This window comes from Paucibacter sp. Y2R2-4 (genome assembly GCF_025717535.1).
Classification (GTDB): Bacteria; Pseudomonadota; Gammaproteobacteria; order Burkholderiales; family Burkholderiaceae_C; genus Paucibacter_A.
Genome location: NZ_JAJIRO010000002.1, coordinates 1 through 115343 on the forward strand (window position 1 = coordinate 1; position 115343 = coordinate 115343).

97 protein-coding genes and 1 tRNA gene (1 of these 98 running past the window's edge) are annotated in these 115343 nt (G+C 61.9%); 31 read left to right on the plus strand and 67 right to left on the minus strand.

Translation table 11 applies throughout. From position 1 onward, the window contains the following. Positions 1-408: 408 nt before the first annotated feature. From LNV06_RS06950 to LNV06_RS06990, 9 genes are all read right to left on the minus strand, one after another. The gene (locus LNV06_RS06950) at positions 409-1917 is read right to left on the minus strand and encodes a tripartite tricarboxylate transporter permease (protein ID WP_263537539.1); all 1509 of its coding nucleotides are present in this window, start codon (positions 1915-1917) and stop codon (positions 409-411) included. Positions 1918-1927: 10 nt separating this feature from the next. Continuing rightward, positions 1928-2392, minus strand: coding sequence for a tripartite tricarboxylate transporter TctB family protein (locus tag LNV06_RS06955; RefSeq protein WP_263537540.1), 465 nt, complete (start codon positions 2390-2392; stop codon positions 1928-1930). A 140-nt stretch (positions 2393-2532) separates the two neighbouring features. Continuing rightward, positions 2533-4335, minus strand: coding sequence for a type IV pilus assembly ATPase TfpB (tfpB, locus tag LNV06_RS06960; protein ID WP_263537541.1), 1803 nt, complete (start codon positions 4333-4335; stop codon positions 2533-2535). Then, a complete protein-coding gene (locus LNV06_RS06965; RefSeq protein WP_263537542.1) occupies positions 4332-5132 on the minus strand; it encodes a spermine/spermidine synthase domain-containing protein in 801 nt (266 codons plus the stop codon). Before LNV06_RS06965 ends, tfpB begins: the two co-directional genes overlap by 4 nt. Continuing rightward, entirely contained in the window at positions 5129-5659 is a 531-nt protein-coding gene (locus LNV06_RS06970) for a DNA-deoxyinosine glycosylase (protein WP_263537543.1), read from the minus strand. Before LNV06_RS06970 ends, LNV06_RS06965 begins: the two co-directional genes overlap by 4 nt. After that, positions 5652-6479 (minus strand): TatD family hydrolase, encoded by an 828-nt coding sequence (locus LNV06_RS06975; RefSeq protein WP_263537544.1) that lies wholly within the window; start codon positions 6477-6479, stop codon positions 5652-5654. The genes LNV06_RS06970 and LNV06_RS06975 overlap by 8 nt, the downstream gene beginning before the upstream one ends. A gap of 34 nt (positions 6480-6513) precedes the next feature. After that, a complete protein-coding gene (purU, locus tag LNV06_RS06980; protein WP_263537545.1) occupies positions 6514-7377 on the minus strand; it encodes a formyltetrahydrofolate deformylase in 864 nt (287 codons plus the stop codon). Positions 7378-7435: 58 nt separating this feature from the next. Continuing rightward, the gene (locus tag LNV06_RS06985; protein ID WP_263537546.1) at positions 7436-8155 is read right to left on the minus strand and encodes an ATP-binding cassette domain-containing protein; all 720 of its coding nucleotides are present in this window, start codon (positions 8153-8155) and stop codon (positions 7436-7438) included. Continuing rightward, positions 8148-9407 carry a lipoprotein-releasing ABC transporter permease subunit gene (locus LNV06_RS06990; protein ID WP_263537547.1) on the minus strand — a complete coding sequence of 420 codons (1260 nt, stop codon included), beginning with the start codon at positions 9405-9407 and terminating at the stop codon, positions 8148-8150. Before LNV06_RS06990 ends, LNV06_RS06985 begins: the two co-directional genes overlap by 8 nt. Before the next feature lie 187 nt (positions 9408-9594). On the opposite strand from LNV06_RS06990, the gene LNV06_RS06995 reads away from it, so the two are divergent. The 4 genes from LNV06_RS06995 to LNV06_RS07010 are packed head-to-tail and all read left to right on the plus strand — an operon-like array spanning position 9595 to position 13510. After that, positions 9595-10641 carry a sulfate ABC transporter substrate-binding protein gene (locus LNV06_RS06995; RefSeq protein ID WP_411970078.1) on the plus strand — a complete coding sequence of 349 codons (1047 nt, stop codon included), beginning with the start codon at positions 9595-9597 and terminating at the stop codon, positions 10639-10641. A gap of 30 nt (positions 10642-10671) precedes the next feature. Then, the gene (cysT, locus tag LNV06_RS07000; protein WP_263537548.1) at positions 10672-11559 is read left to right on the plus strand and encodes a sulfate ABC transporter permease subunit CysT; all 888 of its coding nucleotides are present in this window, start codon (positions 10672-10674) and stop codon (positions 11557-11559) included. Further along, entirely contained in the window at positions 11559-12449 is an 891-nt protein-coding gene (cysW, locus tag LNV06_RS07005; protein ID WP_263537549.1) for a sulfate ABC transporter permease subunit CysW, read from the plus strand. The genes cysT and cysW overlap by 1 nt, the downstream gene beginning before the upstream one ends. Next, complete coding sequence (locus LNV06_RS07010; protein WP_263537550.1) at positions 12446-13510, plus strand: sulfate/molybdate ABC transporter ATP-binding protein; 1065 nt, start codon at positions 12446-12448, stop codon at positions 13508-13510. Before cysW ends, LNV06_RS07010 begins: the two co-directional genes overlap by 4 nt. Before the next feature lie 107 nt (positions 13511-13617). Here the strand turns inward: LNV06_RS07010 and LNV06_RS07015 are convergent, their stop codons facing one another. Beyond that, the gene (locus LNV06_RS07015) at positions 13618-14283 is read right to left on the minus strand and encodes a PEP-CTERM sorting domain-containing protein (RefSeq protein WP_263537551.1); all 666 of its coding nucleotides are present in this window, start codon (positions 14281-14283) and stop codon (positions 13618-13620) included. 502 nt (positions 14284-14785) lie between these two features. Between LNV06_RS07015 and LNV06_RS07020 the strand changes: the two genes are divergently transcribed. Continuing rightward, on the plus strand, positions 14786-15376 hold the full coding sequence (locus tag LNV06_RS07020; RefSeq protein WP_263537552.1) for a PEP-CTERM sorting domain-containing protein: 591 nt from the start codon (positions 14786-14788) through the stop codon (positions 15374-15376). Positions 15377-15500: 124 nt separating this feature from the next. Here the strand turns inward: LNV06_RS07020 and polA are convergent, their stop codons facing one another. Next, a complete protein-coding gene (polA, locus tag LNV06_RS07025) occupies positions 15501-18278 on the minus strand; it encodes a DNA polymerase I (protein ID WP_263537553.1) in 2778 nt (925 codons plus the stop codon). Between the two features lie 32 nt (positions 18279-18310). Between polA and LNV06_RS07030 the strand changes: the two genes are divergently transcribed. The 6 genes from LNV06_RS07030 (at position 18311) to LNV06_RS07055 (ending at position 24567) form a co-directional block, all read left to right on the plus strand. Next, positions 18311-18694 (plus strand): hypothetical protein, encoded by a 384-nt coding sequence (locus LNV06_RS07030; RefSeq protein ID WP_263537554.1) that lies wholly within the window; start codon positions 18311-18313, stop codon positions 18692-18694. A gap of 72 nt (positions 18695-18766) precedes the next feature. After that, positions 18767-19741, plus strand: coding sequence for a homoserine kinase (locus LNV06_RS07035; RefSeq protein ID WP_263537555.1), 975 nt, complete (start codon positions 18767-18769; stop codon positions 19739-19741). A 59-nt stretch (positions 19742-19800) separates the two neighbouring features. Then, the gene (locus LNV06_RS07040) at positions 19801-20637 is read left to right on the plus strand and encodes a BPSS1780 family membrane protein (protein ID WP_263537556.1); all 837 of its coding nucleotides are present in this window, start codon (positions 19801-19803) and stop codon (positions 20635-20637) included. 224 nt (positions 20638-20861) lie between these two features. Continuing rightward, positions 20862-22844, plus strand: coding sequence for a PhoX family protein (locus LNV06_RS07045; RefSeq protein WP_263537557.1), 1983 nt, complete (start codon positions 20862-20864; stop codon positions 22842-22844). A 297-nt stretch (positions 22845-23141) separates the two neighbouring features. After that, positions 23142-24281: a glycosyl hydrolase gene (locus LNV06_RS07050; RefSeq protein ID WP_263537558.1), complete on the plus strand. Its 1140-nt coding sequence runs from the start codon at positions 23142-23144 to the stop codon at positions 24279-24281. 28 nt (positions 24282-24309) lie between these two features. Continuing rightward, a complete protein-coding gene (locus tag LNV06_RS07055; protein ID WP_263537559.1) occupies positions 24310-24567 on the plus strand; it encodes a MoaD/ThiS family protein in 258 nt (85 codons plus the stop codon). Positions 24568-24581: 14 nt separating this feature from the next. On the opposite strand, the gene LNV06_RS07060 is transcribed toward LNV06_RS07055, so the two are convergent. After that, positions 24582-26996, minus strand: coding sequence for a UvrD-helicase domain-containing protein (locus tag LNV06_RS07060; protein ID WP_263537560.1), 2415 nt, complete (start codon positions 26994-26996; stop codon positions 24582-24584). A 42-nt stretch (positions 26997-27038) separates the two neighbouring features. Between LNV06_RS07060 and LNV06_RS07065 the strand changes: the two genes are divergently transcribed. Then, positions 27039-27467: a YchJ family protein gene (locus LNV06_RS07065; protein ID WP_263537561.1), complete on the plus strand. Its 429-nt coding sequence runs from the start codon at positions 27039-27041 to the stop codon at positions 27465-27467. Between the two features lie 15 nt (positions 27468-27482). Here LNV06_RS07065 and LNV06_RS07070 read toward each other — a convergent pair whose 3' ends face one another. Then, positions 27483-27890, minus strand: a complete 408-nt coding sequence (locus LNV06_RS07070; protein ID WP_263537562.1) for a hypothetical protein — start codon at positions 27888-27890, stop codon at positions 27483-27485. A 216-nt stretch (positions 27891-28106) separates the two neighbouring features. On the opposite strand from LNV06_RS07070, the gene LNV06_RS07075 reads away from it, so the two are divergent. Next, positions 28107-28838: a pseudouridine synthase gene (locus tag LNV06_RS07075; RefSeq protein ID WP_263537563.1), complete on the plus strand. Its 732-nt coding sequence runs from the start codon at positions 28107-28109 to the stop codon at positions 28836-28838. Between the two features lie 81 nt (positions 28839-28919). Beyond that, positions 28920-29804: an EamA family transporter RarD gene (rarD, locus tag LNV06_RS07080; protein WP_263538314.1), complete on the plus strand. Its 885-nt coding sequence runs from the start codon at positions 28920-28922 to the stop codon at positions 29802-29804. A 26-nt stretch (positions 29805-29830) separates the two neighbouring features. Here rarD and ahpF read toward each other — a convergent pair whose 3' ends face one another. The 3 genes from ahpF to lysA all read right to left on the minus strand — a co-directional run bounded on the left by ahpF (position 29831) and on the right by lysA (position 33600). After that, positions 29831-31396: an alkyl hydroperoxide reductase subunit F gene (gene ahpF / locus LNV06_RS07085; protein WP_263537564.1), complete on the minus strand. Its 1566-nt coding sequence runs from the start codon at positions 31394-31396 to the stop codon at positions 29831-29833. Positions 31397-31586: 190 nt separating this feature from the next. Beyond that, positions 31587-32150, minus strand: coding sequence for an alkyl hydroperoxide reductase subunit C (gene ahpC, locus LNV06_RS07090; protein WP_263537565.1), 564 nt, complete (start codon positions 32148-32150; stop codon positions 31587-31589). 193 nt (positions 32151-32343) lie between these two features. Continuing rightward, positions 32344-33600, minus strand: coding sequence for a diaminopimelate decarboxylase (lysA, locus tag LNV06_RS07095; protein ID WP_263537566.1), 1257 nt, complete (start codon positions 33598-33600; stop codon positions 32344-32346). Positions 33601-33735: 135 nt separating this feature from the next. Between lysA and LNV06_RS07100 the strand changes: the two genes are divergently transcribed. After that, positions 33736-34662, plus strand: a complete 927-nt coding sequence (locus LNV06_RS07100) for a LysR family transcriptional regulator (RefSeq protein WP_263537567.1) — start codon at positions 33736-33738, stop codon at positions 34660-34662. Between the two features lies 1 nt (position 34663). Here LNV06_RS07100 and folE2 read toward each other — a convergent pair whose 3' ends face one another. The 4 genes from folE2 to LNV06_RS07120 all read right to left on the minus strand — a co-directional run bounded on the left by folE2 (position 34664) and on the right by LNV06_RS07120 (position 38663). Further along, a complete protein-coding gene (gene folE2, locus LNV06_RS07105) occupies positions 34664-35458 on the minus strand; it encodes a GTP cyclohydrolase FolE2 (protein ID WP_263537568.1) in 795 nt (264 codons plus the stop codon). A gap of 115 nt (positions 35459-35573) precedes the next feature. Beyond that, positions 35574-37508: a 1-deoxy-D-xylulose-5-phosphate synthase gene (gene dxs / locus LNV06_RS07110; RefSeq protein WP_263537569.1), complete on the minus strand. Its 1935-nt coding sequence runs from the start codon at positions 37506-37508 to the stop codon at positions 35574-35576. A gap of 13 nt (positions 37509-37521) precedes the next feature. Then, on the minus strand, positions 37522-38382 hold the full coding sequence (locus LNV06_RS07115) for a polyprenyl synthetase family protein (protein WP_263537570.1): 861 nt from the start codon (positions 38380-38382) through the stop codon (positions 37522-37524). 29 nt (positions 38383-38411) lie between these two features. Then, entirely contained in the window at positions 38412-38663 is a 252-nt protein-coding gene (locus LNV06_RS07120) for an exodeoxyribonuclease VII small subunit (protein WP_263537571.1), read from the minus strand. A 307-nt stretch (positions 38664-38970) separates the two neighbouring features. Between LNV06_RS07120 and LNV06_RS07125 the strand changes: the two genes are divergently transcribed. The 4 genes from LNV06_RS07125 to LNV06_RS07140 all read left to right on the plus strand — a co-directional run bounded on the left by LNV06_RS07125 (position 38971) and on the right by LNV06_RS07140 (position 42520). Continuing rightward, positions 38971-40098 carry an aromatic ring-hydroxylating oxygenase subunit alpha gene (locus LNV06_RS07125; RefSeq protein ID WP_263537572.1) on the plus strand — a complete coding sequence of 376 codons (1128 nt, stop codon included), beginning with the start codon at positions 38971-38973 and terminating at the stop codon, positions 40096-40098. Between the two features lie 104 nt (positions 40099-40202). Continuing rightward, the gene (locus tag LNV06_RS07130) at positions 40203-41111 is read left to right on the plus strand and encodes a DMT family transporter (protein WP_263537573.1); all 909 of its coding nucleotides are present in this window, start codon (positions 40203-40205) and stop codon (positions 41109-41111) included. Beyond that, positions 41108-41968 (plus strand): sulfurtransferase, encoded by an 861-nt coding sequence (locus LNV06_RS07135; RefSeq protein WP_263537574.1) that lies wholly within the window; start codon positions 41108-41110, stop codon positions 41966-41968. The genes LNV06_RS07130 and LNV06_RS07135 overlap by 4 nt, the downstream gene beginning before the upstream one ends. Before the next feature lie 117 nt (positions 41969-42085). Next, positions 42086-42520: a universal stress protein gene (locus LNV06_RS07140; RefSeq protein WP_263537575.1), complete on the plus strand. Its 435-nt coding sequence runs from the start codon at positions 42086-42088 to the stop codon at positions 42518-42520. A 58-nt stretch (positions 42521-42578) separates the two neighbouring features. Here LNV06_RS07140 and LNV06_RS07145 read toward each other — a convergent pair whose 3' ends face one another. Beyond that, positions 42579-43358 carry a ZIP family metal transporter gene (locus LNV06_RS07145; RefSeq protein WP_263537576.1) on the minus strand — a complete coding sequence of 260 codons (780 nt, stop codon included), beginning with the start codon at positions 43356-43358 and terminating at the stop codon, positions 42579-42581. A 266-nt stretch (positions 43359-43624) separates the two neighbouring features. Between LNV06_RS07145 and ppx the strand changes: the two genes are divergently transcribed. Then, positions 43625-45235, plus strand: a complete 1611-nt coding sequence (gene ppx / locus LNV06_RS07150) for an exopolyphosphatase (RefSeq protein WP_263537577.1) — start codon at positions 43625-43627, stop codon at positions 45233-45235. 52 nt (positions 45236-45287) lie between these two features. Here ppx and LNV06_RS07155 read toward each other — a convergent pair whose 3' ends face one another. Genes LNV06_RS07155 through LNV06_RS07165 form a run of 3 tightly spaced genes read right to left on the minus strand, consistent with a single transcriptional unit; the run spans position 45288 to position 48742 of the window. Beyond that, positions 45288-45749 (minus strand): SixA phosphatase family protein, encoded by a 462-nt coding sequence (locus LNV06_RS07155; protein ID WP_263537578.1) that lies wholly within the window; start codon positions 45747-45749, stop codon positions 45288-45290. A 22-nt stretch (positions 45750-45771) separates the two neighbouring features. Then, on the minus strand, positions 45772-47823 hold the full coding sequence (gene ppk1, locus LNV06_RS07160) for a polyphosphate kinase 1 (RefSeq protein WP_263537579.1): 2052 nt from the start codon (positions 47821-47823) through the stop codon (positions 45772-45774). A gap of 4 nt (positions 47824-47827) precedes the next feature. Further along, the gene (locus LNV06_RS07165; RefSeq protein ID WP_263538315.1) at positions 47828-48742 is read right to left on the minus strand and encodes a UDP-2,3-diacylglucosamine diphosphatase; all 915 of its coding nucleotides are present in this window, start codon (positions 48740-48742) and stop codon (positions 47828-47830) included. 102 nt (positions 48743-48844) lie between these two features. On the opposite strand from LNV06_RS07165, the gene LNV06_RS07170 reads away from it, so the two are divergent. From LNV06_RS07170 to LNV06_RS07200, 7 genes are all read left to right on the plus strand, one after another. Then, on the plus strand, positions 48845-49786 hold the full coding sequence (locus LNV06_RS07170) for a hypothetical protein (protein WP_263537580.1): 942 nt from the start codon (positions 48845-48847) through the stop codon (positions 49784-49786). Further along, positions 49783-51531, plus strand: coding sequence for a single-stranded-DNA-specific exonuclease RecJ (recJ, locus tag LNV06_RS07175; RefSeq protein ID WP_263537581.1), 1749 nt, complete (start codon positions 49783-49785; stop codon positions 51529-51531). The genes LNV06_RS07170 and recJ overlap by 4 nt, the downstream gene beginning before the upstream one ends. Positions 51532-51967: 436 nt before the next feature. Next, positions 51968-53872 carry a methyl-accepting chemotaxis protein gene (locus LNV06_RS07180; protein ID WP_263537582.1) on the plus strand — a complete coding sequence of 635 codons (1905 nt, stop codon included), beginning with the start codon at positions 51968-51970 and terminating at the stop codon, positions 53870-53872. A gap of 57 nt (positions 53873-53929) precedes the next feature. Beyond that, the gene (locus LNV06_RS07185) at positions 53930-54808 is read left to right on the plus strand and encodes a 3',5'-nucleoside bisphosphate phosphatase (protein ID WP_263537583.1); all 879 of its coding nucleotides are present in this window, start codon (positions 53930-53932) and stop codon (positions 54806-54808) included. Between the two features lie 28 nt (positions 54809-54836). Then, positions 54837-55469, plus strand: a complete 633-nt coding sequence (locus tag LNV06_RS07190; RefSeq protein ID WP_263537584.1) for an L-threonylcarbamoyladenylate synthase — start codon at positions 54837-54839, stop codon at positions 55467-55469. A gap of 148 nt (positions 55470-55617) precedes the next feature. After that, on the plus strand, positions 55618-57168 hold the full coding sequence (locus LNV06_RS07195) for a methyl-accepting chemotaxis protein (RefSeq protein ID WP_263537585.1): 1551 nt from the start codon (positions 55618-55620) through the stop codon (positions 57166-57168). 52 nt (positions 57169-57220) lie between these two features. Further along, on the plus strand, positions 57221-57565 hold the full coding sequence (locus LNV06_RS07200) for an energy transducer TonB (protein ID WP_263537586.1): 345 nt from the start codon (positions 57221-57223) through the stop codon (positions 57563-57565). Positions 57566-57618: 53 nt separating this feature from the next. On the opposite strand, the gene LNV06_RS07205 is transcribed toward LNV06_RS07200, so the two are convergent. The 4 genes from LNV06_RS07205 to LNV06_RS07220 are packed head-to-tail and all read right to left on the minus strand — an operon-like array spanning position 57619 to position 59676. After that, positions 57619-58026, minus strand: a complete 408-nt coding sequence (locus LNV06_RS07205; protein ID WP_263537587.1) for a glutaredoxin family protein — start codon at positions 58024-58026, stop codon at positions 57619-57621. 56 nt (positions 58027-58082) lie between these two features. Beyond that, positions 58083-58430: a RidA family protein gene (locus tag LNV06_RS07210; RefSeq protein ID WP_263537588.1), complete on the minus strand. Its 348-nt coding sequence runs from the start codon at positions 58428-58430 to the stop codon at positions 58083-58085. A 4-nt stretch (positions 58431-58434) separates the two neighbouring features. Beyond that, the gene (gene plsY, locus LNV06_RS07215) at positions 58435-59175 is read right to left on the minus strand and encodes a glycerol-3-phosphate 1-O-acyltransferase PlsY (RefSeq protein ID WP_263537589.1); all 741 of its coding nucleotides are present in this window, start codon (positions 59173-59175) and stop codon (positions 58435-58437) included. A 6-nt stretch (positions 59176-59181) separates the two neighbouring features. Further along, entirely contained in the window at positions 59182-59676 is a 495-nt protein-coding gene (locus LNV06_RS07220) for an aminoacyl-tRNA deacylase (protein ID WP_263537590.1), read from the minus strand. Positions 59677-59853: 177 nt separating this feature from the next. Between LNV06_RS07220 and ydiK the strand changes: the two genes are divergently transcribed. Then, on the plus strand, positions 59854-60972 hold the full coding sequence (gene ydiK, locus LNV06_RS07225) for an AI-2E family transporter YdiK (RefSeq protein ID WP_263537591.1): 1119 nt from the start codon (positions 59854-59856) through the stop codon (positions 60970-60972). Here ydiK and pbpC read toward each other — a convergent pair. The 14 genes from pbpC to LNV06_RS07295 form a co-directional block, all read right to left on the minus strand. Next, entirely contained in the window at positions 60949-63138 is a 2190-nt protein-coding gene (pbpC, locus tag LNV06_RS07230; RefSeq protein ID WP_263537592.1) for a penicillin-binding protein 1C, read from the minus strand. The genes ydiK and pbpC overlap by 24 nt on opposite strands. Further along, entirely contained in the window at positions 63135-69035 is a 5901-nt protein-coding gene (locus tag LNV06_RS07235; RefSeq protein WP_263537593.1) for an alpha-2-macroglobulin family protein, read from the minus strand. The genes pbpC and LNV06_RS07235 overlap by 4 nt, the downstream gene beginning before the upstream one ends. Positions 69036-69345: 310 nt before the next feature. Next, positions 69346-69422, minus strand: a tRNA-Pro gene (locus LNV06_RS07240). A gap of 34 nt (positions 69423-69456) precedes the next feature. After that, entirely contained in the window at positions 69457-69963 is a 507-nt protein-coding gene (locus LNV06_RS07245; RefSeq protein ID WP_263537594.1) for a MerR family transcriptional regulator, read from the minus strand. Positions 69964-69997: 34 nt separating this feature from the next. Then, entirely contained in the window at positions 69998-70372 is a 375-nt protein-coding gene (locus LNV06_RS07250; RefSeq protein WP_263537595.1) for an integration host factor subunit alpha, read from the minus strand. A 24-nt stretch (positions 70373-70396) separates the two neighbouring features. Continuing rightward, on the minus strand, positions 70397-72823 hold the full coding sequence (gene pheT / locus LNV06_RS07255) for a phenylalanine--tRNA ligase subunit beta (RefSeq protein ID WP_263537596.1): 2427 nt from the start codon (positions 72821-72823) through the stop codon (positions 70397-70399). 50 nt (positions 72824-72873) lie between these two features. Beyond that, positions 72874-73911, minus strand: coding sequence for a phenylalanine--tRNA ligase subunit alpha (pheS, locus tag LNV06_RS07260; protein WP_263537597.1), 1038 nt, complete (start codon positions 73909-73911; stop codon positions 72874-72876). 155 nt (positions 73912-74066) lie between these two features. Then, positions 74067-74423: a 50S ribosomal protein L20 gene (gene rplT / locus LNV06_RS07265; RefSeq protein WP_263537598.1), complete on the minus strand. Its 357-nt coding sequence runs from the start codon at positions 74421-74423 to the stop codon at positions 74067-74069. Between the two features lie 23 nt (positions 74424-74446). After that, positions 74447-74650, minus strand: a complete 204-nt coding sequence (gene rpmI / locus LNV06_RS07270) for a 50S ribosomal protein L35 (protein WP_263537599.1) — start codon at positions 74648-74650, stop codon at positions 74447-74449. Positions 74651-74791: 141 nt separating this feature from the next. Further along, positions 74792-75337, minus strand: coding sequence for a translation initiation factor IF-3 (gene infC / locus LNV06_RS07275; protein ID WP_263538316.1), 546 nt, complete (start codon positions 75335-75337; stop codon positions 74792-74794). Positions 75338-75408: 71 nt separating this feature from the next. After that, positions 75409-77328 carry a threonine--tRNA ligase gene (gene thrS / locus LNV06_RS07280; protein ID WP_263537600.1) on the minus strand — a complete coding sequence of 640 codons (1920 nt, stop codon included), beginning with the start codon at positions 77326-77328 and terminating at the stop codon, positions 75409-75411. A 267-nt stretch (positions 77329-77595) separates the two neighbouring features. After that, on the minus strand, positions 77596-78693 hold the full coding sequence (locus LNV06_RS07285) for a patatin-like phospholipase family protein (RefSeq protein ID WP_263537601.1): 1098 nt from the start codon (positions 78691-78693) through the stop codon (positions 77596-77598). A 13-nt stretch (positions 78694-78706) separates the two neighbouring features. Next, positions 78707-81004 carry a TonB-dependent receptor plug domain-containing protein gene (locus LNV06_RS07290; RefSeq protein ID WP_263537602.1) on the minus strand — a complete coding sequence of 766 codons (2298 nt, stop codon included), beginning with the start codon at positions 81002-81004 and terminating at the stop codon, positions 78707-78709. Between the two features lie 177 nt (positions 81005-81181). After that, positions 81182-83557, minus strand: a complete 2376-nt coding sequence (locus LNV06_RS07295) for a Tex family protein (RefSeq protein ID WP_263537603.1) — start codon at positions 83555-83557, stop codon at positions 81182-81184. A 260-nt stretch (positions 83558-83817) separates the two neighbouring features. Here LNV06_RS07295 and LNV06_RS07300 point away from each other — a divergent pair, with 260 nt between their 5' ends. After that, a complete protein-coding gene (locus LNV06_RS07300) occupies positions 83818-84627 on the plus strand; it encodes a MipA/OmpV family protein (RefSeq protein ID WP_263537604.1) in 810 nt (269 codons plus the stop codon). Between the two features lie 58 nt (positions 84628-84685). Here LNV06_RS07300 and LNV06_RS07305 read toward each other — a convergent pair whose 3' ends face one another. The 5 genes from LNV06_RS07305 to LNV06_RS07325 all read right to left on the minus strand — a co-directional run bounded on the left by LNV06_RS07305 (position 84686) and on the right by LNV06_RS07325 (position 90982). After that, the gene (locus LNV06_RS07305) at positions 84686-85324 is read right to left on the minus strand and encodes a hypothetical protein (protein WP_263537605.1); all 639 of its coding nucleotides are present in this window, start codon (positions 85322-85324) and stop codon (positions 84686-84688) included. Positions 85325-85338: 14 nt separating this feature from the next. Beyond that, complete coding sequence (locus LNV06_RS07310) at positions 85339-87969, minus strand: phosphocholine-specific phospholipase C (protein WP_263537606.1); 2631 nt, start codon at positions 87967-87969, stop codon at positions 85339-85341. Between the two features lie 116 nt (positions 87970-88085). After that, the gene (locus LNV06_RS07315; protein WP_263537607.1) at positions 88086-89375 is read right to left on the minus strand and encodes a TIGR03862 family flavoprotein; all 1290 of its coding nucleotides are present in this window, start codon (positions 89373-89375) and stop codon (positions 88086-88088) included. Positions 89376-89486: 111 nt separating this feature from the next. Continuing rightward, positions 89487-89960: a GNAT family N-acetyltransferase gene (locus LNV06_RS07320; protein WP_263537608.1), complete on the minus strand. Its 474-nt coding sequence runs from the start codon at positions 89958-89960 to the stop codon at positions 89487-89489. Beyond that, positions 89960-90982, minus strand: a complete 1023-nt coding sequence (locus LNV06_RS07325) for an NADP-dependent oxidoreductase (protein WP_263537609.1) — start codon at positions 90980-90982, stop codon at positions 89960-89962. Before LNV06_RS07325 ends, LNV06_RS07320 begins: the two co-directional genes overlap by 1 nt. 391 nt (positions 90983-91373) lie before the next feature. Between LNV06_RS07325 and LNV06_RS22555 the strand changes: the two genes are divergently transcribed. Together LNV06_RS22555 and LNV06_RS07340 are read left to right on the plus strand one after the other, a co-directional pair. After that, on the plus strand, positions 91374-92936 hold the full coding sequence (locus LNV06_RS22555) for a methyl-accepting chemotaxis protein (RefSeq protein ID WP_318013455.1): 1563 nt from the start codon (positions 91374-91376) through the stop codon (positions 92934-92936). Between the two features lie 126 nt (positions 92937-93062). Further along, a complete protein-coding gene (locus tag LNV06_RS07340) occupies positions 93063-94616 on the plus strand; it encodes a methyl-accepting chemotaxis protein (protein ID WP_263537610.1) in 1554 nt (517 codons plus the stop codon). Between the two features lie 33 nt (positions 94617-94649). On the opposite strand, the gene LNV06_RS07345 is transcribed toward LNV06_RS07340, so the two are convergent. From LNV06_RS07345 to phaC, 20 genes are all read right to left on the minus strand, one after another. Next, a complete protein-coding gene (locus tag LNV06_RS07345; RefSeq protein WP_263537611.1) occupies positions 94650-95120 on the minus strand; it encodes a PaaI family thioesterase in 471 nt (156 codons plus the stop codon). Positions 95121-95244: 124 nt separating this feature from the next. Then, positions 95245-95511 carry a hypothetical protein gene (locus LNV06_RS07350; protein WP_263537612.1) on the minus strand — a complete coding sequence of 89 codons (267 nt, stop codon included), beginning with the start codon at positions 95509-95511 and terminating at the stop codon, positions 95245-95247. Positions 95512-95532: 21 nt separating this feature from the next. Further along, on the minus strand, positions 95533-97347 hold the full coding sequence (locus LNV06_RS07355) for an acyl-CoA dehydrogenase family protein (RefSeq protein ID WP_263537613.1): 1815 nt from the start codon (positions 97345-97347) through the stop codon (positions 95533-95535). 19 nt (positions 97348-97366) lie between these two features. Beyond that, entirely contained in the window at positions 97367-97783 is a 417-nt protein-coding gene (locus LNV06_RS07360) for a PaaI family thioesterase (RefSeq protein WP_263537614.1), read from the minus strand. Positions 97784-97785: 2 nt separating this feature from the next. Further along, positions 97786-98961: an acetyl-CoA C-acyltransferase gene (locus LNV06_RS07365; RefSeq protein WP_263537615.1), complete on the minus strand. Its 1176-nt coding sequence runs from the start codon at positions 98959-98961 to the stop codon at positions 97786-97788. Positions 98962-98987: 26 nt separating this feature from the next. After that, entirely contained in the window at positions 98988-101096 is a 2109-nt protein-coding gene (locus tag LNV06_RS07370) for a 3-hydroxyacyl-CoA dehydrogenase NAD-binding domain-containing protein (protein ID WP_263537616.1), read from the minus strand. A 184-nt stretch (positions 101097-101280) separates the two neighbouring features. After that, positions 101281-102780, minus strand: a complete 1500-nt coding sequence (gene ntrC, locus LNV06_RS07375; RefSeq protein ID WP_263537617.1) for a nitrogen regulation protein NR(I) — start codon at positions 102778-102780, stop codon at positions 101281-101283. 44 nt (positions 102781-102824) lie between these two features. Then, complete coding sequence (gene glnL / locus LNV06_RS07380; RefSeq protein WP_263537618.1) at positions 102825-103937, minus strand: nitrogen regulation protein NR(II); 1113 nt, start codon at positions 103935-103937, stop codon at positions 102825-102827. A 45-nt stretch (positions 103938-103982) separates the two neighbouring features. Continuing rightward, on the minus strand, positions 103983-104513 hold the full coding sequence (locus LNV06_RS07385; protein ID WP_263537619.1) for a hypothetical protein: 531 nt from the start codon (positions 104511-104513) through the stop codon (positions 103983-103985). A 177-nt stretch (positions 104514-104690) separates the two neighbouring features. After that, a complete protein-coding gene (gene glnA / locus LNV06_RS07390) occupies positions 104691-106106 on the minus strand; it encodes a type I glutamate--ammonia ligase (RefSeq protein WP_263537620.1) in 1416 nt (471 codons plus the stop codon). Positions 106107-106373: 267 nt separating this feature from the next. After that, positions 106374-107168, minus strand: a complete 795-nt coding sequence (locus LNV06_RS07395) for a competence/damage-inducible protein A (RefSeq protein ID WP_263537621.1) — start codon at positions 107166-107168, stop codon at positions 106374-106376. Positions 107169-107186: 18 nt separating this feature from the next. Further along, on the minus strand, positions 107187-108083 hold the full coding sequence (locus tag LNV06_RS07400; RefSeq protein ID WP_263537622.1) for an EI24 domain-containing protein: 897 nt from the start codon (positions 108081-108083) through the stop codon (positions 107187-107189). 112 nt (positions 108084-108195) lie between these two features. Then, the gene (locus LNV06_RS07405) at positions 108196-109158 is read right to left on the minus strand and encodes a sterol desaturase family protein (protein WP_263538317.1); all 963 of its coding nucleotides are present in this window, start codon (positions 109156-109158) and stop codon (positions 108196-108198) included. Next, a complete protein-coding gene (locus tag LNV06_RS07410; protein WP_263537623.1) occupies positions 109158-110006 on the minus strand; it encodes a polysaccharide deacetylase family protein in 849 nt (282 codons plus the stop codon). The genes LNV06_RS07405 and LNV06_RS07410 overlap by 1 nt, the downstream gene beginning before the upstream one ends. Continuing rightward, positions 110006-111052 carry a YncE family protein gene (locus LNV06_RS07415; protein ID WP_263537624.1) on the minus strand — a complete coding sequence of 349 codons (1047 nt, stop codon included), beginning with the start codon at positions 111050-111052 and terminating at the stop codon, positions 110006-110008. Before LNV06_RS07415 ends, LNV06_RS07410 begins: the two co-directional genes overlap by 1 nt. Positions 111053-111245: 193 nt before the next feature. Next, entirely contained in the window at positions 111246-112061 is an 816-nt protein-coding gene (locus tag LNV06_RS07420) for a TIGR00266 family protein (protein ID WP_263537625.1), read from the minus strand. A gap of 109 nt (positions 112062-112170) precedes the next feature. Next, entirely contained in the window at positions 112171-112896 is a 726-nt protein-coding gene (locus tag LNV06_RS07425) for a tetratricopeptide repeat protein (RefSeq protein WP_263537626.1), read from the minus strand. 198 nt (positions 112897-113094) lie between these two features. Then, positions 113095-113832 carry an acetoacetyl-CoA reductase gene (gene phbB, locus LNV06_RS07430; protein ID WP_263537627.1) on the minus strand — a complete coding sequence of 246 codons (738 nt, stop codon included), beginning with the start codon at positions 113830-113832 and terminating at the stop codon, positions 113095-113097. Positions 113833-113943: 111 nt separating this feature from the next. Continuing rightward, positions 113944-115122, minus strand: coding sequence for an acetyl-CoA C-acetyltransferase (locus LNV06_RS07435; protein ID WP_263537628.1), 1179 nt, complete (start codon positions 115120-115122; stop codon positions 113944-113946). Between the two features lie 73 nt (positions 115123-115195). Further along, a protein-coding gene (gene phaC / locus LNV06_RS07440; protein WP_411970079.1) for a class I poly(R)-hydroxyalkanoic acid synthase crosses the window boundary here: on the minus strand, positions 115196-115343 show its 3' portion. It continues 1652 nt past the right edge of the window; only the last 148 of its 1800 coding nucleotides appear in the window; its start codon lies off the right edge, out of view; the stop codon is at positions 115196-115198.

A 115343-nucleotide genomic window follows, 5' to 3' on the forward strand; every position in this document is an offset into this window, starting at 1 on the left:
CAGCTCAACTTGCAGCTACCGACTTGGCGTCAGCAGCACAGAAGCGAGATTATGACTGATTTTCTTCAATCTCGTCAAGCGTTTCGAAATTTCTTTCAACTCTCAACTTCTATCTCGCAGACCTCAGAAAGCAAGCTCTCGTCAGCGCAGCCCACTACTATAGCATTGAGTTTGTAGCCTAGTAAGAACTTCTTGGAAAAATTCTTGCTCAATCGCCTGAGGGGCTGGAAACGTCCGCACTGAGTCAGGCAAAAAGGGGATGGATACCGCCAAAAAGACGGGGCCATCGAGCCGCATGGCGGAGATTGGCAGCGCACGGCTCCACCTTGCAAAAATGGGGCCTGCCAAGCTGGGGCCTGTGGCCAACTGGATCAAACGATGTCCAGCAGCACCCACAAAGCCCCTACTTCATTCCTCTTGAAAAGCCTCTTCACGCTTGCTCTTGATCGAGGGCAACATCACGACAACCACCATCAAGAAGGCCGCAATCAACAGGCCCGCAGACAAGGGACGGCTCATGAATGTCCCCCAGTCGCCGCGCGAAAGCAGCAGAGCACGACGCAGGTTCTCTTCCATCATGGGGCCTAAGATGAAACCCAGCAATAAGGGCGCGGGTTCGCAGCTGAGCTTGTAGAAGGCATAACCCACCAGGGCAAAGATTGCCGTCATGAAGACGTCGAAGTTGTTATTGCTGAGGGTGTAGGTCCCAATGCAGCAGAAGGTCACGATGGCCGGGAACAAGAACCGGTATGGGACCGTCAGCAATTTGATCCAGACGCCAATCAAGGGGAGATTCAAAACAACCAACATCAGGTTGCCCACCCACATCGATGCGATCAAGCCCCAGAACAACTCTGGATTGCTGGTCATCACTTGCGGGCCCGGCTGAATTCCCTTGATCGTCATGGCCCCCACCATCAAGGCCATCACCGCGTTGGGCGGTATGCCCAAGGTCAGCATGGGAATGAAACTGGTTTGGGCACCCGCGTTATTGGCAGCTTCTGGACCTGCCACACCTTGGATTGCGCCCCTGCCGAAAGGAATGCGCGGGTTTTTGACGATCTTCTTCTCTAAGGTGTAGGACGCAAAGGAGGCCAGCAAAGCACCGCCGCCCGGCAAGACACCCAACACCGATCCCAAGGTCGTGCCGCGAACCACCGATGGCCAGGCCTCCTTGAAGTCCTGCTTGGTCGGCCACAAACCCTTCACATCCTTGGTGAACACCTCACGCTGTTCTTCTGGTTGCCCCAGGTTGGCAATGATCTCCCCGAAGCCAAAGATGCCCATGGCGATGACGACGAAACCGATGCCATCGGTCAGTTCGGGAATGTCGAACGAAAAGCGGGGCGTGCCCGAGATGACATCGGTATTGATCTGCCCCAGCAACAAGCCCAGCAAGATCATGGAGATGGCCTTGACCAGCGAGCCTGAGGCCAAGACCACGGCGCCAACCAGTCCCAAGACCATCAAAGAGAAGTACTCGGCAGGGCCGAACTTGAAGGCCAACTCGGTCAAGGGCGGAGCGAAGGCAGCAATGATGACCGTGCCCACGCAACCGGCAAAAAAGGAGCCCAAGCCGGCGGCGGCCAGCGCCGCACCAGCCCGACCCTGACGTGCCATCTGATAGCCATCAATGGCAGTCACCACCGAGCTGGACTCCCCCGGCACATTGATCAAGATCGCCGTCGTCGATCCACCGTATTGGGCCCCGTAATAAATACCAGCCAACATGATCAAAGCGGGCGTCGCATCCAAGGCGTAGATCGAAGGCAGCAACATGGCGATGGTGGCCACAGGCCCCAAGCCGGGCAACACGCCAATCAAAGTACCCAGCACTGCGCCACCGAAGGCATAGAGCAGGTTTTGCCACGTCATGGCCACGTGAAAGCCGAGGGCTAGGTTATTCAAGAGTTCCATGCGTCAGCCCTCAAGCGCCAAAGATAGTCGGCCAAACCGGGATCACCAGCTTCAGCCCCCAAACAAAGATCACCCAACTGCCAGCAGTCAGGATCACGCTGTTGAGCAAAGCATCTTTCCAGTGAAACTCATCACTGGCCATCGCGGACAAGGTGATCAAGACCGGCAACGTGATGGCCAAGCCAAAGCGAGGCAGCATTAGCCCGAAAACCACGATCGACGCCACAATGACCAGCAAGGGGCGCCAGGCAATCGCACCAATCGGATCGCCCCCCTCAGACTCGATGGTCAGGGCCTTGAACAAAACCATGCCGCCCAGGACGGCAAGTAATACGCCCAGTCCGAATGGGAAGTAGGCCGGCCCCGGCCGGGCCGATGAGCCAAAGTTGTATTCGCTCGAGGCCACCGCAAATGCCAGCCCCACCAACACGAACATCAACCCTGACCAGAAGTCTCTTTGACTCTTGATCTTCATTGCAAACCCCTTGTTGCGATCTATTGCGCTCTATGGACGGCGCATTCTAGGCAGGGGCAGAAACCGCGCGAGTGTGGGTTACACGTAAGGGCCAAGCATTCCCATGCCCAGCCCCAGAGTTTTACGGAGGGTTGCGGCGTTCAGCTTTGCCACTGCGGCGTGCTACGCAGGATTTCTTCCAGGGTCGTCACCCCTTCCGCCACCTTCATCGCCCCCGCCAGACGCAAGGGGCGCAACCCTTCTTGCATGGCTTGGCGGCGCAGCGCCGAGATGTCCGGCGAGGGATGCAGATGGGTCTTGATCGACTCACCCACGGTCAAGAGTTCATACAAGCCGGCACGGCCGCGGTAGCCGGTGTGTCGACACTCCAAGCAGCCCACGGGCTTGTAGGGCTTGACGCCGCCATTCATGCGCCAATGCTTGAGCATATCGTTCAGGGTGTCGCGAGTGACCGTTGGGTCCGGTGCCTTGCAATGCGGGCACAAAGTCCGCACCAGGCGCTGCGCCAACACACCAATCACTGTGGCACTGATCAAGTAGGAAGGCACGCCCAAGTCCGTCAAGCGAGTGATGGCAGAGGCCGCATCATTGGTGTGCAAGGTGCTGAACACCAAGTGCCCGGTCAGCGAAGCCTGAATCGCCATTTCAGCGGTGGCCAGATCGCGAATCTCACCCACCATGATGATGTCCGGGTCCTGCCGCATCAAAGCGCGCAGGCCCTCGGCAAAGCCAAAATCCAGCGCCACCTGCACCTGGGTCTGGTTGAAGGCCGGCTCGATCATTTCAATCGGGTCTTCAATGGTGCAGACATTGACCTCGTCGGTGGCCAGGCGCTTGAGCGTCGAGTACAGCGTTGTGGTCTTACCGCTGCCCGTCGGCCCCGTCACCAAGATGATGCCGTGCGGCTGGGTCACCAGCTTTTCCCAGCGTTCGGTGTCGTGGCTGGAAAAGCCCAACATGGCCAGGTCCTTGACCGCCGTATCGGGGTCAAAGATCCGCATCACCATTTTTTCGCCAAAGGCGGTCGGCAGCGTGGAGAGCCGCATTTCGACTTCATCGCCGGCCGGGTTGCGCGTCTTGATGCGGCCGTCCAACGGCCGGCGGCGTTCCACCACGTCCATACGACCCAAGAGCTTGATACGCGAGATCATCGCGTTCATCACGGTTGGCGGCAGCTGATAGACCGTGTGCAAAACCCCGTCGATGCGGAAGCGAATCACGCCCATCTCGCGGCGAGGTTCTAAGTGGATGTCACTGGCGCGCTGGTCAAAGGCGTACTGCCATAACCAATCCACCACCTGCACCACGCCCTGGTCATTGGCGTCGAGTTGCTTGTTGCTGCGGCCCAGCTCAACCAACTGCTCGAAACTGGCCACCTGGGTCGACTCGCCCGTCTTGGCCGCAGCGCGCACCGAGCGCGCCAAGGTGAAGAACTCGGTGGTGTAACGCGAGATCTCCAGCGGATTGGCCACCACCAGCTTGATGGGCTTACGGGTATGCGACTCGATCTGCGCTACCCAGCTGGTGTCAAAAGGCTCCGAAGTGGCAATCGTCACCTCGTTCAGCCCCACCAACACCGGTAGGCATCGCTTGGCCTCGGCATAGCCGACCGACATCACATCGGACACCCGCCCCACATCGACCTTGAGCGGGTCGATGCGCAGATAAGGCAGCTTAGCGCGCTGCGCCAGCCACTCAGTCAAAGCATCCAAATCCAGCGACTTGCCGCTGCTGCCCACCCGACTCAAACCCGCATGGGCCAAGCGCACCAAAGGGTGCAAGGAGCTGTCGCCCGCCGCGAAGCGCTGCTGGGTGCGCAGCACCTGTTCCTGGTCAATGACCCCATCTTCCAGCAACCAATTCAGCAGGGCTCGCCACTCCAGCCGCCCTTCTGACTTGGCAGTCACGGCAGCCGAATTCTCGGTTTTGGGCTTGGCATTCATGTCTGCGGCTCAGATCTCAGCTGATTGATGATGCTCAACGGCAAGGGGCGCACCAGCCGCAGCCATTTGCGCGCCGGCAGTTCAAACTCTGCCTCGATGGTAGCCGCTCGGCGCTCTAACTCCTCACGCTCCGGCACTTGCACGCCACGCGCGGCAACCACAATCGTGTTGCCCTCTTTGGTTGGCGCCAGGCTCCAGACCTGATCGCTGCCAAAGACCGCAGCGATACGCGCCGCGCTGCGCGCAAAGCTGGCATCGCGGCCAAACAGATTCACTGTCATCAAGCCGCCATCGGCCAGGATGCGGTGGCAGTTGGCATAGAAGGCCTCATCGTCCAAGACCGGGGAAGCAGCGTCATGGTCATAGAGGTCGACATTCAGGACATCGACCGTTTGCACCCGCTCCGGCTCGGCCACCCAACGCGCTGCGTCGGCGTTGAAGACCGTCAGCCGTTTGTCGTCCTCGGGCAAGTGGAACCAAACCCGGCAGGCATTGATCACCGTCGGGTTGAGTTCCACCGCGCTGGTCTGCATCCGCAAGACCTTGTGGCAAAACCGGGTCAGCGCCGCCGCGCCCAGGCCAAGCTGCACCGCATGGCCCTCCCGAACCTGCGCAGACTCACGCCACAGCATCCACACCATCATGCGCTGGATGTACTCCAGCTCCAGTTGCTGGGGCTTGCGAATGCGCATCGCCCCTTGCACCCAAATGGAGTCCAGGTGCAAAAAACGCACGCCGTCGTACTCGGACAGCGTGGCCGGGGCCCAAGCCACTTTTTTGGTTTTCTTGTTATTCATTGATTCGATGCGCTGAAAAAGTCGGGAACCATTTGCTGCCAAGCCGCCAGTTTGCCTGCATAGGCCAAGGTGTAGGCCGGGCTGCTTGAAGGCAACTGAAATATTTTGTAGCGCTGGGCCGCCTCCCCCAACTGAATCAGGCCCAAGCGCGCCGCCGTGCCGCCGTTGAAAGCGATCATGCGCAAGGCCGGCATGCCGGCCAGGAGTGCATGCAGATCACTGGCGCGCGGCTCGCGAATCTGGCTGTCTAGGCTGCCTTGGCGCTGAGTCTCGGTGATCACATCCCAGAGGCCAATGCGATGCTGCCGCAAGAGCTGCAATCGAGCGGCATAGTCGGCATCGACCAGCGGCAGAGCAAACACATCCGACAACAAGCGCCAAAGCTGATTGCGCGGGTGGCCGTAGTACTGCTGCGCCTTCAAGGACGCCACACCGGGGAAGCTCCCCAAGACCAGCAGCCGCGTATCGGGCGCCACATGCGGCGCGAGACCTTGCAGGCGAGGCAAGTCCACGCAAGCCTCAGCCATGGGCCACCAACAACTCTTGCAACTTGGGCAAGGCGGCGCCCACATTGACCGAAGTGATGCGAGCGGCTTGCTCCAGCGACCAGCCTCGCAAGTCCGCCAGACTCTGCGCAATGCGCGGCAACTCGGCCGGCTCGTTGCGGCCCGAGAGCTCGCCCGCCGCACGTTGCTCGGCGGTTTTGTAGAGCCAATGCGGCGGGATGTCCGGCGCATCGGTCTCCAACACTACAGCGGATTCAGGGACGCCTGCCGCCAGGCGGCGAATCTGCGCCGAACGCTCATAGGTCAAGGTGCCGCCAAAGCCGAGCTTGAAGCCACGGTCAACAAAGCGCTGCGCCTGCTGCTCGCTGCCGTTGAAGGCGTGGGCGATGCCGCCGCGCACCGCAATGCTCGAAAGCCCCGCCAACAACTGATCCGCGCTGCGCCGCACATGCAACAAGACCGGCAGATCAAAACGGCGCGCCAGCTTCAGTTGCTCGCGATAAAAAAACTGCTGACGTTCAGGGCTCAAGCCAGGCACAAAGAAGTCCAGGCCAATCTCCCCCACCGCCACCAAGCGTGGGTCGGTGGCATGACGCGCCAGCAGTTCCGCCAACAGGGTCAGGTCTTGCTCCTTCGCCTGCATCACATACAGCGGATGGATGCCCAAGGCATAGGCAAAGCCATGGCGATGCGCCAACTCGCGGGCCGCTTCGAAATCAAAGGCCCCCACCGCCGGAATCACCAGCATCTGGACGCCCGCATCGCGGGCGCGCAGGACCACCGCCTCGCGGTCGAGATCGAACTCGGGCGCGTCCAGATGGCAGTGGCTGTCGATCCACATGGAGCCCAGCCCTGAATGCAGAGCCGCGATCAACTCAACGGAACACCACGGTGCGGCGGCCGTTCATCAAGACGCGGTGTTCGGCATGCCATTGGATGGCACGCGCCAAGGTCACACACTCAACATCACGGCCGATGGCGACCAGGTGCTCAGGCGTCAGGCCGTGGTCAATGCGGGCCACTTCCTGCTCGATGATGGGGCCTTCGTCCAGATCGGAGGTGACGTAATGCGCCGTCGCACCGATCAGCTTGACGCCGCGCTCATGCGCTTGGTGATAAGGCTTGGCGCCCTTGAAGCTGGGCAAGAAGCTGTGATGAATATTGATGGCCCGGCCCGACAAATCACGGCACAACTCCGGTGACAGGATTTGCATATAGCGAGCCAGCACCACCAGATCGATCTGGTTGTCCGCGATCACCTCGCGGATCTTGCGTTCCTGCGCCTGCTTTTGCTCTTCGGTCGAGTTCAAAAGCGGGAAGTGGTGGAAGGGAATGTTGTGCGAGGCGGCCAGCTGATAGAAGTCACGGTGGTTGGAGACGATGGCCGGGATTTCGATCGGCAAATGCCCGGTCTGCACTCGGAACAGCAAGTCGTTCAGGCAATGGCCGAGCTTGGACACCATCAGCAACACGCGCGTCTTGGCTTGACTGGACACCAAGGTCCAATCCATTTGCAATCGTGTCGCCAAGGGCTCAAAAGCTAAGCGCAAGGACTCCACCGAAGCACCGCTCCCACACTCAAACTCGATGCGCATGAAAAAGCGCTGATGGTCGGCATCCCCATGCTGGGCCGAGGTCAGGATATTGCCACCCTGCTCCAACAACAAGCCGGTGACCGCATGGACGATGCCGGCTTGATCGGGGCAACTGAGCTTGAGGATGAAACGTGAGGAGGTCATGGTCCGCAGGGAAGTTGAATTGGGGGGTCAATAGTGAGGCCGACGCTGCAAAACGAGGTCAAGCAGAAACGGCAGGACCAGCAGTAGGGGCGGCCTGCATGGTGCCGCCCATCAGATGCAACTGCGCCTGACACTGCTGAGCCAGCCCTTGGTCATGGGTGACCATGACGAAGGCTGTGCCAATGTCCTTGGCGGTCGTCAGCATCAGCTCAAACACGGCCTGCGCCGTGTTGCGATCCAAATTGCCAGTCGGCTCATCGGCCAAGACGCAGGCCGGCTGGGTGACCAAGGCGCGCGCGATAGCCACCCGCTGCCGCTCGCCCCCCGACAACTCGGCCGGCCGATGCTGCACCCGTGCGCCCAAGCCTACCCGGGCCAGCATGGCCGCTGCCACCTCGCGTGCCTGCGCTTGCGGCATACGGCGGATGCGCAGCGGCATGGCCACATTGTCCAAGGCGCTGAACTCGGGCAGCAGATGATGGAACTGGTAGACAAAGCCCAGGTGCAGATTGCGCCAGCGCCCCAGCTCAGGCTCGGCCATATCGGCCAAATTGCGGCCCATCAAACTGACATGCCCGGTGCTGGGTTTGTCGAGGCCGCCGAGCAAATGCAGCAGCGTCGACTTGCCGGAACCCGAGGCGCCGACGATGGCCAGAGTCTGGCCACGCCGCACCGTCAGGTCCACCCCGCTCAGAACTTGCACATCCAGATCGCCCTCGGAGAAACGGCGTCCAAGGCCCAAGCCTTGCAGGACCACATCACGACCGACCTCATTCATAACGCAAAGCCTCGGCAGGCTGAACGCGGCTTGCGCGCCAGCTCGGATACAGGGTGGCCAAGAAGGCCAAGACCAGCGAGATCAGCACCAGCGGCGCGATATCACTCATGCGCGGGTCGCTGGGCATATGGCTGATCAAATACATGCTGGCCGGAAGAAACTGGGTGTTCAAGGCCCATTCAATGGTCGGCACGATCACATCCAGATTGAAGGCCACCAAGAGGCCCAGAGCCACGCCCGACAAGGTGCCCAACACGCCGGCCAAAGCGCCCTGCACCATGAAGATGGCCATGATGGAGCGTGGGCTGGCGCCCAGGGTGCGCAGAATCGCGATATCAGCCTGTTTGTCGGTCACCGTCATCACCAAGGTCGAAACCAGATTGAAAGCGGCAACCGCCACGATCAAGGTCAGGATGATGCTCATCATGCGTTTTTCCACCTGCACCGCGTCATACCAATTGGCATTGGTGCGGGTCCAATCGCGCACGCGGATCTCGCCGCCTAGGCTCAAGGCCAGCTGATCGCCAACCTGTCGGGCCTGGTGCACATCGTTCAAGCGCAGCTGTACACCGGTCGGTCCGTCCACGCGGAAAAATCGCGCCGCGTCCTCGACGTGAATGAGCGCCAGTCCACTGTCGTACTCATAGTGGCCGGCATTGAAGATACCCACCAAGGTGAACTGCTTGTAGCGCGGGATCACACCAGCCGGCGTGACCTGCCCGCTAGGGGCCACCAGGGTCAGCTTGTCGCCCTCGCGCACGCCCAGAGTGCGCGCCAACTCGGCGCCAACAATGATGCCCCACTCCCCCGGACGCAGCCGGGTCAGCGGACCTTCCTTGTTCAATTTGGCAGCCAGCGGCGTTAGCTCGGCTTCCAGCGCCGGCTCAATGCCTCGCACGACGGCGCCGCGCATATCCTCGCCACGCGCGATCAAGACCTGCGAGGCCACAAAAGGCGCCGCCGCCACCACGGCTGGGTTCTGCTTGGCCTTGGCCGCAGTGGCTTGCCAGTCCGGCAAGGCCTGACCCTGAAACTCCAGCAGTTCCACATGGGCGATCACCGAGAGCATGCGGTCCCGCACCTCTTTCTGAAAGCCATTCATCACCGACAAGACGATGATCAGCGCCGCCACGCCCAGGGCAATGCCCAGCACCGACACGCCGGAAATGAAGGAGATGAAGCGATTACGCCGCCCACCCCGTCCGGCGCGGGTGTAGCGCCAGCCAATTTGCAACTCATAAGGCCAATTCATGGGCGGGGATGCTAACCGACGCCAGCCATACGACCACGAAGTCAGGACCCGCCCTTTCTCGGCACAGACCATTGCAAAGCTGCATATTGAATAAGCAAATTCGAAAACAGTTGTTTTCAGAATAAGCAAAGCTTGGCAAGCTAGCGGCCTTCGCTGAACCAGCGTCAAACCTAGATTCGGAGCCGCCATGACACAGATCAACTCGCTGACTACCCCCGTTCGCCGCCGCCAGCTGATGCTGGCCACGGCCTTGGCCAGCCTGGCGACCTTGCCCATGGCAGCGCTGGCGCAGGCACCGGCAGATACTTTGCTGAACGTCTCTTACGACGTCAGCCGCGAGCTGTACAAAGAGATCAACCCCGCCTTCATCGCCCAATACAAGGCCAAGACCGGCAAAGCCTTGACCATCAACCAGTCGCACGGCGGCTCCAGCAAGCAGATTGGCTCGGTCATTGGCGGGCTGGAAGCCGATGTGGTGACCATGAACCAGGCCACGGACGTGGACACCCTGGCCGAGAAAGGCTTGACTCCGGCCGAATGGCGCAGCCGCTTCCCGAATAACGCGGCACCCTACAGCTCCACCATCCTGTTTCTGGTGCGCAAAGGCAACCCCAAGGGCATCAAGGACTGGGCTGATCTGACCCGCGCCGGCGTGCAAGTCATCATCCCCAACCCCAAGGTCACGGGCAATGGCCGTTACAGCTATCTGGCCGCCTGGGGCGCGGTGATCGCCAAGGGCGGCACCGAGGCCCAAGCACGCGAGCAAGTGGCCAAGATTTTTGCCAATGTGCCAGTGCTGGACGGCGGCGGCCGCGGCGCCACCACCACCTTCACGCAGCGCGGCATTGGTGATGTACTGCTGACCTTTGAATCCGAAGCGGAAATGATCGAGAACGAATTCGGCAAGGGCCTGTTCGAAGTCGTCAACCCCAGCGTCTCCATCGAAGCCGAAGCGCCGGTCGCCATCGTCGACAAGGTCGCCGCCAAAAAGGGCACGACCGTGGTGGCCAAAGCCTATCTGGACTATCTCTACACGCCCGAGGCGCAAGCCATCATCGCCAAACACAACTTCCGCCCGCGCGACACTGCCGTGTTCAAGCGTGAAGAAAAGCGCTTTGCGCCGATCAAGCTCTTCAGCGTTGACCAGTTGCTGGGCGGCTGGTCCAAGGTCAGCAAGACGCATTTCGCTGACGGCGGCACCTACGACCAGATCGTCGCCGGCATCAAGCGCTAAATCGACATCTCAGCGTATTCTTTCTTCGACATGAGCTCTGCCGTTTCCGCTGCTGCACGACCAGCACCCGATGAATTGCCCAAACGCGCCAAGCGCCGGGTCTTGCCCGGCTTTGGCCCGACCATGGGCTTTACCTTGTTCTATCTGTCGCTGATTGTGTTGATCCCGCTGTCGGCGGTGTTCATCAAGTCGGCCGGGCACGGTTTTGACGCCTTTTGGGCGGCCGCCAGTGCCCCGCGTGTGGTGGCCTCTTACAAGCTGAGTTTTGGCCTGTCGCTGCTGGCTGCCGCCATCAATCTGGTGTTCGGCCTGATCTTGGCGTGGAGCTTGGTGCGCTATGAGTTCTTTGGCAAGAAGATTGTCGATGCGCTGATCGACCTGCCCTTCGCCCTACCCACCGCCGTGGCCGGCATTGCGCTGACCGCGCTGTATGCCCCCAACGGCTGGCTGGGCCAGTTGCTGGAGCCCTGGGGCATCAAGGTTGCTTTCACGCCCTTGGGCATCTTGATTGCGCTGGTCTTCATCGGCCTGCCTTTCATTGTCCGCACCGTGCAGCCGGTCTTGGAAGACATGGAAACCGAGCTGGAAGAAGCCGCCGCCAGCCTGGGCGCGCACCGCTGGCAAACCTTCCGCCTGGTGGTCTTGCCGACCTTGATGCCGGCGCTGCTGACCGGCTTTGCGCTGGCCTTTGCGCGCGCCGTGGGTGAATACGGTTCGGTCATCTTCATCGCCGGCAACCTGCCCATGGTCAGCGAAATCACGCCACTGATGATCATCTCCAAGCTGGAGCAATACGACTATGTCGGCGCCACCGCCATCGCCGCGGTGATGTTGATTTTTTCCTTCACCCTGCTATTGCTGATCAACGGCTTGCAGGCCTGGAGCTCACGCCGTAACGGTCAAGAAGGACGCAAATAATGGCCGGCATCGTTTCAAGCTTGGGCGTGCCGCAAAAGAGCGGCGGCCGCTACCAAAACAATCCCGCCACCCGCGAGGCCCCATGGGTCCGCTACCTGCTCCTGACTCTGGGCCTGAGCTTCTTCGCTTTGTTCTTGGTGATGCCTTTGGTGGCCGTCTTCAGCGAGGCGCTGCGCAAAGGCTGGGAGGTCTACCTCGCGGCCTTGGTCGAAGCCGACGCCGTCTCGGCCATCAAGCTCACGCTGATCGCCGCCGTGATTTCAGTCCCGCTGAACCTGGTGTTTGGCGTCAGCGCCGCCTGGGCGGTGGCCAAACATGACTTCCGTGGCAAGCAGTTGCTGATCACCTTCATCGACCTGCCCTTCTCGGTGTCGCCAGTGGTGGCGGGCTTGGTCTATGTGCTGCTGTTTGGCGCGCAGGGTTGGTTTGGCACGTGGCTGCAGGCCAATGATGTGAAGATCATCTTCGCCGTGCCCGGCATCGTGCTGGCCACCATCTTCGTGACCTTCCCCTTCGTGGCGCGCGAGTTGATTCCCTTGATGCAGGCCCAGGGCCGCGACGAAGAAGAAGCCGCCACCGTGCTGGGCGCTACCGGCTGGCAAACTTTCTGGCGCGTGACGCTGCCGAATGTGAAGTGGGGCCTGCTTTACGGCGTGATCCTGTGCAATGCACGTGCCATGGGTGAGTTCGGCGCGGTGTCGGTGGTCTCGGGCCATATCCGTGGCCAGACCAACACCCTGCCCCTTCATGTCGAGATTCTCTACAACGAGTACCAGTTCGCCGCCGCCTTCGCGGTGGCATCGATCCTGGCCCTGCTGGCCCTGGTCACGCTGATCCTCAAACAATTCGTCGAGTGGAATGCCCACCGCGTTCTGAAGGAAGCCCCATGAGCATCCAAGTCAAAAACATCCACAAATCCTTTGGTGCATTCACCGCCCTGGGCGACGTTAGCCTCGACTTCCCCACTGGCGAGTTGGTGGCCCTCTTGGGCCCCTCCGGCTGCGGCAAGACCACGCTTTTGCGCATCATCGCCGGCCTGGAAACGGCCGACCGGGGTCAGGTCTTGCTGGACGGCGAAGACGCCTCCGACACCCATGTGCGCGAGCGTCAAGTCGGCTTTGTGTTCCAGCATTACGCCCTGTTCCGTCACATGACGGTGTTCGAAAACGTCGCCTTTGGCCTGCGCGTCAAGCCGCGCAAAGAGCGCCCCAGCGAGTCGGAAATCAAGCGCAAGGTGCATGAGTTGCTGAACCTGGTGCAACTCGATTGGTTGGCCGACCGCTTCCCGCCACAGCTCTCCGGCGGCCAGCGCCAGCGCATCGCCCTGGCACGCGCCCTGGCTGTTGAACCGCGCGTGCTGCTGCTGGACGAGCCCTTCGGTGCGCTCGACGCCAAGGTGCGCAAAGAACTGCGCCGCTGGCTGCGCCGTCTACACGACGAACTCCACATCACCAGCGTCTTCGTCACCCATGACCAAGAAGAGGCCCTAGAAGTGGCCGACCGCGTGGTGCTGATGGACCATGGCAAGGTCGAGCAAATCGGTACGCCGCAAGAGGTCTACGAACATCCGGCCACGCCCTTTGTCTATGGATTCTTGGGCGCGGTGAACCGCTTCGAAGGCCGTGCCGAGGGCGGTGTGATTCATTTGGGCGATCAGCACCTGAGCTTTGGCAAGTCCCTGACAGACAAAGTCGGCCAAGTCCAGGCCTATGCGCGCCCGCATGAGTTGCAGATCCTGACCGCAGCGGATGCCCGCGGCCTGCCCGCCACCGTCGAGCGAGTGCTGAGCTTCGGCGCCGCGGCGCGGGTGGAGTTGACCGGCTTGGATGGACAAGCCCTGGAAGCCGAACTGACCCGCGAACAAGCGGCATCGCTGAATCTGCAAAACGGCCAGCGCGTGCATTTGAGCGCCTCGCGCCTGAGTTTGTTCGAGGCCGGCTCCGGCATCTGAGTTTCAAACCCAAGGTCCAACAAAGTCTGGTCCTCGGGCTCTTAAGAAAAAGGCCCGCTGAGCGATCACTCAGCGGGCCTTACTCATTGAAATCGAGGCAATGCAGCTCAGGCCGTCTTGCGTCGCCGAGCAATGGCGCCGACAGCAATCAAGCCCACGGCCATCAAGCCATAAGTCGAGGGCTCAGGCACGGCCGCGGTCACGCCGAAGGTGATGTTGCCGCTGTCCCACTGGCCATCGGCCACGCCGGGAGCACCATCTTTCCAAGACTCGGAGAACTCAACGCGCAAGATGCCATCCGCCTGCACATTGAAGGCCAAGCCCAGATCGGTCAAGCTGGCGGAGCCGGTATAGGTCTTGGTGCCGGCGAAGAACTCGGTGCCCGGTGTGAAGACCACGCCGTCATTGCCGGCCGAACTGCTGAAACTGACCTGCATGTCGGCCAACCAGCTCTCACCGAAAGCAGTCAGGGTGACGTTCCAATCCACCGACGCGATGGTGGCATTGGCGCCGACATTGAAGAACTTCACCGTATTGCCGGGGTCGCCTGGGAGGCCCACGCTTTGTGCGCCAGCCACATCGACCACCAAGCTGCTGTATGGCGACGGGGCATACAGATCAACCGCACTGCTCAGCGCGCCATATTCAGCCAAGACCGGCACCTGGATTGCGCTCGGCACCCGGTCACCGGCATGGGCTGACCCTAAGCCCATTGCGCCTAGCGCTGCCGCCACGATCATCCACTGCCGAGCCACTAGCGTTTTCTTATGCATTTCAGAGCTCCAAAGCTTGAGTTAGTAGGAAAGCTGCCCATGGGTCCCCCTGAGCTGTCGTGAATTTGTCACGCGCCAAGCACTAGACCAAGAGGACTGACCCCTAAGGGGCACAAGGGACCGCAGCTAGGCTCCCAGGGAAATCCCTTGGGTCTTCAAGCTGACAGGGGCGACCCTGCAAGTCCTTCGTTCAAGGCCAGCGAATCAATCCGAGCGCCAAGCTGGCCGGTCGAACCCAAAAATAAGACCACATAAATACCAAAAAAGATGGGAGCCCATTTACTTTCTAGAGCTTTGAATCTGAGCCGGCCTCGGAGAATCCCCCTCTTTAGAGGGATGAATTGATTTTTCCACCCCCGATCCAAGTGTGGAAAAACCCGCAAATCAGCGAAGACCCCCCGTGGGCGCGGGGTTTGGTATTTAAGTGGTCCTTCCTACACTATGTTCATCAGTTTGAAACCCTATACAAGGGTTGAGTCAACCCCTATATCAAGGAACCTCGATGACACAGCGCAATTTTCTGAAGAGTGGTCTGGCCGCAGCCGCATTGATCTTGGCCGCCTCAGCCAGCCAAGCCGCTCCTACCGTTCTGGACTTTTCGGAACTCCAGAACATCGGCAACAAAAAGGTAAGCAGCATTCAGGACGGCGGCTACACCCTCTCCAACAACTGCGCAGGCAATGCTTGCTTCAAAGGCGGTAAAGACAGCTTGCGTTCCGATGTTGGCGGCTCATGGACCACGCTGAAGAAAGACGATGGCAAGGTGTTCGACTTACTGAGCATTCAGTTGGACGACGTCTACAACGGCTTTTGGGGCCCGGCTTACAGCGACTACAAGATCGACTTTACTTTCAAGTACGCATCGGGCAAAGAAGGCAAGAAGACCGTCTTCTTGGACCAGACCTTTGGCTTCCAAACCTTCAATCTGAACGAAACCTATTTGCGCAGCGCCAGCTGGATGTCCACCGCCTACCTGCGCTTCGACAATATTCAGACCAGCCCCATTCCTGAGCCAACCACCCTGGCCCTGCTGCCCTTGGCCCTGGGCGGTGCCTTCTTGGCCAGCCGTCGTCGCAAGTCTGCAGGCAAGTAATTTGCGCTGAGGCTGACTCGCCGAGCTGATGCCCAAAGGCGCCAGCCAGGTGCCCGCCGGCAGTAAAAAGCCCGTTCAGGTCAACGCCTGAACGGGCTTTTTGTCATGTGAATCGACAGAAGGATCAGTGCGCCTGATCCCAGTTCGCACCGACGCCCACCTCGGCCAAGAGCGGCACCTTCAACTGCGCCACGCCGGCCATCAAGCGCGGCACCTCGGTCTTAACCCAATCGAGTTCAGCTTCGGGCACCTCGAAGACCAATTCATCGTGCACCTGCATGACGATGCGGGTCGCCTTGCCTTCGGCATCCAAGGCCGCTTGCACCGCAATCATGGCCAGCTTGATCAAGTCGGCTGCGGTGCCCTGCATCGGCGCATTGATGGCCTGGCGCTCGGCGCCGGTGCGACGAGGGCCGTTGCCGGAGTTGATTTCGGGCAGCCAGAGGCGCCGACCAAACACCGTCTCCACATAACCCTTGGCCTTGGCTGACTCGCGAGTGGCGTCCATATAGTGCTTCACACCCGCAAAGCGGTTGAAGTAGAGGTCAATGTAGTCGCGCGCGGCCTTGGGGTCGATGCCCAGTGACTGCGCCAAGCCAAAGGCGCCCATGCCGTAGATCAAACCGAAATTGATGGTCTTGGCATAGCGGCGCTGCTCGGAAGTGACTTCGTTCAGCGGTGTGCGGAACACCTCGGAGGCGGTGGCGCGGTGCACATCCTCGCCTTGGCCGAAGGCGCGCAAAAGGCCTGGGTCTTCGCTGATATGCGCCATGATGCGCAGCTCGATCTGCGAATAGTCGGCGCTGACAATCAAATGCCCCGGCGGCGCGATAAAGGCCTCGCGCACGCGGCGGCCTTCGGCGGTGCGGATCGGGATGTTCTGCAGATTCGGGTCGTTACTGGACAAACGCCCGGTCACCGCCACCGCTTGCGCATAGTTGGTGTGCACCCGGCCGGTGGCGGGGTTGATCATCAAAGGCAGCTTATCGGTATAGGTGCTCTTGAGCTTGGCCAGGCCGCGGAACTCCAAGATCTTGGCCGGCAGCGGATAGTCGGCCGAGAGTTTCTCCAGCACCTCTTCATCGGTGGACGGCGCGCCCGTGGCAGTCTTCTTGACGACCGGCAGACCCAGCTTGGTGAACAAGATCTCGCCAATCTGCTTGGGGCTGCCCAGATTGAAGGGCTGGCCGGCAATGTCATAAGCCTCTTGCTCCAGCGCCAGCAGGCGCTGACCCAGCTCATGGCTTTGCGCCTGCAGCACGGCGGCATCAATCAAGACGCCGGTGCTTTCAATGCGCGCCAGCAAGGCGCTGGTGGGCAACTCGATTTTTTCGTAGACAAAGCGCAAGCCGGCTTCATCCTCCAGCTGTGGCCACAGGCGCTGATGGACTTGCAAGCACATGTCCGAGTCTTCGCTGGAATACTCGGCCGCGCGCGCCACATCGACCTGCGCAAAGGGAATCTGATTGACGCCTTTGCCACACAGGTCTTCATAGCTTAGGCCGCTGCGGCCGAGAAAACGCTCGCCCAAAGCGCCCAGGCCGTGGCTCTTGTGCGCTTCCAGCACATAACTCTGCAACATGGTGTCATGCAGGATGCCGCGCAGGGCGATGCCATGGTTGGCGAAGACATGGGTGTCGTACTTCAGGTTCTGGCCGAGCTTGGGCGCATCGGCATCTTCCAGCCAAGGCTTGAGCTTGGCCAAGACCTCCTCCAGCGGCAGCTGTTGCGGCGCATCCGGGCCGTCATGGCGCAAGGGGATGTAGGCCGCTTCGCCCGCCTGCACGCTGAAGGAGATGCCAACGATGCGGGCCTTCATCGGCTCGAGCGAATCGGTCTCGGTATCGAGCGAAGCAAGCGGCGCCGCTTGCAAGCGAGCGAGCCAGGCATCGAAACGGTCCCAATCCAAAATGGTTTCGTAGTCGCGCGGCAACGGGGCGATGGGCGCAATGCCGGGCTCTGCGCTTGGCGCATCGGCAAACAAATCGCCACTCTCACCCAAGGCCGGGGCCACCGCTGCGGGCGCGCCGCCAAGTTCCTTCAGCCAAGTCTTGAAGCCATTGCGGGCATAGAAGTCGCGCAAGCCCTCCTCGTCGACCGGCTTCAAGGCCAAGGCATCCAGCGCTGGCCACTGCGGCACATGGCCATTCAGATCACAGTCGCACACCACCGTCACCAGCTTGCGGCCCATGGGCAGCCAGTCCAGCGCCTTGCGAAGGTTCTCGCCCGCCACGCCCTTGATCTTGTCCGCATGAGCAATCACGCCGTCCAGCGAACCGTATTCGGCGATCCACTTGGCCGCGGTCTTGGGGCCAACTTTCTCGACGCCGGGCACGTTATCGACCGTGTCGCCCATCAGGGTCAGGTAGTCGATGATGCGGTCGGGCGGCACGCCGAACTTGGCGACCACGCCGGCCACGTCCAGCGTCTCGTTGCTCATGGTGTTGATGAGCGTCACCTCATGCGTGACCAACTGCGCCAAGTCTTTATCGCCGGTGGACACCACCACCGCATGGCCGGCATTGGCCGCCACGCGGGCCAAGGTGCCAATCGCGTCGTCCGCCTCAATGCCGGGCACTTCCAGAATCGGCCAGCCCAGCAAGGCGACCACTTCGTGAATCGGCGCGATCTGCTCGCGCAAGGCATCGGGCATGGGCGCTCGCTGCGCCTTGTATTCGGGATACCAATCGTCGCGGAAGGTCTTGCCCTTGGCGTCGAACACGCAGACCGCATGCTCGGCGCCGATTTGATCGCGCAAGCGCTTCATCATCGCCACCATGCCGTGCACCGCACCGGTCGGCACACCGCCGGGGCCGCGCAAATCGGGCATCGCATGATAAGCACGGTAGAGATAGCTGGAACCGTCGACCAGCAACATGATGGGTTTGCTCATGGGCGACATTGTCGTGCAGGCCAGCGGCATAGAATGGCAGCATGTCACCCGCCCACGCTCACTTCTCCTTCTCTGGCATTTCTGGCTTGTTGCAGGCCTTGCTGATGAGCTTGCTGCTCAGCGTCAATGCGCAAGCCGCAGAACCCGCCGCTGAGAAAGCCAGCGACAAGCCGGCCAGCGCCCCCGTGGTCGCGGCCGGCGTGCCGGATGCGCAAGTGAGCGAAACGGTGATTGAAGATGACAGCAACCGCATTGAAGAACTGCGCGTGCGAGGCCAAACCCAAAAGGTCACGGTCCAGCCCAAGAACAGCAAACTACCAAGCTACGAGATCATCATGGGCGACGGCAGTCGCGACCTCTCGCCCGGCGCCGGCACCAGCCGCGGAGCCGCTGGCCGGCGCGTGTGGAGCGTGCTGAATTTCTGATGGCCAGGCCGGCCTGCCGCACTCGGCAGCCCCTCCTCCTGATCCTGGCCCGAACTCTCTCTAGCTGAAGACATGGCCGTATTCACCGAAGTTTCCCTCAGCGAAGCGCAAGCACTCGCCCATCGTTTGAAGCTGGGCCCCGTGCTGCAGCTGCGCGGCATCAGCGCCGGCATTGAAAACACCAACTACTTTCTGACCACCGAGTCGGGCGAGTATGTGCTGACGGTGTTTGAACGGTTGGGCTTTGAGCAACTGCCTTTTTACCTGCAGCTGATGAAGCACCTGGCCTCGCGCGGCTTGGCGGTGCCCGACCCGCAGGCCGATGCCGAAGGGCAGATCTTGTTTGAGCTGCAGGGCAAGCCCGCCGCCGTGGTCAACAAGCTGCGCGGCGGCCACCAGTTGGCGCCTGACCTGTTCCACTGCGAGCAAGTCGGCGCTGAGCTGGCTCGCATGCATTTAGCAGCGCAAGACTTCCCCTTTGAACAAGCCAATTTGCGTGGCCTGGCTTGGTGGAATGAGACGGTGCCCGTGGTGCTGCCCTTCCTCAGCCCCGAGCAAAGCGAATTGATCAGCGCCGAGCTGAGTTTTCAACAGCAACTGGCGGCCTCGGCCACTTATGCCGAGCTGCCGCGCGGACCCATCCATGCCGACCTGTTTCGCGACAATGTGATGTTCGAAGGCTTAGCCGGCCGCGAGCGCCTGAGCGGCTGCTTCGATTTCTACTTTGCAGGCGTCGACAGCTGGCTGTTTGACCTGGCGGTCTGTTTGAACGACTGGTGCATTGACCATGCCAGCGGCCGGCTTGACGAACAACGCGCGGCCGCTTTTGTGCGCGCCTATGAAGGCGTGCGCCCCATGAGCGGCGCTGAGCACCGCTTGCTGCCGGCCCTGATGCGCGCCGCCGCTCTGCGTTTTTGGCTGTCGCGCTTGTGGGATGTCTACCTGCCGCGAGAGGCCAGCATGCTCAAGCCGCACGACCCCAGCCATTTCGAGCGCGTGCTGCGGGAGCGCATTGCGCGCCCCTGGCACGCCACCCTAGCTGAGTAGGCCCGAACGGCTGGCTCAGCTTTTTGCAACCCCTCTGTTTTGATCCTCTGCCTCCCATGATGCTGCATCTGCAAACCGTGCCCGCCCGCAACGGCCTGCTCTGGATTCGCCATGGGCTCAAAGTGTTCCAACGCAAGCCGCTGGTCTTGTCGGGCCTGCTGTCTGTGTTTTTGTTTGCGGCCTTTGCCACCATGCTGCTGCCTGGCGTGGGTTTCATGCTGGTGCTGATGTCCATGCCCTTGCTGTCGCTCGGCTTCATGCTGGCCACGCATTTGGTCTTGCAGGGGCAAACGCCAAGCGCGGCTGTTTTCCTGGCGCCGCTCAAGCTGACACCGCAGCGGCGCAACAGCCAATTGCTGCTGGGCGCCTGCTATGCCTTGGCCACTGTTGGCATCGGCCTGCTGTCGGAGGCGATTGACGGCGGCAGCTTCGAAACGCTGCAGCAACTGATGGTGGACAACGCGCCCGCCGACAAGATTGCCGAAGCCACCGCAGACCCACGCCTGTTTTGGGGCGCTGTCACACGCCTGGGTCTGGCGGCCTTGCTGTCGGTCCCCTTCTGGCATGCGCCGGCGCTGGTGCACTGGGGTGGCCAGGGCGTGATGCAAGCCTTGTTTTCCAGTTCCCTGGGGCTGTGGCGCAATCGCGGCGCCTATGCCTACAACGCCCTGCTTTGGTTTGCCCTGGTGATGGGTTTGGGCATAGGCCTGACCCTCCTGATGACGGTATTGGGCTTGGGGCAAAAGCTTGCCCTGGTTTTGATGCCCATGGGCCTCTTGATGACCACGGTGTTCTACGCTTCGCTGTACTTCACCTTCATCGACTGCTTTATGTTCGGCGCCCCCAAGGACTTGCCGGCCGAAGCCACAGGCAACAAGCCCGACACCTTGGCCTGAGCGCGATCCCGGCGCACCCCATCCATTTGGACTATCTGGCGCACACAAGAACGCCATAAACCACCAAAACCACAAGGGCACACAAAAACAGTCATCTTGATGACATATGCGCTCTCTACATTGCGGGCTTTGTTGAACACAGGCGGGCAAACCCTTGCCGACCTGTTGTTTGATTCAGCCATGCCACACGGCATCACTCCCGCAGTATTGAGACCGCAGCATCTATGTCGACTCCTTCCCAGCCCTCCCGCCGCCAAGCCCTGAAGTTCCTGGGCACACCGTTTTTGCTCCCCATCGGTGGTGTCGGTGCCAGCTTCAGCCTGAGCGCCTGCGGTGGCAGCGATGACCCAGCCCCCAGTTTCGTGTCGGCCGCCTTCAGCGCCATGGCGGCGCCCACACTGAGCACGCCCGATGCCATGGCCCGCGTTGAAGTCGGCTCCAGCCTGCAAGTGCTGTTGAGCGACCAAAGCAAGCAGACCTTCAAGCTCAAGTACGAGCCCTTCTTCATGACCGGCAGCACCGTGCCTGATGGCAAGGGCGGCACTGTCTTGGCAGGCGCTTATTACGACATCAACAACAAGCCTATTCTGGACACCACGGTGGCCGGCAAAGAGCGCCACTTCTTCTCCGACTCGCCGGACGGCACGTCGCTGCTGAGCCTGGACAAGGCCGAAGTGGCCGGCATCAAGGGCAAGGCCGTGTTTGCCGTGGTGCAGTTCGAATACACCACCCGCGCGCAAGACGAAAAGACCGATATGTACGGCAAGCTGCCGTCGCCGATTGCCGTCCTGACGCTGGATCAAGACCAGAGCACCGGCAAGCTGAGCCTGGTCAAGTACCACAATGTGGACACCTCCTCGGCCCACGGCTTGTGGATCACTTGCGGTTCCAGCCTCTCGCCTTGGGGCACACACCTGTCCAGCGAAGAGTACGAACCCGACGCCTTCGGCCTGCTGGCCAAGACTCCCAACAAGACCCAAGCCGACGCCCAAGCCCAATTCAAAGCCTTCAGCAAGAACCTGTTTGGCGATGAAACCAAGGCCAACCCCTACCACTACGGCCACCTGCCCGAAGTGACGGTCAATCCCGACGGCACGGGCAGCATCAAGAAGCACTACTGCATGGGGCGCCTGTCGCATGAGCTGATTCAGGTCATGCCCGACAACCGCACCGCGCTGATGGGCGACGACGCCACCAACAGTGGCTTGTTTGTCTTCGTGGCTGACAAGGAAAAAGACCTGTCTTCCGGCAGCCTGTATGTGGCCAAGATCGGCGCGGGCTTCTCTTTGGACCCGGCCTCTGCAGGCGCAGCACTGAGCTGGATCAAGCTGGGCTCCGCCACCAGCGCCGAGATCGAAAAGCTGGCCAACACCCTGAAGCCCAACGACATCATGGACGTGGCCTTCAGCGACCCCAAGGACGCCAGCTTCACCAAGATCTGGATCGACGGCGGCAACCAGTGGATCAAGATCAAGGCGGGCATGGAAAAGGCCGCGGCCTTCTTGGAAACCCACCGCTACGCGAGCTATGTCGGCGCCAGCATGGCCTTCACCAAGATGGAAGGCACCACCGTCAACGCCAAGGACAAGATCGCCTACTCGGCCCTGCAAAACATGCAGAAGTCCATGGTGCGCAATGGTGCAGGTTGGAACGAAGCCCATGGCGTGACGCTGGAAAAGGCCGTCAATGCCGGCGCCGTCTTGGCGCACACCCTGGCCGGCGGCCAGAAGGACACGGCCGGTGGCGCCATCAACAGTGAATGGATGCCGACGCTGACTAAGGCCTTGCTGGTGGGCGAGGACATTGCCGCTGACGCACTGGGCAATTTGGCCAATCCCGACAAGATCGGCGCGCCGGACAACCTGAAGTTCTCGGAGAAGCTGCGCACACTCTTCATCGGCGAAGACAGTGCCTACCACGTCAACAACTTCATCTGGGCCTATAACGTCGACACCAAGCAGCTCTCGCGTCTGGTCTCGATGCCTGCGGGCGCGGAAGCCACCGGCCTGGGCGTGGTCGACGACCTGAATGGCTGGACCTACATCACCAGCAACTTCCAGCACCCCGGCGACTGGGTTGCCAGCTTGCACGGCAAGGTGCAAGCCCAGCTGGATCCGCTGGTGCGCAGCAACTACAAAGATCGCTTCGCTGCCGCCGTTGGCTACCTGACGGCTGAAACCACCAGCGTCAAACTGAGCCAGATCTAATCGTCGCTGAGCCGCCTTTTCGCCAATGCGAAAAGGTCGCCGACCCCCCTGTCCAAGAGAGGCCGCTCCCCGCATCGCGCGTGGGCGGCCTCTCTTTTTTTGCTCTCGCTTTTTGCTCTCGCCTTAGCCTACATACCGTCTTGCATTCAGGCCTGCAGTTGGGGTCATGCGGGATAGAGGCAAGCCAAGCCAGGCGATAGACTCTGAGCCACACTTTTGCCGAGGACGCTCATGAGCCCTGCATCGGTCCCCTCTCCTGTTGCCAGCAAGCGCAGGACCACGTCGCCACAATCCCTGGTGATTTTGCTTGCGACACGCAAAGGCGCCTGGCTGTTCCACGGCGACTCCAGCCGTAAGCGCTGGAAGGTCGACGGCCCGCATTTCCTTGGCCACAACATCAGCCATTTGCAACTGGACCCGCGCGACGGCCGCACCCTCTTGGCTGCCGCTAAGACCGGTCACCTCGGCCCGACGATTTTTCGCTCGACCGACCTCGGCAAAACATGGACCGAGGCTCAGCGGCCGCCAGCGTTTGACAAGCCCAGCAATGGCTTGCCGGCGCGCTCGGTCGATCACAACTTTTGGCTCTGCCCCGGACATGCCAGCGAGCCCGGCGCTTGGTATGTGGGCACCTCTCCGCAAGGCCTGTTCCGCTCGACCGACGGCGGCATCAGCTGGTCCGGGCTACCGGGCGTCAATGACAACCCGCAACTGCGCGAATGGATGGGCTCGGCCCAGGACGGCACGCCCGATGGCCCCAAGCTGCACTCCATCCTCATCGACCCTCGCGATCCCGCGCATCTGATCTTTGGCATGTCGGGCGGCGGCGTGCATGAGTCTCACGACGCAGGCCTCACATGGACAACGCTGGTCCAGGGCCTGGAGGTGGTGGAGGGCTTAGACCCCAATATCCTCACCTTCCACGACCCACATTGCATACGCCAATGCCCCAGCAGGCCTGAACGGCTCTATCAACAAAACCACTGCGGCATCTACCGACTCGACCGCAGCGCCGAGTCAAGCGCAGAGCCGGGCACAGGCCGTTGGCAGCGCATAGGCCGCAAGATGCCCAAGAGCGCGGGAGACATCGGCTTCCCCATGGTGGTCCATCCGCATGATGCCGACACCGCCTGGGTCTTCCCCATGGATGGCTCCGACGTCTGGCCACGAACCAGCCCAGCGGGCCGACCGGCGGCTTACATCACCCGCAACGCCGGCCGCAGCTGGCAGCGCCTGGACCAGGGCTTACCCCGCAGCCAAGCCTGGTGGACTTTGAAGCGCCAAGCGATGACGGTCGACGCCATGCAAGTCCCGGCGCTGTACTTGGGCACCACCAGCGGTGAGCTGTGGGTTGGCCATGAAGAAGGCGCGCACTGGGTCAATATCGCCCGCCATCTGCCGGAGATCTATGCCGTGGAAGTGGCGGCCTTGGCATGAACGGGGCACCCAGTTCGAAAGCCGGTCAATGAAGGTCTTGATTCCCTCTGCCTTACGGTCTTACACCGGGGCCTCTCAGCTGGAGGCGGACGGCGCGACGCTGGCGCAGCTGTTTGTGGAGCTCGATCGCCGCTACCCCGGCCTGCGCTTTCGCGTCGTTGATGAGCAGGGCCAGCTGCGCGCGAACATGCGCATCTTCGTCAACGGCTTGGGCGTACGTGATATCAGCCACGCCTTGCAAGCCGAAGATTTCGTCGCCATCGTGCTGGCCTTGAGCGGCGGCTAGCTGCGCGGCAGAACTTAGTCGATCGGCGTCAGCTTGGCCACGCTCAGCGCCAGCCACTTCATGCCGTGACGACCAAAGTTGACCTGCGCCCGAGCATCGGCACCGCTGCCCTCCAGCGTTAGCAACACGCCTTCGCCAAACTTGGTGTGGAAGACGCCCTTGCCGACCTTGAGTCCGCCATGTTCATCGGCCACCTTTTGCGCGGCCGCCTGCTTCATGCTCTTGGGCACCGGGGTGGTGTCATAAACGGGCTTCTCGACCCGGCCGGCACCGACCATGGATTTGAGGCCCGAGCCCCGCTCCCAAGCGCTTTGATATTCCTTGGCAAAACCGGAGCCAAAGCCCTGGTTGCGCGGCGTCAGCCACTTCAGCGCGGCTTCCGGCAACTCATCAAAGAAACGGCTCTTGACGTTGTAGCGGGTCTGGCCGTGCAGCATGCGGGTTTGGCTGAAGGCCAGATACAAGCGCTGGCGCGCGCGGGTGATGGCCACATACATCAGGCGCCGCTCTTCCTCCAGGCCGTCGGTGTCGGACATTGAGTTCTCATGCGGGAACAAGCCCTCTTCCAAGCCGGTGATGAAGACCGCGTCGAACTCAAGGCCCTTGCTGGAATGCACCGTCATCAATTGCACTGCGTCCTGGCCGGCCTGCGCCTGGTTGTCGCCCGCTTCCAAAGAGGCGTGGGTCAAGAAGGCCGCCAGCGGCGACATGATCTCGCCGGTTTCAGCATCGGGCGTGAAGTTGGCCGGCGCGACCGCCGCAGGAAAGCCTTCGGAGATGGCGCCGGGCGACAGCTCGTCGACGGGCAGCGCCACGGCATCCTTGCCAAAGCCTTCTTGGGTCACAAAAGCTTCGGCGGCGTTGATCAGTTCGCCCAAGTTTTCCAGCCGCTCGGCGCCGTCTTTGTCGTTACGGTAATGCTCGTTCAGGCCGGAGACTTCCAGGATCTGCTCGATGATCTCGCGCAGCGTCAGTCCAGTTGTGAGGTTACGGGTTGAGTCGATCAGGTTGGTGAAGCCCTGTAAATTGCTGCCCGCCTTGCCAGCTACCGCGCCGACGCTTTGGTAGAGGCTGCGGCCGGACATGCGGGCCGCGTCCTGCAGCAACTCGATGGCGCGCGCGCCGATGCCACGGGTTGGGAAGTTCACCACCCGCAAGAAGCTGGTGTCGTCGTTGGGGTTCTCGAGCAGTCGCAGATAAGACAGCGCATGTTTCACTTCGGCACGCTCGAAGAAGCGCAGGCCGCCGTACACCCGGTACGGAATGCCTGCATTGAAGAGGGCCGACTCGATCACGCGCGACTGGGCATTGCTGCGGTAGAGCACCGCAATTTCCTTGCGATCCATGCCCTGGCGATGCAAGGCTTGCGCCTCCTCGATCAGCCACTGGGCTTCGGCGAAGTCGCTGGCCGCCTCATACACACGCACCGGCTCACCGGGCCCGGCCTCGGTGCGCAGGGTCTTGCCCAGGCGGCGACTGTTGCGGCTGATCAGCTCATTGGCCGAGTCGAGGATGTTGCCGAAGCTGCGGTAGTTCTGCTCCAGCTTGATGACCTTCTTGACGCGGTACTCACGCTCGAAGTCGGCCATATTGCCAACGCGCGCACCACGGAAGGCGTAGATGCTCTGGTCATCATCGCCCACCGCCACCACGCCTTGACCCTTACCCGGGGGCGCGAACATCTTCAGCCAGGCGTATTGCAGCTTGTTGGTGTCTTGGAACTCATCGACCAGCAGATGCTGGAAGCGACGCTGGTAATGGTCGCGCACCGCCGGGTTGTCGCGCAGCAACTCGTAGGAGCGCAGCATCAGCTCAGCAAAATCGACCACGCCCTCACGCTGGCATTGGTCTTCGTAGTTCTTGTAGATCTCGATCAGGGTCTTGGTCTGCTCGTCGCGGGGCTCGATATCGCCGGGGCGCTGCGCCTCTTCCTTGGCGCCGGCAATGAACCAGCCGACCTGCTTGGGCACAAAGCGCTCCTCGTCCAGCTTCATCGCCTTGATGACACGCTTGATGGCCGAGACCGAGTCAGAGGAGTCCAGAATCTGAAAGCCCTGCGGCAGGCCCGCCAGCTTCCAATGCGCGCGCAAAAAGCGATTGCACAGACCATGGAAGGTGCCAATCCACATGCCGCGCACATTCACCGGCAGCATGGCCGAAAGCCGCGTCACCATTTCCTTGGCGGCCTTGTTGGTAAAGGTCACCGCCATCACGCCGCCGGGCGTGACCTGGCCGGTTTGCATCAGCCAGGCGATGCGTGTGGTCAGCACCCGCGTCTTGCCCGAACCGGCGCCCGCCAGAATCAGGCAGGGCTCAGGCGGCGCGGTGACGGCCGCATATTGCTCGGGGTTGAGGTTCTTCAGAAGGCCTGTGCCTTCAACAGCCACGGGAGGGGCGGCGAACAAATCGTCTTGCGGGGGCAGGTTCATCGCCGCATTTTAGAGAGGCTCAGGCCTTGCTTTGGTTCAGGCATGATGCGCGGCACGATGATGGACCTCAATTCCCCCTGCCCCTGCGGCCTGAAGCAGCGCTACGGTCAATGCTGTGGTGCTTTTCACCAGCACTTTGCCGAGACCGGCGCTTTGAGCGGCACCTCTAGTGCGCCCACGGCCGAAGCGCTGATGCGCTCGCGTTACAGCGCCTATGTTTTGAATCTTCTGGACTATCTGCTGGCCAGCTGGCACCCCAGCACCCGCCCAGCAAGGCTTGAGCCCAACGAGCCAGGGCTCAAATGGTTGGGCCTGGAAGTAAAAAAGCATGTGCAGCAAGATGCTGAACATGCTTTGGTGGAGTTTGTCGCTCGCAGCAAGCTGGGCGGGCGGGCTTACCGGATGAGCGAACTGAGTCGCTTTGAGCGTGTCGATGGCGTCTGGCTGTATCTCGACGGCGAGGTGAACTGAAACGCCTGAGTCGGCTCAGGCGAATTCCTGGCGCACCAACATCGAGTTCAGGGCGCGCAAGGCCCACAGCAGCCCGGCGCTCACCACCAGGCAGCTGATGCCCAAGACCACCGGCGAACCGGCCAACCAGGGCAGCGCCGGCAGCGACACCAGGAACAAAGCCAGCAAGCCCAGCGACAAGCGGCGCGCCCATTCCAGGCGACGCAGCAAGCCTTGGCCGGCGGTCAAAGCGGCGCCAGATACCAGCAGCAAGACGAGCAGCCCGGCGATGCTCCAGCGCAGGTGCCCGGCGGCTGAAAATTCATTCACATGCCCCATCCAATAGCCCAGCAAGCACAGGCCTGAGAGGCCCGCAGCCATCAGCAGCCAAGCGACGGCGCTGACCAGAGGGGAACGATATCCAACGCGGAAGGTAATGGGCATGATGATCTCCTTGCGGCTTGGGCGGGTGCTGATGTCGTGGTGTGCTGCTGACCCTTGGCATGATGCGCGGGCCTTGTGACAGCATTCTTTCGATGCGCCTCGCAGCACACCATCCCCCCTGAATGGGGTCATCCGCGGCAATTAGGCGTTACTGTGTGCTTATGCTCGGCCAGGGGCGAATCTGGGCTCCGCCGAGGTAAGACTTCACAATGCCGTATGTTGCAAATCATCTACAGGGACGAGCATCTCGTCGCCATCAACAAACCCGCCGGCCTGCTGGTGCACCGCAGCAGCATCGCCGCGCAAGAGTCGGTCTTTGCGGTGCAACTGCTGCGCGATCAATTGGGTTGCCATGTCTGGCCAGTGCATCGCCTGGACCGCGGCACTTCAGGTCTGCTGCTGTTCGCCTTGAATGCCGAGGCCGCGTCCAGCTTGGGTCAGGCGTTTGAACAAGGCTTGGCTCGCAAGCGATACATCGCCCTGGTGCGGGGCTGGCCCGAAGAAGCCGGCGTGATCGAGCACCCTTTGGCGCGCGACCCTGAGCTACCGTCAGCGGGCCAGACCTTGCTGGAGTCTCGCACCGACTGGCAACGACTGGCCCGGGTGGAGTGGCCCTTCAGCGTCGACGGGCGCTTCCCCAGCAGCCGCTATGCCTTGGTCGAAGCGCAGCCACTCACTGGGCGGCGGCACCAAATTCGCCGCCACCTGCGCCATATCGCTCACCCCATCATCGGAGACGCCACACACGGCAAGGGCGCACACAACCGCGCCGTGGCCAATCATCTGGGTTTGCAACGCATGTGGCTGCATGGGCTGAGCTTGCAGATCCCTCACCCAGTCGAGCAAACGCTCTTGCAGCTGCAAGCATCGCTAGGACCCGAGTGGACGGATTTGCTCCAGCGGGGCGATTGGCAACACGATGCCAACTCGCCCTGGCAAGCGCCTTGAGCAAGCCGGGCGCCAGGCGGGCACAATCCAGCGCCAGCGCTTGGCCCGCATGACCCTCGAATCAAAGGATTGCCATTGAAGATTCAGCCCGGCATTGCCTACGCCGCCCTGGCCTATCTGGTCTGGGGCCTATTCCCGATCTATTTCAAATTGCTGGCGCAGGTGCCTTCGCTGGAAGTGGTGGCCCATCGCACGCTCTGGTGCATGGTCTTCATGCTGGGCTTGCTGACCCTGCTGCGGCGCTGGGCTTGGCTGGGCCCGGTGCTGCGCAGCCCCAAGGTGCTGGCGGCCTTTGCGGCCTCGGCCTTGCTGCTCTCGGTCAACTGGTTGACCTATGTCTGGGCTGTGCAGAACGACCATGTGCTGGACGCCAGCCTCGGCTACTTCATCAACCCGCTGGTCAATGTGGCACTGGGCTACTTGGTGCTGCATGAGCGGCCACGCTTTTGGCAGTGGGTGGCCGTGGGCTTGGCTGCGGCCGGTGTGCTCTGGCTGACGGTGTTGACCGGCAAGCTGCCTTGGGTCGCCCTGCTGCTGGCCGCCAGCTTTGGGGTCTACGGCCTGCTGCGTAAAGTCGCCAGCCTGGGGGCGCTGGAAGGTCTGGCGCTGGAGACCCTGCTGCTGACGCCATTGGCTGCAGTGGCCATGCTTTGGTGGACATCACAAGGACAAAGCGCTTTTGTGCAGGGCGAAACCAGCACCTTGCTGTGGCTTTTGCTGGCCGGCCCGCTGACCGCCCTGCCCTTGCTGCTGTTTGCTGCCGGCGCGCGCCGCATTCCGATGACGACGCTAGGCCTCTTGCAGTACATCTCGCCCAGCATTCAGTTCATGCTGGGCGTTTGGATGTATCACGAGGCCATGCAGCCGGCCCGCTTGGTCGGCTTTGCGCTGATCTGGACGGCGCTGCTGGTCTACAGCGGTGAAAGCTGGCTGCGCTCACGGCAGAGCAGCCCTGCTGTGAGCTAAGACGCGCCCTCCGCTTCAGGCCGCTTTCAGGCCGCCGCCGGCTGGCGCATCATGTAGTCAAACGCACCCAGGGCCGCCTTGGCGCCATCACCGGTGGCGATGATGATTTGCTTGAAGGGCACGGTGGTGGCGTCCCCGGCCGCGAACACGCCCGGCAGCGAGGTCTGGCCCTTGGCATCGACGACGATTTCGCCGTGCTTGCTCAACTCGACCACGCCCTTCAACCACTCGGTATTGGGCACCAAGCCGATCTGCACAAACACACCTTCCAGTTCGATGCGCTTGGCTTCGCCATTGCTGCGATCGGTGTAGTTCAGGCCATTGAGCTTGCCGCCCTCGCCGGTGAACTCGGTGGTTTGCGCCGAGGTGTGGATGCTGACATTGGGCAGGCTCTTGAGCTTGTTGACCAAGACCGCATCGGCACGCAGGGCCTCGCCAAACTCGATCAAGGACACATGGGCCACGATGCCGGCCAGATCGATGGCCGCCTCGACGCCGGAATTGCCGCCGCCAATCACCGCCACGCGCTTGCCCTTGAACAGCGGGCCATCGCAATGCGGGCAGTAAGCCACGCCCTTGTTTTTGTACTCCTGCTCGCCAGGCACATTGACCTGCCTCCAGCGCGCGCCGGTGGACAGAATCACCGAACGAGCCTTCAGTGAGCCGCCATTGGCCAGCTTCACCTCGACCAAGCCGCCCGGCTCGGTTGCGGGAATCAGCTGTTCAGCACGCTGCAGATTCATGATCTCGACGTCGTATTCCTTGACGTGCGCTTCCAGCGCGGCCGCGAACTTTGGTCCATCGGTCTCCAGCACCGACACATAGTTTTCGATCGACATGGTGTCGTTAACCTGACCGCCAAAACGCTCGGCGGCAATGCCCGTGCGAATGCCCTTGCGTGCGGCGTACACGGCCGCAGCGGCACCGGCGGGGCCACCGCCGACGATCAGCATGTCAAACGGGGCCTTCTCGCTCAGCTTGGCCGCTTCACGGGCTGCCGCGCCAGTGTCGAGCTTGGCAACGATTTCTTCCACGCTCATCTTGCCGGCGCCAAAGACCTGGCCGTTCAGATAGATGCTGGGCACGGCCATGATCTCGCGAGCATTGACCTCGTCCTGGAACAAGCCGCCGTCCACCACCACGGTCTTGACCTTGGGGTTGAGCACGGCCATCAGACTGAGGGCCTGCACCACGTCCGGGCAGTTGTGGCAGGTCAGGGACATATAGACCTCGAAGCTGAACTCGCCGTCCAAGCTCTTGATCTGCTCGATCGTTTCGTCCGACACCTTGGGCGGATGGCCACCCACCCACAGCAGAGCCAACACCAGCGAGGTGAACTCATGACCCAAGGGAATGGCGGCAAAGCGCAGCTTCATGTCCGAACCGATGCGGTTCAGGCTGAAGGATGGGCGGCGCTCGTCTTGACCGTCGGTCTTCAAGGTGATCTTGTCAGACATCGCGCTGATGTCTTGCAGCAAGCTCAGCAACTCGGCCGAGGCGGGCCGGTCATCCAAGCTGGCAATGATCTCGAAGGGCTGCGTGACGCGCTCGAGGTAAGCGTGCAGCTGTGACTTCAGATGGCTGTCCAACATGGCGGATCCTTTCGTGGGTTTATTCAGGCGTGGCGCTTCAAGCCACTCTGAAACTGCCCGAAAAGACCAGGACAGTTTCAGCGTGGCTCGGAGGAGTTTTCCGAGCGGAGCCCCTGGCACCGGCTTTGCCGGCCCAATGGGCTCGTCCCTAGGCGGGGAGGAGCGCCGCAGGCGCTCCGGGGGTCGATCATTAGATCTTGCCGACCAGGTCCAGCGAAGGCGTCAGCGTCTTGGCGCCGTCGTTCCACTTGGCGGGGCACACTTGGCCAGGGTTGGCGGCGGTGTAGCGAGCGGCCTTCAGCTTGCGCAGGGTTTCCTTGACGTCGCGAGCGATTTCGTTGGAGTGCACTTCAGCGGTCTTGATCACGCCATCTGGATTGATCACGAAGGTGCCGCGCAGGGCCAGGCCTTCTTCTTCGATGTGCACGCCGAAAGCGCGTGTCAGGGCGTGAGTTGGGTCACCCACCAGCGGGAACTTGGCCTTGCCCACGGCAGGCGAAGTCTCGTGCCACACCTTGTGCGAGAAATGCGTGTCGGTGGTGACGATGTAGACCTCGGCGTCAGCCTTCTGGAACTCGGCGTAGTGCTCAGCGGCGTCTTCCACTTCGGTCGGGCAGTTGAAGGTGAAAGCGGCCGGCATGAAGATCAGCACGGACCACTTGCCCTTCAGGCTGGCGTCAGAGACTTCAATGAACTTGCCGTTGTGAAAGGCTTGGGTCTTGAAAGGCTGGACTTGGGTATTGATCAGCGACATGGCTATCCCTTTGCGTTGGTGGTGAAAAGAAAAACAATCAAAACTTGCTATGAGTGAATCATATGAGCAAGTAGAAGCTCTTAGTTTTGATTAATCAAATCACCCTCATTGCCTGAGCCTATGGGCCCCCAGTGTTTCGCCTAAAAGTGAAGCCTTTTGACCCATGAATGGGTGGAGCAAAGTCACGAAAGCGTCACAAAGACTCCAGGGCCAATAGCTCTTCCACCGTTTGGCGGCGGCGAATCAGGCGCTCGCTCGCGCCGTCCACCAAGACCTCGGCGATCAAGGGCCGGCTGTTGTAGTTGCTGGACATGGACGCGCCATAGGCGCCGGTGTCATGGATCAGCAGCAAATCCCCCACCTGCGCCTCAGGCAGTTCACGCGGCAGCACCACGCCGCCATCGCCTTGGGTGAACACATCGCCCGATTCGCACAAAGGCCCCGCCACTACGCTGGCGCGCTGCGGCCGGCTTCCTCCATCGGCAGGGATAAGGCTCATCTCATGGTGACTGCCGTACATAGCGGGCCGCATCAGCTCGCTGAATCCCGCATCAACCAAGACAAAGTGATTGTTCCCCGCGTCCTTGGTCGCGCGCACCTCGGTGATCAGCACCCCGGACTCGGCCACCAGATAACGCCCCGGCTCGATCTCCAAGGCCAAGGGATGGCCCAGCAAGGCCTCCGCCTGCTTGCGGGCCGCGTCCCAGAGTCCAAAGTAATGCGCGGTGTCGATCAAGGGTTCGCCGGCACGGTAAGGAATGGACAAACCGCCGCCCGCCGAGATCGCCAGCAGGTCATGACCCGCTGCTTGGGTCTGACGCACCAAGCCCACCATGGCCCCGCAGACCTCGGACAGATGCGCGTAATCAACGCCCGAGCCAATGTGCATGTGCAGGCCGATCAGCTTCAAGCCATGCTGGCGAACCGCATGAAGCGCCGCCAACAAATCGCTGTGCCAGATGCCATGTTTGCTGTGCTCGCCGCCGGTGTTGGTCTTGTTGCTATGGCCATGGCCAAAGCCCGGATTGATGCGCAACCAGACCGCATGGCCGGGCGAGCGCTCACCCAACTGATGCAGCATGTCGATGGAACCGGCGTTCACCGGAATCTGGTGCTCGACCACCGTGTCCAGCGTGGCGTGATCAAACAAGTCGGCGGTGAAAACGATGTCGCTGTGCAGCGCATCTTTCTGCGCCCCAGCGCTGAAGCCAGCAGCGAGTGCGCGCAGCACTTCGCCGCGTGAGACTGAGTCCACTTTGACGCCCTGCTCCCGCATCAGCCGCAGCAGATGGGTGTTGGAGCAGGCTTTTTGCGCGAAGCGGATGGTGTCAAACGCCCGCAAGGCGGCGATGCGCTCGCGAATCGTGCCCGCGTCATAGACCCACAAAGGGGTTCCGAACTGAGCGGCGAGCGATTGAATGCGGCTGGGCGTCAAGGTGGTGGCGGGCATGGGAGTTCTTTTCTAGAAGTCGACGGGCTGCAAAGGCGCGAGTATTCGCACCGACCTGGGCAGGATGCCAGCCTCAGTCCATTCATTCAAATATCTATTTATTCAACACTCATTCAATTTCGATATGCTTCACGCATGAACCCAGAAATCAGCCTGCGTCACATCGAAGTCTTCCGTGCCGTCATGACCGCCGGCAGCGTCACCGAAGCCGCCCTGCTGCTGCGCAGCTCGCAGCCGACGCTGAGCCGCGAGCTGGCGCGGCTGGAGCAACTGCTTGGCTATGCCTTGTTCGAGCGTCAACGCGGCCGCCTGCGCGCCACCGCGCGGGGCCTGGCTTTGTTCGAGGAAGTGCAGCGCAGCTTCCAGGGTCTGGACCGCATCCGCAGCCGCGCCGCGCAACTGGGGCGGGACGAGCAAGTGCAGCTGGCCGTGCTCTGCCTGCCGGCGCTCAGCCATGCCCTGCTGCCGGCCGCCTGCGCCGACTTTCTGGCTGCACACCCGGCGGCGCAGCTATCGATCACGCCGCAGGAGTCCCCACTGCTGGAGGAGTGGATGGCGGCGCAGCGCTTCGATCTGGGCCTGAGTGAGCAGCAAACGCAGATCGCCGAAGGAACGCAGCGGGTGCCGGTGTTGACTCTGGATGAGGTGTGTGTGCTGCCGGCGGGCCACCGCTTGTTGGAGCGCCGGGTCTTGACACCCGAAGATTTTCAGGATGAGGACTTCATCAGCCTCTCGCCCGAAGACCCTTATCGACTGCAACTCGACGCCCTGTTCGCCGAGACGGGCGTGCAGCGGCGCTTGCGGGTGGAAACACACAGCGCGGTGGCGGTCTGCGCCCTGGTTCAGCAAGGGCTTGGCCTGGCCATCGTCAATCCCTTGACGGCCTTGGCCTTGGCTGGACAAGGCCTGCAACTGCGGCGCTTCGGCAAGTCCGTGCCCTTCCAGGTTTCGGCCCTGCTGCCGCTATACCGGCCGGCACAGCCGCTGGCGCAGAGCTTTTTGCGGACGTTACAAGCTCAGGCTGAGCGCCTGAGCCGAGCATTGGAGCAAGCGCTTCACTGACTCAAAGCCGCTCGATGCGCGCGTAAGCCGAGTGGTTGTGGATGGACTCGAAGTTCTCGACGTCCACCGTGTAACGGCCGATACGCGGATCGGCGTTCAGGCGCAGGGCCACATCGCGCACCAGATCCTCGACAAACTTGGGGTTCTCGTAAGCGTGCTCGGTGATCCACTTCTCATCGCTGCGCTTCAGCAAAGGCCAGATTTCGCTGGAGGCGCTTTCTTCGGCGAAACGCACCAGTTCTTGCCAACTGACCGGTTGGGCACCGATTTCGGCACGCACCGTCACGAGTGAGCGCTGGTTGTGGGCGCCGTAGTCAGAGATCTCTTTGGAGCAAGGGCACAGGCTCTTGACCGGCACCGCCACCTCGGCCCAAACCGTGGTCTGGCCAGCGCGGGTTTCCGAAATCAGGCGGCCTTGGTAGTCCAACAGACTCTCAATGCCCGAAACCGGCGCACGCTTGCGGATGAAGAAGCTAAAACCCACCTCGATGCGGCCTTCGACGGCTTCCAACTTGCTCAGCATCTGAGCATGCAATTCACGCAGCGAGGCTGCGTCCAGAGGCGCCTGCAAGGCATCCAGCCAAGCGACGAAGCGGGACATATGCGTGCCCTTCTTCTCGGCGGGCAGACTCACATCCAAGGTCCAGGTGCCGACGGTCGGCTGGGCCTGCGTGCCGATCAAGATCTGCAGCGGGTAGCGCACATCCTTGACGCCGACGCGCTGGATGACGAGATGGCGCTCATCGCGCTCGCTCTGGGTGTCGGGAATATGGAGAGCGCTGGTGACTTGGTTCATGCAATCGGGGGCGCGGCCTGCCGAAGCGGCCGCTGTGTTTACGGGCTAACCCTAGGTACTACAGCTTGCCAGCAAGCCACCAACCTTGCTAGAGCAAGGTTTTGCTTTCTCAGCATCACTGGTTGGCGGCTTGTCGCAACAGACTGGGCCGGGCGCCAAAGCGTTTGAGAATGGCTTGTTCAATGCCGCTGGCGTCCAGGCCGCAAGCGGCCATCAGCTTGGGCACTTCGCCGTGCTCGACGAATTCATCGGGCAGACCCAGCACCAAGATCGGCGGGTTGAGGCCGGCCGCTTGCAAGGCTTCCATCACCGCCGAGCCGGCGCCGCCCATGACGCAACCATCTTCCACGGTGACGATGGCATCGTGACTGCGAGCCAACTCGGTGACCAACTCGACATCCAGCGGCTTCACGAAACGCATATTGGCCACGGTCGCGTCGAGTTGCTCGGCTGCCGTCAAAGCCGGATAGAGCAAGGTGCCGAAGGCCAGAATTGCAATGCGCGGCGCGCCAGCGGCGCCATTGAGTTGTGGCTTGCTCGATTCGCGACGCACCTCGCCCTTGCCCCAGGGCAAGAGGCTCATGGTCTTTTGAACTTCGGTGCCCACACCCGCGCCACGCGGATAGCGCACCGTCACAGGACCGCTGTGTTGGAAGCCGGTGTAGAGCGCCTGCCGGCATTCGTTTTCATCCGCCGGAGTCAGCACCGCCATATTCGGAATGCAGCGGGTAAAGGCAATGTCGTAATTGCCCGCATGGGTGGCGCCATCGGCCCCCACCAGTCCCGCGCGGTCCAGCGCGAACAGCACCGGCAGATTCTGCAAGGCCACGTCGTGGATCAATTGATCGTAGGCGCGTTGCAAGAAGGTGGAATAAATCGCCACCACCGGCTTCATGCCTTCGCAAGCCATGCCGCCGGCGACCGTCACCGCATGCTGCTCGGCGATGCCGACGTCGTGGTAGCGGGTCGGGAAACGCTTGTGGAATTCCACCATGCCCGAACCTTCCCGCATGGCCGGCGTGATGCCGATCAAGCGGCTGTCGGCCTCGGCCATATCGCAGAGCCAGTCACCGAAGACCTGCGTAAAACTGGTCTTGGCTGGCGTTGCCGATTTGACGAAGCCCACCGAGGGATCAAAGATGCCGGGTGCGGCGTGGTACTTGACCGGGTCTGCCTCGGCCAGCTTGTAGCCCTGGCCCTTCTTGGTCACCACATGGAGGAACTGCGGGCCTTTTTTGCTGCGCAGGTTTTCCAGGGTCGGGATCAAGGCATCGAGATCATGTCCGTCGATCGGGCCGACATAGTTGAAGCCGAACTCCTCGAAGATGGTGCCGGGCACGACCATGCCCTTGGTGTGCTCTTCAAAGCGCTTGGCGAATTCGTAGAGCGGCGTATTCTTCAACACCGACTTGGCGCCTTCACGTGCCGAGGCGTAGAAGCTGCCACTCATCAAGCGCGCGAGGTATTTGTTCAGCGCACCGACTGGAGGACTGATCGACATATCGTTGTCGTTCAGGATCACCAGCACATCACCCATCACGCCGCCATGGGCAACGCCGGCATTGTTCAAGGCTTCGAAAGCCATGCCGGCCGTCATCGCCCCATCGCCAATGATGGCCACGGCCTTGCGGTCCTCACCCTTGATCTTGGCGGCCATGGCCATGCCATGAGCGGCCGAAATCGAAGTGCTGGAATGGCCGGTGCCGAAGGTGTCGTATTCGCTCTCGTCACGGCGAGGGAAACCGCTGATGCTGCCGGCGTGGCGGATCGTCTTCAAAGCCTCACGGCGACCAGTCAGCACCTTGTGCGGATAGGTTTGATGACCCACGTCCCAAACCAAGCGGTCATGCGGCGTGTTGAACACATAGTGCAGGGCCACGGTCAACTCGACAGTGCCGAGGTTGGAGCCCAGATGGCCGCCGATGCGCGAGTTGGACAAAGCGTCCAACACATAAGCACGCAGCTCACCGGCCAGCTTGGGCAATTCGCTGCGCGGCAGACGACGCAGATCGGCCGGACTGTCAATGGTGTGCAGCAAGGGATAGCTCATAGAAATCTGCCTCTCAGCTGTCGCGCTCGACGACCATATCGGCCAACAGGCTCAACCACGCCGTGCCGGTCAATCCACTATTCGCCAGAGCCTGCTGCGCTTGAGTCCGCAATTGCTGGGCCAAGTCGCGCGCCGGCTGCAGGCCCAAAATGCTGACATAGGTGGGCTTGTTGGCGTCTTGATCCTTGCCCGCCGTTTTGCCGAGCACGCTGGAGTCTTGCGTGACATCCAGGATATCGTCCACCACCTGAAAGGCCAGGCCGAGGGCGGCACCGTACTCGGCCAAGGCCGCCGTCGCTTTGTCACTGCAAGGGCCACAAGCGGCACCCATCATCACACTGGCTTGCAAGAGCACGCCGGTCTTGCGGCGGTGCATATCGCGCAAGGTGCACTCATCTAACTGCTTGCCCACGCTGGCCAAGTCGATGGCTTGCCCACCGGCCATGCCGGCATGGCCCGCTGAGCGCGCCAAGAGCGCGCAGAGGCGAGCTTGCAATGCAGGCTCAACGCCACTGTCGGGCGTCAAAACATCAAAAGCCAAAGCCTGCATGGCATCGCCCGCCAACATGGCTTGAGCTTCGCCAAATTTCACATGCACCGTGGGCTTGCCGCGGCGCAAGACATCATCATCCATGCAGGGCATGTCGTCATGCACCAAGGAATAGGCATGAATCAACTCCACCGCACAGGCGGCGCGCATCGCAGCCTCGGCGTCACCAGCCACCGCTTCAGCCGTGGCCAAAACCAAGAGCGGCCGCAGACGCTTGCCGCCGTCCAAGACCGCATAACGCATGGTCTCACCCAGGCCCGCAGGCGCATCGATGGGCACAAAACCCTCCAGGGCCGCCTCACACGCAGCGAGTGATCGCTGCATCCATTGTTCAAATACTCCGGCATCCACGCTCAGGACTCTCCCCATTGTTTCAATCCCTCGCCCTCCAGCACCTTGACTTGTTGTTCTACGGCCTGAAGGCGCGAGCGGCAGAATCCCAGCAGTTCTGCCCCACGTCGGTAACTCTCAAGTAACTGATCCAGCGGCAACTGCCCCGCCTCCATATCGGCCACCAAGCGCTCCAGCTCGACGAGCGCTTGCTCGTAGCTGGGGGCGATTGCGTCCTTGGACGCGCTCTTGGTGCTGCTGCTGGATCGGGTCATTTCGATAGGCGAAAGCTGCGATTGTAGTCAGAGCCCCTGTGACATCTGTCACCCGGCCGCCACGGCGAGTGCCAAGCCTGCTGTGTGGGCTTGGGCCAAGTTCCTTCCCGCGGGTACAATCGCGCCCTTTCTGTGCTGGCCCATGCTTGGGGCACAGGATCTTTTCTTATTTCGCGACCCCGGCATCTGAATTCATAGCGCCGGCACTGGAATCCCCCCCGGGCTCGCATCCGGGCTCGCGACAGGCGCCCAACCAAGCGCCCATGCAAGCGCCTCAGGCGAGGATTCTTGGAGACCCCATTGGATCATGTCCGAACTGAGTATTTCCCTCTCAGCGATTGAGCGCAGCACCCAGCTTGACGCCAAGACGCAGCTTCCTGTCACGTCCTATTTCGACGAAGACCTGTTCCGTAGAGAACAAGAACTAATCTTTCAGCACGGCCCCCGCTATCTGGGCCATGCCCTGGCAGTGCCCGAGGTGGGCGACTATTACGCCCTGCCCCAAGAAGGTGAAGGCCGGGCACTGGTGCACACGCCCCAAGGCCTGGAACTTATCTCCAATGTCTGCCGGCATCGCCAAGCGGTGATGTTGCGAGGCCGCGGCAACACGCGCAGCAATATTGTTTGCCCGTTGCACCGCTGGACCTACGACCTCAAGGGCGAATTGATCGGTGCACCGCACTTCGACCACGACCCCTGCCTGAACCTGAACCGCTACAAGCTGCGCGAGTGGAACGGCCTGCTGTTCGAGGATAACGGTCACGACGTGGCCACTGAGTTGAAGAACCTGAGCGTCGCCAAGGACTTGGACTTCTCCGGCTATGTGCTGGACAAAGTGCACGTCCATCAGTGCGACTACAACTGGAAGACCTTTATCGAGGTCTATCTGGAGGACTACCACGTCGGCCCCTTCCACCCAGGCCTGGGCCAATTCGTTACCTGCGATGACTTGAGCTGGGAAATGGGCCGCCACCACTCGGTGCAAAAGGTGGGGATTCACAAAGACCTGGCAAAACCCGGATCGCCGGTCTATCAGCGCTGGCACGACCAGTTGTTGAAGTTCCGTGGCGGCGCCACGCCAGAAGCTGGGGCGATCTGGCTCACTTACTACCCGCACATCATGGTGGAGTGGTATCCGCATGTACTGGTGGTCTCCACCCTCTTCCCCAAGGGCCCGCAGCAGACCGACAACATCGTCGAGTTCTACTACCCCGAGGAAATTGCCGCCTTCGAGCGCGACTTCGTAGAGGCCCACCAGGCCGCCTATATGGAAACCTGCGTGGAGGACGATGAAATCGCTTTGCGTATGGACGCCGGACGTCGTGCCTTGATGGAGCGCGGCGACAACGAGGTCGGCCCCTACCAAAGCCCGATGGAAGACGGCATGAAGCACTTCCACCAGTGGTATCGGCGTGAGATGAAGTTCCCAGGCTGAACTTTTCTCGTCCGCCAGGCAATGACACCAAGGCCCTGCGCAGCAAACTGCCAGGGCCTTGCTCATTTTGGGGTCGCTCTAGAGTGGCTGGCCATAATGCCGCCATGTCCGCACCCTTGATGATGATTTGCGCCACCTTCTTGTTCGCCAGCATGGGGGTCTGCGTCAAGCTTGCTTCGGCCTTTTACGATGCCGGCGAGATCGTGATGTACCGCGGCCTCATCGGCGCCGTGCTGATTGGCACCTTCACCCTGCTGCGTGGCCAAAGCCTGCGCACCACCGTGCCTGCCTTGCACTTTTGGCGCAGTCTGTCGGGGGTGTTTGCGCTGTCGCTGTGGTTCTATGCAATTGGCAAACTGCCTCTAGCCACGGCCATGACCCTGAACTACATGTCCTCGGTCTGGATGGCACTCTTTTTGATTGGCGGCGCCATCATGATGGGCAGCGCCCGTGTGGACAGTCGTCTGGTCGCTGCTGTGCTGCTGGGCTTTGTCGGCGTCGCCATGGTGCTGCGGCCGACGTTGGATCAGCAGCAACTCTGGCACGGCATGGCCGGTCTGCTCTCCGGCATGCTGGCGGCACTGGCCTATCTACAAGTAACAGCCTTGGGCCGAGCCGGCGAGCCGGAATACCGCATCGTGTTCTATTTTTCGCTGGGCGGCGCCATAGCCGGCGCCATCAGCACGCTGGCGCTCAGCTGGAGTGAGAACAGCCCACCTCATGGCCACGGCCTGAAGGGCGCAGCGCTGCTCTTGGCGGTGGGTCTGCTCGCCACCGCCGCGCAGGTATTGATGACCCGCGCCTATGCCCAGGGCAAGACCCTGGCGATTGCCTGCTTGCAATACCTGGGCATTGTGTTTTCCTTTCTTTATGGCGCCTTGCTCTTCCAAGACCCGATCACGCCCTGGGCCTTGGGCGGCATGGTCTTGATCATCATCGCCGGCGTCGCCGCCACCTTGCTGCGCGCCTCCAGTACTCCACCCGACAGTCAACACACGGTCAACGAATCATGACGAATGCTTCACAGATTTTTCGCACCCTGATTTCAAGCGCGGAACTGCAGGCCCTGAGCCCGGCACCGCTCTTGATCGACGTCAGCTTCGAGCTGAGTGATATCGAGGCCGGCGAAGCCGCCTACCAGCAAGCCCATCTGCCCGGCGCCCATTACCTGCACCTAGAGCGCGATCTCAGCGGTAGCAAAACCGACGCAAAAGGCCACTTCAAAGGCCGCCATCCGCTGCCGCAGCGCGAGGCCTTTGCCCTGAGGATGAAAGCACTGGGCCTGAGCCAAACCACCCAAGTGGTTGCCTATGACGGCCAAGGCGGCATGTACGCGGCGCGCCTGTGGTGGATGCTGCGCTGGCTGGGTCATGCCGAGGTAGCGGTGCTGGATGGCGGCACACAAGCGTGGCTGGCTGCAGGCGGCGCTATGAGTAGCGAGCGCCCCACCACAGAACCCGGCAACTTTGAGCCCAAAGCCAGCTTGGTCGAGCAAGTCTCAGCCGAGCAACTGCAGGCCCGACTGGGCCAGGTACGGCTGATCGACGCTCGCGCACCGGAGCGCTTTCGCGGCGAAGTCGAGCCGCTGGACAAACAAGCGGGGCACATTCCAGGCGCCAGCAATCGCCTCTTCAAAAACAATCTGCAAGCCGATGGCCGCTTCAAATCCAGCGAGGTCTTGCGTGCCGAATTTGTGCCCATGCAAGCACCGTTCGAGCCCTCACAAGTGGTGCACCAATGCGGCTCCGGCGTGACCGCCTGCCACAACCTCTTGGCCATGGAGCATGCGGGCCTGAGCGGCTCCCTGCTCTACCCCGGCTCCTGGAGTGAGTGGTCCTCAGACCCCGCCCGGCCGATCGCCCAGGGTTAAGCAGACTGGCCTTTGAACTTGACATAGCGCAAGATCGTCGCCGCGAAACCACGCGACACTGATCTTGCTCGTTAGGCTTGCGCTCAAGCCGAAACCCATTCCAACAGGAGGTTTGTCATGTTCAAGCGAATTCTTGTCCCGACCGATGGTTCCGAAATCAGCAGCAAGGCACTCGATGTTGCCATTGGCATGGCACGCATCCACGGCTCAACCCTGCATGCGCTGAGCGTCAAAGAGCCCTTCCCTTACAGCGCGGTATCGGAAATGCAGCCGACCCCGCCGCAAGAGTTTTTTGATGCCCAAGAACGGATTGCTTCGGCTCGCATCAAGGCTGTTTTGGCCGCCGCCGACACCGCAGGCGTGACGTGCGAAGGCCACACCATCGAAGCGCTGCACGCTTGGGAGGCCATCATCGAACACGCCAGCAACAAGCAATGCGATCTGGTCGTGATGGCCTCACACGGCCGTCGTGGCGTCCAGGCCTTGCTGCTGGGCAGCGAGACGCAGAAAGTGCTGACCCACTGCACGATTCCCGTGCTGGTCGTCCGCTAAGCCCCAAGCTTTTTTGCACCGCGCATCGCCTCGATGCGTGGCGTTTTGTTTTCTAGCCTCAGTGTTGGTGGCCAGAGACGGCCACCACCAGCACCACCAAGCCCAAGCCTCCCGCCAACCAGGCCAATTGCAAGGCCGTTTCACGCCAAGGTAGGCGGCGCTGCAATTGCGGAATCAAGTCGGCCACCGCGACATAAACGAAGCTGGAACTGGCCGCGACCAGCAAGTAGGGGAACAGGCTCTCCCAGGGCCCGACCACAAAGTAGCCGAGCACCCCACCGGCCACCGCCGCCAGACCAGAAATCGCATTGAACAAAAGCGCCTTGCCGCGCGAAAAGCCAGCGTTCAAGAGCACGATGTAATCCCCAACTTCCTGCGGAATCTCGTGCGCGACGATGGCCAAAGAGGTCACCAAACCCAGATGGGGGTCGGCCAAAAATGCCGCTGCAATGATGATGCCGTCACAGAAGTTGTGGATGGAGTCCCCCACCAGCACGCTCATCCCACCCCGCCCCGCTTGCTCACTGTCGAAATGATGATGGTGGTGATGGCCATCGCCTTCGTGATGATGGTTGTGGCGATACAGCTCCGCCTTTTCCAGCAGGAAAAAGAACATCAGGCCGCCCAGCAAGACCATGAACAAAGAATGCGGGCTGGCCTTGCTCTCAAAAGCCTCAGGCAAAACGTGCAGAAGAGCCGTCCCCAGCAATACGCCGGTGGACAAGCCCACCAAATTTTTGACCACGCGCCCCAGCAGGCTGACCGTCAGACTGGCGGCAATCAGTACCGACAAGAGCCCGCCCGAGAGGGTGGCCAGTACGATGTAAAAAAGAGTCATGTTTTTCCAGTGAGCGACTCGCCAAAACAAGAACCGCGCCCAGGCGGCGCGGATGTCTTGGCTCAAGCCCGAAGGTTCAAAGGCTTGGTGCAGGTCCGCATCTTATCAATCGTGTCAAGTACAGCCGCATTTCGGGGCGATCGGAGCCGCTCAAGGCGCCTCAAACCACCCAAGTCTTCAAGCACTGCCACCGGAGGTGTTGCAAGCGCCATCGAAAGCTGGGCGCTGACCCAAATTTGACGTCTTTTGCATCGACAATCGCGCGCATGAATTTGCCTGCCGCCGCCAAGACCCAAGACACTGCCCTGCTGTCAGCCCAAGAGCTAGACCCCAAGCAGCACACCAAGCTGGACAAAACACCGAACCCGGCACTGAACCCCACGCAAGCCGCCCCGCTCGCGGCCATTGACATGGGTTCCAACAGCTTCCGCCTGGAAATCGCGCACATGCCGCGGGGCCAATACCGGCGCATGGAGTACTTGAAAGAGACGGTTCGCTTGGGTGCCGGTCTCGACAGCGAAGGCATGCTGACCGAAGCTGCGATGCAGCGCGGGCTCGATTGCCTGCGTCGCTTTGCACAGCGCCTGGTCGGTTTCCCTGCAGCGCGCGTTCGCGCCGTAGCGACCCAGACTTTGCGTGAGGCCAAAAACCGCAACGCCTTTTTGGAGCGCGCCAAGGAAGCCCTGGGCTACCCGATCGAGATCATCTCGGGCCGTGAGGAGGCTCGCCTAATCTTCGCAGGCGTCGCACGCCTGCAGCCGTCCAACCGGACTCGCCTGGTGATCGATATCGGCGGACGCTCCACCGAGATGATTCTGGGCAAAGGCCGCAAGCCGCTGACCGCCGAATCCTTTCAAGTCGGCAGCGTCAGCCTGTCGCTGCGTTTCTTCCCGGATGGCAAGTTCACGCCTGAAGCCTTCAGAGCCGCCCAGGTGGCAGCCGGTGCCGAGTTGGAAGAAGCGCTGACCTTGTTCAAACCCTCTATGTGGCAAGAGGCCTTGGGCTCTTCAGGCACGGTGGGCGCCGTGGCGCAGATTCTTGCCGCCAGCGGTGTGACCGACGGTCGCATCACCCCTGAAGCCTTGCGCTGGTGCATGGAGCAGGCGCTGGCCGCCGGCAGCATGGACAAGCTCAAGCTGGCCGGCCTGAAAGAAGACCGCCGGGCCGTGGTGGGCGGCGGCCTGTGCATCCTCTACACCTTGCTGACCCAGTTCGGCATTGATGAGTTGATGCCGGCCAAGGGTGCGCTACGCCAAGGCGTGATCTTCGATCTGGTTGAGCGACTGGAGGCCGAGAACGCCGCAGCCTTAGGTCTGACGGGCGCCGACATGCGCGACGCCTCGGTGCTGGCGCTGCAACGCCGTTTCTCGGTCGACATGCCGCAAGCGCAACGTGTGGGAGATGTGGCCAAACATGTCTACGCTCAGCTGCAGCCGCGCGCCACACGCGAGCGTCAGCGTGAGCTGGCCTGGGCGGCGGCTCTGCATGAAATCGGCATGATGGTGTCGCACCACGACCACCATCGCCACAGCGCCTATTTGCTGGCCCATGTGGACGCAGCCGGTTTCTCCCAAGACCAGCTCAAGCGCCTGGGCAATCTGGCCCTGGCTCAACGCGGCGGTTTGCGCAAATTAGACGGCCTCTTGGGCGACGAGAGTCTGCTCTGGCAGTTGTTCAGCCTGCGCTTGGCCTTAATCAAATGCCATGGCCGCGACAAGGTGGACCCGAGCGCCCTGAGCCTGACGCGGCAAGGGCATCGAGTGCGACTGAGCTTGCCCAAGAACTGGGCGACGCTACGCCCGCGCACCTACTTTTTGCTGCAAGAAGAAGCGGTCGCCTGGACCCGCAGCGGCATCTTGGAACTCGTGCTGGCCTGATCAGCCTGGCGGTGGGCGCGTCGGCGTTTGCCGCCGCAACAGCCGGTGCGCTTTACAAAAAGTCAGCCGACTGCACGGCCTGCAGCACCACTTCAGAATGGCCGTCGCGGGTGCGTGAGCGCAGCCACCAAACGGCGGCTTTCTTGACCGACCAAGCCAGGTCTTGCCCGGTCAGCAAGCGCGCCGCAAGCAGGCCCAAGGTCGGTTGATGCCCGACCAGCAAGACCGGCTCCAGCGCATTCGGCCAGCGAGCCGCCGCCAGCAGGTCATCAACGCTGGCATCCGGTGCAATGGAAGGGACGATGCGCACCTCGCGCCCCAAGGCTTCGGCGGTGCTGCGGGTGCGCTGCGCCGGGCTGACCAAAACGCGGGTGGTCGCCGCCATGCGCTGATTCAGCCAATCCGACATGCGTTGCGCCTGCCGCTCACCCTTGGGCGTGAGGCAACGTTGCAGATCCGTACTGCCTTCTTTCAAGAGCTCGGCCTCTGCATGGCGCCACAAGATCAGATCCATCGCAAGTTCCCTTTGGCTCGACTCAGTCTGCCGAGTAGCGACGCATCAAGGCCTGCTGAGCGCTCTGGCCTTTTTCAGAGACTCGCGCCGAGCGACCATCCGGGCCCAGTTGCCAAGCATCCAAGCTGTCATGCAGATAGGGCTGCAGGCCTTCATCAATCACGCGCTGGCGCAGCTTGCTGTCGCGCACCGGCCAGGCCACCTCAATGCGGCGGAACATATTGCGGCTCATCCAATCGGCGCTCGACAGGTACAAGGCCTCATTTTCCTCGCTGGGACCCCAGCGGAAATAGCAGATGCGGGTGTGCTCCAAGAAACGTCCCACCACCGAGCGCACCAAGATGTTGTCGCTGACCCCGGGCAGACCCGGCGGCAACATGCAGGCCCCACGCACAATCAAATCGATCTTGACGCCGGCTTGACCGGCTTTCAACAAACCGTCGATCAGCTCGGCATCGGTCAGCGCATTGATCTTGACCACCACCCGCGCCGGCAGCCCGGCTCGCGCCGCCTCGGCCACTTGCGCCAGGTGCTCCATCATGCGGCTGTGTAGATTGAAGGGCGCCAAGAGCAATTGACGCGGCATCTTGATCTTGCCCAGCGAGGCCAGTTGGCGGAACACCGAGTCGGCATCCGAGGTCAGCTCGGGGTCAGCGGTCAAATAGCCCAGGTCGGTATAAAAGCGTGCCGTCCTAGGGTTGTAATTGCCGGTCGACAAATGGGCATAACGCCTGAAACGATTGCCTTCGCGGCGCGTCACCAAGAGCAGCTTGGCATGCGTCTTAAACCCGACAATGCCGTACACCACTTGGGCGCCCACAGCCTCCAGGCGCTCGGCCCAGTTGATGTTTGCTTCTTCGTCAAAGCGCGCCTTCAACTCCACCACGGCCATCACTTCTTTGCCGCGTCGCGCCGCTTCAATCAAGAGGTCCATCAACACCGACTTGCTGCCGGTGCGATAAATGGTCTGCTTGATCGCCATGACCTCAGGGTCTTCCACCGCCTCGCGCAAAAACTGCACCACCGGGTCGAAGCTCTCAAAGGGATGATGCAAGAGCACGTCGCCTTTGCGCAGCCGGTCGAAGATGGACTTCTGGCGCGGCAGCCGACCTTGCGGCCAGACGGGTTCATGCGGCTCAAAGCGCAAGGCCGGCGCGTCGGTCTGGTCGATCAATTCATTCAAACGCACCAGATTGACCGGGCCATTGACCCGGTACAGCGCCGCCGCCGGCAAGCCGAACTGCTCCAGCAGGAACTGCGCCAATTCGGTCGGGCAGCTGTTGACGACTTCCAGTCGCACCGCCACACCGAAGTGGCGAGTGGTCAGGCCCGAACGCAAGGCATGGCGCAGATTCGCAATCTCTTCCTCATCGACCTCCAGATCGGAGTCGCGGGTGACGCGGAATTGCGAAAACGCCTCGACCTTGCGACCCGAGAACATGTCTTCCAAATGAGCGCGAACCACGCTGGTCAGGAGCACGAAGGCTTGCTGACCTTCGCTCACCGCGGCGGGCAACTTGATCACCCGCGGCAAGACGCGCGGCACCTTGACGATGGCAATGCGGTTGTCGCGGCCGAAAGCGTCTTTGCCCGACAAGCGGGCAATGAAGTGCAGCGACTTGTTGGCCACTTGGGGGAAGGGGTGCGCCGGGTCCAAGCCCACCGGCACCAGCAACGGGCGCACCTCGCGCTCGAAGAACTTGGCCACCCAAGCACGCTGGGCCTCATTGCGATCGGCGTGGTTGAGGATGACGATGCGCTCTTCACGCATCTTGGGCGCCAACTGCTCATTGAAGATGGCGTACTGCTCGTCGATCAAGGCATGGGCCAGACGCCCCACCCGCTCCACGTCGCGGTTGCTGACCATGCTGTCCGGGTCGCGCGCTGCGTCCAGCATATCGGCGAAGCGGACCTCGAAGAACTCATCCAGATTGGAGGAGACGATGCAGATATAGCGCAGGCGCTCGAGCAGCGGAACATCCAGCCGCTGCGCTTGAGCCAAGACGCGCCGATTGAATTCGAGAATGGCTTGCTCGCGATTGAGCAAAGCGACGGGAGTGCTTTCTAGGGTCATCGCCCTATTTTAGGGCCGTGACGGCCGCACTTGCGGAGGCGCTAACCGATACCCCTTGCAGACCGCTGGGGGCCATAGCCTGAGCGCCGACCCGCCGGTCCAAGGCGCTCCAATCGAGGATTTCCAAGCGTCCATCGGCATGCTCGACCAAGGCCGTCAGGCTTTCCACCCAGTCGCCATCATTGGCATACAAGACACCATCGATCTCGCGCAACTCGGCATGGTGAATATGGCCGCAGACGACGCCGTGCACCCCGCGCTTGCGCGCCTCTTTGGCCACCGCCACCTCAAAGTCGGAGATGAAGCTGACCGCACGCTTGACCTTGAGCTTCAAGTATTTGGACAAGCTCCAATAGGGCAGGCCCATGCGAGCGCGCAGACGGTTCAAATAGCTGTTCAGCTTGAGGGTGAATTCATAGGCCGTGTCGCCCACATGGGCCAGCCATTTGGCGCACTGGATCACGCCGTCGAACAAGTCGCCATGGGTGACCCAGAGCTTGCGGCCATCGGCCGTCTCGTGGATCCATTCATGCGCCACCTCAATGCCGCCAAAGCTGTGGTGCAGGTATTTGCGGGCGAACTCGTCATGGTTGCCCGGGATGAAGATCACGCGGCAGCCCTTGCGCGCCTTGCGCAAGAGTTTTTGCACCACATCGTTGTGGGCCTGCGGCCAGTACCAGTTTCGACGCAGCTGCCAGCCGTCGATGATGTCGCCGACCAAGAACAGCTGTTCGCACTCGACCTCGCGCAAAAACTCCAGCAAAGCCTCTGCCTGGCAGCCAGGCGTGCCCAGATGGACGTCGGAAATCCAGACCGTTCGATAGCGCTGGCTGCCTACTTCTGCAGCAAGTGCTTCCGGCGATTCGGGTTCAACGGCGAGGGCGGCGGCGGCTCGCGCCAGGGCGTGGTCGTGCTGCATGGCATGCACTGTGAGGGCCGGCCATGTCGGCGGCATGGCAGCTTTGTGAAGCTTGCGTGACGGCGACGCGCCTCAACCCGCACTCACTCGATAATCCGCCCCATGCATCTGTTGATTCCCTATGCCAGCGCCACCGGCGACGCCGCCACCCACACGCTGGCCGAACTGCCCCTCCCGCATCTGTCCGAACTGCTGGGCCTGCTCAAACCCGAGGGCGAGGCCCTGGGCAGCGATGAGTTCAGCCTCAATACCCCGCTGGAACTGACCCTGGCCCAATTGCGCGGCTGCACAGCGCCGGACGGGCATTTGCCTACTGCAGCCTGGGATGCGCCGGCTTTGCCCGCCACAGAGCCGTTGGCCTGGGCGCGCCTGAGCCCGATTCATTTAGCCGTGGGCAGCGACCAGATCACCGCCCTGCCGCCAGAAAGCTTGGCCTTGGGCGAAGCCGAATCGCAAGAGTTCTTTGCCGCCTTGGCTGAGCTCTGGCCGGCGTCTGAAGGCTGGTCCAGCCATTGGCTGAACAGCAACGCTTGGCTGATCGCTCACCCCTGCCTGGCCGGACTCAGCAGCGCCAGCCTCGACCGGGTCTTGCATCGCCATGTGGACAGCTGGATGCCCAAACCCAGGCGCTTGCGCGCCCTGCAAAACGAAGTGCAGATGCTCCTGCACGAGCACGCTTTGAACCAAGAGCGTGAGGCGCGCGGCGCCTTGGCGCTGAACTCGGTGTGGATCAGCGGCTGCGGCGTAGACGCGGGCAGCCGCGCCTTGCCCGAAGGTTTGCAGATGGAGCACAGCCTGCGCGAGCCCTTGCTGGCGGGCGACTGGCAAGCCTGGAGCCGCGCCTGGACGCAGCTTGATGCCGGTCCGATTGCGCAGCTGCTGGCGCAGGCCCGTCAAGCCGATGCAGAGCCCATCAAGCTGACCTTGTGTGGCGAACGATTTGCCCAGTGTTGGCACTTGCCCGCACGCCCGCGTCTGCAGCGTTTGTGGCAAAGCTGGCTGCCGCCACGGGCCGATACCGCCGCGCTCTTGGGGGCGCTATGAACACGCCAAGCTTGTTGACGCGCGAGGTGCCGCCTCGCGCCGCCTGGGCCTTGCAAGAAGCCGGTGTTTCGCCCTTGCTGGCACAGCTGTTTGCGGCACGCGGTGTGCGCAGCGCCGATGAGCTCGATGCAGGACTGGCCAAGCTGCTCCCCCCTGAAGGACTGAAAGGCATTGGCGAGGCCGCTCGCCTGTTGGCCGACGCCTTGAGCCGTGGCGCACGCGTCTGCATCGTGGCTGACTATGACTGCGACGGCGCCACCGCCTGCACCGTGGCGCTGCGCGGTTTGGCCCTGCTGGGCTTTCAGCCGCAGCAGCTTTGCTATGTGGTGCCCGACCGCGCCATCCATGGCTACGGCTTGACGCCCGCCATCGTGGACTTAGCACTGCCGCTACAACCGCAGCTCTTGATGACGGTGGACAACGGCATCGCCAGTCTGGCCGGCGTGGCCCACGCCCGCAGCTTAGGTCTGCAAGTCTTGGTGACCGACCATCACCTGCCCGCCCTGGTGGACGATCGGACCGAGTTGCCGCAGGCCGATGCCTTGGTCAACCCCAGCCAGCCCGGCTGTGAATTCGAAAGTAAGAATCTTGCCGGCGTCGGCGTGGCGTTTTATGTGCTGCTGGCCTTGCGCAGCGAGTTGCGTGCGCGTGGCCGCTTTGACGCCGCCAGCCAACCCAAGCTCGATGGCTTGCTGGACCTGGTCGCCTTGGGCACGGTGGCCGATGTGGTCAAGCTTGACGCCAACAACCGCCGCCTGGTTGCGCAAGGGCTCAAGCGCATGCGGGCCGGACGAGCGCAAGCCGGCATTGCCGCGCTGTTCACCGCCGCCGGCCGCGACATCAGCCGCGCCAATGCCTTTGATCTGGGCTTTGCCTTGGGGCCACGCATCAATGCCGCCGGCCGCCTGTCGGACATGACGCTGGGCATCGAATGCCTTCTCTGCGATGAGCCCAGCCGCGCGCTGGAACTGGCCCGGCAACTCGATGCCATCAACCGCGAGCGACGCGAGATCGAAGCCGAGATGCGCGAGCAGGCCGAGTTCAAGCTCGAGCAGCTGATGCAGGACCCGCGCTTGCAAGGCGAGGCGCCGCCGGCCCTGGCTTTGTTTGAGCCCGAGTTCCATGAAGGCGTGGTGGGCATCATCGCCTCGCGTTTGAAAGACCGAGTGCACCGCCCCAGCTTTGTGTTCGCGCGCGGCGCCGACGGGCAGTTGAAGGGCTCGGGCCGCTCGATTGCAGGCTTTCACTTGCGTGACGCCTTGGACCTGATCAGCAAACGCTACCCCCAGGTGCTGAAGAAGTTCGGCGGCCACGCCATGGCGGCCGGTTGCACGCTGGCGGATGATGGTTTTGAAACCTTTGACCAGGCCTTGCAAGAAGTCGCCCGCGAGTGGCTGGACGCCGCCGCGTTGACACGCACGCTACGCACCGACGGGCCGCTGGCGCCCGAGCACTTCACACCGGAAACCGTGCGCGAACTGGAGTCGCAGGTTTGGGGCCAAGCCTTCGAAGCGCCCTTGTTCTGCGACACCGTTGAGATCATTTCGCAGCGCTTGGTCGCCGAGAAGCACTTGAAACTGCGGGTGCGCCAAGGCGGCCCCAAGGGCGTGCTGCGCGACGCCATCTGGTTCGGGCATATCGAGACCCTGCCCTCGCCGGCTCGGCTGGCTTATCGGCTGAGCCTGGATACCTACCAAGGGCAAGAGCGCATCCAGATGATTGTTGAGGCCTGCACCTCCGCATAAGTAGAACTCAGAGCCACAACTGGCTCAAGGACAGCCGCATGCCACGACGCTGCGGCTGCTCTTTTGCGACTCCAAACCCTTAGTCCATCCGGATCAAGCGCCCAAAGTACCCGGGATTTCTGGCGCATCGCGCGTGCAGAACTTCACGCCGCCTACGCAATTGAAATGGCTTCGCTGCAGCGAGCCCCCTCGAGTCACGGGGGTGTCATTCGCGGCACCTCCAATCAAAACTGTCTCATTTCAATACACATCAGTCCCAGCATCGCCCAAGCCGCACGATGCTCGCATTCCTTGCTAAAGCACGATCGAATCGACAAGATAGAGCCGATGAAGCGCCAAGCAAAGGCCTCAAAAGCCCATTGCGCCAGCGCTTCTGTTCTTGGATCTCGCATCCTGCCTGGCGCTGGCGTGGCGTCTTTTGCCCCCATCCATTTCCATGAACATTTTTTTCTTTTCCCGCCCGATGAGCCTGAAGGCGAGACTCGGCGGCATCGGCCTGATCGCCATGCTGCTGGGCTTGGTGCCCAGTGCAGTTTTGCTGCAGGGCTATGCCACAGAAATGTCCCGCATCGAACGGGAGGCCGGTGGACTACCGGTGAACGAAGCCTGGCGTGAGTTGTCGCATCTGCTTGAACAACACCGCCAACAGGCCGCCGAGTCACTTTCCACCCGGCCCGCGGCGACTGCTGAACTGGCGGCCACCCACCAAGCCGCCAAGGCGGCCTTGCAAAAATTGCTGGCCGCCTTGGATGAAGCCTCAGCAGCGCCGCGCCATCGCGAGGCCGTACAAGCATTGAGTCAGCAGTTTGAGACCTTGGTCGGCGATCTGGATGCCTCCCGCCTGGACGTGGCCAAGCTGATGGCGGCGCAGCAAGCCTTGGCCGGTCAGATTTTTGCCGCCAGCAGCGACTTCAATGCTGAAACCGGCCTGCTGCTGGAGCCCGACCCCGCCAACCACCACGCCATCTTGGCCAGTCTGAAGGCGGCCCCCCAAGTTGAAAACGCACTGTCGGAGCTCCAGGCCATTGCCAAGGCTGCGGCGGTCGATGATTTGGCCCAGGTCTCCGCCGCCTTGACCCGTTATCGCGAACACGCCACGGCCATGCAAGAGCATATGCAGTCAGCACAACGCGCCGGCGGTGAGGTTGGGCAGGCGCTCGGCGCTCTGCTTCCGCAAGCACTGTCGCAGCGCAAGCTGGTGGAAGACACCATGCAAGCCGCCGCACGCGACGTCAACTACCCCTTGGAACAATTGGCCGCTGGCTTCGCAGGCGCTGCTCGGCTGCAAGCGGAACTCTCCCAAGCGACCTTGCAAACCCTCAAGAAGGAGTTGGCCGAGCGCAGCAACTCGGCGGCCATGAAGCGCAATACGCTCTTGCTGACCTTGCCGCTGCTCTTGGCCTGCCTGGGCTGGATGTTGCTGCGCTCCATTCGGCAGCTCTTAGTGCCCGTGCATCAGATGATTAGCATCACCGAACGCATTGCCTCCGGCGATCTCAGCCAAGACATCCCGCCCGCCCAAGACGATGAAATGGGGCGACTGCTGCAGGCCATGGCCCATATGCAGCTGCGCTTGCGCCAGCTGATCGAGCAGATCCTCGAAGGCGCGGGACACATCCGCTTGGCGGCGCAAGAAATTGCCGACGGCAACCAGGATCTGGCCACTCGCACCGAGACGGCCGCCGCCCACCTGCAGCAGACCTCATCCAGCGTTGACTCCCTCGAAGAGACGGTGCAACACAGCAGCTCCGCCGCCAGCCGAGCTAGTGATCTGGCCAGCAATACCAGCCAGGTGGCCAGCCAGGGCAGCGTGGTGGTTGAGCAGGTGGTGCAGACCATGAACTCGATTCAGGAGTCGTCCAAGCGCATTGCCGACATCACCGGCTTGATCGACGGCATTGCCTTTCAAACCAATATCCTGGCACTCAATGCGGCAGTAGAAGCGGCACGCGCCGGCGAGCAGGGTCGCGGCTTTGCGGTGGTGGCCAGCGAAGTGCGCTCCTTGGCAGGCCGCAGCGCTGAGGCCGCGCGCGAAATCAAGGTGCTGATTCAACGATCGGTCGAACGGGTGGAAAGCGGCAGCCAATTGGCCAGCGACGCCGGCTCGTCCATGCAGAAAATCCTGGGCCGCATCGGTGAACTCACTCAGATGATGCAAGGCATGAATGAGCAGAGCCGCACGCAAGCCGGCCAAACCACCCAACTCGGCCAAGCGGTGCGGGCCATCGACGAAATGACGCAGCACAACGCCGCCCTGGTCGAGCAGTCTGCCGCTGCGGCAGAGTCCCTGCGCAGCCGCGCCAACAGCATGGATGCTGCTGCACAGAGCTTCAAGCTCTGAGCGCCGGCAAATGGCCCTGCAGTTCATGCCTTCTTGGCAGGTCGCTAAACTGAGGTCGTGAACACAAACCTCTTGACCCACGCCGACCTGCATTGCCACTCGAAAGTTTCCGATGGCACGCTAGAACCCGAAGCCTTGGCCGCTCGCGCCAAGGCCAATGGCGTGGAGTTGTGGTCCTTGACAGACCACGACGAAGTCGGCGGCCAACAACGCGCCATCAACGCGGCCAAGGCCCTGGGTTTGCCTTATGTGACCGGCGTAGAAGTCTCGGTCACCTTCGCCGGACGGGTGGTGCACATCATTGGGCTGGGCTTTGATCATCAGAACCCGGCGCTGGTGGCCGGCTTGCGAGCCACGCGCGGCGGACGCGAAGCACGCGCCCGCGACATGGCGGCCGGTTTGGCTCAGGTGGGCATCAAAGATGCCTATGAGGGTGCACTGAAGTACGTGGGCAACCCCGAGTTGATCTCGCGCACCCACTTCGCCCGCTTCTTGGTGGAATCCGGTCATTGCCAGGATGTACCCGAGGTGTTTCGCCGTTACCTGACGGAAGGCAAGCCCGGTTTTGTGGAGCACCGCTGGGCGCGCCTGGGCGATGCCCTGCGCTGGATCCAGGAAGCCGGTGGCCTGGCCGTGATCGCGCATCCGGCGCGTTACGGTTTCACGCCCACCGAGGAGTTCGCGCTGATCACCGACTTCATCGGGCATGGCGGCCGTGGCATTGAAGTCGTAACCGGCAGCCACAGTGACGCCGAAGCAGCCAAATACACCGAAACCGCCATAGAGTTTGATTTGTTGGCCTCGCGAGGCTCGGACTTCCACTCGCCCGAAGAGAGCCGCACCGATCTGGGGCAATTGCCCAGCCTCTCGGGCCGCCTGCGTCCGGTTTGGATGTCGTTAGAAGACCGCATCTTCTGGCCTAGTTGCTTGCAATAAGCTTCCCCAAGCGTTACACAATGAGCCTATGGCTCAATATTTCGAAGTCCACCCTGAAAACCCGCAGCAGCGCTTTCTGAAGCAGGCTGCACAGATCATTCACGCGGGCGGCATCGCCGCGATTCCCACCGACTCCAGCTACGCGCTGGTCTGCCATCTGGACGATAAAGCGGCCGCTGAATCCTTGCGCCGCATCCGCGGGGTCGACGACAAGCACCATCTGACCCTGCTCTGCCGCGACCTCAGCGAACTGGCCAGCTACGCACGTGTGGACAACCGCCAGTACCGTTTGCTCAAGCTGGCAACACCTGGCCCCTTCACCTTTATTCTGGAAGCCACCAAGGAAGTGCCGCGGCGGCTCTCTCATCCTTCCCGGCGCACCATTGGGCTGCGTGTCCCCGAGCACCGTGTCACCCAAGACTTGTTGGAGCTCTTGGGCCAACCCCTTCTGGCCACCACATTGATACCACCGGGTGAAGATGAGCCCTTGAACGATGCACGCGACATCGCCGAGCGCTACGACCGTCAGTTGCAAGTCATTGTGGACGCCGGCGCCTGCAGCCGAGAAGCCACAACCGTCATTGATCTGAGCGGCGACGAAGCGCATCTGGTGCGGCAAGGTCGAGGCGACCCGCGCGCGCTAGGCATCCTGACGGATTGAAATCGAAGACAGTTTGAAGTCGAAAAAGCCAAAAGGGAAAAGTACTCAAGTTGCCCATTGAGTTGCCGAAAGAGTTGAAGCCGGGCGCTTCCACACAGGGTGGATGTGGCCCGAAGTCGCAGGACAAATCTTTGATGGAAGCGCCTCTATGAATTTCCTCAGCAAGTTGCGTATCAGCCAGCGGCTCGCACTGAGTTACGGACTGTTGATCGTCCTGCTCATCATCATTGGCAGCTACGGTGCTTACAGCGCCAGCCGATTGGCCAATGACTTGGACCAGACGGCCAACCAAAGCCTGGTCAAAATTGCCGCCGCCAACTCACTCGAAGGCCAGGTCAATGTGGTCGCCCGAGCGTCGCGTGATTTGTTGCTGCTGGACACCGCCGGCTCCATCAAGAAGCAAAAAGCTGCGCTGGACGGTGCCTTGCAAGAGAGCGAGAAGCAGTTGTCCGCCCTGCTGGACAAAAAGCCCGCTGCGGGTCGCGAGGCAGAATTGCTGAGCCAGTTGAAGGACTCGCAAGCCAAATTCTTTGCTTCGGTGGCTAAGTTCCGCAAGATCCAAATTGACGGCAGCCCAGACGAGGCCCGCGAGAGCCTGATCACCGATGTGCGCCCGGCTCAGCAAGCCTACCAAGATGGACTCAAGGGCCTGGTCGATTTGCAGTTTGAAAGCGCCCATGACTTGGCGGTCGCCGGTGGCGAGCTGGCCCGCAACTCGGTGCTGGTCACCGTCATTTTGGTCATCGCCGCAGTCCTGATTGGCAGCGTGGGTGGTTTGGCCATCGTGCGCTCCATCATCAACCCGGTCAAACAAGCGCAAACAGCCGCCGAAGCGATTCGCAATGGTGATCTGACGCACGACATCCCCCGCGCCGGCAGCGATGAGCTGGGCCAGATGCTGGAGACCATGCAGGCCATGCAAGAAGCCCTGTCCGGTGTGGTCAGCAGCGTGGGCGCGGCCGCAAACGATGTGGCGGAGAGCACCAATCAAATTGTCGGCGGCAATGTGGACTTGTCCGATCGCACCGCGCGTTCCGCCTCCAGCCTGCAAACCACGGCGGCCTCGGTGGAAGAGATTGCAGCCAATCTGAGCGGCGCCAGCGAGCTGACCCGCAAGGCCGCCGGTATCGCCAGCAAGGCCCGTAACTCGGCTTCTGCCGGCGGCAAGGTGGTCTCGCAGGTGGTGGCCACCATGCAAGAGATCAGCGCCAGCTCACGCAAGATTGGCGACATCATCGGCGTGATCGATGGCATCGCCTTCCAAACCAATATCCTGGCCTTGAATGCTGCCGTGGAAGCGGCCCGCGCCGGTGAACATGGCCGCGGCTTCGCGGTGGTGGCCTCCGAAGTCCGCGCCCTGGCCTCGCGAGCCGCCTCGGCTGCCAAGGAGATCAAGGTGCTGATTCAAGAGTCCACCGTCAAGGTGGAGAACGGCACCGATCTGGTCAACAATGCTGGCGTCACCATCAGCAGCGTGGTCAATGAAGTCAACGATATGGGGCAGCTGATTGAGGAAATCTCCAACTCCGCGCAAGAGCAAGCCGCCGGCGTGGGCGTGGTGAATAACTCGATGAACGAGCTGGACCGCAGCACCCAACAAAACGCCAGTTTGGTCAGTGCCTTGACCAAATCGACCGAAGCCTTGACCGGCAGTTCCTCTCGCTTGCTGGAGGCCGTTGGCTTCTTCCGCACACGCTGAGCGCCTGCCTCAACCCCTACAACATCACACTCACCTTAGAGCAAGGAAGACAATGAGTAAGACGAACGCCACCCTGTCCCGCTGGTCTCGCATGGGCCTCGGCCTGCTGGGCGCATTGCTGATTGCAACAAGCGCCATCGCCGCCCCCAAGGTCTTGAAAAAGGTGCCGCCCGAGTTCCCCGCCACTGCGGTGAAGAAGGGCATCAAGACCGGCTCGGTCAAGGCGCAAATCAGCATTGCAGCCGATGGCAAAGTGACCGAAGTCAATATCGTGGAGTCCACACCGCCCAAGGTGTTTGACAAGGCGGTGATCGAAGCCCTGATGGAATGGCGCTTCGAAGGCAGCGGCGAAAAGCAAACGCACGAGTTGAAGCTGGTCTTCAACAGCGAAGACTAAAACAGTCATCGCTTTTGCATCCAAGCCCAGGTCCGAACTTTGGACCTGCGGCTTCAGGACCTGGCCAGCAACTGGCGGATCCTCTCCTTGTCAAACCCGACCACGCGCTGCTGCCCGCGCAGCACAAAGGTCGGTGTACCGGGCGCCATCTGGGCTCGGTATTGGGCCGCGCATTCGGCGTCGCTCTCAATAAAGCACTCGCGATAGGGAATGCGCTGCGCATCGAGCCAGCCCCTCGCCTGCGTGCAAAAAACACAACTGCTGCTGGACAGCATCAGCAAATCACCCGGCTGCACCAAAGCACGCAAGGCCTGGCCCTGCTGCTCGCTTTGCCAATACCTGGCTGCTTGCATCAACCCTCCCACTGCCAAAGCAATCAGCAGCAAGGGCCACAGGGCCGACGAAGTCAATGCACTCGCCCGTGCCGGCTTGATGTCGGCGTCGGGCTGATCTGTGTTCATGGCTCGGGCCGCTGAAGCTGGGCTTAAGGAGGCAGCGAAACTCGCTAACGCTGAGCTCAGATCGCCGCGGTGACGACGATCTCGACCTTCCACTCAGGACGCGCCAGCTTGGCTTCCACCGTTGCGCGTGGCGGCGTGTGGCCGGGCACGACCCAAGCATCCCAGGCCGCATTCATGCCCGGGAAGTCCGCCAGGTCTGCAATGAAGATCTGCGCACGCAAGATCTTGGTTTTGTCGCTGCCAGCGCGAGCCAGCAAGGCGTCGATCGCGCCTAAGACTTGAGCCGTCTGACCCGTGATGTCTTGGCTGGCGTCCTCGGGCACTTGGCCGGCCAGATAGACCACGCCGTTGTAAACCGCCATCTCGGACATGCGGGCGCCCACATCAAAACGTTCGATATTCATGGAATCACTTGCCTTTTTGTTTGGAATCGGACTTGGGGTGCTTGTGTGAATGCCCATGCGGATGGGGGCCGACACCATGCGGATGCTTTTTGCTGCTCTCCGCTGGAGGCACCGCGCCGGCGGCTTTTTGACCCAGCCGGCTCTCGGTGCCATTGAGTAATTTCTTGATATTTGCGCTGTGGCGCCAAACCAGCAGCAAGCCCATCAGCACCAAGACCCCGGCCACTGGGCCCGCGCCCCAACCCATCATCTGATAAATCGGTGCCAAGCCGGCCGCCACAAGCGCCGCCAAAGAAGAGTAGCGCGTGGTGTAGGCAATCAAAACCCAGGTGGCGAGCACTGCGGCCCCGAGCCATGGGTTGAGCGCCAGGATGACGCCGGCCGCAGTGGCCACACCTTTGCCGCCTTCAAAGCGGAAGAACACCGGCCACAGATGGCCAAGAAAGGCCCCCAGGCCGACCAAGGCCGCGCTGCCTTCACCCAGGCCAAAGCGTTCGCCCCACTGCATGACCATCAAGACGGGCACATATGCTTTGAGCGCATCGAACAGCAGGGTCAGAATGGCCGCGACCTTATTGCCCGAGCGCAACACATTGGTCGCCCCCGGATTGCCCGAGCCGTAGCTGCGGGGGTCAGACAGGCCCATCAGACGGCTGATGATGACGGCGAAAGACAGCGAACCGATCAGATAGCCGATCAAACCCGCCACCAAAGGGTAGATATTGTTTTGGAGAATTGCTTGCATAGGGCGCTATTCTGCACTGGCACAGTGCACTGCCCGAGCCTTGAGCAGCTCAGGCAGAACCCGCGGATCAATGCCGACCAAGTAGCCGCGCCGGCCGCCATTAATGCAAATGCGCGGCAATTCCAGAATGCTGGCCTCCACAAACACCGGCATGGTCTTGCGGGACCCAAAGGGCGAGGTACCGCCGACCAGATAGCCGCTGTGTCGCTGCGCCACCTCGGGTTTGCAGGGCTCGACCTTTTTGCAAGGAATCTGCCGCGCCAGCTCCTTCAAGCTGACCTGCCGGTCCCCATGCATCAAGACGATCAAGGGCTGCGCCTTCTCGTCTTGCATCACCAAGGTCTTGACCACCTCATGCTCGGGCATGCCGAGTTGCCGTGAGGACTCCGCCGTGCCGCCATGTTCCACATAATCGTAAACATGCTCGGTGAAGCTGATGCCCTGCTTGCGCAAGAACTGGGTCGCCAAGGTTTCGCTGACATGGGCAGGTTTTTTTGACATCTCCAGATTTTCGCTCAGCCGCACGGCCCTTCCGCCCTTCCGCCCTTCAGTCCTTCAGTCCTTCAGTCCTTTTTGAAGCTCCGTCCCAAGCACAGCATCGCGCTCGCACTTTGCCCCTACAGTCTGACCCTGCAGACAGCAGTTCATGTCTCAGTGCTATTTGAGATGAAAAGCCCCATGACGACCCCACCTACCGCCAAGACTGAATTGACTCGCACTCTGCTCGCGGTGCTGAGCATCGCCCTGCTGCTCTTCACGTCGCTCTGGGTCTTGCGCCCCTTCATCGGCGCTTTGATCTGGGCCACCATGGTGGTGGTCGCCACCTGGCCGCTGATGACGCATTTGCAGCAGCGACTGTGGGGCCGGCGCACGCTGGCGGTGGCGGTGATGGTGACGGCCCTGCTGCTGGTCTTGTTTGTACCCCTGTCCATTGCCCTGGCCACGGTGGTGGCCAATGCGGACCGGGTGATTGACTTGGCGTCCAGCCTGCCCGATACCCATTTGCCCGAACCGCCGACCTGGCTGGCGAGCATCCCTTTGATCGGCGAGACCTTGTCCAACAACTGGCATCACATCGCCACCCAAGGCCTGACCCCTCTACTGGCCATGGTCAAACCCTATCTGGGCGAGGCACTGAAATGGACCGCCGCGCAAGCCGGCAGTTTGGGCCTGGTGGGCCTGCAGTTTTTGCTTACCGTGGCGCTGGCCGCAATTCTCTACAGTAGCGGTGAAGGCGCGGCGCGCATGGTGCGCGGTTTCAGCCGCCGCCTGGCTGGCGAGCAAGGCGATCAGGTCATCACCCTGGCCGGCCAAGCCATTCGCGGCGTGGCGCTGGGCATTGTGGTGACGGCGCTCGTGCAATCGGTACTCGGAGGCCTGGGACTTTGGGTCAGCGGTGTGCCCTTTGCTGGCTTGCTGACGGCCGTGATGTTGATGCTGTGCCTGGCCCAAATCGGCGCCTTGCCTGTCCTGCTGCCGGCCGTCGTTTGGCTTTACTGGAATGGCGACAACACCTGGGGCACGGTCTTGCTGCTGTGGACCTTGGTGGTCGGCACCATGGATAACTTCTTGCGCCCTTGGCTGATCAAGAAAGGCGCCGACCTGCCGCTGCTGCTGATTTTTGCCGGCGTGATCGGAGGCTTGCTGGCCTTCGGCCTGGTCGGGCTCTTCATTGGGCCGGTGATTCTGGCCGTGACCTACACCTTGTTGCTGGCCTGGATTGGCGACTCACTACCGCCCCTGCCTGAAGAACTCAATGCACCTTTGGCCAAATCAAGGCGCAGCCGCTCGCGCTGAAGCCGGCTTGGCGGCTGACTTCAAGCTAGCGCCCCTCACCTCAAAGCTGACGGCCTGCTTCAGCTGACCCCGCTCATCCATCAACTGCAGCTGATGCCGCCCCGGCCAGGGCGCCCAGCTGTAGCGCTTGCCGCGCCCCAGGGGCTTGTCGTCCAAGACCCAGAGGCCGGACTCGCCTTCAAAGCGAATCCGCTGGGCCTGCGGCGGCATGTCCGGGTCCAGCGCAAAAATGCTGCCATCGCGCGGGCTGCTGATGCCCTGCAAAACCGTCTTGTCCTGCATCTGCGCGGAAGCCAATAAGCGCGTTTGCTCGGTGCCCTTGATGAACCACTCTTGGCGAGCCGGCTCCCTTTGGTCTGGATACTCCACCCGCTGCGCCAGCAGCCCTGGCGGCGCTACAGGTGGCGTCGAAACAAGGTCTTGGTGCAGATAGCGCATCAGCCCGGCCCAAATCGGCGCCGCCCCACTGATGCCGCTGACCCCGTGCATGGCCTCGCCGCTGGCATTGCCCACCCACACGCCCACGGTGTAGCGGCTGCTATAGCCCATGCACCAGTTGTCGCGCATGTCTTTGCTGGTGCCGGTTTTGACGGCCGCGAAACCGCGCGTGGCCAAGACACTGTCCAGGCCAAAACTGCGCGCACGCGCATTGTTGTCCGCCAAGATGTCGCTGACGATGAAGGCGGCGCGTGCGTCGATCACGCGCCGACTGTCTTGCTTGCCCCTGTCCTTCAGATCCAGGGCCTGATAGACCCCGCCATTCGCCAGCGTGCGATAGGCATTGCTCAAGGCCAAAAGACTGAGGTCCGAACTGCCCAGCGCCAAAGACAGGCCGTAAAAGCCGCTGGTGTGCGGCAGGGCCAAGCCAAGGGCATTGAAACGCTCAAACACAGGGTCCGCTCCCAGCATTGCCGTCAAGCGCACCGCTGGCACATTCAGGCTATTGCCCAGAGCGCTACGGGCCGAGACATAACCCTTGAATTCCTTGTCGTAGTTCTGCGGCAGATACAGGCCGGCGGGCGTGCTGATCTGAGCCGGTGAATCATCCAACAGGCTGGCTGCGGTGATCAAGCGCTTCTCGATCGCCTGCGCATAAACAAAGGGTTTGAGGGTGGAGCCCGGCTGACGACGGGCCAACACCCCGTCCACCTCGGCCGCTGCCGACAGGCTGCCGCTGGAGCCCACCCAAGCCAAGACAGCGCCTGTGGCGTTGTCCAAGACCAGCACCGCGCCATCCTCGACATTGCGGCCCGACAGCTCGGCCAGTTGCGTTTTGAGCAGGCTCACCGCCAGGCGCTGCAAGCCGGCATCCAGACTGCTGCGCTGCCGCGCTGGGCCGTCCGAGCGCAAGACCTGGCGGGCGAAATGCGGCGCCCAGCTCTCGCCCAAGGCACGCCCGGGCCGCTGCGCCAGCAGAGCTTGTGCTTGGCCGATCAGCGGCTCGCAGCTACTCGATTTGAGCGGAGCTTTCATTTGCTGCAGCAAGCCGCAGGCGCGTTGGCCCAATTGCACGGCAGAGGCATTGGGCGAGCGCACCATGGCGGCCACCAAGACGGATTCCTCAGCGCTCAAGCCGTCTGGATGCTTGCCAAGCAAGGTTTGCGACAGCGCATTGAGACCCAGCAACTCACCGCGCAGCGGCACAAGGTTCAGGTAGGCCTCCAAAATCTGTGCCTTGCTCCAAGTGCGTTCCAGGCGCAAAGCCAGGGCGGCTTGGCCGAGCTTTTGGCCGACCGAACGGCCACCCGATGGCCGCGACAAATCGGCGTCGATGAGCCCGGCCAACTGCATGGTGATGGTGGAGGCGCCGCGGGTGCGCCGGTTCCACAAATTGGCCCAGGCACTGCTGGCCGCAGCGCTCCAGTCCACGCCGCTGTGCTCATAAAAGCGCCGGTCCTCGCCGAGCAGCAAGGCATGCAAGAGCTGAAGGGAAACTTGCTCCAGCCCCACCCATTCGAGCGCACGGCGGCTGTGGTCGAGCCGCAAAGTCTGCAAGGGTTCGCCGCGACGATCCAGCAAGATGAAGTCCGAGACCCGGTGCGCCGCGCGCAACTCGCTATAGCTGGGCAACTGCGCTTGGGCGGGCGCGGCCCAGGCCAGCGTCAAGCTCAAAGCCAAAGCCAGCGCCGAGGAAACAAAGCCGCCCCGGCGTCGCTTGCTTCTCAAGGCGCCACCTCCAGCAGGGCCTGCGGCAACTCACCCGCCACATCCGGGGCATACATGGCTTCGGCCCGGCTGCCGGGCAGCATGAAGCGGCCGGCGTTGTTCAGCCGCACGGTGTACTCCATCACATGCTTGCCACGAGGCAAGTATTCGAAATAAGCACGCCAGGCCTCGAAGCTGCGTTCTTCATAGCTGGGCCGCATGCCAGCCAGCTCACTGCGCTCGCCATTGCTGGGCTGCAGGGCCAAGCTCGATTGACCGCCCAGGCCCCCGCCCAAAATGAGCGCGCCCGCCGGCACCGGGTCAGACAAGGCCACCCAAGTCATATCGCTTTGTGCATCCAACTCCAGGCGCACCCGCATCAAATCGCCGCGCGACCAACGTCCGGCCGTTTTTTGCTCCACGGCTTGCACCGTGCGAGTGATGCGGTAGCCACTGTTGAGCGCCGTCTTGAGCGGCACTGCCGCCAAGGACTGCAGCGTCACCCAAGGCTTGGCCGATGCAGTGGCCCCCTCTTGCTGCAGCTTCAAGGTTGCAGGCGCCGCTGGCGTCGCATTGGCGCCCCAAGGCAGTAAGAAGGCGCCGCCTTCGGGCTTGCTGGCCCATTCCAGGCTCTGGCTTTGCGCTCCCAAAGTCGCCTGTGTCTTGCCAGTGAGCTTGGCACCAGATTCAAATCGAGCCGAGAACTTATCCAGCGCCAACACGCCCCACAAATTCGCCGTCGTATTGCGCCAGGCGCCCTGGCGCTGGCGCGCCAAAGTACCCTGCACCAAACGTGGCATTTCAGCGGCCCAAGCGGGATCGTCCACCACCGCCAAGATCAGCCGCGAAGCATTGGCGTCGGCGCTGTCCATCAGCCACCACCAGTCGTCTTCCTGCTCGGTGCTGAAGCCCAGCCGCGTGCCGCTGTAGGTTAAGCGGCTGCGCAGCAAAGACTGCGCCTCGGCGATACGGCGAGCGCGGTCGGGCGCTTGAGCCATGCGGCGATGCAGATTCAGCCAATCAATCAGCGCCGCCGTCGGCCAGGCCGGCAAGCCCGCCGTATCCAAGGCACTCAAGCCCGCCTGCGTGGCCCGACCATAGCGCGACAAAGCCTCCAAGGCCGCCACCCGACGCACGGCAAGGTCCAGCTGCGCTGAGCGCGGCGACCAGGCTTTGCGCTGAATACGCCCCTCAACAAAGGCGGCCAAACCATCGAGCATCTGACGCCGCTGCGCCTCGGGAATCTCGCGCCCCGCTTCATGGGCAGCGGCCAGCAGATGCGCCGTCAGGCGGTCGCTGCCCCGATCGGCCGCGCCCGCCTGCGGCGGAAAGTAACTGGCCAGGCCATCGGCATCCAAATAGCCAGGCAGACGCGTCATCAAGCTTTGCCACTGGGCGGCGTCATGCAAGCCCAAAGCCTTGGCACTGAGCTGCTCCAAACAGCTGTAGGGGTAGTTCTCAAAGTAGCGCCGCGGCCCCGCCAAATCGCCGCCCAGCTTGGCCTGCAAGAACACATTCACCCCCCCCCGCTTGACGCCTTGCATAGGCAAGGCATCGGCGGGCGGCGCCATCGCCAGGTTCATGCTGCCGTCGAGTTGGCTGAGGCTGGCCTGTTGCACCTGCAAGGCGACAGCGGGCCGGACCTGCTGCTGCACCTTCAGGCGATCTGCGGCCAGGGCGACGCTCCCGGCCGCCGCGGAGCCGCCGCCTAGCTCTTGAACCTGCGCCTCCCAGTTCAAAACGCTGACACCGTCAGGCACCGTGACCATCCAACGCGCCTCGCCGGCAGCGCCAGCGGCCAGGCTCAGCTCTTGGGCTGCCAAAGCCGGCATCGCGGCTTGGCCGGCCTGCGCTTGCAAACCCACCCGCAACTTCATGGCCCGGCTGCTGCTATTGCGCAGGGTCAGCATGGCCTGGAACTGATCGCCCTCACGCACCAGTGGCGGCAGGCCCGAAAGGACTTGCAGATCTTGCGTCACCCGCAGCGTGGCTTGGCCGGTGCCAAAGCGCTGCGCGCCAGCATCTGCCACCGCCACCAGCCGGAAACTGCTCAGCGAGTCATTCAAGGGCACCTCAATCAAGGCTTCGCCCTTGGCATCCAACTTGACCGAAGGCTTCCAGAGCAGCAAGGTCTCAAACAACTCCCGCGTCGGCGCTCGCCCGCCGCCCCCGCCTGCGGCCACCGCCTTGCGGCCATAGTGGCGCCGGCCAATGATCTCGCTTTGCGCGGTGGCGGTTTCAACACCCCAGGCGCGCTTTTGAATCAAAGCGGGCAAGAGCTCCCAAGAGGCGTTATTGCGCAAGGCCAGCAGGCCTTCGTCCACGGCGGCAAAAGCCACTTCGGCATCGGCCAAGGGGCGGCCGTCTTGCGTGACCTTGATACGAGTCTGCACCGTTTGCCGCACACCGTACTGCGGCTTGTCGGTGCTGACCTCCACTTGCAGCTGATGGGCGGCCAGGCCCACTTGCAGCTCCGCCATACCCAGCTTGTAAGACGGCTTGGCCAAATCGATCAGGGCCGTGGGCGCTTGGTAATGCTTGGCGGCATCGCGCCAGGCATGCCACCAGCCCACGGGCTGGCGCCAGCCCCATTGGAAGAAGCTGTACCAAGGCACTTCAAAAATCCGCCCCCGCAGCGCGAGCACCGAGACATAGACATTCGGCGCCCAGTTCTTCTCGATCTTGAGCTCCACCGTCGGGTCGCTGCCGCGCAGCTTGACGATGCGGCTTTCGATCACGCCTTCGCGCTCTATGGTGAGCAGCGCCGTTGCCTCCCGGTAAGGCATGCGCACTTGCAAGCGCGCGGTTTCGCCGGGCTCATAACGCTTCTTTTCAGCGAGTACGTCGATGCGGTCATCGTTGTCCTGGGCAAACCAGAGCTCGCCTTGCCGCGTCATCCAGACACTGTTGGCGGCCACGCTGGCGCGCCCGTCGGCATCTTTGGCCGAGGCGATCAGCTCCACCTCACCCGAGACATCGAGTTTGGCTTCGCAGCTCAACAAGCCTTGCGCATCGGTGCTGCCGCTGCACACCGAACCCAGGTCTTTCAGCTCTTGCTGGTTGTCATAGGCATAGAAGCCGCCCACCATGCGTTTGCGGCTGCTGATGGTCTGACGCAAGCGAGCCTGCACCTCAATGCGCTGGCCCGCCTGCGCTTTACCTGCAGTGTCCAGCGCCACCACGCTAAAACCCGCCTTGCCCACATTGCTGGCCCAGCCCTGGCTGCGTAAACCCAAGACCAGCTTGGAGGGCCACAGGGGCAGCGTGCGCGCAGCGGTCTTGATCTCGCCATTGGGGTCGCTGTAGCTAAGTTCGGCCACGAGTTCGCTGGGGCGCTCAATCTTCGGCAACGTTTTGATCAGCAGCTCCGCTGCGCCGTTGCGGTCGGTCATGCCCGGCTGCTTGTCCACCACCAAGCGGGAGCCGACCGCCGCGCCGCCATTGCCCTCATCGCCGCTCTCGCTGTCATCCATCATCGACGAAGCACTCGCATCGACGGAACGCGGGGGCTCAAAGGCAAAGGCCTCGTAACCCGCAAAGCTGACGGCGCGCGGTCGCATCACAGCGCTCAGTTTCAGCGGCGCCGGCCCGACGCCGCCGCCAGACAAATAGTTCAGCTGCGCGGACAAGCGCAACTCGCGCGGTGCTATTGGAATGGCTTTGGGGCCACTCAAGCGCGCATCAATCAGCGGCACTCGGAACTCTTCGACACGGAAGTCACCGCTGGGCCAACTGTGTTGCCGCTCTTCGCCCATGTCCGTCTTTTCACCCGTCCCGCGCTCTTTCTCCAGCGTGATGCGATACAGGCCCAGCTTGGCATTGGCCGGGATCTGCCATTGCGACACGCTGCTGCGCGGCGAAGGCCAGCTCAGTGGCAGGTCAATTTGCTGGCCGCTACCTTCATGGGTGAGCCTGACGCGCGTCGGCAATTGATCGGCTCGCGCCAGGCTCAGGCCTTGGCTGTTCTCGAATCGAAAGAAGTGTTTCATCGACACGGTCTCACCAGCGCGCAGCAGGCTACGGTCGAGCACCGTGTGCGCGCGGGCATCAGACTCGGCACCGCGCGCGGTCGGCACAGCGAAGCGCCAGTTCTCGATGCCTCGGCTCCAGTTGCTGAAGACAAAGCTCATGTCTTGCTGAAGCTTGTCGCCTGGGCCAGGCGCGCTCTTGCGCGCGGTGACGAAAAAGCCTTGCTCGTATTCGCAGCGCTCTTTGTCGTTCCAGGCCGGCAGCTTCAGGGCGAGAGGCACCGGGGCCAGGCCTTGCGCATCGGTGCGGCCCGTCCAGAGCGGCTTGCCTCGGCAATCGTTCACCGTCACCTCGGCCTGCGCGACCGGCTGGGCTTTGTCCAGACTGGTGACCCAGACCAAGCTGTTCTCGCGTCCCCATTTGAAGTGCACGCCCAGATTCGTCACGAGCACGCCGGTGCGCACATACATGGGCGCCGCCTTGTCCAGCAGCGATACGCCCAAACGCCGCGAGCTCAGTTCGACGACGTGATAGCCGGGCTCAGCCAAAGGCAGGCCGATCACCTCAAAGGGCCGGCTCTCGCCGCCCTTGCCCTCTTGTGGAGCCGGCAGAGGCAGGACCTGGACCGAGGCATCTGCCGCCAGCAAAGCGACTTCTCGGCTGCCGACATAGCGCGGCTGACGTCGCTCAACTTGCTGGCCTCGACCGTTGTCCAGCTTGACCGTTTCCTCCCACTGCGAAGACGGAAAACCGGCCTCTTGGGCACTGAGTTGGCTCTCATGGAACTTGCGCAGCTTTTGGTACCAAGCAAAGACCTCGGCATCGCTTTGCAAACGCTTGATTCGAATTTCACCTGGCACCGGCTTGGACGGGGCACCCGCCGATGGCGACCAGTCGGACTGCACATGGCGCATGGTGATCGGCAGCATGGCGGGCCCTTGCGCTTCTCGTTCGATCACACCAAAGGGTGCAGCGGCAAATTTGGCCAAAGGCGGCGCTGCACCTGTGCTGATCTTGAGCGGAAAGCTGGCCCCGTTGCTGACAGAGCGCCCACTGCGGTCCTTCAGACTGGCCGGCAACTCAATAGTGAATTGCGCGTTCTCCGCCAGCGGCATGGGAAAGCGCAACTCATTCAGTTCAGGCTGTTTGTCCTCCGGCGCGACCTTGGGAGCTAGCGCCGCACCTTGTTGTGGCTTCAGACGAATCTTCAGCGCCTCTTCGCGCGGCACCGGCTCGCTGAAGACCACACGCATGGGGCGGATCGGCAAACAAGGCGCATTGGCCCGCTCACGCTCGCAGGTGAAGTCCACTGTAAAGGGCCTGCGCACGGTGTACTCGAAGCGCTGTGCCGCGCGTGCGTTCGCTCCCTCAGCTTGCCATAGCAATTGCACCTTCGCCCCAGGGGCCAATGGCCGCTGGCAGTGCAAGAGCCAAACCCGGTCTTGGCCCTTGCGGACCTGCTGAGACTTCAACACGGCGTCCCGCACCGGACCCGTCACCACTTGTACCGGCAGTCGTTCGCCAACGCCCTCGACCTCACACCAAGCTTGGCGCGCCACGGCCGCAGCTTCGATCACCCCGTTCAAATGGAGCAGAAAATGCTGATCTTCTTCAATGTCGCTGCCCGGCCAGGGCGAGGCATTCAATGCGATCGCTGCCCCGGTGGCAAAGTTGAATTCACGCGCGCCCTGCAAAGGCGATCCGAGGGGCTTGAAGCTGTCTTTGATCTGAAGCTTGCACTTCTTGCCCGCATCCAAAGGCTCGTTCAGATCGAACAGCCATTCATTCGGGCGAGACCAGCGGCCCGAACCAACAAGCTTAGTCACGCCCTCACAGCTCAGCTCCGCAGGAACTGGCAACTGCGCGTCGCCACCGGGCACCGCCGCTTCTGAAAACGCCAACCGAATCTGCCGCACTTGCGCCACGGTGCCGCTCGGGCTAACGCTCACGGTCGTCGCATAGGCCTGCGAGCATGCGCCCGCAAAAAGAAAGCCCGCCACCAAGCTCGAAAATCGGCGGCCCAAGGTGACCCCGAGTCCAGCTGCTCTATGTTTCATCTGCCCTCCCAAGCATGCACAAGTGCTGCGCAGGGCAGAGTCTAAAGCGAGCACGCATGGCGCCACGTTCACTGGTGAGGTGCAGACTACCGCCCCTCAGGCCGAGAATGCTGAGGCTGATAAGTTCAGGGGCTTCAAATGATTGGCGAGACCCAGAAAGCCGAAAGGCCTAGTTCATTGTTGAACTAGGCCTTCGATTCAATGGTCGGGACGGTGGGATTCGAACTCACGACCCCTTGCACCCCATGCAAGTGCGCTACCTGGCTGCGCTACGCCCCGACTGAGCCTGAAAGTATAACCTAGTTTTTGACTCTCAAGCAAGAAGAACATCGCGAATCGAGATTAACTCGGCGCGCACCTGCTCAATGGTCAGCTTTTCTTGGCCTGCACCAACCGTTGATGAGCCAAAGCCATTCAGAGGCATCAACTCAATGCCATCGAGGCGCACATGATGGGCGCTGGCATCGACTGCCCCTTCGCCTTCTTCGAGCATCTCCTCATCGAGCAAGGCGCCATCGAAGCCCAGGTCGGCCATGGCATCCGTTTCCCCACGCGCCGGCACACCGCCACCATCCAGCAACTGATTGCGCGCGCCGCTGATGGTGAAGCCTTGGTCGTACAACAAGCCGCGAATGCGGCGAATCAACAGCACCTCGTGATGCTGGTAATAGCGCCGATTGCCGCGCCGCTTCATCGGCTTGAGTTGGGTGAACTCCTGCTCCCAATAGCGCAGCACATAGGGCTTCACGCCGCACAAATCACTCACCTCACCGATGGTGAAGTAGCGTTTGGCAGGGATGGCGGGCAGCGCGATTTCCATTGAAATCAAGAGGTTCGGATGGGGAGGTCAGACTCTACTCGAAGTCATCTTCGGCGCAAACCTCGCCTTGCACCAAACTTTTCAGTTTGTGGCTGGCGTGAAAAGTCACCACGTCGCGGGCCTTGATCGGGATCGACTCTCCGGTGCGCGGATTGCGCCCCGGCCGCGATGCCTTGCGGCGAATATTGAAGTTGCCATAACCGGACAGCTTGACGTCATCGCCACGCACCAAGGTGTCATGGATGATGTCAAAGAAGGCCTCGACCATGTCCTTGGACTCCCGCTTGTTCAAGCCCAGCTTGTCGAACAAGAGTTCGGCCAACTCGGCCTTGGTCAGCGTGGGCGTTTCAATACTGGGCAGCAGAACCACAGCGCCTGAGGTCGGGCGTTTGACTTCTTCGTCGCTCATCTCAAGTCCTCCTTTGCCTGAGCCTCAAGCACGCAGGCGCGCGCCCAAGCTTTCGGACAAGGCGGTCAGCACCTTGGCGATGGTTTGCTCGATGCGCTCGTCGGTTAGGGTCGCCTCGTCATCCAGCAACTCCAGACGCACGGCCATGCTGCGTTCACCCTCTTTCAACTCGCCACCCGCTTGCGTCGGTTTGAAGACGTCGAAGAGGCGTGCCGAACGGATCAAGCCATCATGTGCCGAGGCAATCGCCTGCATCAGCGCGTCATGAGTCACATGCTCGCCAACGATCAGCGCCAGATCACGCAGGACCGATTGTTGACGGGGAATTGACTGTGCCGCCGGCAGCTGACGCGCCAGCACGGCGGGCAGATCCAATTCAAACAAGACCGGAGCGCTGGGCAGCTCATAGCCCTGGCGCCACTTCGGGTGCAACTCGCCGATCACGCCAATGTCTTGGCCATCGAGTTCCACCCGAGCGCTGCGACCGGGGTGCAGGGCCGGATGCGAGGCTGCCTTGAAGCTCAGCTGACGCGGCGCGAACAAGGCCTCCAGATCACCCTTGACGTCGAAGTAATCGACCAGGCGATCACGCTGACTCCACTGCTGCTGATCCGCCGGGCCAAAAGCCAAGCCCGCAAGGCGCATCGGCTGAGCCACGCCGGCAATGCTGCTATCGCTCTCTTGTACCGAGGCGTCACGCAAGAAGACACGGCCGATTTCGAACAAGCGCACCCGCGAGGCCTTGCGGCTCAGGTTGTAGCGCAGCGCCTGGATCAAGCTGCCAATCAGGCTAGAGCGCATCACGGCCAAAGGCGCGGCGATTGGGTTCAGCAGCTGGATCGGGTTCGTGTTACCCGCCAGTTCGGCTTCCCAGCGCGCTTCGACAAAGCTGAAATTGATGGTCTCGAAATAGTCCCTGGCTGCCACGGCATGACGCAAGGCATGAATGGCGCGGCGCGACTCGGACGCCACCTTGGCCACCACCGGCGCTAAAGGCGGGGTGTTAGGCAGGCTGGGGTAGCCCATCACGCGGATGATTTCCTCGATCAGGTCTTCTTCGATCTGAATGTCGAAGCGCCAGCTTGGTGGCGTCACCGTCAGCACGCCGGGTGCTTCGGTGAACTGCAGACCTAAACGGCTGAACACGCGAGCGCAGTCTTCTTGCGCCACCGGCATGCCAATGATCTTGGCGGCCCGGGCCACGCGCAGCGCCACCGGCTTGCGCTCGGGCAACTGGGTGATCTGGTCGTCCATCGGGCCGGCTTCGCCGCCACAGATTTCCAAAATCAGCTGAGTGATGCGCTCGATATGCTCCACCGTGCCCACGGCATCCACGCCGCGCTCGAAGCGATGACCGGCATCGGTCGAGAAATTGAAGCGGCGCGAACGGCCGGCCACGGCCTTGGGCCACCAGAAGGCGGCTTCAACGTAGACGTTCTTCGTGTCGTCCGACACGGCGGTCGCATCACCGCCCATGATGCCGGCCAAGGACTCGGGTGCCGAGGCATCGGCCACCACACCGACAGTCTCGTCCAACTCGACCGTATTGCCGTTCAGCAACTTCAGCGTCTCGCCCTTCTTCGCCCAACGGATCACCAGTTCACGGTCGATCTTGTCGAGGTCGAAGATGTGGGACGGGCGACCCAACTCGAACATCACATAGTTGGAGATGTCGACCAGCGGAGCCACCGAGCGTTGGCCGCAACGGGCCAGGCGATCGACCATCCAAGCGGGCGTCTTGGCCTGCGTGTTGACGCCGCGCACCACGCGACCGGAGAAGCGACCACACAGGTCGGCGGCTTCGATGCGCACCGGCAGCTTGGCGTCGTGCTTGGGTGCGGCCGGTGTGATGGCGGGCGCCAGCAATGGCGCTCCGGTCAAAGCCGAGACTTCACGCGCGATGCCGTAAACGCTCAGGCAATGGGCCAGGTTGGGCGTCAGCTTGAGGGTGAAGAGCTGGTCATCCAGATTCAGATGATCGCGGATGCTTTCGCCCACAGCAGCATCGGCCGCCAGTTCCAACAGGCCGCCGTGTTCTTCGCTGAGCTTGAGCTCGCGCGCTGAGCACAGCATGCCGAAGCTCTCCACGCCGCGCAGCTTGCCCACGCCGATCTTGAAAGGCTTGCCGTCTTCGCCCGGCGGCAATTCGGCGCCTACGGTCGCCAGTGGCACCTTGATGCCAACACGCGCATTCGGCGCACCGCAGACGATTTGCAGCGGCTCGCCATTATTGAAAGCCGCGCCGGCATTGACCTTGCAAATGCGCAGCTTGTCGGCGTTAGGGTGTTGCTCGGCTTCGAGGATTTCGGCAACGACGATGCCATGGAAAGGCGGCGCCACCGGGCGCAGCTCTTCGACCTCCAGGCCCGACATGGTCAACAGCTCGGCCAGCTCTTGCGTATTCAGCGAGGGATTGCAAAAGCTCCGCAGCCAGGATTCAGGGAATTGCATGGTGTGACTCTTCTTCTCTTTGACGTGTTCTTGAGGATGGATCTCAAGGCTTACTTGAACTGTGTCAAGAAGCGCAGATCGCCATCAAAGAACAGGCGCAGATCGTTGACGCCATAGCGCAGCATGGCCAAACGGTCGATACCGGAGCCAAAGGCAAAACCGATGTAACGCTCTGGGTCCAGGCCCATATTGCGGATTACTTGCGGATGCACCTGGCCGGAGCCGGACACCTCCAACCAACGGCCCTTGAGCGGGCCGGACTCGAACATGATGTCGATCTCAGCGCTAGGCTCGGTGAAGGGGAAATAGCTGGGGCGGAAGCGCAGTTCCAGCTGATCGGTTTCGAAGAAGCTGGTGATGAAGTTCAGATAAACCGACTTCAAATCTTTGAAACTGATGTTCTCGCCCACCCACAGGCCTTCGACCTGATGGAACATCGGCGAGTGTGTGGCATCGCTGTCCACACGGTAAGTGCGGCCCGGCGCGATCACGCGGATCTCAGGCATGGGCTGACCGGCGTCGATCAAGGCCTTGTGCTTCTTGACATGCTGCACCGCATAGCGGATTTGCATCGGGCTGGTGTGGGTACGCAAGACATGACCCCCTTCCACATAGAAGGTGTCGTGCATGGAACGCGCCGGATGGTCTTCCGGCGTATTCAAGGCCGTGAAGTTGAACCAATCGTTTTCGATTTCGGGGCCATCGGCCACATCGAAACCCATAGACCCGAAGATGCCCTCGATGCGCTCCATCGCGCGGGTGATCGGGTGCAGGCCCCCGGTGCCACGCTGGCGGCCGGGCAGGCTGACGTCCAAGGCCTCGGCCTTGAGTTGCAATTCAAGTTCCGCGTCAGCCAGGGCTTGGCGGCGGGCGGTCAGTGCGGCTTCGATGCCGGACTTCAGTACATTGATCTCGGCGCCACGGGCTTTCTTTTCCTCGACCGGCAAGGCGGCCAGGCTCTTCAACAATTCGGTCACGCGACCGGACTTGCCCAGAAAACGCGCCTTGGCATTTTCCAGATCGGCGGGCGTGGAGGCGGCGGCGAATTCGCCTTGGGCCGTTTGCAGCAGTTGATCGAGCTCGTTCATCGCGGTGCCGTTTTCATCAAGCGGGTCTTGAATGCAGGAAATGGGGGAAGGCAAAAAAAAAGGCCGAGCGCTGCGCACGGCCTTGAGGTTGCTGACCCCGGATCAGACAGTGCCGACCCAGGGCTGCCGTGAGCCACTTGCGTGGCTCGCGGGCATTAAGCGAGAGCGGCCTTGACCTTGGCGAAGATGCTGGCAAAACCAGCAGGATCGTGAACAGCCAGATCAGCCAGGACCTTGCGGTCGATGTCGATCTCAGCCTTCTTCAGGCCAGCCACAAACTTGCTGTAGGTCAGACCCAGGCCACGGCTTGCTGCGTTGATACGAGCAATCCACAGGGCACGGAAGACACGCTTCTTGGCACGACGGTCACGGTAGGCGTATTGGCCTGCCTTCATCACTGCCTGTTTGGCAATGCGGAAGACATTCTTACGACGACCACGGAAGCCCTTGGCTAGTGCCAGAACCTTTTTGTGACGAGCACGTGCGGTAACACCACGTTTAACGCGAGGCATAGTATTTCTCCTTCAGAAGTCGATCAGAGGCCAGCGCCGGGCAACATTTGAGCCATGTGGCCCATGTTGGTCTCGTGCACAGCGGCAGAACCACGCAGGTGGCGCTTGTTCTTGGTGGACTTCTTCGTGAGGATGTGGCGCTTGAACGCCTGTCCGCGCTTGACCGTACCACCCGGACGAACGCGGAAGCGCTTCTTGGCGCTGCTCTTGGTCTTCATTTTGGGCATGTTATTGCTCCTTTTAAGTACGTCCCAGGGGCGATTGCGGGCCTCGCAATACTTTGACCAGCCTCTGGAGACTAATAAGCCTGCCGACGACCAAATCGGCAGGCTGAAACTTTGAGACCGAAGTCTCGATGACCTTGCTGCTTAACGCTTCTTCGGCGCCAGCACCATGATCATTTGCCGGCCTTCCAGCTTGGGCATGTTTTCCACCACGGCCACATCGGACAACTCGTCGCGGATACGCTCCAGCAAACGCATGCCGATGTCTTGGTGGGTAATTTCACGGCCGCGATAACGCAGCGTGACCTTACCCTTATCACCGTCTTCAGCGATGAAGCGACGCAGATTGCGCATCTTGATCTGGTAGTCGCCTTCGTCCGTACCCGGGCGGAACTTGACTTCCTTGATCTCGATGACCTTCTGCTTGGACTTGGCCTCGGCTGCGCGCTTTTGCTCGATGTATTTGAACTTGCCGTAGTCCATCAAACGGCACACCGGAGGTGTCGCCGTGGCGGAGATTTCGACAACGTCCACATCCAACTCACCCGCCATGCGGAGTGCTTCGTGGATGCTCACAATACCGAGCGGCTCATTTTCCGGGCCGTTCAAACGGACTTCGGGAGCCATGATTTCGCGGTTCAGCCGGTGCTTGCGCTCCGGGATCGCTCGACGATCAGCAAAAGTAGCGATGGTGCATACCTTTCAACGAGCCCCAAGGCGAGAGGCCCAAACAAAGCAAAAGCGCGCCTGAATGGCAGGAATCAGACCTTGTCGGCAATGTCTTTGGAGAGCTTCGCAATGAAGTCTTCCAGAGCCATCACACCCAGATCCTGGTTGCCACGGGCGCGCACCGCAACGGCTCCATTTGCCTTCTCCTTGTCGCCAACGACGAGGATGAACGGAACCTTTTGCAAAGAATGCTCGCGGATTTTATACGTGATCTTCTCGTTGCGCAAATCGGCCTGGACCCTAAGCCCTTGTTTTTGCAGAACTTTCACGATTTCCGCGACGTAATCGGCCTGCGCGTCGGTGATATTGGCCACCATCACCTGGGTCGGCGCCAGCCAAACTGGCAGCGCACCTGCGTGCTGTTCGATCAAGATACCGATGAAACGCTCCAAGCTGCCGACGATGGCGCGATGCAACATCACCGGGGTCTTGCGCTGGCCGTCTTCATCGACAAACTCGGCATCCAGGCGATGCGGCATATTCGAATCAATCTGAATCGTGCCGCATTGCCACTGACGGCCCAGCGCGTCCTTCAGAGCGTACTCAATCTTCGGCGCATAGAACGCACCCTCGCCGTGAGCGATTTCGAACTCACAGCCTGAGCGACGCAGCGACTCCATCAGCACCTGTTCGGTGCGATCCCAATACTCATCGGTGCCGATGCGCGCTTCGGGGCGCGTCGCTACTTTGTAGACGATGTCGGTAAAGCCAAAATCGGCATAGACCTTCTTCAGCAAAGTCGTGAAGTTGGCGCACTCTTCCAAGATCTGGTCTTCGGTACAGAAGATGTGGCCGTCGTCCTGCGTGAAGCCGCGCACCCGCATGATGCCGTGCAGACCCCCTGTCGGCTCATTGCGGTGACATTGGCCAAACTCACCAAAACGCAGCGGCAGATCGCGATAGCTCTTGATGCCGTGCTTGAAGATCAGGATGTGACCCGGGCAGTTCATCGGCTTCAAAGCGTAGTCGCGCTTCTCCGACTCGGTGATGAACATATTGTCCCGGTACTTGTCCCAATGACCGGACTTCTCCCACAAGCCTTTGTCCAAGATTTGCGGGCCCTTGACCTCCTGGTAGCCGTTGTCACGATAGACCCGGCGCATGTACTGCTCGACTTCTTGCCAGACTGTCCAGCCCTTGGGGTGCCAGAACACGGTGCCAGGCGAGTGCTCGTCGATATGGAACAGGTCGAGCTCACGCCCCAACTTGCGGTGGTCGCGCTTCTCCGCCTCTTCCAACATCAAGAGGTATTTCTGCAGATCATCCTTGGTCGCCCAGGCGGTGCCGTAAATACGCTGCAACTGCTCGTTACGGTGGTCACCGCGCCAGTAGGCGCCGGCCACCTTCATCAGCTTGAAGTGCTTGAGCTTGCCGGTGGAGGGCACGTGCGGGCCGCGGCACAGATCGGTGAACTTGCCTTCGGCATACAGCGACACATCCTGATCAGCCGGGATGCTCTCGATGATCTCGGCCTTGTAGGCCTCGCCGATGCTCTTGAAGTAAGCGACGGCCTCGTCGCGCGGCAGCACGCTGCGGGTGACCTTCTCATCCTTCTTGGCCAGCTCTGTCATCTTTGATTCGATGGCGGCCAAGTCTTCCGGCGTGAAAGGGCGCTTGTAGCTGAAGTCGTAATAAAAACCGTGCTCGATGACGGGGCCGATGGTGACCTGCGCCTCGGGGAACAACTCCTTCACCGCATAGGCCAGCAAGTGAGCGGTTGAGTGGCGAATCACTTCCAGACCGTCGGCATCCTTGTCGGTAATGATGGCCAGCTGCGTATCAGACTCCATCAAGTAGCTGGTATCCACAACCCGAGCGGCATCACCACTGCCCACACGGCCCGCCAAGGCGGCCTTGGCCAAACCCGCACCAATCGAAGCGGCGACGTCGGCCACGGTGACAGCTTGCGGGAATTCGCGTTTGGAACCGTCAGGCAATTGAATTGAGATCATGAGGCACTCCGAGTTTCGGCAGGTCTAACGAATTGAAATGGGGGCCGAGCAAGGGCAAAAAAAAACGCGGCTGGTTGCCGCGCTTTTTTTGGAAACTACCCCGTTGACGAGGCAGCTCAGACTGGAAAGATAGGGCGTGACGAAAGCGCGGCCGACTTCACCCCTGTGAAGGTGTGGTCGTAGTTCGCGGTGTCATAACCATGATGCCTTTCTCGCCCTTGTTCGTTGCTGATGGGCCAATTGTAGCCATGCTTGAAGACAAGCGGTTTACAAAGGCAAGGCCTGAATCGATGACTGCTCGCAGGCCTTAGCGAATTCATCACGCAGGCGCTGGCTTTCGGCAATGGCGCGCAACCACGCCGTCGCGCGCGCGCTCACGTCATCACCGTAATGCTGAAAGTCAGCACGATCGGGCAGCTTACCCAGGGGCAAGGTCTTGATCCAGGCCTGACTCGGCGCCAGCAGCACCACATTGTCGAGAAAGGCGCTGGCGCGATGGCGCGACTTCAAGGCCTTATCCAACCAACCCGGAATGACTTGCTGCTGGAAATGCGGGTACAGCACCAGCCCCTCGCCCGCCATGGCCGCATAGTCCAGATGCAGGTGATAGTCGGTGATGCCGCCGTCCCAGTAGGCACCGCGCGGTGCGCCTGGGATGTCGTGCACCGCTTGCAGCCAAAAAGGAATCGAGCAACTGGCCAGCAAGGCCGGCTGAAAGTTTTGTGGCGTCAACTCGACCCGATGACTGCGGTAGTCATGCAACGGCACGGCCAAAGCTTCGCCCGGTGCGGAGAACACCACCCGGTCCAGCCAACGCCCAAGAGACCGTCGATGCAGGAGATTCGCCATGAAAGCGCCGGTGTAACCCAAAGGCGTGCGCCAGCGCCCTTCCCGCCCAAGCAAATGCTGGCCCCGTGAAGTGAACAGATGCAAGCGGTAACGCGGGTGGCTGAGGGCTATCTCCTCCCGTCCACCAAAGAATTCATCGAGCTTCGCCGCAAAGCCCCGAGTCACGTCTTTGGCCTTGGGCATCTTGCCGGGCAGGCTGTCGTAACGCTGATGCACATAGTCATGCGCCAAGCGCTCAAAGTTGGCTTGAGCATCCGCGTCTGAGCGGCCCAAACAAGCGGTGGCCATGCGCCAGGCACCGATCGAAGCGCCCAGCAGATGCACCTGTTGCGAACTCCGTGCCAACCAGTCGCCAAAGAGATACCGATCCAAAGGCCCGAGGATCAATCCCTTGGGACCACCGGCGGCGGCCGGCACCACGCGGATGTCTTCGGGGCGCAGACCCCGCTCCGCCAGACGCGCCAGCGCGCGGGGGCCGGCGTAGATTTGCAGCGCTTGTTGACCGCTAGAGCTCATGCACCCGATCACATCAAAGCTTCAATTCCAAGGCCAAGCCAAACTGGGTCCGGCCTTCGCGCAAGACCTGGGTGCTGCCGCCATCGCTGATCAAGGTCAGCGAGCGCGAGTCCAGCGGCGCCAGATTGTTGGCCGAAAAGCGCAGCGAGGCTGACTTGCTGAACACCCACTGCGCATACACATCCAGCGAACGCGTATTGGACAGATCAAAAGACTGAGTCAAGGTCTGCTGGGTCACATAGCCTGGCGTGTAGGCCAAAGACACACCGGTGCTCAGAGGCAGGCTGCTGAGGCGATAGTCAAAACCGACATTGGCCGACCAAGGTTGTTGGCCGTCCAAGCGGTTGTTGGCCATCGGCAAGGCATCAACATTGGAGTGGTAGATGCTCAAATTGCCGCGCAAATTCAGCGCTAGCTTGGGGTCAAACACCGAGGGCAGCAACTCGCCCGCGCGCCCTTTGACCTCCAGCTCCAGGCCCATAGTCTGGGCATTCGAGAAGTTCACCGGCCGCGTGACATAACGCTGCAGCGGCGACCAATCCACTGTTTCCAGCGCCACGCGGTTGCGAATCAGGTCGCTGATGCCGCGATAGAACACGCCGACGCTGGCCATGCCGCCACCACTCAGATATTTCTCAAAGGCAATGTCCAGGCCGGTCGCCAACTCAGGCTTCAGATTCGGATTGCCCGCGCGGTCGGGGTTGAGCTCGTCATTCGGCAAAGGCGTCACGCCGTCCGGGCCGAAGACCGGTTTCACGCTATTGGTCAGCGGGCGTGCCAGCAAGGCATTCAGATCGGGCGCCTTGTAGCTGCGCGTCAGGCTGGCGCGAATCATGTCGCGCCCCTTGGGGTCAAGCTTGTAGTTCAGGTGCCACAAGGGCGTGATCACGGTGCTGACATTGCTGAACTGCTGGTCGGTACCGCGGCTGCTGGACTTGATTCGCTCACCGCGCAGGCCCAGATAGGTGGACCACTGCGGCGACAGTTCCCACTCATCCTGCGCAAACAAAGCTTGGCGCTCGATGTTGGCGGAGAAGAGCTGGTTGTCGTACTTGGGCTGCAGGATCTGCCCGTTCTGAGTTTGGGTGCGCAGTTCATCGCGCTTGCGCCACTCCAGCTCCCAGCCCACGGTCAGACTGTGCTCATCGCCCAGCAGATGCCCGTACTTGCCCCCCTGAATCACACTTTGATCGTGGTTATCACCCACCGTATTGCGGAAGGGCTGCAGGCCGGCGCCCGGTGTCGGCTCGCGGTAGCTCAAATTGTCGAAAGTGCCCTTGGAGTCTTGCAGGGTGAGCTTCAACTCCACGCGCTGCGTGTCGCTGAAACGATCGATCCATTGCGCATTGCCGCGAATGTTTTGCCAGGTGCCGTGATTCAGCGCATCATCATCGGCAAAAGGGAGGTTTTGCGCAGCTATCTTGTTGAAGGTCTGGCGGTTGTTCCAGTAGCCCTTTTGCACAAAGGCTTGCAGGGCCAAGCTTTCCTCGTCGCTGATGCGCCAGTTCAGGCGCGGCGCGGTGTTAAAGCCATGGCCCCAGTTGTCTTGTTCGCCCAAGCGGCTGTAGCTCAGGCGAGTCTTGTCCGCTGCGACCAAAACCCGGTCGGTGGTGAATTGATTCTGGCCGCGCCACTCAAAGGCCGACACCGGCACCGACACCGACACATCGCCAATGCGCTCCCCATAGGTGAAAGTCGCCGAGGGCGTGGGCCGCACCGCGCTGTAGCCAGTGCCCAGGCGCAGATCCCGCTGGCTGACGCGAGGCGCGTCTTTCAAGATGATGTTGATGGCCCCGGCCACCGCTTGCGCGCTTTGGTCTGCGCTCGGGCCCTTGGTCACTTCGATGCGTTCCACTTGCGAAGGGCTGAGCTGGTCCAACGCAAAGCCTGGAGGCGCTGGGTCGCCATTGATCAGGATCAGCGTGTAGCCCGAGCCCAGGCCGCGCATGCGCGGGCCGCCATCTTGCACCGTCACACCGGGCAGGCGTTTGAGCACATCGGAGACATTGGTGTCGCCGTATTTGTCCATCTCCTCGCGGCCATAGATCTGCTTGGCCACCTGCGACTTGCGGCGCAGATCGGTGTCGCTTTGGCGCGCACTGATGTCCACCCGCTCCAGACGGCTGCTGGACTGGCGCTGCGGCGTGTCGCCCATGCCGGGAGGGATGTCTTGGGCTTGTGCAGCCCCCATTCCAAGGCCAAGGCCTAGCCCTAGGCCTAGGCCTAAGCCCAGCACAAGCAAAGAACTCAAGGTGGCGCAGGCGGCCGGCACGGCACGCAGGGTCAAAGGCTTCAAGACAGTGGCGGACATCTCAGGGCTCACAAAAACTTTGGCAAAAACGCCCGCCACCATAGCGCGCCTGCGCTTGGTTTGCAGCAGCAGAGCGATCAGACAAGGAATCAATGGGGCGATCTGCGGCGATTCGGGCCTGAATCGCCGCCATTTCGCCACAGACGGAGGGCGAGCGTGCCGCCGCCCCCAAGCCGCTCAGCGCTTGTTGCCGCCTTGCAGCTTGGCGAATGCCGCGGCCATGGCGCCGCCGGCCGGCGCGGCTGCGGGGCCGGCCGAGCGCCCTGCACCACCACCGCCACCACCGCCGCCGCCACTGCGCTCATTGCGCGCCGCCGGGCGGTAGCTGTTGTCAGCCTTGCCACCCTGGCCACCGCGCTGCACCGGAGCGTCCAGCTTCATCGTCAGCGAAATACGTTTGCGGGCAATGTCCACTTCCAAAACGCGCACCTTGACGATGTCGCCGGTCTTGACCACTTCGCGCGCGTCGGTGACGAACTTATTCGACAACTGGCTGACGTGCACCAGACCGTCCTGGTGCACGCCCAGGTCGATGAAGGCGCCGAACTGGGCTACGTTGGAAACGGTGCCCTCCAGCACCATGCCTTCGACCAGGTCCTTGATGTCTTCCACCCCGTCATTGAAGCGAGCCACCTTGAAGTCGGGGCGCGGGTCGCGGCCTGGCTTCTCCAACTCGGCCAAGATGTCCTTGACGGTGATGGCGCCGAACTTCTCGTCGGCAAAAGCCTCGGGCTTCAGCGTGCGGATCACATCACTCTTGCCCATCACCTCAGCGGCGGGGCGGCCCACGGTCTTCAGGATGCGCTCGACCAGGGAATAGGTTTCGGGGTGCACGCCGGAGAAGTCCAGCGGGTTCTCACCCTCGCGGATGCGCAAGAAACCGGCCGACTGCTCGAAAGTCTTGGGCCCCAGGCCCGTCACTTCGAGGAGTTGCTTGCGGTTCTTGAAGGCGCCATTGGCATCGCGCCAGCGCACGATGGACGAGGCCACATTGGCGGACAGGCCCGACACGCGCGAGAGCAGCGGCGCCGAGGCGGTGTTCAGGTCCACGCCGACCGAGTTCACGCAGTCTTCCACCACCGAGTCCAGCATCTTGGCCAACTCGCTTTGGTTCACATCGTGCTGGTACTGGCCGACGCCGATGCTCTTGGGGTCGATCTTCACCAACTCGGCCAGCGGATCTTGCAAACGGCGGGCGATGGACACCGCGCCGCGCAGGGTCACGTCCAGATCGGGCAGTTCCTTGGAAGCGAACTCCGAGGCTGAATAGATCGATGCGCCGGCCTCGCTGACCACCACCTTTTCGATCGGCGTACCGGGCGCCAGTTGCTGAATGCGCTTGATCAAATCACCGGCCAGCTTGTCGGTCTCACGGCTGGCAGTGCCGTTGCCGATGGCGATCAGATTGACGCCGTGAGTCGCGCACAGGCGGCCCAAGGTGTGGATGGAACCTTCCCAATCCTTCTTGGGCTCATGCGGATAGACCACGCCGGTGTCCAGCACGCGGCCGGTGTCACTGACCACCGCCACCTTGACGCCGGTGCGGATGCCCGGGTCCAGACCCAAGACCACGCGCTTGCCGGCCGGCGCGGCCAGCAGCAAGTCGCGCAGGTTCTCGGCAAAGACCTTGATGGCCACACGCTCGGCTTCTTCGCGCAGGCGGGCGAACAGGTCACGCTCCAAGCTCATGCTGAGTTTGACCTTCCAGGTCCAGGCCACGCATTTGCGGATCAGCGCATCACCGGGGCGGCTGCCCATGGTCCAGCCCAGATGGCGGGCAATGCGCCCTTCTGCCAAGCCGGGTTGGCCGGCCACCACTTCTTCGTCCAGCGCCAGCTTGGCGTCCAAGAACTCCAGGGTGCGGCCACGGAAGACGGCCAAGGCGCGGTGCGAGGGCACGGTGCGAATCGGCTCGTCGTAATCGAAGTAATCGCGGAACTTGGCGATGTCCGGGTTGTTCTCGTCCTTGCCGTCCATCAGCTTGGAGCGGAACAGGCCTTCGGCCCACAGCCACTCGCGCAGCTTGCCGATCAGAACCGCATCTTCGGCCCAGCGCTCGGAGAGCAGATCGCGGACCCCGTCCAAGACCGCGAAGGCATCGGCAAAGCCGGCATCGGGGTTGAGGAAGGCCGCCGCCTCACTCATCGGGTCCAGATTCGGGTCGACAAAGAGCTTGTCGGCCAGCGGTTCCAGCCCCGCCTCGCGGGCAATCATGCCCTTGGTGCGGCGCTTTTGTTTGTAGGGCAGGTAGAGGTCTTCCAGCTCCTGCTTGGTCGGCGCGGCTTCAATGGCGGCGCGCAAGTCGGGGGTCAGCTTGCCCTGCTCTTCAATGCTCTTGAGCACGGCCGCGCGGCGGTCTTCCAGCTCGCGCAGATAGCCCAGGCGCGCTTCAAGATCGCGCAGCTGGCTGTCATCCAGCCCGTCGGTCACTTCCTTGCGATAGCGGGCAATGAAGGGCACGGTGGCACCGCCATCGAGCAGCTCCACGGCTGCATTGACTTGGGCCGGGCGAACTTTCAGTTCGGCGGCAATTTGTAGCAGGATCTTGTCCAAAACGTGGGGAACCAGTCAAAAACACGAAGCCGCGCAGTTTGCCACAGGGCCCATCGGCGGCTTCTCAGCCACCGCGAACGACACTCACCTCGCCCTTTTCAACCCAGAACTGCATGGCCTGCTGCACTTGCGTGGAGAATCCAACCATCAGCAAGCGTCACAGACTTCGGTCATAGTGCCCCCCTTAGCTCAGGCCTCGCTGCTTCATTCGAGCCGGGCCTTTCACTGCAACTTCCAAAACTGAGTCCTCCAAGCCAGCCATGAAAAACACCGCCCGCCACACCTTTGCCGCCACCTTCATCGCCTGCCTGGGCCTGATGAGCGCTTCGGCAGCACAGGCCCAAGCCTTTGACGCCGCGCGCATTTACGGTGCCGTGCCCGATCGCGATGGCGGTGTGATGGGTCTGGGCGTGGCCGCTGGCCCGAAATTCCTGGGTTCGCAGGAAACCCGTGTCATGGCCTTGCCGGTGATTGACTATCAATGGAGCAATGGCTTCTTCGCGGGCACCGGCAACGGCCTGGGCATCAACTTCTCCAAGCAGGCCCATATGAGCTATGGCCTGCGCATCACCGCCGACTTCGGCCGTGATGAAGACCTGTCGCCTGCTCTGCGCAGCCTGGGCGACATCAGCATCCGCCCCGAGGCCGGCGCTTTCTTGAACTTCAACCTGAGCCCCAGCTTTGTGCTGACCTCGTCGATTCGCTATGGTTCAGGCAATGATCGCAAGGGTCTGCAACTGGATCTGGGCGCGGCCTACAACATGGCGCTGGCACCGCAGTGGCGCGCCGGCATGGGTGCCGCCATGACGGTGGCCAATGCCGAGTACATGCAGTCGTACTTCGGCGTTACCCAAGCGCAATCGGCCAATAGCGGCTGGGCCGCCTACAAGCCCGCCGCCGGCGTGCGCGATGTGCGCGCCAATTTCTCGCTGACCTATGCCATCGACCAGCGCATGGCCGTGACCGGCGTGCTCTCGGCTCGGGCCTTGCAAGGCGACGCCAAGAAGAGCCCGCTGAGCCAGAAGGACAACAGCGCCAGCGGCGTGGTGGCCTTCAGCTATCTGTTCTGAGGCACTCAATCCCAATGAGGCCAAGCGAGCGCTGTGCGAAACACAGCGCTCGCTGAGCTCAAAGTGCAGCCTGAGAACGCCGGCGTTGCTGGCCAGCCAGCAGCAACAAGCCAAGCACACCCAGGTAGGCTGTGGTCGGCTCAGGCACGGCGGCGCTGATTTGCAGCGTCGGGTTCAAGCTGAAAGCCTGAACCTCTGAAATGGCATAGCCCAGGCCATGGCTGAGATTACCGGCAGCGCTGTAAAGCTTGATCTCGGCCGGCCCCTCGCTCAATAGCTCGAAGCGCAAGTTGGCCAAGCTCAGCAAAGCCTGGGCCTGATTGGCCAAGCCAGGGAAGTGCGAGCCGCCGAACTCGTCGGCGCCGAGAAATCCGCTGTCGTCATCCCAGCCGGCCGCCACCTCAAAGCCGCTGAACTTCAAACGGCTGTGGTCATAGTCCAGCTTGAAGCCAAAGTACAAAAGCTCCTCGTCGGCACTCTTTTGCTCAAAGGCATTCGACACTTGCAACTGCAGATCAATCGCCTGGCCGACCTGCAAGGCAGACGGTGACTGGAGCTGCACGCTGGCCGCTTGCGCCGAAGCCGCCGCCAATGCGGCCAGGCTCAAGGCGGCCTGCAGCACGGTCTTGGCAAAGCCCTGCGCCGGGCTTGAGCGCTTTGCGGCCATGACGGCGGTCTTGCTTGTTTGCTGTTTCATGGTTTCCCCCTCACTCACTGTTTGCTGAAAATTTCGTACCAGCCGCGGTAGTCGGCCTGGGTGATGCAGTTGTCGGCATCAAAATTGGCCAGCGGCTGATAGCGCGTATCGCCGACGCAACTGCCCATGGCCGCGCGCTGCGCATCGCGGTCGGCGGCGTCAATACGGCCATCGCCATTGATATCGCCGCGTTTGAGCAAGCGCAGGTTCAGGCGCGGCGCCGCCTCTTCATAGCCATCGTTCAAGAACAGGCCGAAGAAATACTCGCCCTCGGCAAAGCCGGCCAGGCTGAAGCTCTGGCTGCCGGCCGGCGCGGCCACATAGTTCCACTTCAAAGAGCCCGGGCCGCCAGGCGTCATGCCCTTGCGATAAAAGCCCAACCAATGCTTGCTGCCAGCGGGCAGGCCTTGCCAGCTCAGGTTCAGGCTGTCACCGATGCGGGACACGCCCGTTGACGCGCTGAACTTGACGGTGTTGACCGGCGGCGGCAGCACGCCCGGCACCGGGGACGGCGCGGCTTGCGCCAAGCCGTTCAAAACCGGGTCGGTGTAGTCCAGGCCGGCGCCTTCCAAGTGACCAGCCAAGCGACGCCAGAACAGCGCCTCGCCCTCCAAGGTCACGCCGAGGTCGTACCAGCCTTGGCTGTAGTCCAGGGTGCGCACATAGCTGCGCGTTTGACCGGCTGGCACTTCGATCAGCAGTTCGCTGCGATCCCCATAGGCCAGGTCCTGCAATTTGAAGCGCAGCGCCTGAGTACCACCGTTGCTGAAATTGATACGCACGCTGCGGGCTGCCGGGTCTTCGCGCAGGCTCACCTCGCCCAAGCGGGCCGCCGTGCCCAAGCTGCCGATGAATTCGCGCACAAAGCCGTTCTGGCCATGGACGTTGAGTTGGTAGCTGTCGCCAGTCCAGTTCCAGACCTCGCGCTCGATGCGCTTGGACGGCTCCACCGTGTAGTGCCAGGGGCCATCGCTGCGCAAAGCGGAGTAGACGATGAAGGCATCGGTAGCGCTGCCGGCATTGCCAAAGCTGAGGGCGAACTGGCGCGCCGTGCCTTGCACTGCGCCGTCCACCTCGGCCCGGTAAGGCATGGCGCAGGCGGGACGCGGCTGACCGGTCGTCACACGTTCCTGCCGCGGCAAGGTCTGCACCGCCGGTGGCAAGGCGTCTTTGCTGCCCCAGTTCTTGAAGTAATTGGCACTGCGCGGCACACCCGCGGGCCAGGTTTTGTTGGGCTCGGCGAAATTGAAGGCGCTGCGCAAATCGCCGCAGACCGCACGCCGCCAGGGCGAGATGGCCGCGCACTGCACCGCCGAGCGTGGCAGGCCCTTACCCTGCACCAACCACTCTTCAACAAAGCGGATCAAGGAGGTGTGATCGAAGAGCTGCGAGTTGACCCGCCCGCCCTTGCTCCAGGGCGAGATCACCAAGGTCGGCACGCGTGGCCCCAAACCGATGGGCTCAGTGCCGGCATAGACCTCGCCTTGCAAGCTGTTGGCCACGGTGCTGCGGCCCCGATTGGCATCCAGCGGCGGCATGGTCGAAGGCATGTGATCAAAGAAGCCGTCGTTCTCGTCATAGGTGATGACCAAGGCCGTCTTGGACCAAATCTCTGGGTTGTCCACCAAGGCGGCCAAGAGGCGGGCGCTGAAGTTCTCGCCGGCATTGGGCGTTTCTTCCGGGTGCTCGCAATACTCGGTGGGAGCACAAATCCAGGACACCGCCGGCAAGCGCCCCGCTTTCACATCCGCTGCGAACGCATCGATCAAATATTGCCCGGTGGTGCCCTTGGCATTGCCGGCGTTGGAGCCAGGCGCCATTGCGCGGCATTTTTGATAGAGCGGCGAGTCCGGGGTCAGCTTGCGCCCTTGGGCGTCGACACGGAAGTTCTTGAAGTACTGCAGGTAGTTGTCGCCGTAGTTGTCCCACTCCTGGTAGACCTTCCAGCTGATTTGATTGGCCTCCAAGACTTCGGCATAACTCTGCCACTCGATGCCTTTGGCCGTCGCCGAATCATTGGCGATGTCGGCGTTGTAGATGCCGTTGGTGACGTTGTAGAGGGCCGAATCAGAGATGCCCGTCATCACCCCGCCGGCATGGCCGCTCAAGGCGTAAAAGCGATTCGGATCGGTAGGGCCAAACACCGAGCAGTGGTAGGCGTCGCAGGTGGTGAAGGCGTCAGCCAATGCGTAGTAAAACGGCAAGTCGGCTCGGTCAAAGTAGCCCATGGTGCGTGGGCTCTTCTTGGGCACCCAGGCATTCCAGTCCTTCCACGCGGCTTCGCTGCCCTTCCAGGAATGGTTCAGGCCCACGCGCAAGGCGTTGGTGTTCTTGATATCGAAGTGATAGGGCAGCACATGGCTGGCGCCACTGGGCTGGTACCACACCGGCTTGCCCGAAGGCAGGGTGATGGCGCGCGGATCGTTGAAGCCACGCACGCCGGCCAGCGCCCCAAAGTAGTGGTCAAAGGAGCGGTTCTCTTGCATCAGGAAGACGATGTGCTCGATGTCTCCGATGCCGCCGCTGCGCTGGTTGGCCGGCGTGGCCAGGGCGCGCGCAATCGTCTTGGCAAAGCTAGGCGAGCTGGCCAGGCCCAACGCGCTGGCGGCCATGAAGCCGCGGCGTGTGGATTTGTGTGCAGACATGACAAGAGATCCTGTGTAGTGACGATCTACACATTCTCAAAAGCTAAAAAGTCAACAAACCACACGCAACTAGGCCATTTGGCCTAGGTCACCACAAAAAGAGTGTGTCTTGCCTTTCAGGGATTGGCATTCAACCAGGCTGCCGCACCCTCGCCCGCCACCATGCCACTGGCCATGCAGGCGGTGAGCAAATAGCCGCCGGTAGGGGCTTCCCAGTCGAGCATCTCGCCAGCGCAAAACACGCCGGGCAGTTGCGTCAACATCAGGCCATCGTCCAGCTCCGGCAAGCGCACGCCGCCGGCGGTGCTGATGGCTTCGGCCACCGGCCTGGCCGAGCGCAGCCGCAAGGGCAAGCGCTTGAGGGTGGCGGCCAGGGTCGACACATCGGTGTAGTCCTGCTTGCTCAGCACCTCGTGCAACAAGGCCGCTTTCAAACCATCAATGCCCAAGCGGCTTTTCAGATGGGTGGACATGGAGCGAGTGCCGCGCGGCCGAGCCACCTCGGCGGCCACGAAGTCGACGCTGCGATCGGGCAGCAAGTCCAGATGGATCAAGGCTTCACCAAACTCGGCAATCTCCTCGCGCAGCAGGCTGCTGGCGGCATAGATCAAAGAGCCTTCCAGGCCGCCGGCAGTAATCACAAATTCACCCTGGCGGGTAAAGCTGCGGCCGCTCTGCCCTTCAAACTGCAAGGCCACCGGCTTGACCGGCAGACCGGCAAATTTCTCTACAAAGAAGGGGCTCCAGCCCGGGTTTGCGGCGTCTTGGCGGGCCAAGCCCAAATCAAACCCGCAATTGGCCGGGCGCAGGCCCGCGATGTCCACGCCGCGTGCGGCCAATAGAGGCACCCAACCGGCATTCGAGCCCAGCTGCGGCCATGAGGCGCCACCCAGGGCCAGCACCACTGCTTTGGCCGCCACACTGTGTTCTTGACCGGCATGGCCAAAGCGCAACTCCCGCGCTTCATTCCAACCCAACCAGTGGTGGCGCATATGAAAACGCACGCCCGAGGCGCGCAGCCGACTCAACCAAGCGCGCAGCAAGGGCGCCGACTTCATATCGACCGGAAAGACGCGGCCCGAACTGCCCACAAAGGTCTCAACGCCCAAGCCCAAAGCCCAGGCACGCAAGCCTGGGCCATCGAGGCGATCCAGCCATTGCTTGACCTCAGGGCAGGCCTCGCCATTGCCGCTGCTGAAGCGGCTGGCAAAAGCCTCGCCGACCTCCGAATGGGTCAAATTGAGCCCGCCCTTGCCGGCCAATAGAAACTTGCGTCCCACCGAGGCCATGGCGTCATACAAGTCCACCTCGATGCCTGCTGCGCGCAAGCGCTCGGCCGCCATCAAACCCGCTGGTCCGCCCCCGATGACGACGACATGGTGGGGAAGCTCGGACAAAGATGACATGGTGAATGAGGGCGCAGCGCGGGTAGAAAGACCCGCCAGTGTGCCAGAACGTGCCACCGGTGAGTCAATCACGAGCAAGCCCTCAGCCACCGAAAGGCGACCCTCGCGCCCTCAAACTTGGCGGGCGGGCCTTTGCATATCGATGTGCATGATGCCGTCTTCGTCATAGGGCGATGAGGTCTGCACAAAGCCCTGGCTGGCGTAGAAGTCCAGCAAATAGGCCTGCGCATTGATGGCAATCGCCTGGCCCGGCCAGAGGCGCTCGCACTCTGCAATCGCCTGCTGCATCAAAGCGCGACCCGCGCCCGTGCCTCGCGCGGCCGGCGCGCTGACCACGCGACCGATCTCCGGCAGCAGATGCGTCGGCCCTTTGGCCTGAGGCGGCAACAAGCGCGCATTGGCGAAGAGCTCACCGCTGTCTTCGTCATGCCCGAGCAGGTGCCAAGCCAACAGGTCCACACCGTCGGGGTCCAGGTACACGCAGGCCTGCTCCAACACAAAGACCTGCGAGCGCAAGGCCAGCGCCTGATACAGGGCCAGCGGGCTCAGGTCCTGCAGGCGCGCGCACGTCCAACGCAAGCCCATCAGACCAGCCTCACCAGTTGTTTGCCAAAGTTACGGCCCTTCAGCAAGCCCAAAAAGGCTTCGGGCGCGCTGGCCAGGCCTTCGCTGACGGACTCGCGGAACTTCAGCCGGCCGGTGGCCACCAGCGTGCCCAACTCCTTCAAGGCCTCGGGCCAGACCTCCATATGCTCGCTGACGATAAAGCCCTCAACCTTCATCCGATTCACCAGGATCAGCTGAGGCGCACTCATCGGAATCGGTTCGCCGTTGTAGCCAGCGATCATGCCGCACATGGCCACCCGGCTGAAGGCGTTGGCGCGGGACATCACCGCGTCCAAGATCAGGCCGCCGACGTTCTCAAAATAGCCGTCGATGCCGTCCGGGCAGGCGGTCTTCAGAGCCGCCGACAAAGACTTCACATCGGCATGCGGCTTGTAATCGATGCAGGCATCAAAGCCCAGTTCTTCCTGCACGTAACGGCATTTCTCCGCGCCGCCCGCCAGGCCCACCACTCGCGCACCGCGGGCCTTGGCCAGTTGCCCCACCACCGAGCCCACCGCGCCACTGGCGGCGCTCACCACCACCGTCTCGCCGGCCTTGGGATTGATGATCTTGACCAAGCCATACCAGGCGGTCACGCCGGGCATGCCCACGGCGCCCAAAAACGCCGACAAAGGAATATGGGTGGCATCGACCTTTTGCAGCATACCGCGCTGGCTGGCATCGACGATGAAGTAGTGTTGCCAGCCGCCCATGCCCACGACCTTGTCACCGACGGCGAAGCTGGCATTTTTGGAAGCGACGACCTCGCCCACCGTGCCACCCAACATCACCTCGTTCAAGGGCTGCGGCTGGGCGTAGCTCTTACCCTCGTTCATGCGGCCGCGCATATAGGGGTCCAGGCTCAGGAAATGGTTTCGCACCAAGACCTGGCCGTCCTGCAACTCAGGCATGGCGACTTCCACGAGCCTGAAGTTGTCCGCACTGGCCTCGCCATGCGGGCGTGAGACCAGCTGAATTTGTGGATTGATGGTGACACTCATGGCAATCAAACTCCTCGATCAATGGCGGGTGCCGCCTGATGCAGATTAGCGCCTACCCGCTGCGGCAGGCACTTCGACATCCGGCACCGGATAGGCCTGCATTGAATCATGCAGGAGGCCCGAAATAGGTCTGGGCGGCGACATTTCAGCACGATCGTGCTTTTTTGTTGCCCATCAAGGGGCGATGCCTCGCCCAGCCTCGGCATTCAAGTTCCCCGCGCCGGGGCCGATAGCCCGACATGCGTCCTTGATGGATGCGCGAGGCCTCATGCGGCGGCAGTTTGAAACATCCGCCCTCGCATGGCGCCGAAGTGTGCCCTCTTTGCCAGCCAGCCTTGTGCGAATTTTCGCGACAGGGTTCCGCCAGCCCGATAAGACAGGAGCCCGTTTCATGAATCTGTCCAACTACAAAATCGCCACCAAGCTGATCGCGGCGTTTTTGCTGATCTCCGCCCTTGGCGCGCTGATTGGCACTTTGGGTCTTTTCAATATGCGCGCCATGGCCCAAGCGGCCGACGAAATGTTCGAGAAAGAACTGCTCGGCGTCTCGCTGATCAAAGAGGCCAATATCGACCTTCTTTATGTCGGCAGAGACGCTCGAAACGCCTTGCTGGCTACCACGCCGGAGGTGCGCAACAAGGCACGGACCAACCTGCGCAAGAACCTCGATCTGATCAAGAGCAATATGGGAAAAGCCGAGCCCTTATTCTGGAGCGAAAAGGGCAAAGCCGAGTTCGGCAAGCTCAAGGGCATGTGGTCCGAATATGAGTCGGTCCTGAATACGCTGGACGGAAAGCTAGCGGATGACTCCTTAGCGGGTAATGCGGAGGCCGTGGACTATCTATTCAAGAGCTTCGCCCCCGTAGTCAACAAGGTCGACGACCAAATGACTACTCTGTCCCAACTGAAAGAGGCCAATGCCAAGCGCGTCAATGATGAAACCGAAGCCACCTACCTGAGCAGCCGCAATTTCACCCTGGCCTTGATCGTGCTGGGCGTGGCCGGAGGTATTGCCCTGGGCCTGCTGATCAGCCGCAATGTGGTGAGCTCGCTGCAAACTGCGCTGGGCGCCGCCGAGCGCATGAGCGAAGGCGATATGAGCCAGCCGCTACAAGCCCAAGGCCGGGACGAAACTGCCGACCTCTTGCGCGCCCAGGAAAGCATGCGCCAGCGCCTGCAAGACATCGTCACCCAGGTGCGCGACAACGCCGAGAGCGTAGCCACCGGCAGCGGCCAGATTGCCCAAGGCAATGCCGACCTGAGCCAGCGCACCGAAGAGCAAGCCAGCGCGCTGGAGCAAACCGCCGCCACCATGGACGAGCTCAGCTCCACCGTGCGCAACAACGCAGACAACGCCAAGCAGGCCAATCAATTGGCGCTGGGCGCTTCGCAGGTCGCCATGCAAGGGGGCGAGGTGGTGGGCCAGGTGGTGGAGACGATGAAGGGCATCAACGACAGCTCGAAGAAGATCTCCGACATCATCAGCGTCATTGACGGCATCGCCTTCCAGACCAATATCTTGGCGCTGAACGCGGCTGTCGAAGCCGCACGCGCTGGCGAGCAAGGGCGCGGCTTTGCGGTGGTAGCCAGCGAGGTGCGTTCACTGGCGCAGCGCAGCGCCGAAGCCGCCAAAGAGATCAAGGTCTTGATCAACGCCAGCGTCGAGCGGGTCGAGCAAGGCACGGCCTTGGTGGACAAAGCCGGCGTGACCATGGACGAGATCGTCAGCGCCATCCGACGCGTCACCGATATCGTCGGCGAGATCAGCTCGGCCAGCACCGAGCAAAGCTCGGGCATTGCCCAGGTCGGCGAGGCCATCACCCAGATGGACAAGGTCACCCAGCAAAACGCGGCCCTGGTGGAAGAAAGCGCGGCCGCCGCCGAGAGTCTGCGTGGACAAGCCGCTCAGCTGGTGCAGGCGGTGGCCGTCTTCAAACTCAGCCAGCAACGCTGAGCCAGCGTTGCCGCCGACAAACACCTATTGCTTCAAAACCACAGCCAAGCCCCGGCAAACCCTGCGAGCAGCGGGGCTTGAAAACAGACAGAATCAACCATCGCATGCATCGCAGGAGCCCGCAACATGCAACTTTCCGACTACAAAATTTCCACCAAGCTGGTGGCCGCCTTCTGTGCCGTCGCGCTGATTGGCGCCGCACTCGGCGGCTTCGCGATCTTCAATATGAAGCGCATCAACGATGCGGACACCCAGCTGTACGAACAACAACTGGTCGGCGTTTCCCTGATCAAAGAAGCCAATGCGCAGCGCCTGCAAGCACTGGTAGCGGTGCGCGAGGCACTGCTGGCCACCGATGCGCAAGAGCGGGATCAGGCCCTGCGCCTGATGAGCGACTCGCGCAAGAAATGCGGCGAGCTGCTGGATCAAGCGTCTAAGCTGCAACTCGACAGCAAAGCCCGCGACAACACCAACAAGCTGCGCGCGCTGTGGGAGAAAGATCAGCAGATCGCCCAAGAGCTGCTGGCCCGGATTCAGAAGACCGATCTGAGTGGCTCCAATGAGGCGATCAAATACATCAAGTCCGATGTCACGCCGCAAGGCATCTTGGTCGACCAAGCGCTCAGCGCCTTGTCGCTACAAAAAGAGACCGATGCCAAGGCGGTCTCAGACGCCAATGACGAGCTTTATCACAGCAGCCGCAATATGACCGTAGTGCTGATCGTGCTGGGCGTGGTAGTCGGCGTCGGCTTGGGCTTGAGCATCAGCCGCAATGTCACCCAACCGCTGGCCCGTGCCGTGGAAGGCGCGCAAGCCATGAGCGACGGCGATATGACGGTGCGCTTTGACGTCAGTGGCCGCGATGAAACTTCGCAATTGCTGCAGGCCTTGGACCATATGCGTGAACGGCTGCGTGAGATTGTCTCCACGGTGCGTGGCAATTCGGAGAGCGTGGCCACCGGCAGCGGCCAGATTGCCCAGGGCAATGCCGACCTGAGCCAACGCACCGAAGAGCAAGCCAGCGCGCTGGAGCAAACCGCGGCCACCATGGACGAGCTCAGCTCCACCGTACGCAATAACGCCGACAACGCCAAGCAAGCAAATCAACTCGCCCTGGGTGCCTCGCAAGTGGCCAGCCAAGGCGGCGATGTGGTCGGCGAAGTCGTCGAGACCATGAAGGGCATCAATGACAGCTCGAAGAAGATCTCCGACATCATCAGCGTCATTGACGGCATCGCCTTCCAGACCAATATTTTGGCGCTGAACGCGGCGGTGGAAGCCGCCCGCGCCGGTGAGCAAGGCCGCGGCTTCGCGGTGGTGGCCAGCGAGGTTCGCTCACTGGCGCAGCGCAGTGCCGAAGCGGCCAAAGAGATCAAGGTCTTGATCAATGCCAGCGTCGAGCGGGTCGAGCAAGGCACCGTCTTGGTCGACAAGGCCGGCGTGACGATGACCGAAATTGTCACTGCCATCCGCCGCGTCACCGACATCGTCGGCGAGATCAGCTCGGCCAGCTCCGAGCAAAGCTCAGGCATTGCCCAGGTGGGCGAGGCCATCACGCAGATGGACAAGGTCACCCAGCAAAACGCCGCCTTGGTGGAAGAAAGTGCAGCCGCCGCCGAAAGCCTGCGTGTCCAGGCCGATCAGTTGGTGCAGGCGGTGGCTATCTTCAAGCTGCGCTAAAGGCCTGAGAGGCCCAGGCCGAGGAAGCAGTACTCAGTCCTCGGCCCTTTGCAAGGGCTTGATGCTGCGGCCGCGCCCCGGCAAGGCCTTCAGGTATTTGAAAGTGGCGGTGGCGTGGGCGCAGAGCTTGCCGTCCTCCCCAATCACCCGGCCCTCGCAAAAAGCCAGGGTCACCGTGTGATCCAAGAGCTTGGCGATGGCGCGCAGCTCGCCCTCGCCAGGCCGCATGAAAGAGGTCTTCATCTCAATGGTGACCACCCCGGGGCCCATGCCGTTCTCGCCCATATGGATGCTGCGCGCCGCATGCGCCATGGCCACGTCCAGCATGGTCATCAAGACCCCGCCATGGGCCACTTCCCATGAATTGAGATGCCCCTCGTTCAGGTCGACCCGCAACTCGGCCTGACCGTCGCCCATGCTGTGCAACTCCAAACCCAGTTGTTCAACAAAGGGGATGCGCACCGGGAATTTCAAAGCGGATTTGGCGTTCTTGCGGTCTGACATGAGGCGACTTGATCAAATACGATAAGGAGTGAGCAGGCCCAACTTGCATGAGCAAAGGGCGCAGCAGCAAGTGCAGCTCCTATCATCGCCGAAACGAGCGGGCCTAGCGCCGCTAGCCTCAGTCTCACTTCCAGCGCGAGCGCAGCCAGATCACCACGACGCCGGCCGCCACGGCAATCGCGCCTTTGGCCAAGAGGAAGTACCCAAGCACCTCAGCGTCGGTCATGCCGTCTCCTTTGCCACCCAGGCTGTGTGGCCCGAACTGCAGCACTGCCAGGCCCAGCACAAAGACCAGCAGGCCGCCATAAACCAAGATCCAAACCAGCCGCTCCATCCACAGCAAGGCCTGCGCGCTGCGCCCCGACTTGCCAAGCTCTTCTTCACCGGCCATGCCCTGCCTCTCAAAAATCAATCAAAACCAAGCGTCTGCCATGTCTTTGCACAAGGGCTCGCGGCGGCTGACCACCGCCAACCAAGCCTCGATCTTGGGCAGCTCATAAGCATAAAAATAACGGCAAGCGGCTTGCTTGCCTTGGGCGAAGTCACTGCCCTGCCCGGCCGTCAAGGCCAGATCCAACCAGACCCAGGCTAGCACCAAATGGCCAAAAGCCTGCAAGTAAGGCGTGGCATTGGCCAGGGCTTCTTCCGGCTCGCCGCTGCTCCAGGCTTGCTTGGTGGCGCGGCCGACGCGGGCCATGGCGGCCGCCAAGGCATTGCCCATCTCATCCAGACCGGGCTGCTGCAGAGCAGCCTCGATCGTGCGATTGATGCGCGTGGCCAGCGCCATCAGCGCCCGCCCGCCCTGCATCAGCACCTTGCGGCCCAAGAGGTCCAGGCCATGAATGCCGTGCGTGCCCTCGTGAATCATGTTCAGGCGGTTGTCGCGCCAATACTGCTCCACCGGAAAGTCGCGGGTGTAGCCATAGCCACCCAAGACCTGGATGGCCAGCGAGTTCGCCTCCAAGCCCCATTCGCTGGGCCAACTCTTGACGATGGGGATCAAGACCTCCAGCACCAGGCGGGCCTCTTCTGCAGCCTCAGCTTCGCCGGTGTGCTGCTCGTCCACCAGCCGCGCACAAAGCAAGGCCAGGGCCAGCGCGCCTTCCACATAGCTCTTTTGCGCCAAGAGCATGCGTTTGACGTCGGCATGCTCAATGATGGGCCGCTGCGGCTGCGAGGCGTCTTTGCCGCCCACGCCGACAGGCCGGCCTTGTGGCCGCTGGCGTGCATAAGCCAAGCTGGCTTCATAGCCGGCATAGCCCAGCATCGCAGCCCCCAGGCCAACGCCGATGCGCGCCTCGTTCATCATGTGGAACATGCACTTCAGGCCTTCGCCGGGCTGTCCGACCAGATAGCCCACGGCGCCGGCTTGGCCTCCAGGCAAGAACTGACCCTCGCCAAAATTCAACAAGCAGTTGCTGGTGCCGCGAAACCCCAGCTTGTGGTTCAGGCCAGCCAGCGCCACATCATTGCGCTCGCCACTCAGCTGGCCATCGGCCCTCACCATGCGCTTAGACACGATGAAGAGCGAGATGCCTTTGGCGCCCGGTATGGTCTGGCCATCCGGCCCGGCAATCTTGGCCAGCACCAGATGCACGATGTTCTCGCGCAACTCGTGCTCGCCACCCGAGATCCACATCTTGTGGCCTTTGAGGCGGTAGCGCGGACCTAGGGGCTCCTCGGCAAAGTCCGCGCCGTCTGGGAGGGCGCGAGTGCTGATGTCGGACAGCGAAGACCCCGCTTGCGGCTCGCTCAAGCACATGGTGCCAAACCAGCGCCCGGCGAACTGCGCTTGCGCGAAAACCTCGCGCTGCCTGGGGCTGCCATGGGCCATCAGAAGATTGGCATTGCCGCTGGTCAACATGGCGTAGGCGCCGATCGACACATTGGCCTTGCTGAAGAAGGCATTGGCGGCCATCTCGATCACGCAAGGCAGCTGCATGCCGCCCCATTCATGATTCTGCGAGGCGGCCAACATGCCAGAGGCCACATAGGCGTCCAGTGCCGCCAGCGTGCCTTCGGGCAGAAGCACCCGCTCGCCGTCAAAGCGCGGCTCCTGGGTGTCGGTGAGGCGATTGATGGGGGCGAACTTGTCTCGTGCAATGCGCTCGCAAGTGTCCAGCACCGCTGCAAAGGTCTCGGCCGAATGCTCGGCAAAACGATCGCGCTGGTTCAGGTTTTGCACCTGCAGCCAGTCATTGAGCAAGAAGTCCAAGGTCTGGCGCATGATGGAAAAACCTCCGGTCTCAGGCCTGTTTGACGATGGTGCCCTGGGCCAGGGCGCAGAGTTTTTCCAGTTCGTCCTGCACCGCGAACACCTCACAGCGGCACACGGCTTGCGTCTTGCTCACTGCCTCGGCATGGGCTCGCACAATCAGGCGCTCCCCAACACCGGGCCGCACATAGTTGATTTTGAATTCCGAGGTCAGCACCGGCGCGTGCAAGGCGCTGCCGCCGGCAAAGGTCAAGGCGTTATCGGCCAGATAGCTGATGACGCCGCCGTGGGCAAAGCCGTCTTGTTGTTTGAGCTGATCGGTCAAGCGCAATTCCAGCTGCACCTTGCCGGGCGAAAACGCCGTCAGCTCGGCGCCCAGCAGGACGCTGAAGCCCTGCTGAGCCAAGACGGCGCGGCCCATGGCCAAAAACTCTTCCGGGCTGAGCATGCTCACAAGACCTCGAACACGCCGGCCGCACCCATGCCGCCGCCGATGCACATGGTCACGCAGACCCGCTTGGCGCCGCGACGCTTGCCCTCGATCAAGGCATGACCGGTCAAGCGCTGACCCGACACGCCGTAAGGGTGACCCACCGCGATGGCGCCGCCATTGACATTGAGCTTGTCCATCGGAATACCCAGGGTGTCGGCGCAGTACAGCACTTGCACCGCAAAGGCTTCGTTCAATTCCCACAAGTCGATGTCGGCCACCGTCAGGCCCAGGCGTTTCAAGACCTTGGGCACGGCGAAGACCGGGCCAATGCCCATTTCATCGGGCTCACAGCCGGCCACCGCAAAGCCCAGGAAGCGCCCCAGCGGCTGCAGACCGTGGCGCTCGGCATAGCTTTCACTGGCCAAGACACAAGCCCCGGCCCCGTCGGAAAACTGGCTGGCATTGCCGGCCGAAATCAGACCGCCGGGCATGGCCGAACGCAGGTCTTTGATGGCCTCATAAGTGGTGCCCTCGCGCAGGCCTTCATCGGCGCTCACGGTCACTTCACGCGTCATCAAGCCCATCAGCTTGTCGGCCACACCCATGGTCACGGTGATGGGCGCCAACTCGGCGCTAAAAAGCCCAGCGGCCTGAGCGGCGCAGGCTCGCTGCTGGCTCTGCGCGCCGTACTGGTCCATGCGCTCGCGGCCGATCTTGTAGCGTTGCGCCACGTTCTCGGCGGTCTGCAACATATTCCAGTAGATCTCGGGCTTGGCTTTGAGCAGCACCGGGTCGGTGCTCATATGGCGGTTCGCCTCGTTCTGCACGCAGGAAATACTCTCCACGCCGCCGGCCACATAAACATCACCTTCACCGGCCATGATGCGCTGCGCCGCCATGGCGATGGTCTGCAAACCGCTGGAGCAAAAACGATTGACGGTGACACCGCTGACCGACACCGGCAGGCCGGCGCGCAAGGCGATTTGCCGCGCGATATTGCTGCCGGTGGCGCCTTCGGGCGCAGCGCAGCCCATCAAAACGTCTTCGATGTCGGCTGCTTGCACGCCGCTGCGGGCCACGGCGGCGGCCACCGCATGGCCACCCAAGGTGGCGCCGTGGGTCATATTGAAGGCGCCCTTCCAGCTCTTGGCCAGGGGCGTACGGGCGGTCGAAGCAATCAGTGCTTTGCTCATGGTATGGATTCCTTTGGCGATGCGGCTCAGCCGGTGAAAGAGCCGCCTTCGGCGACCAGACGGGCCAGCAGCGGCGCGGGCTCCCAGAACTTCGCGTCATCCAGCGGGTTCTTGGCAAAGCGCTTCATCGCCTGCAGCACATTGAACAAACCGACCGTGTCGGCGTAGCACATCGGGCCACCGCGCCAGAGCGGGAAGCCGTAGCCGGTCAGGTAGACCATGTCCACGTCTGAGGCCCTTTGGGCAATGCCCTCCTCCAGCAAACGCGCCCCTTCATTGACCAGGGCAAACACCAAGCGCTGCACGATTTCATCGTCGCTGATGCTGCGCGCGCTGATGCCCAAAGCCGAGCGGTGCTGAGCCAGCATGTCGGCGACGACGGCCGAAGGCAAGGCCTCACGTTTGCCCTCTATGTAGTCATACCAACCGGCCTGCGTCTTCTGACCAAAACGACCCAGTTCACACAGTCGATCGGCGCTGGCCGAGTAGCGCAGGCCCGGCTGCTCCTGATAGCGGCGCTTGCGTATCGCCCAGCTGATGTCATTGCCGGCCAGGTCCGACATGCGGAACGGCCCCATGGCAAAACCAAACTTCTCCAAAGCGCGATCCACCTGGCTGGGGCTGCAGCCCTCGTCCAGCAAGAAGCCGGCCTGACGGAAATACTGCTCGATCATGCGGTTGCCGATGAAGCCGTCGCACACGCCCGAGACCACCGCCGTCTTGCGGATCTTCTTGGCCAAGGCCATCACCGTGGCCAAGACATCCTTGGCCGTCGCCGCACCGCGCACCACTTCCAAGAGCTTCATCACATTGGCCGGGCTGAAGAAATGCAAGCCCAGCACGTCTTGCGGACGCTGGGTGAACTGGGCGATGGTGTTGATGTCCAACGTGGAGGTGTTGCTGGCCAGAATGGCGCCGGGCTTCATCACCGCATCCAGCTGTTTGAACACCGCCTCTTTGACGCCCATCTCTTCAAACACCGCCTCGATCACCAGATCGGCCTGGGCGATGTCGGCATAGTTCAGCGTGCTGCTGAGCAGGCCCATGCGCTGCTGGAACTTATCTTCCTTCAGCTTGCCCTTTTTGACCTGGGCTTCGTAGTTTTTTCGGATGGTGGCCAGGCCACGGTCCAAGGCGTCCTGCTGGGTTTCCAAAATGATAACGGGGATGCCGGCATTCAAGAAGTTCATGCTGATGCCGCCACCCATGGTGCCCGCGCCGATGACGGCGACGCGCTCAATCTTGCGAAGCGGTGTGTCGCTGGGCACATCGGCAATCTTGCTGGCGGCGCGCTCGGCAAAAAACGCATGGCGCAGCGCCTTGGACTCAGGCGTCATCATCAGCGCGGCAAAGCCTTCGCGCTCGGCCCGGATGCCGTCGTCGAACTTCATCGTCACCGAGGCGGCCACGGCCTCCAGACAGCGCAGTGGGGCCGGGAAGTTGCGGCTTTGTGCGCCCACCATATTGCGTGCGAATTGGAAGTAAGCCTGCGGGTCGACTTGTGGGTCTGTCAGTTGAGCCTTCAAGTCACGCACCCGTGGCAAAGGCCGCTGCTGCGCCACTTCAGCCGCAAAAGCCAGCGCCTCCTCCAGCAGGTCGCCCTTTGCCATCCGGTGAAAGAGCTGTTGGCCCGGCACCTGAGCCAGCAACTCGCTGAGCACCGGCTCGCCGCTGACGATCATGTTCAGCGCCGGCTCCACGCCCAAAGCGCGCGGCAGGCGCTGCGTACCGCCCGCGCCGGGCAGCAGGCCGAGCTTGACTTCAGGCAGCGCGACTTTGGTGCCGGCCGCAGCGATGCGGTAGTGGCAGGCCAAGGCCAACTCCAAACCGCCGCCCATGCAGACCGTGTGAATGGCCGCAACCACGGGCTTGGCACAGGCTTCCACCAGCAAGACCAAGCTCAGCAGATTGGGTTCCGCCAAGGCCTTGGGGCTGCCGAACTCCTTGATGTCGGCCCCGCCCGAAAACGCGGCGCCTGCGCCGGTGATGACCAGAGCCTGCACGGCCGCGTCGGCCTCGGCTTGCTCAATGGCCGCGGCCACGGCTTGGCGGGTGGCCAAACCCAGGCCATTGACCGGCGGATTGTTCAAAGTGATCACGGCCACCGGGCCGCGAACTTGGTAGCTGGCTGTCATGCGCTGAAGTCCCCACAGATTGAATGACGATGGCTGGGCCATCGAACACCAAGGCAGTGAGGCTCGCGCCCAGAACTGCCCTGCAAAAATAGAACGATCGTTCGATTCTAGGCAGCAATCAGGCGGCAAAGATGTCCCAGCCGTGACAGCTGGGGTTTATGCGGAGCTCCAGCGAGACCCGAACTCAGGCGTCCAGCCCTAACTCTTGAATTTTGCGGGTGATGGTGTTGCGACCAATGCCCAGCTTTTGTGCCGCCTCGATGCGGCGCCCACGGGTCAGCTCCAGCGCGGCCAAGATCAGACTGGCCTCAAAGCGGCGCGTCAAAACATCCCAAACATCGGGCTCACCGGCAGCCAACAAGCGCCGTGCCTCGCGCGCCATTTCGGCCACCCAGGCGTCCGGGCCCGCACCAAAGCTGGGCATCACCGCCGCCACCGCGCTGGCTTGTGGCGCCGTGCTGCTTGCAGCGCTGCGGGACAGATCCGGCTCCTCCACCAAGGCCAGATCGACGGGCAGATTCGCAGCCGTGGGCTGCAGCAATTCCTGCGGCAAATCCTTGGCCTCGACCATCTGGCTGGGCGCCATCACGCTGAGCCAGTGGCAGATGTTTTCCAACTGCCGCACATTGCCGGGGAAGTCAAAACTGGTCAGCTGCGCCAAGGCGGCGTCGCTCAGGCGCTTGGCCTCCACGCCCAACTCGGCGGCACTGCGCTGCAAGAAGAAGCGCGCCAGCACCGGGATGTCTTCGCGGCGCTCGCGCAGCGCCGGCAGGCGCAGGCGAATCACATTCAGGCGGTGGAACAAGTCTTCACGAAACGCGCCTTGGCGCACCCGTGCTTCCAGATTTTGGTGGGTGGCTGCGATCACCCGCACGTTGCTGCGCAAAGGGCTGTGGCCGCCGACGCGGTAGAACTGGCCATCGGACAAGACCCGAAGCAGCCGGGTCTGCAACTCCAGCGGCATATCGCCGATTTCGTCCAAGAACAAGGTGCCGCCATCGGCTTGCTCAAAACGCCCGCGCCGGGTCGCTTGCGCGCCAGTGAAGGCGCCACGCTCATGGCCGAAGAGCTCGCTCTCGAGCAAATCCTTGGGGATGGCAGCCGTGTTGATGGCAACGAAGGGGCCTTCGGCGCGCGGGCTGTGCTTGTGCAGCGCGCGCGCCACCAACTCCTTGCCCGAGCCCGATTCGCCGGTGATCAAGACCGTCACATGGCTTTGGCTCAAGCGCCCAATGGCGCGAAACACATCTTGCATGGCCGGGGCCTGGCCCAGCATCTCGGGCACCTCGGCTGCCGACTCTTCGCCCTGGGCTTCTTCGCGCTGGCTTTCTTCTTGAGCGCGCCGAATCAGCTCCACCGCGCGCGGCAAATCAAAGGGCTTGGGCAGGTACTCGAAGGCGCCACCTTGGAAGGCGGAGACCGCGCTGTCCAGGTCGGAATAGGCCGTCATGATGATGACAGGCAGCTGCGGCAGCCGCGCCTTCACCTTGGCGAGCAAGTCAAGACCTGACCCCCCGGGCATGCGGATGTCGGAGACCAAGACCTGCGGACTGTCTTCGTCCAAGGCCGCCAGCAGATCGCGCGCATTGCTGAAGCAGCGCACCGGTAGGCCCTCGCGGGTGAGCGCTTTCTCCAGCACGAAGCGGATGGAATGGTCGTCGTCTACAACCCAGATCGATTTCATGCAAAGGCTTCCAAAGGCAATTCAGCGCGTCTGACTTGCCCGGTTCAGGGCAAGGGCAAAGTCAATCGAAAATCCGTTCGGCCCGGTTCACTCTCACAGTCCAACATGCCTTGATGCTGCTGGGCGATGGTCTGCGACAGCGTGAGGCCCAAACCCGAGCCGCCATCTCGCCCCGACACCAGCGGGTAAAAGATGCGATCGCGAATTTCGGCCGGCACCCCGGGGCCGTTGTCCTCCACATGCAATTCCAATGCCAGGCGCCAGCGCTGCTTGCCAATGGTGACCTGGCGGGCCACACGGGTGCGCAGGCGGATGCAAGCCGGGTCTTCGGCATCGGCCTCGGCAATGCGCGCTTGCAGCGCCTGCGCCGCGTTCTGCACAATGTTCAAGACTGCTTGAATCAGCTGTTCGCGATCGCCCCGGAAATCGGGCAGCGAGGTGTCGTAGTCTCGAATGACCTTCAATCCACGCGGATACTCCACCAAGATCAGCGCCCTCACCCGCTCGCAAACTTCGTGGATATTGACGTCGCCCAAGACCGGCGCATGGCGGTGCGGCGCCAGCAAGCGATCGACCAGCGACTGCAGCCGGTCCACCTCATGAATGATGACCTGGGTGTACTCGGCCAACTCGGGGCCCAGCTCGGTCGGTGCCAACTCCATGGCCAGCAACTGGGCCGCGCCGCGAATGCCGCCCAGCGGGTTCTTGATCTCATGGGCCAGATTGCGGGTCAGCTCCTTGGTGGCCTGCACCTGATCGAGCGTGCGCTCTTCGCGGTCTTGGCGGTTTTGCTGCGCGTTCTCGATCAACTCGACCAGCACCTGCGAGTCCGAGTCCATTTGGGACACGATCACATGCACCGGCAGCAAATCTTCAAATGGCCGGCCGGCGCGGCGCAACATGGCGTCAAAGCGGCTGCTTGAATACGCATTGCGAGCCACGCCGCGCACCGTGTCGCTCAGGCGGCTGGCATCGGCAAACCAGTCGTAGAGATTGCTGCGCTCCACCGCACGTCGCGACAGCCGCATCACATTCTCAAAAGCCGCATTCGCGAACAGACATTCGCCGTCGGGCTTGACCACCGCGACCATGGTGGCCAGGGTGTCAAAGGCATCAAAAGCGCTGTGGGATGCGGGCAGTGCTCGGGTCTCGCTCATGGTGTCTAGGCCTCAAGCCCCAACACCTGCGCGGTGCGAGGGCCGTCAAGGCAATTTGCTGATCTCGCGCTTGAGCGCTTGAACATCGGTTTCTTGGCGCACGATGCTGGCCTTGAGCTCAGCCATGCGGTCCAGGTATTTTTGATAGTTGCGCTCATCGCCGCGCCGCTCGGCCGCGCCGCCTGCGTACTCGCGCTGCAAAGACGCGAGGCGATCTTCGGCCTCACGCAACTCGGCTTCCAGCACTCGTCGACGTTCGCCGTCACGGGACTTTTGTTGATTGGGGTCGATGCGCCCCTCGCCGCTGCCGCGCGCTGCATCACCTGCCCCCGCCGGCGGCGCCGAGGCATTCGGACGCGCACGCGGTGGCGCTTGCAGCACCGTGATAGGCGTGCCCTCGATGGAGCGACAGCCTTTGTCCTGCGCCTCTTTGGCCGACAAGGCGTCGGTGTAAAGCACCGGCGGGCCTGGGCAGCGATAGACGGTGGACTGGGCCACAGCCGTGCCGCTTTGCGCCGCCAGCAAGACCAGCGCGGCCAACAAGCTCAATCGTGAGGTACGGAGTCGGATCAGCATGGCGGCATTGTGGCGTATCGCGCGCCACAGCAGCACGCAAATAGGCGCTCTTTGCAGCCCCAATGTCGAACATCGCTTTGCCGCGCCCAAAGAAAAGGGACGACCGAAGTCGTCCCTGGTTCGCGCCTTGCAGGCCGAGCGACGTCACGTGAGATTCACGCACGCCGCTCACCGGCATTACAGCGAGTAATACATATCGAATTCGACCGGGTGCGTGGCCATGCGCAGACGGGTCACTTCCTGCATCTTCAACTCGATGTAGGCATCCAGATAGGCATCGGTGAACACGCCACCCTTGGTCAAGAACGCGCGATCCTTGTCCAGGGCTTCCAGAGCCTGGTCCAGGCTGTGGCAGACGGTCGGCACCAATGCGTCTTCTTCCGGCGGCAGGTGGTACAGATCCTTGGTGGCGGCTTCGCCCGGATGGATCTTGTTTTCCACGCCGTCCAGACCGGCCATCAGCAGCGCTGCGAAGCACAGGTAGGGGTTGGCCGATGGATCGGGGAAGCGCGCCTCAACACGGCGACCCTTGGGGTTAGCCACGTAAGGAATGCGGATCGACGCCGAGCGGTTCTTGGCCGAGTAAGCCAACTTCACCGGGGCTTCGTAGCCAGGCACCAGACGCTTGTACGAGTTGGTACCGGGGTTGGTGATGGCGTTCAGCGCGCGAGCATGCTTGATGATGCCGCCGATGTAGTACAGAGCGAAGTCAGACAGACCGGCATAGCCGTCGCCAGCAAACAGGTTCTTGCCGTCCTTCCAGACCGACTGGTGCACGTGCATGCCGGAACCGTTGTCGCCAACGATAGGCTTGGGCATGAAGGTCGCGGTCTTGCCGTAGGCGTGAGCGACGTTTTGCACCACATACTTTTGCAGCTGGGTCCAGTCAGCGCGCTGCACCAGCGAGCTGAAACGGGTGCCGATTTCCATTTGGCCGGCGTTGGCCACTTCATGGTGATGCACTTCAACCGGGATGCCCAGTTGCTCCAAGATCAGGCACATTTCCGAGCGCATGTCTTGGCCGCTGTCGACCGGAGGCACGGGGAAATAGCCGCCCTTGACGGTCGGGCGATAGCCGGAGTTGCCGTGCTCGTATTCCTTGCCGGTGTTCCAAGCGGCTTCTTCAGATTCGATCTTGAAGAAGGAGCCGGACATGTCATTGCCCCAGCGGATCGAGTCGAAGATGAAGAATTCTGGCTCGGGACCGAAGTAGGCGGTGTCGCCCAGGCCGGAAGACTTCAGATAGGCTTCAGCGCGCTTGGCCAGCGAACGCGGATCGCGCTCATAGGCCTTGCCGTCGGCCGGGTCGACCACGTCGCAAGACAGGATCAGGGTCGGCTCTTCGAAGAAGGGGTCGATGTTGGCGGTGTTCGGATCGGGCATCAAGAGCATGTCCGAAGCTTCAATGCCCTTCCAGCCGGCGATCGAGGAGCCGTCAAATGCGTGGCCCGACACGAACTTGTCTTCGTCGAAGTGCGAGACGGGCACGGTCACGTGCTGCTCTTTGCCACGGGTATCGGTGAAGCGGAAGTCAACGAACTTGACTTCGTTCTCTTTCACCATCTTGATCACGTCTGCGACGGTCTTGGCCATCAAAAACTCCTAGCGGGAAAAACTTTTGGGGACTCGAATGAATTCGGCACGCGCCGCGTCTTTAGGCGTCGCGATCTAGAACAAGCACTTTGTGTGCCAACTTAAGACCAGCCACTGCGGCTCGTCTAAAAATCTGCACCAAAGCTGCGCTACACCGCCTTCCATCGAGCAGGCGGGCGAATTATGGCGCCGCCCAGCGGCGCGCAACAGCGTTTGAGATCAAGTTCGCACCCTTTTGGGTCTGAAGCTATGTAAAAACAGGAGACCTTATCGCACCATTTCGGTGCTTATTGATGCACCAAACTCGATCACGCCCGATTTCAGTGCGCCGTAAGCCGCATCCAGTTGCGCGGCCTCGCCTTTCACGCCCAACTCGATATGGCGACCCCATTGCGGATGATCGACGCTGGGCAGGCTGAAGACCTTGATGCCCGGAAAATCGTTCTCCACCGCCTCCATCAAGGGGGTCAGGCTGGCCTCCATCGCACCCTTCACGATCAAGGACTTCTCTTGCACGCCGCGCACCCGATGCAGATCGGCATGCTTGTGGTCCAGCACCCAGGCCATCATCGGGTGGGCCATGACCGGAAAGCCCGGCACAAAATAAACCGAGCCATAAGAGAAGCCCGGAATTTTGTTGAAGGGATTGGGCACGATCTCGGCGTCTTTCGGAAACACCCCCATCTCCAGCCGACGCAAGGTATCGGGATGATCCGGGTCCACCGTCTCGCCCTTTTCCGCCGCCATATCGCAGATACGCTGCCAAATCAGTTGCCGAGCTTGCGGGTGCAGGGCCAGGTCTTGCCCCAGCGCGGCAGCTGCGGCCTGGCGGGTGTGATCATCCGGCGTAGCGCCAATGCCGCCGCAGCTGATCACCAAGTCACCGCTGGCAAAGGCTTGCTGCAGCTGAGCGGTGATGTGTTCGCGGTCATCACCCAGGTATTGCGCCCAATCCAGACTCATGCCCCGCTCGGCCAGCAATTCGATGAAGGCGCTCAGATGCTTGTCTTGGCGCTTGCCGGACAAGATTTCGTCGCCAATGATGATCAAACCAATTTTCATGTCCACACTTTCAAAAGCTCAAGGCAAGGGCGGGAATGGCGGCAAGGGCGCCGGAGGCGACTGCAGCACTTCATCCACTGTAGGCAAGCTGGGCGGGGTGGGCGCCACCCGCTGCTGACGCATCTCCTGCAAAGCGGCCAGGCAATAGTGAGTGAACCACAAGGTGGAGAAAGCAAACACCAGGGTGTAGAGCCAAATGGAGGCCAAGATCAAAAACGGGGCCAGCGCCACGGCCATCACCCCAAAGGCCCAGATCGCCGCAGGCGCTGCGCCGAGATAGCCCGTCACCAAACCGAGCAGCAACAAGGGCAGACGGTGAGCGCGCATCAGCTGGCGGCGCTCGGCCACCGAGGCATGCTCGGCCAGCGCATCAAAGCTGAAGACCTTGTAGCCCAGCCAGCCCCAGATCAAGGGTGGCAAGATCAGCACCAGCGGAGGGATCAACCAAAACGGCATGCTGACCACCAGGGCGAACAATGCCAACACCGCATGCCAGGCCGACCAGGCCAAAGACTTCCACCAGGGGCCGCCATGCTTGCGCTCCAAGCCCATGAAGCGACGGTCAGCCACCAGCTTGACCAGGGTCGGCGTCATCAGCAAAGCCACCAGCAAGAGGCTGAGCACCACGATTACCGGCAAAGCCAGGGCCAGCACCAAGAGCGGCGCCAAGACGCTGCGCAAGCCGGAGGCGCCCACATGGTCCAACCAGCCGAGCAAGGTCTCGACCAAACGCCAAGAGTCCAAGGTACTGCGCACGCCGGATACCGCCGCTTCCCAAAAGAAGTAGCCCAGACCGAAGGCCAGACCGGCCGCCAGCAGCAGCGGCAAGATCGACAAGGCGATCACGCGTGGGTGCAGGCAGTAAGCGGCAGCGCGCCAGAAGGCGTCACCCACACGACTCATCGAATTGACCATCGATTGCTGTCCTCCGCTTGTTGTGCGCTCGTTGTTCGCTTGCGTCGCCCAGGGCGAGCGCGGCTATCTTAGCGAGAGCCTGCTTCGCTTGCCGCCTTGCCGCCTTGCGGAATTAACGCCGGCCTAGCAGTCGCCCAAGGCCCAGTCGCTGCTGAGCCCAAAAGCCTCGGCCATAGTCACGCCCGCCCTCTTCCGGCAACTGGTCGCGCACACCTGTTGCATCCCAGCGCAAATCGAAGTTAGCGGTGCCGAACACAATATCCCAGATCGGGAACAGCACGGCAAAATTGTGCCCACCCAAAGTGCCCCGCCCGGCCGACTCATGGCCGACGCCAATCGAGTGGTGCAGGCGATGAAAACGCGGGCTGACCACCACACGCTCCAACACTGGTCCAAACCAGAGCTTCACATTGGCGTGCTGCAGGTTTTCCATCAACTGCGACACGGCGACCAGTGCCACGAACTGGCCCGGTTCTACCCCAATCAAACGCGCCAGCAGCACAAAGGCCGAATCGCGTAAGAGGTCGTCCAACAAATGGTTGCGGTTGTCGCTCCACATCGTCATCTGGCGCTGGCTGTGATGCAGCGAATGCAGCGCCCACCACCAGTTCCAGGCATGCTGCCCCCGGTGCAGCCAGTAATTGACCAGATCAAAGACCAAGAGGTAGATGCAAAAGCTGATCAAGGGCACATCGGTCACGCCGGGCCACAAGGCATCGAGCTGAAAGGTCGGCAGACCGGCCAGACGCGCTTGGCCAAACAGCGCGTCCCACATCGGGTCAATGCTGAAGAACATCGCCAGACGGAACAGACCGAGGCGATGAATCAAGGTGTAGATCACATCGACGCGCACCGCTGCGCGGTCTTGCAGCGGTTCCACCGGCCGCCAACGCTCCAGCGCACCAATCACGATCAGCATCACCGTGATTTGAATCAGCCCGACCAGCAGCCAACCGGTGGCGGCAAAAGCGTCTTCCAAAAGATTGCCGCCACCGAGCGAAAACACCAGCGGCTGCACCACAGCTTCAAACAAAAACAGCTGCGCCTGCTCGAAGGCATCGCTGAACCATTCCATCATTTCTCGCGAGTTTCCTGAGTTGCGGGCAACGGTGCTGTCGGCTTTTGCAAGACCGCCGCTACCTTGAACAACAAGGCATAGCGCGGATGTTCACGCAGCGGCGCGAAGCACATGCCTTTGTCCTTCAGACCCTGCATCAAGGGCGCCAACACTGCCGGGGCCCATGCATCTTGGCGCGACCAAATGCCCAGATGCGCCATCAAGATATCACCGGGCCGGATGTTCTGCAGCGCGCGCTGCAACAGCTGCTCGTTGGGGTAGCGGTCGCTGGGCAGTTCATCGCCCAGGAAGCCGGCCGCATCCCAGCCCACATGCACATAACCACAGCGCTGAGCGGCTTGCTGCAAGGCGGGTGAAGTCCTGCCGGCCGGTGCGCGGAAGATCGGGCCCAGGGTCTGGCCGGTCATCTCAGCAAAGCGAGTTGCCACCTGCTTGAGACTGGCGCAGTACTGCTCGGCGCTCCGTTCACGGTAGACCGGCTGGTTCTCACCCGCGACGGTGCGCACCTTGAAGGCAGCGCCCCCCTTGGAGTCGGCCAACCAGATGTCGTGGTCCCAGGTGTGGCTGCCGAAGTCATGGCCCTCTTGGGCACGCGCCCGCCACCATGGGGCCCATTGCTCGTCCAGCGTCGTGCCGCCATCCTTGGTCGGCTCATTGGCCAAGAAGAAGGTGGCGCGGGCATCAAAGCGCTTGAGCGTCTCGGCGATCAAGGGCGCCACGGCCATATGGCCGGTGTCAAAAGTGAGGTAAACCGGCTTGTCGCAGGTCTGCGCGGCAATCGATGCCGGCAATACGGCCAAAACCAGAACCTTGGCCAGGGCTAGAGGAGCCCAGCGCTTGCTCATCACTGCCTCGGCCGATGATCCAAGGTCCACACGCCGTGCGGCGACTTGCCAACCTTGACCTGCTTCACCACCTTCTTGGTCTGCGTGTCAATCATGGTCAACTTGCCAGCCCAGCGTGAGCTCACCAGCAGCGTCTTGCCATCGCCCAGCACTTCCATATCGTCCGGGCCGCTGGGGCCGGGGAATTTGTCCACCACCGCAAAACTCTGCAGATCGATCTTGCTGATGGTGTTAGCCGCGCGGTTGCTGACCAGCACATGGCGACCATCGCCCCATGCGCGGAAGGAGTGAGCGCCATCGCCGGTCGGGACGCGCTTCACCAACTTGGGCGCGGCGCCGCTGACGTCATAGACCTCAACCAGCTTGTCGCCGGTCAAGGCCACCAAGATGTGCTTGTCGTCCGGCGTCAAGAAGATGTCCGCCGGCATCTTGCCGACCGGCACCTTCCAGCGCGGCGCCTGAGTCGCCAAATCCACCGCCAGCAATTCATCGCTGTCTTGCAGGCTCACATAGAGCACGGTGCTCTTGCTGTCGATGAACAGATGGCTGGGCGTCTTGGGCGCTGGAATCTTCTTCACCAACTGCATCGGCTTATCCGCGTCGCTGGGCACCCAGCGATAGATGGCCACATGATCGAGTCGATTCGCGGCGGTCACGAACCACTTCATGTCCGGAGAGAAACGCAGGTGATAAGGGTCGTGAATACCTTGCAGTACCCGCTGAACTTCGGCGGTACTGGGGTTGATGAAGGTCAGCGAATCGCCCAGAGCATTGGCCACCACCAGCGATTTTTCATCGGGGGTCAGGTAGAGGTGATGCGGCTCTTTGCCGGTGGGGATGCGTTTGATCTGCTTGAAGCTGACCGGGTCCACCACGCTGATGTCGGCGTCCAGCGAATTCAGCACAAAAATCGGCCGAGCGGGCTTTTCACTTGCAGGGGCTGCCTGGGCAACACCGGAGGTAGCGACTGAAGCAAGCAAGGTCAAGCACAAGGGCAAGTACAAGCTCAGGGTCCGCAGTTGGCGCGGCCGGGGCTGAAAAAACATCGGGAGTTCCTTGAACGACACGGAGCAGAGAGGTCGGGCGGCGCCGCAGATAGCGCCGAAAAAAGCAAATCAATGCAGCATCGCCAGGCGACACCGCTCAGACCGAGTGTAGTGCCGCGCGCCAAGTTGGGCTTTGCGCTGCCTCATGCTTCGGACGACCCAGGGCCAGCCGTGAAGCCGGCCCGGAGCCGGCTCACTCGTCGCTGTCGCCCCCGAGCAAACCACCCAACAAGCCTGCGCCCGCGAAGCCGCCGAGCACCGAGCCCTCTTCCCGGCTGCCGCCGCGCTGCGGGGCAGCCGCAAACACGCGCGAAGCCAAGCGCGAGAAGGGCAGGCTTTGCAGCCACAGCTCACCCGGCCCGGTCAGCTTGGCGAGGAACAAGCCCTCGCCGCCAAACAGCGCGGTTTTGATCTTGCCCACATACTGAATTTCGAAATTCACGCTTGGCGTGTAGGCCACCACGCAGCCGGTATCGACCAAGAGCGTTTGCCCCGCTTGCAGCGTGCGCCGCACCACGGTGCCACCGGCATGCACAAAGGCCAGGCCATCCCCGTCGAGCTTTTGCATGATGAAGCCCTCGCCGCCGAAAAAGCCGGTCGAGAGCTTTTGCTGCAAGGCAATGCCCAGCGAGACGCCACGCGCCGCGCACAAGAAGGCGTCTTTCTGGCAGATCAGCGTGCCACCCAGCTGGCGCAGGTCCATGGGCAAGATCTTGCCGGGGTAAGGCGCGGCAAAGGCCACCCGGCGCTTGCCTGAGCCTTGGTTGGTGTAGATGGTGGTGAACATCGACTCACCGGTCACCAGGCGCTTGCCTGCCCCCATCAACTTGCCGAAAAAGCCGCCTTGTTGCGGGGCGCCATCACCAAACACGGTGTCCATTTGGATGTCTGAGTCCATGAACATCATGCTGCCGGCTTCACCGATCGCGGCTTCGCCAGGGTCGAGTTCGACCTCGACGAATTGCATCTCTGCGCCCTTGATCTCGTAATCGACTACATCCATGGCCATGACTCTCTCCGGTTGGCAACTCACTCATTGAGCGGCATCCTAACCAAAGTTGCCCACCTCTTGCTGCGACCCAAGCAAGCCCATCGTCAGGCCTGCAGCGCAGCGCACGCTAGTCGGCGCGTGCTGCCAAAGCCTCAGCCTCTGAAAGGCCATTCTTGGCCCTGAGAGAAAGCTCGCTGCGCTGAGGCTGCCAGGCAGCCACCAAGTCTTGAGCGCGCTGCAACTGCTCAGCCGACAGCGAGCGCCCCATCTCATCCAAGGAACTCTGAGCGCGCGGATTGACCTGCCCCGTCGAGGCCAAATGGGCCAGCTTGAAGTAGGCGTAGCCGAGGGCCGCATCTGCCTCGGGCCACAAGCCTTTGCTATGGCCCGCTGCAAGGTTGTAGAGCGACTGTGCCTGCCCTTGCGCGGCCGCCCTTTCGAGCCACTTTCGAGCCTCGGTGCCCTTGGCGCGCTTCAGATACATCTGGGCTACGTCCAACTGCGCCAGGTCGTAGCCCGCCTCGGCGGCGCGCAGCTTTTGGGTGAGCGCTTGTTCAAGATCCAGGGGCACCACACTCGGGAATTGCCCGGCGAGATAGCAACCCACTTTGTAAGCCCCCAAGGGATCGCCGGCAGCGGCGGCCGCCACAAAGCTGCGGTAGGCGCGCTGCAGGTCTTTGTCCACGCCAATGCCATTGTTGTAGAGCATGCCCAGGTGATAGTGCGCCTGCGCATCGCCCCGCTCGGCCAACAGTTGCAGGCGGTCCACCAGTTGCTCTCGGGGCATTGGCGCGGCCATGCTCGACAGACTGGCCAGCAGCACGGCAGCCAACAGCGTTTTCTTCAAATTCATTGCTTGCGCCTCCCGCGCATCTGAGTCTCGCTGAACAAGCGCGGCAAGCCACGGCACAAGCCGTGGCTCTCGCAAAGCGATCAAAGGGTTTGTTCAGCCTTGGTGGATGAAGGCCGGGCTGCGTTTCTTGGCGCAGTCCTCGGCCAGCTACAGCCATTAGCGAGCCTTAGGGCAAGGCTGTTCCAAGACGGGCAACAATCAGCCCATGTGCAAGCCGCCATTGCAGCTGAAGTCGGCGCCGGTGGTGAAGCCAGAATCATTGCCGGCCAGCCAAGCGACGATGGCGGCGATTTCTTCAGGTGTGCCGAGGCGCTTGATCGGGATGGTGGCGACGATTTTTTCCAGCACATCAGGCTTGATGGCCTTGACCATATCGGTGCCGATATAGCCTGGGCTGACGGTGTTGACCGTCACGCCCTTGCTGGCCACTTCTTGAGCCAGAGCCATGGTGAAGCCGTGCATACCGGCCTTGGCAGCCGAATAATTGGTCTGGCCGAACTGACCTTTCTCGCCGTTCACCGAGGAGATATTGATGATGCGACCCCAGCCCTTGTCGAGCATGCCTTCGATCACCTGCTTGGTGACGTTGAACATGCTGTCCAGATTGGTGTTCATCACCGCGTCCCAGTCTGCCTTGCTCATCTTGCGGAACATGCCGTCGCGCGTGATGCCGGCGTTGTTGACCAGCACATCAATGCTGCCGTGTTCAGCCTTGACCTTGTCAAAGGCGGCGACGGTCGAATCCCAGTCGCCCACATTGCCCACCGAGGCGTAGAAGGTGTAGCCCAAGGCGGCTTGCTCAGACAACCACTTGTCGTAGTCGCGGCTAGGGCCGCAACCGGCGATGACCTTGAAACCTTCTTTGTGCAGGCGCTGGCACATGGCGGTCCCGATGCCACCCATGCCGCCGGTAACGTATGCAACTTTCTGACTCATTTTGATGTCTCCACAATAAATAGGCCGATCGGCACACTCAGGCTCCCGCAAGCCCCAGTTCGGGTCAAGCGGGTTGGCCCCTAGTGCTGCCGTTTTTGTCGTTTCTGGAACTCAGCGTTCCACCGTCAGGGCTACGCCCATGCCGCCGCCGATGCACAGCGAGGCAATGCCCTTCTTGGCATCGCGGCGCTGCATCTCATGCAGCAGGGTCACCAAGATGCGAGCGCCGGAAGCGCCGATCGGGTGGCCCAGCGCAATCGCGCCACCATTGACGTTGACCTTGCTCAGGTCCCAGCCCATTTCTTGGTGCACCGCGCAGGCTTGCGCGGCGAAGGCTTCGTTGATTTCCAGCAGGTCCAGGTCTTGCGCCTTCCAGCCGGCGCGCTCCAGCGCCTTCTTGGCCGCTGGCACCGGGCCCATGCCCATGATGGAGGGGTCCAGACCGGCCGAGGCGTAGGAGGCAATGCGAGCCAAAGGAGTCAGGCCCAGGCTGGCGGCCTTGGCGGCCGACATGATCAGCAGACCGGCGGCGCCGTCATTCAGGCCCGAGGCATTGCCAGCAGTGACGCTGCCGGCCTTGTCAAAGGCCGGGCGCAGACCGGCCAGGGCATCGGCATTGCTCTTGCGGTTGATGAACTCATCGGCATCGAAAACGATGGCGTCGCCTTTCTTCTGCGGAATCGTCACCGCAGCGATTTCGTCCTTGAAGCGGCCAGCGTCCTGAGCGGCGGCGGCTTTTTGCTGCGAGCCCAAAGCCAGCGCGTCCTGCGCTTCGCGGCTGATGCTGTACTGCTTGGCCACGTTCTCGGCCGTGATGCCCATGTGGTACTGGTTGTAAACGTCCCACAGGCCGTCGACGATCATGGTGTCGACCAGCTTCCAGTCCCCCATGCGCTGACCATCGCGCGAGCCCGGCAGCACATGCGCGCTCAGGCTCATATTCTCTTGGCCGCCGGCAATGACGATCTCAGAGTCGCCGTCACGGATGGCCTGGGCCGCCAGCATCACTGCCTTCAGGCCGGAGCCGCAGACCTTGTTGATGGTCATGGCGGGCACGGTGTTAGGCAGGCCGGCCTTGATGACGGTTTGGCGCGCCGGGTTTTGGCCGGCGCCTGCGGTCAAGACCTGACCCATGATGACTTCATGGATCTGCGAGCCATCCAGGCCGCTGCGACGCAGCAGATCGCGCACCACGGTTGCGCCCAGGTCCACGGCCGAGGTCTTGGCGAGGGTGCCGCCGAATTTGCCAATGGCGGTACGGGCCGCCGCCACAATCACGATATCGCTCATCTCTTCACTCTCCGTTAGAAATCAGGGTTAGGCGCTGGGCGACCACCAAGAGCCGCCATCAGCACAGCATCGATCAAGCTTTTTGTTGGACGTAACGGCCCGGCGCGGGCTCAATGGCTTTGTACTTGCGGTTGCCCGGCGCCTTGGGTGCGGGCTTCAGGGCACCGGCGTGGCTCGCCAACCACTCGGCCCAGACCGGCCACCAACTGCCCGCACGCTCT

Coding starts and splice junctions, on each gene's coding strand:
- LNV06_RS06950 (WP_263537539.1), bottom strand. CDS start 1,917: ATGGAACTCTTGAATAACCTAGCCCTCGGCTTTCACGTGGCCATGACG.
- LNV06_RS06955 (WP_263537540.1), bottom strand. CDS start 2,392: ATGAAGATCAAGAGTCAAAGAGACTTCTGGTCAGGGTTGATGTTCGTG.
- tfpB (WP_263537541.1), bottom strand. CDS start 4,335: ATGAATGCCAAGCCCAAAACCGAGAATTCGGCTGCCGTGACTGCCAAG.
- LNV06_RS06965 (WP_263537542.1), bottom strand. CDS start 5,132: ATGAATAACAAGAAAACCAAAAAAGTGGCTTGGGCCCCGGCCACGCTG.
- LNV06_RS06970 (WP_263537543.1), bottom strand. CDS start 5,659: ATGGCTGAGGCTTGCGTGGACTTGCCTCGCCTGCAAGGTCTCGCGCCG.
- LNV06_RS06975 (WP_263537544.1), bottom strand. CDS start 6,479: ATGTGGATCGACAGCCACTGCCATCTGGACGCGCCCGAGTTCGATCTC.
- purU (WP_263537545.1), bottom strand. CDS start 7,377: ATGACCTCCTCACGTTTCATCCTCAAGCTCAGTTGCCCCGATCAAGCC.
- LNV06_RS06985 (WP_263537546.1), bottom strand. CDS start 8,155: ATGAATGAGGTCGGTCGTGATGTGGTCCTGCAAGGCTTGGGCCTTGGA.
- LNV06_RS06990 (WP_263537547.1), bottom strand. CDS start 9,407: ATGAATTGGCCTTATGAGTTGCAAATTGGCTGGCGCTACACCCGCGCC.
- LNV06_RS06995 (WP_411970078.1), top strand. CDS start 9,595: ATGACACAGATCAACTCGCTGACTACCCCCGTTCGCCGCCGCCAGCTG.
- cysT (WP_263537548.1), top strand. CDS start 10,672: ATGAGCTCTGCCGTTTCCGCTGCTGCACGACCAGCACCCGATGAATTG.
- cysW (WP_263537549.1), top strand. CDS start 11,559: ATGGCCGGCATCGTTTCAAGCTTGGGCGTGCCGCAAAAGAGCGGCGGC.
- LNV06_RS07010 (WP_263537550.1), top strand. CDS start 12,446: ATGAGCATCCAAGTCAAAAACATCCACAAATCCTTTGGTGCATTCACC.
- LNV06_RS07015 (WP_263537551.1), bottom strand. CDS start 14,283: ATGCATAAGAAAACGCTAGTGGCTCGGCAGTGGATGATCGTGGCGGCA.
- LNV06_RS07020 (WP_263537552.1), top strand. CDS start 14,786: ATGACACAGCGCAATTTTCTGAAGAGTGGTCTGGCCGCAGCCGCATTG.
- polA (WP_263537553.1), bottom strand. CDS start 18,278: ATGTCGCCCATGAGCAAACCCATCATGTTGCTGGTCGACGGTTCCAGC.
- LNV06_RS07030 (WP_263537554.1), top strand. CDS start 18,311: ATGTCACCCGCCCACGCTCACTTCTCCTTCTCTGGCATTTCTGGCTTG.
- LNV06_RS07035 (WP_263537555.1), top strand. CDS start 18,767: ATGGCCGTATTCACCGAAGTTTCCCTCAGCGAAGCGCAAGCACTCGCC.
- LNV06_RS07040 (WP_263537556.1), top strand. CDS start 19,801: ATGCTGCATCTGCAAACCGTGCCCGCCCGCAACGGCCTGCTCTGGATT.
- LNV06_RS07045 (WP_263537557.1), top strand. CDS start 20,862: ATGTCGACTCCTTCCCAGCCCTCCCGCCGCCAAGCCCTGAAGTTCCTG.
- LNV06_RS07055 (WP_263537559.1), top strand. CDS start 24,310: ATGAAGGTCTTGATTCCCTCTGCCTTACGGTCTTACACCGGGGCCTCT.
- LNV06_RS07060 (WP_263537560.1), bottom strand. CDS start 26,996: ATGAACCTGCCCCCGCAAGACGATTTGTTCGCCGCCCCTCCCGTGGCT.
- LNV06_RS07065 (WP_263537561.1), top strand. CDS start 27,039: ATGATGCGCGGCACGATGATGGACCTCAATTCCCCCTGCCCCTGCGGC.
- LNV06_RS07070 (WP_263537562.1), bottom strand. CDS start 27,890: ATGCCCATTACCTTCCGCGTTGGATATCGTTCCCCTCTGGTCAGCGCC.
- LNV06_RS07075 (WP_263537563.1), top strand. CDS start 28,107: ATGTTGCAAATCATCTACAGGGACGAGCATCTCGTCGCCATCAACAAA.
- ahpF (WP_263537564.1), bottom strand. CDS start 31,396: ATGTTGGACAGCCATCTGAAGTCACAGCTGCACGCTTACCTCGAGCGC.
- ahpC (WP_263537565.1), bottom strand. CDS start 32,150: ATGTCGCTGATCAATACCCAAGTCCAGCCTTTCAAGACCCAAGCCTTT.
- lysA (WP_263537566.1), bottom strand. CDS start 33,600: ATGCCCGCCACCACCTTGACGCCCAGCCGCATTCAATCGCTCGCCGCT.
- LNV06_RS07100 (WP_263537567.1), top strand. CDS start 33,736: ATGAACCCAGAAATCAGCCTGCGTCACATCGAAGTCTTCCGTGCCGTC.
- folE2 (WP_263537568.1), bottom strand. CDS start 35,458: ATGAACCAAGTCACCAGCGCTCTCCATATTCCCGACACCCAGAGCGAG.
- dxs (WP_263537569.1), bottom strand. CDS start 37,508: ATGAGCTATCCCTTGCTGCACACCATTGACAGTCCGGCCGATCTGCGT.
- LNV06_RS07115 (WP_263537570.1), bottom strand. CDS start 38,382: ATGCAGCGATCACTCGCTGCGTGTGAGGCGGCCCTGGAGGGTTTTGTG.
- LNV06_RS07120 (WP_263537571.1), bottom strand. CDS start 38,663: ATGACCCGATCCAGCAGCAGCACCAAGAGCGCGTCCAAGGACGCAATC.
- LNV06_RS07125 (WP_263537572.1), top strand. CDS start 38,971: ATGTCCGAACTGAGTATTTCCCTCTCAGCGATTGAGCGCAGCACCCAG.
- LNV06_RS07130 (WP_263537573.1), top strand. CDS start 40,203: ATGTCCGCACCCTTGATGATGATTTGCGCCACCTTCTTGTTCGCCAGC.
- LNV06_RS07135 (WP_263537574.1), top strand. CDS start 41,108: ATGACGAATGCTTCACAGATTTTTCGCACCCTGATTTCAAGCGCGGAA.
- LNV06_RS07140 (WP_263537575.1), top strand. CDS start 42,086: ATGTTCAAGCGAATTCTTGTCCCGACCGATGGTTCCGAAATCAGCAGC.
- LNV06_RS07145 (WP_263537576.1), bottom strand. CDS start 43,358: ATGACTCTTTTTTACATCGTACTGGCCACCCTCTCGGGCGGGCTCTTG.
- ppx (WP_263537577.1), top strand. CDS start 43,625: ATGAATTTGCCTGCCGCCGCCAAGACCCAAGACACTGCCCTGCTGTCA.
- LNV06_RS07155 (WP_263537578.1), bottom strand. CDS start 45,749: ATGGATCTGATCTTGTGGCGCCATGCAGAGGCCGAGCTCTTGAAAGAA.
- ppk1 (WP_263537579.1), bottom strand. CDS start 47,823: ATGACCCTAGAAAGCACTCCCGTCGCTTTGCTCAATCGCGAGCAAGCC.
- LNV06_RS07165 (WP_263538315.1), bottom strand. CDS start 48,742: ATGCAGCACGACCACGCCCTGGCGCGAGCCGCCGCCGCCCTCGCCGTT.
- LNV06_RS07170 (WP_263537580.1), top strand. CDS start 48,845: ATGCATCTGTTGATTCCCTATGCCAGCGCCACCGGCGACGCCGCCACC.
- recJ (WP_263537581.1), top strand. CDS start 49,783: ATGAACACGCCAAGCTTGTTGACGCGCGAGGTGCCGCCTCGCGCCGCC.
- LNV06_RS07180 (WP_263537582.1), top strand. CDS start 51,968: ATGAACATTTTTTTCTTTTCCCGCCCGATGAGCCTGAAGGCGAGACTC.
- LNV06_RS07190 (WP_263537584.1), top strand. CDS start 54,837: ATGGCTCAATATTTCGAAGTCCACCCTGAAAACCCGCAGCAGCGCTTT.
- LNV06_RS07195 (WP_263537585.1), top strand. CDS start 55,618: ATGAATTTCCTCAGCAAGTTGCGTATCAGCCAGCGGCTCGCACTGAGT.
- LNV06_RS07200 (WP_263537586.1), top strand. CDS start 57,221: ATGAGTAAGACGAACGCCACCCTGTCCCGCTGGTCTCGCATGGGCCTC.
- LNV06_RS07205 (WP_263537587.1), bottom strand. CDS start 58,026: ATGAACACAGATCAGCCCGACGCCGACATCAAGCCGGCACGGGCGAGT.
- LNV06_RS07210 (WP_263537588.1), bottom strand. CDS start 58,430: ATGAATATCGAACGTTTTGATGTGGGCGCCCGCATGTCCGAGATGGCG.
- plsY (WP_263537589.1), bottom strand. CDS start 59,175: ATGCAAGCAATTCTCCAAAACAATATCTACCCTTTGGTGGCGGGTTTG.
- LNV06_RS07220 (WP_263537590.1), bottom strand. CDS start 59,676: ATGTCAAAAAAACCTGCCCATGTCAGCGAAACCTTGGCGACCCAGTTC.
- ydiK (WP_263537591.1), top strand. CDS start 59,854: ATGACGACCCCACCTACCGCCAAGACTGAATTGACTCGCACTCTGCTC.
- LNV06_RS07245 (WP_263537594.1), bottom strand. CDS start 69,963: ATGGAAATCGCGCTGCCCGCCATCCCTGCCAAACGCTACTTCACCATC.
- LNV06_RS07250 (WP_263537595.1), bottom strand. CDS start 70,372: ATGAGCGACGAAGAAGTCAAACGCCCGACCTCAGGCGCTGTGGTTCTG.
- pheT (WP_263537596.1), bottom strand. CDS start 72,823: ATGCAATTCCCTGAATCCTGGCTGCGGAGCTTTTGCAATCCCTCGCTG.
- pheS (WP_263537597.1), bottom strand. CDS start 73,911: ATGAACGAGCTCGATCAACTGCTGCAAACGGCCCAAGGCGAATTCGCC.
- rplT (WP_263537598.1), bottom strand. CDS start 74,423: ATGCCTCGCGTTAAACGTGGTGTTACCGCACGTGCTCGTCACAAAAAG.
- rpmI (WP_263537599.1), bottom strand. CDS start 74,650: ATGCCCAAAATGAAGACCAAGAGCAGCGCCAAGAAGCGCTTCCGCGTT.
- thrS (WP_263537600.1), bottom strand. CDS start 77,328: ATGATCTCAATTCAATTGCCTGACGGTTCCAAACGCGAATTCCCGCAA.
- LNV06_RS07285 (WP_263537601.1), bottom strand. CDS start 78,693: ATGAGCTCTAGCGGTCAACAAGCGCTGCAAATCTACGCCGGCCCCCGC.
- LNV06_RS07290 (WP_263537602.1), bottom strand. CDS start 81,004: ATGTCCGCCACTGTCTTGAAGCCTTTGACCCTGCGTGCCGTGCCGGCC.
- LNV06_RS07300 (WP_263537604.1), top strand. CDS start 83,818: ATGAAAAACACCGCCCGCCACACCTTTGCCGCCACCTTCATCGCCTGC.
- LNV06_RS07305 (WP_263537605.1), bottom strand. CDS start 85,324: ATGAAACAGCAAACAAGCAAGACCGCCGTCATGGCCGCAAAGCGCTCA.
- LNV06_RS07310 (WP_263537606.1), bottom strand. CDS start 87,969: ATGTCTGCACACAAATCCACACGCCGCGGCTTCATGGCCGCCAGCGCG.
- LNV06_RS07315 (WP_263537607.1), bottom strand. CDS start 89,375: ATGTCATCTTTGTCCGAGCTTCCCCACCATGTCGTCGTCATCGGGGGC.
- LNV06_RS07320 (WP_263537608.1), bottom strand. CDS start 89,960: ATGGGCTTGCGTTGGACGTGCGCGCGCCTGCAGGACCTGAGCCCGCTG.
- LNV06_RS07325 (WP_263537609.1), bottom strand. CDS start 90,982: ATGAGTGTCACCATCAATCCACAAATTCAGCTGGTCTCACGCCCGCAT.
- LNV06_RS22555 (WP_318013455.1), top strand. CDS start 91,374: ATGAATCTGTCCAACTACAAAATCGCCACCAAGCTGATCGCGGCGTTT.
- LNV06_RS07340 (WP_263537610.1), top strand. CDS start 93,063: ATGCAACTTTCCGACTACAAAATTTCCACCAAGCTGGTGGCCGCCTTC.
- LNV06_RS07345 (WP_263537611.1), bottom strand. CDS start 95,120: ATGTCAGACCGCAAGAACGCCAAATCCGCTTTGAAATTCCCGGTGCGC.
- LNV06_RS07350 (WP_263537612.1), bottom strand. CDS start 95,511: ATGGCCGGTGAAGAAGAGCTTGGCAAGTCGGGGCGCAGCGCGCAGGCC.
- LNV06_RS07355 (WP_263537613.1), bottom strand. CDS start 97,347: ATGCGCCAGACCTTGGACTTCTTGCTCAATGACTGGCTGCAGGTGCAA.
- LNV06_RS07360 (WP_263537614.1), bottom strand. CDS start 97,783: ATGCTCAGCCCGGAAGAGTTTTTGGCCATGGGCCGCGCCGTCTTGGCT.
- LNV06_RS07365 (WP_263537615.1), bottom strand. CDS start 98,961: ATGAGCAAAGCACTGATTGCTTCGACCGCCCGTACGCCCCTGGCCAAG.
- LNV06_RS07370 (WP_263537616.1), bottom strand. CDS start 101,096: ATGACAGCCAGCTACCAAGTTCGCGGCCCGGTGGCCGTGATCACTTTG.
- ntrC (WP_263537617.1), bottom strand. CDS start 102,780: ATGAAATCGATCTGGGTTGTAGACGACGACCATTCCATCCGCTTCGTG.
- glnL (WP_263537618.1), bottom strand. CDS start 103,937: ATGAGCGAGACCCGAGCACTGCCCGCATCCCACAGCGCTTTTGATGCC.
- LNV06_RS07385 (WP_263537619.1), bottom strand. CDS start 104,513: ATGCTGATCCGACTCCGTACCTCACGATTGAGCTTGTTGGCCGCGCTG.
- glnA (WP_263537620.1), bottom strand. CDS start 106,106: ATGGCCAAGACCGTCGCAGACGTGATCAAGATGGTGAAAGAGAACGAA.
- LNV06_RS07395 (WP_263537621.1), bottom strand. CDS start 107,168: ATGAAAATTGGTTTGATCATCATTGGCGACGAAATCTTGTCCGGCAAG.
- LNV06_RS07400 (WP_263537622.1), bottom strand. CDS start 108,083: ATGGTCAATTCGATGAGTCGTGTGGGTGACGCCTTCTGGCGCGCTGCC.
- LNV06_RS07405 (WP_263538317.1), bottom strand. CDS start 109,158: ATGGAATGGTTCAGCGATGCCTTCGAGCAGGCGCAGCTGTTTTTGTTT.
- LNV06_RS07410 (WP_263537623.1), bottom strand. CDS start 110,006: ATGAGCAAGCGCTGGGCTCCTCTAGCCCTGGCCAAGGTTCTGGTTTTG.
- LNV06_RS07415 (WP_263537624.1), bottom strand. CDS start 111,052: ATGTTTTTTCAGCCCCGGCCGCGCCAACTGCGGACCCTGAGCTTGTAC.
- LNV06_RS07420 (WP_263537625.1), bottom strand. CDS start 112,061: ATGGCCATGGATGTAGTCGATTACGAGATCAAGGGCGCAGAGATGCAA.
- LNV06_RS07425 (WP_263537626.1), bottom strand. CDS start 112,896: ATGAATTTGAAGAAAACGCTGTTGGCTGCCGTGCTGCTGGCCAGTCTG.
- phbB (WP_263537627.1), bottom strand. CDS start 113,832: ATGAGTCAGAAAGTTGCATACGTTACCGGCGGCATGGGTGGCATCGGG.
- LNV06_RS07435 (WP_263537628.1), bottom strand. CDS start 115,122: ATGAGCGATATCGTGATTGTGGCGGCGGCCCGTACCGCCATTGGCAAA.